The organism is Bradyrhizobium sp. 159, from assembly GCF_023073795.1.
GTDB lineage: Bacteria > Pseudomonadota > Alphaproteobacteria > Rhizobiales > Xanthobacteraceae > Bradyrhizobium.
The window spans coordinates 1-100,907 of the sequence record NZ_JADPKE010000009.1 but is presented as its reverse complement, the minus strand read 5'-3'; the positions used below and the strand labels follow the sequence as shown (position 1 = coordinate 100,907).

Genomic DNA, 100,907 nt, shown 5'->3' with positions numbered 1-100,907 from the left:
ACTGCGCAGGGAAGGCCGTGTGTTGGGCTTCACCTGTATGCCGCTGTGCAGTTTTCTGCGTGTGCCTTTCGCACAGCGGACCGTGGGTGCCAGCCGGCATCCGGCCTTCCCTGCGCCCTCCCGGCTTTGAGGGTGGAGCGACGAAGCAAAGCTCGGGCGAAACGCGCCGCGAGAATGCGAAGGCGTGTCTGCGAGTAAACTGCGAGTTTGAAAACGACGTCGGTTCACCTTGCTCGGTCATTGCGAGCGCAGCGAAGCAATCCAGAGTCTTTCCGCGGCGGGATTCTGGATTGCTTCGCTGCGCTCGCAATGACGTGTGGAGAGATCATGCCTCACTCTCCTCTCGTGCCCCGGACGCAGCGCAGCGCCCTTTAGCGATGCGCTGCAGAGCCGGGGCCCATCTTTCCGCATTTTGCCGTGTCGCTTTCTGGGTGCCTGCTCTGCGCCGCAACGCTTGCGCGTTGCAGCTTGTCCGGGACGCGATCTCCTAAGTTTCCGCTATCCATCAGCCAACCTTTATCCATTCCCATTCACAACCAAGTGTCTTTATTCGGAAACAATCATTCCCTATTATCCCGCAATGCAAAAGGCTGCCCGCCGATCTCAGCCCACCCGTCCGCCCGGCCGTCCCCGGGAGTTCGACATGAATACCGCGCTCGACAGGGCCGTGCGCGTGTTTCGCGAGCGCGGTTATCATGCGACCTCGATCGGCGATCTCACCGCGGCGATGCGGCTGGCTACGGGGAGCGTCTACAAGGCGTTTCGCGACAAGCATGCCGTGTTTCTCGCCGCCTTCGAACGCTACACCACGCTGCGCCAGGAGCAGACGCGCAGCGCAGCGGCGTGCGGTGCAAACGGCCGCGAGCAAATCCGCAACGTGCTCTTGTCCTATGTCGAGCATTCCCAGGGCACCGAGGGGCAGCGCGGCTGCCTGGTCGTCGGCAGCGCGGTCGAACTGTCCGCGCTCGATCCCGTGGTCAGCGCCCGCGTCAATGCGCAGCTCAAAACGAACGAAAGCTTCATCGCCGGCCTCATTCGCCAGGGGCAGGCCGATGGGTCGATTCCCCGTCACGTCGATGCCAACGACACCGCGCGGCTGATGATCTGCATCACGCAAGGCATGCGCGTCGCCGGCAAGGCACGCCTGCCGCTCGACGGGACGCGCCTCGTCGCCGTCGCGATGAAACTGCTCGCCTGAATTTTTTGTCATAATAGGGAATAGTCATTCCCTATTCCTGGAGTCTAACGAATGACGATGAATGCCACGATCGAGACCGCGCCCGGACCGGATGCGGTGTCGCAGCGCCTGACCTTCGTGCTTGCCGCGGCCTGTGGCATGGTCGCCGCCAACATCTATTACGCCCAGCCGCTGATCGCGCCGATCAGCGCCGCGCTCGGCCTGTCGCATGCAGCTAGCGGGCTGATCGTCACCATGACGCAGATCGGCTACGGCATCGGGCTTCTCTTCATCGTACCGCTCGGCGACCTCGTCGAGAACCGCACGCTGATCTGCTCGGTCATCGCGCTTGGGGCGGCGGCCCTGCTCGCCGCGGCGTTCGCCACCCACGCGCTGCCGTTCCTGATCGCCGCGCTGTTCATCGGGCTCGGCTCGGTCGCGGTGCAGATCATCATTCCCTATGCCGCGCATCTGGCGCCCGAGGCCATCCGCGGCCGCGTCGTCGGCAATGTCTCGACCGGCCTGATGCTCGGCATCATGCTGGCGCGCCCGGTGTCGAGCTTCGTCACGGCGGCGCTGTCGTGGCACGCAGTGTTCTTCGGCTCGGCCGGGCTGATGATCGTGCTCGCAGCCGTGCTCTGGTTGACGCTGCCGCAGCGCAAGCCGGTGGCGCGCATGCACTATGGCGCGCTGCTGCTGTCGATGCCGCAGCTGGTGCGCACCACGCCGCTGCTGCGCCGCCGTGCGCTCTACCAGGCGAGTCTGTTCGGCTGCTTCACGCTGTTCTGGACGGTAGCGCCGCTCCAGCTCGCGAGCGCATTCGGCTTCACCCAGCGCGGCATCGCGCTGTTCGCGCTCGCAGGCGTTGCCGGCGTGTTCGCGGCCCCGATCGCAGGACGGCTCGCCGACCGCGGCCATAGCCGCCTCGCGACGCTGGTGGCGATGCTGCTCGCAGCCGCCGGATTCCTGATCACGCAGATCGGCGCGGCCGGATCGGTGCTGAACCTCGCCTGCCTGGTGGTGGCCGCGATCGCCATCGATATCGGCGTGCAGGGCAATGTCGTGCTCGGCTTCCGTGCCATTTTCGTGCTCGGGCACGAGCACCGCAGCCGCCTTAACGGGCTCTATATGGCGACGTTCTTCGCCGCAGGTGCTGCCGGCTCCGCGCTCGGCGCCTTCGCCTTCGCACAGGGCGGCTGGACCCTGGCATCGGCCATTGGCCTTGCCCTGCCCGTCGCTGGCCTGCTCTATGCGGCGACCGAATAGCCGCCGGCATGGCCGCAATTATGCGTTGCGGCCCATTTACCAACCCCGCGAGGCCGCAATTTCCGCCTCGCGGTCCGCTCGCCGCTGTAGTACTTTGGTCGCAAGCGGACCTGGTTAACAGGCGGCAGGGGGAGGCTGATGAGGCATACGGGACTGTTTGGCGTACCGCGGGTACGGCCATGGTCGTGGCAGGCGTTTCTGCTGGGGCTTGTCGTCGTGGCGATGTCGGCGGTGCTTCAGGGAATCTGTGTCGCGCTCGGCGCAAAACTCTATTTCGCTGCATTCCTGCCCGGCCTTTTCCTGCTCGGGCTTGTCGCGGGCGTGCCGGCGGCGGCGCTCGCCGCGCTGCTGACCATTCCGCTGGTATGGTGGGCGTTCATGCCGCCCTTTTTCGAGTTCAATTCGCTGACCAGCGCGAATGCCGATTCTATCAACCTGTTCTGCCTGCTGGCCGTGCTGGTGATCGGCCTCGCCGATCTCTGCCGCGAGACGATGGCGATCGTCAGCCGCGGCGGGCTGAAGCGCCCGGGCGAGAGCACGGCAACGAATCCGCAATAGATCGACTGTGCACGCGCGTTGCGCGCGCGCAACAGTTCGGCAACCATCCGCGAGCTTGCCGCGCGCCGCTAACTTTTCGAAAAAGATTTGGCCGCAATTTCTCCCGCGGGAATGACGAGGGAGTTTTCGGACATGAACGGCCAAATAACCGGTCACGCCATCTTGGAGAACGTGCGCCGCTACCGCGGCATCGCATCGCTCTACCGCCAGACCGCTGCATTCCGCCCGGGCCAGAGCTGGTCGTTGCTGGAGCAGGCGAGGGAGTGGGAAGCGCGGGCGCTACTGGAGCTGGAAGCCTATTTCGCGGCGCGCGCAGACTACGCCGTCCCGCTCGCGGCCTGATCGTCAACCATCGGCACGGCCCCGATCCAGCTTGCCGAAGGTGCGATCGTCGGATCGTGCACGGGACATCACGGTGCAATTACGGAGTTGTCTCGGCAAGCGCCTGTGCTAGCAACGGCTCAACGAGATTCTTCACGTCGGCCGGGGCACGCGATGACCACCTTCAACCGCATCTTCACGACGGAGCGTCTGCTCCAGATCATCGTGATCCTGGCCGCGACGATCGCGATGAAGCTGATGGGCTGAACTTCGGCGGCCTATCCCCCGCCGAGTTCGGGCACGTCGGGCAGATAGTTCGATCCCTCCGAACCCAGAAAATCGAACATCGCCTGCGCCGGCGGCAGCAGCACCTTGTCGCTGCGGCGGATCACGTACCATTGCCGCACGATCGGCAGGCCGGCGACGTCGAGCACGATCAGCCGGCCCTCGGCGAGCTCATGCGCCACGGTGTGCGCCGAGATGAAGGCGATGCCGAGCCCGGCGATCACCGCCTGCTTGATGGTCTCGTTGCTGCTCATCTCCATGCCGATGATCGGCTCGAGATCCGACTTCTGGAACATGCCTTCCATCAGCGTCCGCGTACCCGAGCCCGGTTCGCGGGTGAGGAAGGTCTCGTGCACGAGATCGGTCAGGTTGAGGCCGGAATCCTTCTCCAGCCAGTGCCCCTTCCGCGCGACGATGATGTGCGGATTGCGCCCGAGCTGACGGACGTCGACGGTGACGTCCGCCGGTGGCCGACCCATCACGGCGAAATCGAGGTCGTAGCCGTGCATGGCCTCGCGGATCTCCTCGCGATTGCCGATGGTGAGCTTGATCTCGATCTTGGGATAGCGCTTGGAGAACGCCGCGATCGCGTGCGGCACGAAGTACTTTGCGGTCGAGACCGCGCCGAGCTGCACCGTGCCGCCGGTCCGTCCCGCCAGCAGGTCGAGCGCGCCCTGGCAATCCACGATCGCGGCCTCGACCCGTTCGGCCAGCGCCAGCACCTCCTTGCCGGCCTCCGTCAGCAGCATGCCGTCACCGGTCCGCTGCACCAGCGGCAGGCCGGCGAGGTCCTGAAGCTGCCGAAGCTGCTGGGTCACGGCGGGCTGCGTCAGCCCGAGATGGCCGGACGCCGCCGTCACGCTGCCCTTGGCCGAAACCGCCGCAAGCGAGCGCAGCTGCCGGATCGTCAGATGCCGGAGCTGGGACGCCCCGTGGCCGGGGCCATTATAAGAAAATTCTTTTGAGCTCATTATGAATAGAAATTTTCCTTATTAAGCCGTCCCTGTCAATCTCATCGTGCTGGGACTGACCGCACCGACCTCCACGGGGAGGGAGATAGATGCGGCGCCAGCAAGGGGATGGACGCAGATGACCGGGCAACTGAGGTTGGACGACCACCTTCAACGGTACTCTGAGACCGCGCTGCATGCGCTCGCCGTGGCGGCCGCAGTCGACGCCATCGCGGCAGCGGCGATCGAGATCGCCGATCTCATCGCCTCCGGCGATCTCGCCGACGCCTCGGGCCTGACCACGGGCCGCAACAGCGACGGCGACCTCCAGCGCGATCTCGACGTTCAGGCCGATGCGATCCTGCGCCGCTGCCTCAGCAGGCTGCCGCTCGCTGCCCTGGCGTCGGAGGAGATGCGCGAGGCCCAGATTGTCGACCGTGACGGCCGCATCTGCGTCGCGATCGATCCGCTCGACGGCTCCTCCAACATCGACATCAACATGACCGTCGGCACGATCTTCTCGATCCTGCCGGCACCCGATGATCCCTCACTCGCCTTCCATCAGCGCGGCTCGGCCCAGCTTGCGGCGGGCTTCGCCACCTACGGCCCGCAGACCTCGCTGGTGCTGACGCTCGGCGACGGCGTCGATATCTTCACCCTCGATCGCAAGTCCGGCTGCTTCCGCCTCGCGCGCAGCGGCGTGCAGATCTCCGAGGCTTGCGACGAGTTCGCGATCAACGCGTCCAATCGCCGGCACTGGGATCCGCCAGTGCGCGCTTTCATCGACGAATGCCTCGCCGGTGTCGAAGGCCCCGCCAACCACGATTTCAACATGCGCTGGATCGGCTCGCTGGTCGCGGAAGCCTATCGCATCCTCACCCGCGGCGGTGTGTTCCTTTATCCCTCGGACGCGCGTCCCGGCTATGGCGACGGCCGCCTGCGCCTGACCTACGAAGCGCATCCGATCGCCATGATCATCGAGCAGGCCGGCGGCTCGGCCTCGACCGGGCGCGAGCGCATCCTCGAGCTGTCTGCGCAAAGCCTGCACCAGCGCGTGCCGCTGATCATGGGCTCGAGCAATGAGGTGCGGCGGGTCGAGGAATTGCATTGCGATCCGCTGCTGGTCGCCAGCGTCTCCGCGCCGCTGTTCGCGCGACGCGGATTCTTCCGGCTCTGAGCGAGGCGTCCCATGTCCAGGAAGCATCCCATTATCTCCATCACCGGCTCCTCCGGCGCCGGCACCACCTCGGTCAAGAAGACCTTCGAGCAGATATTCTTCCGCGAGAAAGTCAACGCCGTCTACATCGAGGGCGACGCGTTCCATCGCTACGACCGCGCCGAGATGCGCGCGCAGATGGCGAACGAGGCCGAGCGCGGCAACAAGCACTTCAGCCATTTCAGCCCCGAGACCAACCTGTTCGAGGAGCTGGAGCGCGCGTTCCGCGACTATGGCGAGACCGGCACGGCGGTAACGCGTCACTATGTCCACGATGCCGAGGAATCCGCGTTGCATGGCGCACCTCCCGGCACCTTCACCGATTGGGAGCGGCTACCGGAGAATTCGGACCTGCTATTCTACGAGGGCCTGCACGGCGCCGTCGTCACGGATAAGGTGAATGTCGCGCGCTATGCCGACCTCAAGATCGGCGTCGTGCCCGTGATCAATCTCGAATGGATCCAGAAGCTGCACCGCGATCGCAGCGCGCGCGGTTATTCGACCGAGGCCGTCACCGACACCATCCTGCGGCGCATGCCCGATTACATCCATTACATCTGCCCGCAATTCACCGAGACCGACATGAACTTCCAGCGCGTGCCGACGGTGGACACCTCTAATCCGTTCATCGCGCGCTGGATCCCGACGCCAGACGAATCGATGGTCGTGATCCGCTTCAAGAATCCGCGGGGCATCGACTTCCCCTACCTGCTGTCGATGTTGCCGCAAAGCTGGATGTCGCGCGCGAATTCGATCGTCTGCCCCGGCGCGAAACTCGATCTCGCGATGCAGCTGATCCTGACGCCGCTGATCATGCAGCTCATCGAACGCAAGCGAAACCTGAAGTGAAGCAACGACGATAACGGGAGGGCCCGATGAACATCTCGGTTCATGCCGAAGCCGACCTTACGGCAGTCACGCACAACGATCTCGCCAACGCCGTCCGCTTCCTCGCGGTCGACGCCATCGAGACCGCGCAGTCCGGCCATCCCGGCCTGCCCATGGGTATGGCCGACGTCGCGACGGTGCTGTTCTCACGCTTTCTCAAATTCGACTCGGCGCACCCGAACTGGCCCGACCGCGACCGCTTCGTGCTGTCGGCCGGGCACGGCTCGATGCTGCTCTATGCGCTGCTGCATTTGACCGGCGGTGATGTCAGCCTCGATGACATCAAGGCGTTCCGGCAATGGGGCTCGAAGACACCGGGCCATCCCGAATACGGCCACACTCCGGGCGTCGAGACCACGACTGGACCGCTCGGGCAGGGGATCGCGACGGCTGTCGGCATGGCGCTCGCCGAGCGCATGGCCAATGCGCGGCATGGCGATGGCCTCGTCGATCACTTCACCTATGTGATCGCCGGTGACGGCTGCCTGATGGAGGGTATCAGCCAGGAGGCGATTTCGCTCGCCGGCCATCTCCAGCTCGGCCGCTTGATCGTGCTGTTCGACGACAACGGAATCTCCATCGACGGGCCGACCTCGCTGGCAACCTCCGACGACCAGCTCGCGCGCTTCGCCGCCTCCGGCTGGTCGGTGCGCCGCGTTAACGGCCACGATCCCGAAGCCGTTGCGCAGGCGATTGCGCAAGAGCGTGAGACGACAAAACCGTCGCTGATCGCCTGCCGCACCATCATCGGCTATGGCGCGCCGGACCGCCAGGGCACTGAGAAGGCGCATGGTGCGCCGCTCGGAACCGAGCAGACGGCCGCTGCGCGCCGGATGCTGGGCTGGGATTATCAGCCCTTCGTGGTGCCACTTCCGATCCTGAAGGCGTGGCGGATGATCGGACAGCGCGGGCAGGTCGATCGTCTCGCCTGGCTCGATCGTTATGAACGTGCGACGCCCGAGCAGCGCGACCTGTTCATCGAGGGCAAGGCCGTCACCTTGCCCGGCGCCTATGCGCTGGCTGCGGCGACGTTGCGCGAGCGCTTCGCCAGCGAGCGCCCGAAGATCGCGACGCGCCAGGCCTCGCAACAGGTGCTCGAGGGCGTCGCCGGGACGATTCCCGGTTTCGTCGGCGGCTCGGCCGACCTGACGCATTCGAACCTGACGCACGCCAAGGTGCAGGCTCCCGTCACGCGTGGGACGTTCACTGGCGATTACATCCATTACGGCATTCGCGAGCACGGCATGGCCGCCGCGATGAATGGCCTCGCGCTGCATGGCGGCTTCATCCCCTACGGCGGTACCTTCCTCGCCTTCTCCGACTACAGCCGGCCGGCGATTCGCCTTGCGGCCCTGATGCGGCTGCGCGTCATCCATGTGATGACCCACGACTCCATCGGCCTCGGCGAGGACGGCCCGACGCACCAGCCGGTCGAGCATCTCGCCGCGCTGCGGGTGATTCCGAACCTTCTGGTGTTCCGTCCCGCCGACGCGGTGGAGACGCTGGAGGCCTGGGACTGCGCACTCAATTCCGAGAGCCGTCCGTCCGTGTTGTGCCTGTCGCGTCAGGCCTTGCCGACCTTCCGCAGCGATGCTCGCGGCAGAAACCGCGTCGCGCGCGGCGCCTATCTCGTCGTGTCGCCTGACGGCGGCCGCGACGTGACGTTGATCGCAACCGGCTCGGAAGTGTCGATCGCGCTGGAGGCGGCGCGCCTGCTCGCGACCGAGCACATCCGTGCCGCCGTCGTGTCCGCACCCTGCTTCGCACTGTTCGAGCAACAATCGGACGATTACCGCGCCACCGTGCTCGGCACTGCGCCGCGTGTCGGGATCGAGGCGGCCGTAGCGGGCGACTGGCCGCGCTGGATCGGCATGGACGGCGAGTTCGTCGGCATGCGCGGCTTCGGCGCCTCGGCGCCGGCGCCCGTACTGTACCGCGAGTTCGGCATCACACCGCAAAGCATTGCGGAAGCCGCCCGACGGGCGATCGCTCGCAAGCGACAATAAGGAGGATTCATCGTGGCTCGTATCACCCTTCGCCAACTGCTCGATCACGCCGCCAGCCACGGCTACGCGGTGCCGGCGTTCAACATCAACAACATGGAGCAGGGCATCGCGATCATGCAGGCGGCGGCAGAGGTCGACGCACCGGTCATCATCCAGGCCTCGCGCGGTGCGCGCAGCTACGCCGGCGATCTCATGCTCTCGCACATGATCGACGCGCTGGAGCGGACCTATCCGGACATCCCGCTCTGCATGCACCAGGACCACGGCAATGACGAAGCGACCTGCGCCTCCGCGATCGCCCACGGCTTCACTTCGGTGATGATGGACGGCTCACTGAAAGCCGACGCAAAGACTGCGGCCGAGTACGATTACAACGTCGCGATCACCCGCCGCGTCGTCGATCTCGCCCACTGGGTCGGCGCCTCCGTCGAAGGTGAGCTCGGCGTGCTCGGCTCGCTCGAGCATGGCGGCGGCGAGCAGGAGGACGGCCACGGCGTCGAGGGCAAGGTCAGCCACGACCAATTGCTGACCGATCCGGACCAAGCCGTCGACTTTGTCCGCGCGACGAAGGTCGATGCCCTGGCGATCGCGATGGGCACATCGCACGGCGCTTACAAGTTCAGCCGCAAGCCAGATGGTGACATCCTGGCGATGCGGGTGGTCGAGGAGATCCATCGCCGGTTGCCGAACACGCATCTCGTCATGCACGGCTCGTCGTCGGTGCCGCAGCCGCTGCAGGACATGTTCAATCAGTTCGGCGGCGAGATGCCGCAGACCTGGGGCGTGCCGGTCGAGGAGATCGTACGCGGCATCGGAAGCGGCGTGCGCAAGGTCAATATCGACACGGACTGCCGTCTCGCAATGACCGCGGTGTTCCGCAAGGTCGCCGCGCAGGCGCCCTCCGAATTCGACCCACGAAAGTTCCTCAAGCCGGCGATGGATGCAATGCGCGAGCTTTGCCGCGAGCGCTTCGAGCAGTTCGGCACGGCAGGCCACGCGAGCAAGATCAAGGTGGTTCCGATGAGCGAGATGGCGCGGCGCTATCGCGCCGGCGAACTTGATCCGCGCATTGGCGCCCGCGAACCGGTCGCAGCCTAGTCGTTCAGAGAGAGAAGAGCAGGAGAAAGTCATGAATGCACACGCAGGAACCGTCCGCGGCAAGGAAAGATATCGCTCGGGCGTGATGGAATATAAGCGCATGGGCTACTGGGAGCCCGACTACACGCCAAAGGACACCGACGTCATCGCGCTGTTTCGCGTGACGCCGCAGGAGGGCGTCGACCCGATCGAGGCGTCGGCTGCGGTCGCCGGTGAATCCTCGACCGCGACCTGGACCGTGGTGTGGACCGATCGGCTGACAGCCGCGGAGAAATATCGCGCGAAATGCTATCGCGTCGATCCGGTCCCGGGCTCGCCCGGCTCCTACTTCGCCTACATCGCCTATGACCTCGATCTGTTCGAGCCGGGCTCGATCGCCAACCTCTCGGCCTCGATTATCGGCAACGTGTTCGGCTTCAAGCCGCTGAAGGCGCTGCGGCTGGAGGACATGCGCTTCCCGGTCGCTTATGTGAAGACGTTCCAGGGACCGGCGACCGGCATCGTGGTCGAGCGCGAGCGGCTCGACAAGTTCGGCCGGCCGCTGCTCGGCGCGACCGTGAAGCCGAAGCTCGGGCTTTCGGGCCGCAATTACGGCCGCGTGGTCTACGAAGCGCTGAAGGGCGGGCTCGACTTCACCAAGGACGACGAGAACATCAACTCGCAGCCCTTCATGCACTGGCGCGACCGTTTCCTCTACTGCATGGAGGCGGTGAACCGTGCGCAGGCGGCCTCCGGCGAGGTCAAGGGCACCTACCTGAACGTCACCGCGGGCACGATGGAGGACATGTACGAGCGCGCCGAGTTCGCCAAAGAGCTCGGGTCGTGCATCGTCATGATCGACCTTGTGATCGGCTACACCGCGATTCAGTCGATGGCCAAGTGGGCGCGGCGCAACGACATGATCCTGCATCTGCATCGCGCCGGCCACTCGACCTATACGCGGCAGAAGAGCCACGGCGTGTCGTTCCGCGTCATCGCCAAATGGATGCGGCTTGCCGGTGTCGACCACATTCATGCCGGCACGGTGGTCGGCAAGCTCGAAGGCGACCCCAACACAACGCGCGGCTACTACGACGTCTGCCGCGAGGACTTCAATCCAACCAAGCTCGAGCACGGGCTGTTCTTCGACCAATCCTGGGCGAGCCTGAACAAGATGATGCCGGTGGCCTCCGGCGGCATCCATGCCGGGCAGATGCACCAGCTGCTCGATCTCTTGGGCGAGGACGTCGTGCTGCAATTCGGCGGCGGCACCATCGGCCATCCCATGGGCATTGCGGCCGGCGCGACCGCCAATCGCGTGGCGCTGGAAGCGATGATCCTCGCCCGCAACGAGGGCCGCGACTATGTCCACGAAGGGCCGGAGATCCTCGCCAAGGCGGCCGAGACCTGCACGCCGCTGAAGGCCGCGCTCGAAGTCTGGAAGGACGTCACCTTCAACTATCAATCCACCGATACGCCGGACTTCGTGCCGACGGCGCTGGAAACCGTTTGAGGAGATTCACATGAAACTGACCCAGGGCTGCTTCTCATACCTGCCCGATCTGACCGACGACCAGATCTACAGCCAGGTGCAGTACTGCCTCGCCAATGGCTGGGCGGTGAACATCGAGTTCACCGACGATCCGCATCCCCGCAACACCTATTGGGAGATGTGGGGCCTGCCGATGTTCGATCTCCAGGACGCCGCGGGCGTGATGATGGAGCTCGCCGAGTGCCGCAGAGTGTACGGCGACCGCTACATCCGCATCAGCGGTTTCGATTCCAGCCATGGCTGGGAATCGGTGCGCATCTCCTTCCTCGTCAACCGGCCAGCGCAGGAGGCGGAGTTCGAGCTGGTGCGGCACGAGGTCGGCGGCCGCGCGATCCGCTACACCACGGTACGAAAGCCAGCCGCGCAGGCGTCCGTGTAAGCCATTCCTCTCCGCGCGGAGCACTCCCTGCTCCGTTTCCTTGGCGGACCACTGCTTCGCCGCTCCCCTGCGGCGAAGCTCTTTTCTTCGAGGTGCCGATGCTTGATATTCCTCACGCAACAACCGAACAGAGCGAGACCAATTTCGATCTCCGGAAGGAAGCTGAAGCGGCCGGGATCACCGACACGCTGCAACAGCTCGAGCAGGAGCTGGTCGGATTGAAGCCGGTGAAGAACCGCGTGCGCCAGATCGCCTCGCTGCTTTTGATCGAACGTATCCGGCAGCGCGCGGGATTAGCCTCCGCGCCGCCGACGCTGCACATGTCGTTCACAGGCAATCCCGGCACCGGCAAGACCACGGTAGCGCTGCGCATGGCCAAGATCCTGCATGGCCTCGGCTTCGTGCGGCGCGGGCAGGTGATCTCGGTCACGCGCGACGATCTCGTCGGCCAGTATATCGGCCACACCGCTCCGAAGACCAAGGAGATATTGAAGAAGGCGATGGGCGGCGTGCTGTTCATCGACGAGGCCTATTATCTGCACCGGCCCGACAACGAGCGTGACTACGGCCAGGAGACGATCGAGATCCTGCTCCAGGTGATGGAGAATCAGCGCGAAGACCTGGTCGTGATCCTCGCCGGCTATGGCGAGCGGATGACGAGCTTCTTCGCCTCCAATCCCGGCTTCCGCTCGCGCATCGCGCACCACATCGAATTTCCAGACTATGCTGAAGCCGAGCTGCTCGTCATCGCCGAGCTGATGCTGAAGGAGCGCGGTTATCGCTTCTCGGCGGCCGCGCGCGAGGCGTTCGAAAAATACATCACGCTGCGCCGGACCCAGCCGTTCTTCTCCAACGCGCGGTCGATCCGCAACGCCGTCGACCGTATCCGCCTGCGGCAGGCCGATCGCCTGGTATCCGATCTCGACCGCATGCTCGACATCGCCGACCTCGAAACCATCGATCCCATCGACGTCCTGGCGAGCCGCGTCTTCAGCGGCGGCGCCGACGCGCGGAGTGCAAGGTCATGACGAGAGAGGTGATCGTTGCTCCTTCAATCCTGGCGGCGGATTTCGCGCGTCTCGGCGAGGAGATCGTGGCGATCGATGCGGCGGGGGCCGACTGGATCCATTGCGACGTCATGGACGGACACTTCGTGCCCAACATCAGCTTTGGCCCCGACGTCATCAAGGCGATCCGGCCGCTGACGAAGAAGGTCTTCGACGTGCATCTCATGATCGCGCCTGTTGATCCTTATCTCGAGGCGTTCGCGAAGGCCGGTGCGGACGTCATTACGGTGCACGCAGAAGCCGGCCCGCATCTGGACCGTTCGCTTCAGGCGATCCGGGCGCTCGGCAGGAAAGCCGGCGTGAGCCTGTGTCCGGCGACGGCGGAGAGTGTCATCGAATATGTGCTCGATCGTCTTGACCTCGTGCTGGTGATGACGGTCAATCCCGGCTTCGGCGGCCAGTCCTTCCTCGACTCCCAGTTGGCGAAGATCGCACGGATCAAGACCATGATCCGCAACCGGCCAATCCGGCTCGAGGTCGATGGCGGTGTCACGCGCGACAATGCTGCTGCGGTGGCCGCCGCGGGCGCCGATACGCTCGTGGCGGGTTCCGCGGTGTTTCGCGGCAAAGGCGCCGCGGAATACGCGGCCAATATTGCGGCCATTCGCGCCGCCGCCGACGCCAGCCTGCTTCCAAAGCCGCAAGATAGGTCTGCGCAGCGGATGCGCGTAAGCGATGGAGGCCCTGTCCGGTAGACTACGTCATCGATCGCCGCCTCTACGCCTGGCCCTTGGCGGGCGGGGAGAATTCAGCGTGCGAATCCGCGCCGACTGGAACTTTGGCTCCCCTCCGCATTTGCTAGAACTAACCGAGGCTGGCGCGCGGCGGGCGCAGCAAAACTTTTGCATGACCGCCATCGGCCTGACGCAAATCGAGGCAATAAGCCCTGTGAATGCGAGGGAGGGTCTCATGGAGAACGTACGTCGCTACCGGGCGCTCGCGTCCCTCTGTCGTCAGCAGGCAGCCTACAGGCCGCTCCAGAACTGGGAGCTTCTCGGCCAGGCCGAACATTTCGAATATCTCGCGGAAGTCGAGCTCAAGGCGCATTTCGACGCGTGCAATGCACAAGGCGGCGAGGACGCCCCTGAAGCCGTGGCTTGGAAGCCACCTGCCGCAGCGTGACAGCCGCGGGCCGGCCCGGCTCAATGTCGGCGCGGGCGACCGGCAGGCCGGCTGTGCGGGTCGAGAGCCGGCAGACATGTCCTGCCAGATCGGTCGCTGAAGCTTCGCGCAGGCAGCATCGTCTTCGTTGATCGTCTTGCCCGCTGGCCGGTCCCCAAATCTTTGCCAAGATTTAATCGCGTGGACGGGACGCCGTAAGGTGGCAACGACCATGTTGGGCGCAAGGCGACAGCTGCTCAACATGGACATCTCGACATGAACGATCGCGTCAATTCCGACATCCCCACCTCCCGCAAGATCTTGAGGACGCGCAGGCTCGCGCCGCTCGGCAGCGTAGCCGCGCTTGGCGTGGCCGTGCTGGCGGCTGCTCCCGGCGCTTTGCCGTTCGCGATGACCTCCTTCGTCGCGCCGGCCCAAGCCGCCGAAACGGCTGCGACCCCGCCGGGCTTCGGCGATCTCGTGGCCAAGGTCAAACCCGCCGTCATCTCGGTGCGGGTCAGAATTGACCAGAGCAACGACAAGAGCGCGATGCTGCAACAGAACCGGATGGATTCGGACGAAGGCTCGCCGCTCGACCAGTTCTCGCGACAGTTCGGTTTCCGCTTTCCGGGTGGCATGAACGGCATGCCGCGTCAGCGCCGCCAAATGATCACGGGCGAAGGCTCCGGCTTCTTCATCTCCGCCGACGGTTATGCCGTAACCAACAACCACGTTGTCGATCACGCTGAGTCCGTGCAGGTGACCATGGACGACGGCACGACCTACGCCGCGAAGGTCGTCGGCACAGATCCGAAGACCGATCTCGCGCTGATCAAGGTCGACGGCAAGAAAGATTTTCCGTTCGTCAAATTCTCCGACCAGAAGCCGCGCATCGGCGATTGGGTCGTCGCGGTCGGCAATCCCTTCGGCCTTGGCGGCACCGTCACCGCGGGTATCGTCTCGGCCAGCGGCCGCGACATCGGCAATGGTCCCTATGACGACTTCATCCAGATCGACGCGCCGATCAACAAGGGCAATTCGGGCGGTCCGGCTTTCGATATGAGCGGCAATGTGATCGGCGTGAACACCGCGATCTTCTCGCCCTCAGGCGGCTCGGTCGGTATCGGCTTCGATATTCCGGCTACGACTGCAAAACTCGTGGTGGCGCAATTGAAGGACAAGGGCGCAGTTACCCGCGGCTGGCTCGGCGTGCAGGTGCAGCCGGTGACGTCGGATATTGCCGACAGCGTTGGCCTCAAGGAGGCGCGCGGCGCGATCGTCGACAATCCGCAACCCGACAGCCCGGCGGCGAAGGCCGGCATCGAGGCGGGCGACGTTATCACCGCGGTCAACGGCACGGCGGTCAAGGATTCCCGCGATCTCGCCCGCACCATCGCCACCCTGGCGCCCGGCAGCTCAATCAAGCTCGACATCTTCCACAAGGGCGAAAGCAAGACGGTGACGCTGGCGCTTGGCGAGTTGCCGAACGAACGGCAGGCGCAGGGCAAGGCCTATGACGGCAAGGTGCAGCCGGGCACCGGCACGCCGCGCCTTGGGCTTGGTCTGGCTCCGGCCGGCGATGTGCAGGGCGCCGGCCGGGAGGGTGTCGTCGTCACGGAGGTTGATCCGGAGGGGCCGGCCGCGCAGCGCGGCATTCAGACCGGAGACGTCATCCTCAATGTCGGTGGCAAGGCTATCAGCAATGTCGCCGAAGTCCGTTCGGAGCTGGCGCAGGCCAAATCGTCCGGCAAGCGCAGCGTGCTGTTGCAGGTCAGAAGTGCGGATGCCACCCGATTCGTCGCGGTGCCGCTCGCGTAAGGCTGACTCCGATCAATACAAATCCAGAAAGGCGGCCTTCCGGCCGCCTTTCGCATTCGCACTCAAGATCCCACACGAGGCCACCGATAACATTCTCGTTAACGGCAGGGAGGGTGACCCGGTTCGTCCGAAAAAGCCGTGTTCGGCCATCAGACTTTCTGGCCGCGCATCTGCTCGGCGGCAATGAAGCCGTGGGGTCGGTTCGCGAGTGTGGAACTTCGAACCCCCTGACCGCTTTGTGGAACTGGCCGGTGGTTCGCATTTGATCGGTGCCGACATGGATCGATTGAAGCTCTCACTGATAAGTACGCTGCTCGTCGCGTGGTTCATCCTGCCGGCAGAAAACGCGCTCGGGCGCGACGATGGCCGCTATGCGAACTCGCCCCTGAAGCCATGGTTCGACAGCCTGCGCAGCCACCTCGGTCCGTGCTGCTCGGATGCGGACGGCTTTGCCGTCTCCGATCCCGATTGGGAATCGCACAACGGGCATTACCGTGTTCGGCTGGACGGGCAATGGGTCGAGGTGCCGGATGAAGCCGTCATCACCGAGCCGAACCGCGCCGGCCGCACCATGGTGTGGCCGGTGAAGACTGCGTTCGGAATTTCGATCCGCTGCTTCATGCCGGGCAGCATGATCTGACCGAGGTCAGCGTGACCGCTTGGTGGATTTGCGCTTTGACGATGCCCTGGACGATTTCTTGGAAGATTTCTTGGAAGTTTTCTTGGCAGATTTCTTGGAAGTTTTCTTGGCAGATTTCTTGGACGTCTTCCGCTTGGAGGCTTTCTTCGGGACTTTCTTGCCCTTCTTGCGTGCCTTTGACAGTCCGATCGCAATCGCCTGCTTGCGGCTCTTCACGCGTCCGCCGCGACCGCCACGTCCACTCTTCGCGGTACCTTTCTTGTAACGCCGCATCTCGCTTTCGACATCGCTGCCGGAGCTGCGCGAGTAGCGGCGCTTCTTTGCCTTACGTGCCATGCCTTTTCTCCCTTGGCCGAGGAAGAACCGTTCGACACCGGCATGGTTCCGAACAGCACGCGTGCAATGTTCCCGGCGGTCAAGGCAGCCCTAGAACGAATTCGCCAGTTCGATCTCGGCCTCCAGCACCTGGATGCGCCGCGCAGCCTCGGCGAAGGACAGATCCCGCGCATATTGTGCCGGCTGATACGCCTCTTCGCTCAGCCGCTTCAATCTCAGTCCCTGCGCCCGTGTCATCTGCTCGCTAAGGAAAACCCTGGCGTCGTATTTGGCCTGAACCTGCATGTCGCTCCTCCGGTTTGAAAACATGACTTGACTATATGTTCTTATTTTGTTCTAACAAGCCATGGACAACAGAATTAACGAAATTCGGCGTAAAATCAGCGCCTTGAGGCTGGAAATGGCCGAGGTCGAGGCGTCTGTGCGCGATCTCGTCAACGGCGATTGCGACTGCACCGAACGAGCTCTGGCGCAGATCGATCTGCGCCGGAAAATCAACCTGCTGATCGATGAATGGAAGGCGGCTGGGGGCGGTGACGTCCTGCCTGACGTCCGCGGCCAGATGCGTCTTCGCTCCGTGAAGAATGTCGACAAGGCGGCGCGCCTGTTGGCTGGCCACTAAGCGTGCGCGCAAGCGACATGCTGCCGATTGTCGATGCCCTCGGACACCTAACGGGCCGCGCTGTGCGGGCGGTGCCGGACGAGATCTGCGACAACGTTCCTCGTCCGCCGTGATGACGTGCCGGCGCGCGTCCGCGATGCTGCGAGGCCTTGTGCGGCGATCGCTATGCCTGGAGGAGGTGAAGCGGGCCGGCGGGCGATACGCTGGTCAGCGCGCCGAGCATGTGGCGCTAAAGTAGCAAAGTGTCTAGCGGTTTTCCGAAAAGATCATGCTCAAACAACAACCTGAAGCGCAATGACGATTCATCCATCTCATTGCGCTTTATGGCGCGAGGGTCTGGATGAACCGTCATCGTGCTTTGGTGAAGGGCCCCGCGCTGAACACGGGACTCTCACGTTACCGCGCAGAGTTCACTTGGTGTTGCTCATGCCGCCCTTGTTGTTCGTCATGGTGCCGCCCTGGTCGGAGCCGGGGCCAGAGCCGCCTTGACCGGAGGGATCGGCACCTTTGGAGGACTTGGTGTTCGCGCCCGTGGTCTGCGATGATGACATCGAGGACCCATGTTTGGCCTTGTGCGACTTCGCCTCCGCGGCGAACGGCGCGGCAGCGAGGCCAGTTGCCAACATTGCGGCGAGGGCGAGCTTGACTGTCTTCATATGGAGGAACTCCCTGGGTTAAATTGACGCAGGCGGCCAACTGCCGTTCCTCGCAGGAGTTCCCCAACAAAGCTTCTCCACGCGTCACGCGCGCTTCAAGATTGCTTGTTCTCTTCCAGGATGAACACGATGCCGGTGAGCGTCGCGCCGATCGCGAAGGTCGTCCCAGTGCGAGAGCGAACACAAGAGCGGCTTGGCTTCCGCCATGACTCAGCAGATTGGCGACGGCTGGATTGGAAAGAATGAGTGTGAGGCTGAAGGCGAGGCCGAGGGCTGCACCCATCATCGCATGTGTCATCAGCTTGATGAGGCCGGTGGGAGAGACCAGGCCCGACGACTTCTTCGCGCGCATGGAACCATGTCCCGATCTGGCACCCAAACGCGCGCGATAGTCATTAGTTCCATCTGGATGAAGGAATTTTCATCGCCAGCTTCATCCGACGTTCATGCCCGGCTTGCGAACATGAGGCCATCAACACGGGACATTTGATATGGGCAAGGTAGTCTTTCTGTACCGCTCGCTGGCCTATCGCAACGCGGCCGCAGACATCTTGCGCAAGGCGCGCAAGCTCCCGCGCGGCGCGGAGCGAAGCGCGGCCCGGCGCTACGCGAAGGCGTTGCGTGATCTCGCTCGAACGGAAGCTTGGCTCGAAGGACGCATCGCGCGCGACCCAAGGACGGAGCAGCGCATGACGAACACGGCGTCCGGCTAAAGCTCTCCCTTCCGATTGAAACGGAAGCTCTCGATTCTTGGCTTGACGCGCTTTCTTGACGCGAACCGGTTACCGCTTGGCTGGAAAACGCTCTAACCGGATGCGCGCTGCAACTCGGCCGCGGCGGCGGCATCAAATTTGCTGGGTGCTATCGTGGCCGGCTTGCGTGTCAACGGTACCTCGAGGCGGCACAACAGCCCCTCAGCGCGCCAATCGAATTTCGCCCGTCCGCCGAGCTGGGACTCGACGCTCGCGAGCAGGCTTCGCGTTCCGAAGCCTCGGGATTTCGGCGTCCTGACGAGCGGGCCGCCGGATTCCTCCCAGGTCAGCGTGAGGAGTTCGTCTTCGACCTGCCACCCGATCATGAGCCGCCCGGATCGTGTCGAAAGCGCGCCATATTTTGCCGAGTTGGTGAAAAGCTCGTGCAGAGCGAGCGCCAGTGTCTGGGCAGTCGTCGGCAGCAATTGAACCTCGGGGCCCGCCAACCTGATCTGGCCACTCGGCGAATAGGGTGCCAGCTCCTCGTCGATCAGCTTGGAGAGCTCGGCTCCCTGCCAGCTCGACAGCGACAGGATGGTGTGCACGCGCGCGAGCGCATTGATGCGTCCCTCGACGGCATTGACATAGGCCTTGACCTCGTCGGCACGGGTGAGGCGCACGATCGATTGCGCCAATGCCAGCGCATTCTTGGCGCGATGATCGACTTCCCGCGCGAGAAGGTTCTGCTGCTCTTCGGCGCGCTTGCGTTCGGTGATGTCCACCGTAACGCCGCTCACCCGCACCACGCGGCTGCTATGGTCTACCGTTGCGGCCGCCGTGCCGACGCACCAGCGTACCTCGCCATCGGGCCGCACAATGCGGAACTCCGTTTCATAGGAGCGCGTGCCGCTGTTGAACTCGGCGATTGCCTTGCGCAACTGATCGACGTCATCGGGATGCAACAGCGCCTGAACGTTGGCCGGGTTGACCTCGAAGCTCTCCGGGCTGACCCCAAAGATGCGATATTGTCCCTCGTCCCACATCCAGTCGCCGGTGATCCAGTCCCAATCCCAAGAGCCCATCTTGCCGGCGGCGATTGCCATGCTGCGCCGCTGCTCGCTCTCGCGAAGCTTGGCGGTGGAATTCTCCAGCTCGGCGGTGCGCGCGCGGACGCGGTCCTCGAGCTCCTGATTCAGTCGTTCGAGCTCGCGGGTCTTGCGATAGAGTTCGGCGAACACCTTGATCTTGGCGCGCAGCACCTCCGGCACGACAGGCACCGGAACGTAGTCGACGGCGCCCATCTCGTAGCCCCGCAGCCGGTCGATGTCGCTCACCTGAATGGCAGAGATGAAGATCATCGCGGTCTTCTGGAAGCGCGGATGCTCGCGGATCATCGCGGCGAGCTCGAAGCCGTCGAGCTCGGGCATGCAGACGTCGACTAGGATGACCGCGATCTCGGTCTTGAGCAGAACCTCCAGCGCCTCGCGGCCGGACGAGGCGATCACGAGGTTCTCGCCGAGATCCTTCAGGATCACCTCATAGGCGAGCAGCTTGGCCGGCTGGTCGTCGACGAGCAGGATGTTGACCTTTTCGTGGTCCATTCGCGGATCCAACTCAGCGGTGCAGCCACATGCGGATCGCAAGCAGCAATTGATCGGTGTTGACGGGTTTGGCGAGATAGTCGGACGCGCCGGCCTCCAGGCATTTCTCACGATCACCCTTCATCGCTTTGGCGGTCAGCGCGATGATCGGCAATCGCGCGAAGGCCGGGTTCTCGCGGATCACACCCATGGTCTGATAGCCATCCATCTGCGGCATCATGATGTCCATCAGCACGATGGCGATTTCCGGATTGGATTCGACCAGCGCGACCGCCTCGCTGCCGGTCGTGGCCGTCAACACCTTCATGCCGCGCCGTTCCAACACGCTCGACAGCGCGAAGATGTTACGGGCATCGTCGTCGACGAGCAGGGCCGTCTTGCCGATCAGGTCCTCGTCGGAACTGTTCAGCTTCTCCAGCATGCGCTGCTTCTCGACCGGTAGTTCCGTGATGACACGGTGCAGGAACAGCGCGGTCTCGTCGAGCAGGCGCTCCGGCGATTCCACGCCCTTGACCACGATGCTGCGCGCCATGGTGTGGAGTTCTGCATCCTCCTCCGCCGAGAGCTCGCGGCCGGTGAACACCACGACCGGAATGTTCGACAGCGCCTCGTCATTGCGGATCTCGTCGAGCACCTCGAAGCCGCTCATGTCCGGCAGCCGCAGGTCGAGCACCACGCAATCGCAAGGCTGCTCGCGCAGCGTCGAGAGCGCGCCGGCACCGGTGTCGGTAACCACGATCTCGATGTCGTCGTGGTGCAGCAGCTCGCGGATCGAGAGTTGTTCGGCCTCGTTGTCCTCGACGATCAGGAGTCGCTTGCGCCGCGGCCGCGCATATTCCTTGATCTGCGTCAGCGCGGCGGAGACGCCTTCCGTCGTCGTCGGCTTGTTGACGAAGGAGAAGGCCCCCCGCGCCAGCGCGTGCTGGCGGTCCTCGTCGAGCGTGATGATCTGGACGGGAATGTGGCGGGTCAGCGGATTGTGCTTGAGCTGGCTCAGCACCGTCCAGCCCAGCACGTCGGGCAGGAACACGTCGAGGGAGACGGCCGTCGGCTGGTACTGTTTGGCGAGCTCCAGCGCTTCGGCACCGCGGGCCGCAACCAGGACCTTGAAGCCCTTGTCGCGGGCGAGATCGACCAGCACGCGCGCATAGTGCGGATCGTCCTCCACAATCAGGAGGATGGTGTCGCCCGGCTCGATGTTGAGGCGGTCGTCGGGAAGCTGCTCGATGACGCGCTGCTGGTCAGGCGCGGCCGGCTGTAGCGCCGGCGGCTGGGTGTGTTGCTGTGGCGCGGGCGCAGCACGCGGTGCGAGCGTCGGGCCGGAATATTTCAACGGCAGATAAATCGTGAAGGACGAGCCCTTGCCCGGCGAACTGCGCAGGTGGATTTCGCCGCCCAGTAGGCTTGCGAGCTCGCGGCTGATCGCAAGCCCGAGGCCCGTGCCGCCATATTTGCGGCTGGTGCCGGCGTCAGCTTGTTGGAACGCTTCGAAGATCAGTTTCTGCTTCTCCAGGGGAATGCCGATGCCGGTATCGGACACCTCGAACGCGATCACGGCTGGTGCGGAGTTCAGTACCGGATGATCCGTCCCCCAGCCGCCGACCGCGCTGGCGACCTTCAGGCGCACCTCGCCTTCGGCGGTGAACTTGAAGGCATTGGAGAGCAGGTTCTTCAGCACCTGTTGCAGGCGCTTGGAGTCGGTGACGATGCTGCGGGGCAGGTTCGGATCGATGTCGATCTTGAACGACAGATTGCGGTTTTCCGCCTCGTGCCGGAACGGCCGGCCCACGGTCTCGAGCAGATTCGCGGTCAGGATTTCCTCGGCGTCGACCGTGACCGTGCCGGACTCGATTTTGGACAGATCGAGAATGTCGCTGATGAGATTGAGCAGGTCGGTGCCGGCGCCGTGGATGGTGCGGGCGAATTCGACCTGCTTGGCCGAGAGGTTGCCGTCCGGATTGTCGGTGAGCTGCTGTCCGAGGATCAGGATCGAGTTCAGCGGCGTGCGCAGCTCGTGGCTCATATTGGCCAGGAATTCGGACTTGTACTTCGAAGTTAGCGCGAGCTCGGTCGCCTTTTCCTCCAGCGCGCGGCGGGCCTGCTCGATCTCCTGGTTCTTGCGCTCGACCTCGACGTTGCGCTCGGCGAGCTGCTGCGCCTTCTGTTCGAGCTGGTCGTTGGTTTGCTGCAATTCGCGCTGCTGCGTCTGCAGCTCGCCGGCGAGCTGCTGCGACTGCTTGAGCAGGCCTTCGGTCTGCATCGTCGCCTCGATCGAGTTGAGCACGATGCCGATGGAGTCGGTGAGCTGCTCCAGGAACGTCATCTGCGATGTCGTGAACGATGTCAGCGAAGCAAGTTCGATCACGGCCTTGACCTGGCTCTCGAACAGCACCGGCAGCACCACCAGGTTCTTCGGCGCGACACGAAGCAGCGCCGAGTTGATCGGCACCACGTCAGGCGGAATGTCGGCGACCACGCGCGGCCGCTTGTCGAGGGCGCACTGGCCGATCAGGCCTTCGCCGAACTGAAGCACGCGCTGATAGGGATAGATGCCGTCGCTGGCGTAAGAAGCGAGCAGCAGGAGCTGCGGATCGTTCTCGTTCTCGACCTGGTAGATCACGCCGGTATGGGCGTTCACCAGTGGCGACAATTCGGTGAGCAGCAGCCGGCCGACGGTGGTGAGGTCACGCTGGCCCTGGAGCATGTTGGTGAATTTCGCGAGGTTGGTCTTCAGCCAGTCCTGCTCGGTGTTCACGTCCGTCGTCAGACGGAGATTCGTGATCATCGTGTTGATGTTGTCTTTCAGCTCAGCGACTTCGCCGCGGGCGTCGACCTGGATCGAGCGCGTCAGGTCGCCTTTGGTCACGGCAGTCGCGACTTCCGCGATCGCGCGCACCTGTGAGGTCAGGTTGGCCGCGAGCAGGTTGACGTTGCCGGTCAGGTCCTTCCAAGTGCCGGCGGCGCCGGGCACGTTGGCCTGGCCGCCGAGGCGGCCCTCGACGCCGACCTCGCGCGCCACCGACGTCACCTGATCGGCGAAGGTAGCAAGCGTCTCGGTCATGTTGTTGATGGTGTCGGCGAGCGCCGCGACCTCGCCCTTCGATTTCACGGTGAGGTTCTGCTTCAGATCGCCGTTGGCGACGGCTGTGACGACCTTGACGATGCCGCGGACCTGTTCGGTCAGGTTTGCCGCCATGAAGTTCACCGTGTCGGTGAGATCCTTCCAGGTGCCGGCGACGCCGGGCACCTGCGCCTGTCCGCCGAGCTTGCCTTCGGTGCCGACCTCGCGCGCCACGCGCGTGACTTCGCCGGCGAAGGCATTGAGCTGGTCCACCATGGTGTTGATGGTGTTCTTCAGCTCGAGGATTTCGCCCTTCACGTCGACCGTGATCTTGCGCGAGAGGTCGCCGCGCGCGACCGCCGTGGTGACTTCGGCGATGTTGCGGACTTGCGTGGTGAGGTTCGCGGCGAGCAGGTTGACGTTGTCGGTGAGGTCCTTCCAGGTGCCGCCGACGCCGGGCACGACGGCCTGACCGCCGAGCCGGCCTTCGGTGCCGACCTCGCGCGCCACGCGCGTGACTTCGGCGGCGAAGGAGCGGAGCTGCTCGACCATGGTATTCAGCGTGTCCTTCAAGAGAAGGATTTCGCCGCGCACATCCACCGTGATCTTCTTCGAGAGGTCGCCGCCGGCGATCGCGGTCGCGACCTCGGCGATGTTGCGGACCTGGGCCGTCAGGTTGGAGGCCATGAAGTTGACGTTGTCGGTGAGGTCCTTCCAGGTGCCGGCGACGCCGGGCACTTCGGCCTGACCGCCGAGCTTGCCTTCGGTGCCGACCTCGCGCGCCACGCGCGTGACCTCGCCCGCAAAGCCATTGAGCTGGTCCACCATGGTATTGATGGTGTTCTTCAGCTCGAGGATTTCGCCCTTCACGTCCACCGTGATCTTGCGCGACAAGTCGCCTCGCGCCACGGCGGTGGTGACTTCGGCGATGTTGCGGACCTGGGCCGTGAGGTTGCCCGCCATCGAGTTCACGCTGTCGGTGAGGTCCTTCCAGGTGCCGGCGACGCCGGGCACGTTGGCTTGACCACCCAGGCGGCCTTCGGTGCCGACCTCGCGCGCCACGCGCGTCACCTCGCCCGCGAAGCGGTTGAGCTGGTCGACCATCGTGTTCAGGGTGTCCTTGAGCTGTAGGATCTCGCCGCGCACGTCCACGGTGATCTTGCGCGAGAGATCGCCGCCGGCGATCGCGGTCGCGACTTCGGCGATGTTGCGCACCTGGGCGGTCAAATTGCCCGCCATCGAGTTCACGGAATCGGTCAGATCCTTCCAGGTGCCGGCGACGCCGGGCACGCCGGCCTGGCCGCCGAGCTTGCCGTCGGTGCCGACCTCGCGGGCGACGCGCGTCACTTCGCCGGCGAAGGCGTTGAGCTGGTCCACCATGGTGTTGAGCGTTTCCTTCAGCTGAAGGATTTCGCCCGATACGTTCACGGTGATCTTCTTCGACAAATCGCCCTTCGCCACCGCGGTCGCGACTTCGGCGATGTTGCGGACCTGTCCGGTCAGGTTCGAGGCCATCGAATTGACGCTATCGGTGAGGTCTTTCCAGGTGCCGCCGACGCCGCGCACGACGGCCTGGCCGCCGAGCTTGCCTTCGGTGCCGACCTCGCGCGCCACGCGCGTCACCTCACCGGCGAAGGCGTTGAGCTGGTCCACCATGGTGTTGATGGTGTCCTTCAGCTCCAGGATCTCGCCGCGCACGTCCACGGTGATCTTCTTCGACAGGTCGCCGCCGGCGACCGCCGTTGTCACCTCCGCGATGTTGCGGACCTGCGCAGTCAGGTTCGAGGCCATCGAGTTGACGCTCTCGGTCAGGTCCTTCCAGGTGCCGGCGACGCCGAGCACGTTGGCCTGACCGCCGAGCCGCCCTTCGGTGCCGACCTCGCGGGCGACGCGCGTCACTTCGCCGGCGAAGGCGTTGAGCTGATCGACCATCGTGTTGAGCGTCTCCTTCAGCTGAAGGATCTCGCCCGAGACGTTGACGGTGATCTTCTTCGACAGATCGCCGCTCGCGATCGCGGTGGCGACATCGGCGATGTTGCGGACCTGTGCGGTCAGGTTCGACGCCATGAAGTTGACGTTGTCGGTGAGGTCCTTCCAGGTGCCGGCGACGCCGGGCACCTGGGCCTGGCCGCCGAGCTTGCCTTCGGTACCGACCTCGCGTGCGACGCGTGTCACTTCGGAGGCGAACGAATTGAGCTGGTCCACCATGGTGTTGATGGTGTCTTTCAGCTCCAGGATCTCGCCGCGCACATCCACGGTGATCTTGCGCGACAGGTCGCCGCGCGCCACGGCAGTCGTCACGTTGGCGATGTTGCGCACCTGGGCGGTCAGATTACCGCACATCGCGTTGACGCTATCGGTGAGGTCCTTCCAGGTGCCGGCGACGCCGGGCACGATCGCCTGGCCGCCGAGCTTGCCGTCGGTGCCGACCTCGCGCGCCACGCGCGTCACTTCGGAGGCGAAGGAGCGGAGCTGATCCACCATCGTGTTGATGGCTTCCTTGAGCTGGAGGATTTCGCCGCGGACGTCGACGGTGATCTTCTTCGACAGGTCGCCATTGGCGACCGCGATCGTCACCTCGGCGATGTTGCGAACCTGGTTGGTCAGGTTGTTCGCCATCGAGTTGACGCTCTCGGTGAGGTCCTTCCAGACGCCGGTCACCTCGGGCACCTGAGCCTGGCCGCCGAGCTTGCCTTCGGTGCCGACCTCGCGCGCCACGCGCGTCACCTCGGAGGTGAACACGCCGAGCTGCTTGATCATGGTGTTAACGATGGTCGCCGACTGCAAGAACTCGCCGCGCAGGGGGCGGCCGTCGACGTCGAGCTTGACGGTCTGGAGCAGATCGCCTTGCGCCACCGCCGCGACTGCACGCGTCACCTCACGGGTCGGCCACAACAGGTCATCGATCAGCGTGTTGACGGACCCTTCCATGTCGGCCCAAGAGCCAGATGCGAGGCCGAATTTCACGCGCTGGCGGGTCTTGCCCTCGCGGCCGACCACCTGGCCGACCAGCTCGAGCTGCTGCGCCATGCGCTGATTGGCGGCGATGATTTCGTTAAAGGTGTCGGCGATCTTACCGTCGATGCCGAGATAATCGCCGCTCATCCGCACGGAGAAATCGCCGCTGCGCATTGCCTGCAAAGCGAGCAGCAATTCCGCCCGGGAATCCGGATCCGACGTACCGTTGGTCTTTGGCTTTGGGACGCGACGACCGGAGCGTGATGCAGTTCCGGGATCGAGGTCGCTCATACTGATTCCCCCGCAGGCGCCGGCCGAATCTATGGCAAGACGCGTTTGGTCAAAATAGAGCGTCAGCCAAATTCGAAATCAAGCGCCAAGGTTGCGGCGCACCGAAAATGGAACCTGCTTTGCTCAGCCCAATAGCATTAACTGCGAACAGTCGGATCGGTTCCACGAAAATTCCGAGAATTCGGCCCTCGGCGGACACCATGGATTAGCGCCTCGCGCACCACGCCTTTCGGAACGGAGCGGCACCCCTGCGGTTAGCCCGCAAAGATAGGGAGAGCGCAGATGAAAGCTGGATTGGCCGTGGTGGTCGTCATGTTGCTTGCCGGATCGGCCTTCGCCCAGCGCGGGGCGCCCAGCGGCCGAGGGGCCGTGACGGGCGATCCCGCCGCCAGCTCGGCCACGCCTCAGGCGGATACGCCGACCACGGGGACGGCGACCCGATCCAACCCGAGCGGGAGCGGCACGTCCACCTCGGGCGGCAGGGATGACAATGGCGATGCGGGCCGGGACAGGATGCCGGAGAGCAACCGGACTGTGCGGCCGGAGAGTCAGCAACATCATCCGAACGACAAATAAAAGACGGCTACTTGTCCGCCATAGTGCGCTCGGCCGCCTTGACCTGCGCACGCAGCGTCGGGAGCTGCTCGCGCGCCAGCGCTGCAAGCGCAGGATTGTCGGGCGCCTTCAGATAGCGTTCGAGCAGGTTGATGGCCGCTTCATATTCGGGAATCTGCGAGGCATAAAAGCTTCGGACGTAAGTTGGTCCGTCCGAAGTTTCGGGTTCGACGAGGCTCGCGCTCGCCGAGGCGGTCTTGCTGACGCGCGGCTCCGCACCGATGGTCTCTTGGATCTGTTTCAGCGCCTTGTCGCGCTTGGCCGCTTCTTCGGCGCGTAGCGCGGCAAGGTTCTTGACCTCCGTGTTGCCCTTCAGGTCGGTGCTCTCAAGCAGACCCTGCTGGAAGCGGCTGAAGGCGTAGAGGCCGCTGATGACGTCGATTGCGCTCGGCGTGGGCTCACCAAGCTGTCGCTCGCCAGTGCTATCGGCAGGCGCTGCGGTGCTGACGCACACCAGGACTATCGCGACGAGAACTCGCATCGATATCAATGACGGATGACGTGCGAAGTTCCCCGAACGTTACGATCCGGTAAGGGCATTGCGACCCGAGAGTTCCGCCCCCACGTCTTCGGTATGAAACAGTCTGACATTTTCAGGGACAACGCCGACAATTGTCTTCAGCTCGCCGAGCGCGCGGAAGGGCAACCCGCTTATAAGCGCTATTCGCGCATGGCGGATGCCTGGACTGCACTTGCGAGGGAGCAGGATTGGCTCGATGGAGAAATCCCGCCCGTGAGGGTCCATATCCCTCAAAAGCTGGATAGGTAGACGCTCTCGTCCTGGTGAAGCCGCGTGTGAGACCGCGCACGGAATGCAAGAGACCAATCCAGGATCATCCGTGAGTAGTCGATCGCGTTGCTTTTCGATTCCAGAAGGAGGTTTCGCAATGGCTCCACGTCTGGTTCTTCTTTCACTGATTCTCGCTTTTGGCGTTTCGGTCGCCTTCGCGACGGTCACGACCGTGCGGCAGGTGCATCTGGAAAATGCATCGGCTGCGGTCCACTCGGCGCGCAGTTAGCGTCGGGGGCTCCCGCCCGGAACAATCGACGTGCCCGCGCGTAACCGCTGCGAAACATCAAGAGAGGCGAGAGCAGATCATGGCCCATTCCGACCACGGAATCGTCAAGGACAAGCGGGCGGAGGAGCAGCCGCGTGACAAGCAGCGTGCGCAATCCGTGCACAAGAGCGATCCCAAAGGCTCACCGTCGCGGGAAGCGACACGCGATCCCAAGCTGAACGACAATGGCAAAACACCGGGCGCCGGCGCGATGCCTGACGATTCAGGAGATGCAACAGGCTAGTTCTCGGGAGGAACGAATCTCCGCGGGAAGAGTCGACGGATTGCTTCCGGTTGTCATGCCCCCGGTGCGCCGGAAGCAATCTCCAAGGACGGCCCTGGCACCCCCGTGCCGGGGTCGTTTGTTTTGTGGACCGTCCTATGGGTTAGTCTCGCCGTCCGGCTCGCCCTGAACATGTCCGCCGGGTCCGCGGCCGAATACGCCGAAATTGCTCGACTTCACGCCGGCTGCCGGATCGACATCCGCTGCGGCCAGCCCGAACTTGAGGAGTTCGCGGACCGCTGCCGCTCGGGTCGGCATGCGATGTTTGAACCGGAAATCGTCAACAGCGGTCAACTCTTCCGGCGAGAGCATGACCTGAAGGCGTTCGGCGCGAAGGTCGTTCATGGTCGATCATGCAAATTGAGCAAGTTGAGTAGTTTACTCAATGGACGAACTAAGTAGGAGTTCCATAAGAGTCAGAAAAATCATCCCTGAAGCTATAAACATCAGCAAAATCAATAATTTGATATTGAGACCAGTTGTGCGCTGGCGCATTTCCTGACGGACGAAGTCAGGTTGTCCCGCGAGCTTTCTGTAGAGACAGAAGCACAGAAGCCGGTGCGTCCGAGCCCCCAGAGGTTATTTAAGGACGTGAGCACCCCGTTTCCTGATGCTACGGCAAGAAGCTCCAGCCGCTCGTTGATCGTGCCCGCGCTCGGGCTGCGGGCGATTTGAGGTGGTGCGCAGCTTCCGCCTCAACCACCATGCTGACACGGCCACCATTACCCAGGCTAGGATGGCGGCCGCGAATGCCCCGGTGATGCTTGCCGACACCACGGCGTAGAAAGCCGCTGCGAACGCTGCGAGGCCGATACTTCCGAGGCCGGCGCCCGCAGCGTCCAACGCTGCGGCCTGCTGCCCGCGTCTTCGCCCGCTGAATCCGGCTTTTTCCTTGGCGCGGCGCTCATGGCGTTCGATCAGCGTCGCGCTGGCACAGAAGATGGCGGGAAGCGCGAGAAACAGTCCGCCGATCGCGAGGCCAAAATGGCTGCCGATGAGGCCTGCCGCTACCGTCGCGAGGCCGCCCAGCACGAAGCGCACCACGTATTCGTACCAATGCGTCTGCTTCAGCGCGGATGATGACAGCTTGACCAGCATCAGGCGGCGCCTCCGAAACCCGCGAGCAGGCCGAAGGCGACCACGAGCCAAACCAAAAATGCGAGGATGGTGGCCGGCAGCGCCGCGAGACGAAATCTCATCAGCAGGTGGCAGACGGCGAGGCTGTAGCAGCCGAGGGCGACAGCGCCGTAGATCATCGTCCAGCTCTCGGCCGCGGCATATTGCGGGCCGTGCTGAACGACCGCGATGCCAAGCGTGGCGAGTGCGACCGACGGCGCCGCGCCGAGAAGCCCGGCAAAGCTCTTCGGCTTGAGCATGTCTCCGAAGATCGCGAAGGCGGAGACGATGAGGCCGCCCGCGACGAAGCGCAGGAGATATTCCGTCATGGCCCTACTCGCGAGGCTTGATGCCGCTGCCGCTGCGATTTTCCGAACGTAAATGGCCTGAACAGTCGCTCGACGACGATTCCGAGGGTGAACCCCGCCACCACGTCGCTGGCCCAATGTGCAAGCACCGCGACGCGCGTCAACGACAGCGCCACGGCAAGGGAGCGCACCAGCCGGCGGGGAGCGGGGGCCAGCAGCCCAGCCGCCGAGGCGAGCGCGCCCATGTGCAGAGCGTGGCCGGACGGAAACGCATCACGTGGCTTTCCGGAGATAGGGATACCGTGCAAATGGCCGCGCAGCGTCAGGCGATCGGGTCTTGTCTGATCGAACACGGACTTTAGCAGGTGCGGGAGCACTGCAGTGGCCACGGAAACTGCCAATACGTGATTTGCAGCAGATCGCGCCTCGGGCCGTCGAAGCTGCGCGTAGAGCCATCCAGCCGCGGCGAGCGCAAGCATCACGTGCTCGTCCGCAGCCCACGTCAAAGTCTGCGCGGTTTGCTCGATGCCCGAATTGGTGTTGTCCGCAATCTCGTGTGCGAGCGCCTGATCGATCCGAGTGGGTTTTACTTCTACGAGGGCCATCGGTCTGGCGAGCTATCCTTCATGACTGTTTTGTAAATTCTGTATGACAATGAAGGTTCCAGCGGGCGCCGTTGCGAGGGCTGTCCCGAGCCCCCTCGCGGCGCCGTAGACATCGCCTGTCGCATAGCTTGCGTCTGCCGCGGCAAGCTGCACGTAGATCGAGGCTAGCTCGCCCGGCTGACCGGGACGACCGAGGGATGTCGTGCCGCCGAACTTTTCCAGCTTCTCCATGATGGCGCCGCCGGACACCTGGAGCGGCATCCAGATCGCTCCGGCGCGACGTGTGGCGGGCGAGCCGGCCGGAGCCTTAGTAGCTGGTCTCGCCATGATCCGGCCGCGGCTCCATGTTGCCGGCAGGGCCGGGCAGGGCTGCGAGTGCTTCTTGAACGGCGGCTTCGGATAGCGGCTGACGGGATTGATCAAGTCGTGCTCAGCTGTGGACGTACGTCCTTCCGCCGTTGCTGTGGACGTACGTCCTTCCGCCGTTGCGGAAGCCAGCGAAGCCGCCGCGAGCGTTCCGCTCGCGGCGTGGCAATGTGCCGGCGCGATATCGAAGTGTTGTCTTGCTGCGCCCTGAGGATCTCCGCATTTGCGACCCAAGGTGCGGAGAATGGCATCGTGGCTCAGACGAGGAGGACGCCGGCGGAGCCGCCGTCCTCGGCCGCTGCCTACTTGGACTGACCGACGCTCGGCGCCTTACCGAGCTCCTTGGCCATGTCGAGATGGTGCTTGAGCGCCGGCAGCGTCTTGCCGGCCCAATCCTTCAACGCGGCATTATCGCCGCCCTTAGCATACCGCTCGAACAGGGAGACGGCGTCCTCATGGGCGCTGACCTGGTAGGAATTGTAGTCGGAACTGAAGTCCTTGCCGGTCGCGCTCTTGAGCTTGTCGAGCTTGCTTTGGTGCGAACTGTCGAGCGCCGTCGGCAGCGTCGCCTGGACCTTGCCGTTGCCGACCAGTCCCTTCAGTTCGCTGCTGGTCTTGGTGTGATCGGTCACCATCTGCTGGGCGAACGATTTCTCCTGCGCATTGCCCTTCTGCTCAGCGAGCTTGCCCGACTCGATCTCGAACATGTCGCTGATGGCGACCTCCTTGACGAAGTCGGCGGTTGCCGGCGCGACGCCGAGTGCCGAATTGACGCCGGTCTTCTCGCCCAGCGATTGGGCCAATGCGGGACCTGCGAGAAGCACGCAAGCAATGGCGACGATGGTTCGTTTCATGGTCCGTCTCTCCAATTGTCGCGCGGCCACCTGCCGCGCCGTGTTGCGCCGATCAACACGCCGCGAGGGCCGAGGTTCCTAACGACTAGTCCGTGGGATTACGCCCGGTGCGCGGGTTGATGGGGTCGGTCGGCTTGCGCCGAAGCCGCTCGGGCAGAAACGGCTCGGCCGGCGCGGCGGTGGCGTCGGCGCGCACGTCGGCATGACGCTGTGCCCGCTCATGCGGTGTCCGGTTGTCGTTGAAATGCCACTTCACGTCGACGCCGTCGACCGGGTCGTTGACGCCGTGCTGAATATCGCGGAAGTCACTCATGGTTCACCTCATTGCTTTCCGGGCAGAATCGATTCCAACACCTGCCGCGCAGCTCCCTTGATCATTCCGCTTTCGTTCGGATCGCCCTTCATCAGGGTGAGCGAGAAATTCTTCGCCTGCTGCAAGGTGATGTGCGGCGGAAGCGGCGGCACCTCGGGATCGGTTTTCACTTCCAGGACGACAGGCATATCGCTCGCCAGCGCCTGCTCCCAGGCCGAGCCGAGCAGCTGGGGACAGTCGACGAAGATGCCGCGCAGGCCGATCAGCTCAGCGAAGCGTGAATAGGAGACGTCAGGAATGCGCTGCGAGGCTTCGAACTTGGGATCGCCGTTGATGATGCGCTGCTCCCAAGTGACCTGGTTGAGGTCTTCGTTATTGAAGACGCAGACGATGAAGTGCGGATCTCGCCAAGACCGCCAGTATTTCGCGGCCGTGATCAACTCGGCCATGTTGTTCATCTGCATGGCGCCGTCGCCGACCAATGCGATCACAGGTCGGTCCGGATGGGCATATTTGGCGGCGAGCGCGTAAGGCACCGCAGCACCCATCGAGGCGAGGCCGCCGGAAAGCGAGGCGGTCATGCCGCGGCGCATCTTCAGGTCGCGCGCAAACCAGTTGGCACAGGAGCCGGAATCGCTGGTGATGATGGCGCGGTCGGGCAGGCGCGGAGACAATTCCCAGGCAACGAGCTGCGGATTGACGGGCGCGGCGGGCTGATGCGCGCGGTCGTCCAGCGTTTTCCACCATGTCGCGACATCCTGCTCGATGGCCTTGCGCCAGGCGCCGTCGCTCTTTGGCGCGAGCCGCGGCAGCAACGCGCGCAATGTGTCGGCGGCATCGCCGACGAGACCGACCTCCATCGGAAAGCGGATCGACATCATGCTGGCATCGATATCGATCTGCACGCCGCGCGCCGCACCTTCCTTGGGCAGGAATTCGGCGTAAGGAAAGGCGGAGCCTATCATCAGCAGCGTGTCGCATTCCATCATCATGTTGTAGCTGGGCTCGGTGCCGAGCAGGCCGATCGAGCCGGTGACCCATGGCAGGTCGTCGGGGAGTGCGGCCTTGCCGAGCAGCGCCTTGGCGCAGCCGGCCGATAGCCGGTCGGCGACCGCGATGACTTCATCGGTGGCGCCAAGCGCGCCGGCCCCGACGAGCATCGCAACCTTATTGCCGGCATTGAGGATGTCCGCCGCGCGGTCGAGATCAGCGTCACGCGGCGTGATGCTGGGCGCGCTGTAGCCGATGCCGGAATGCAACGTGCCGTGCGCACGGGGCGGGTCCTCGTAAGGCTCCTCCTGGATGTCGTTTGGCAGGATGATCGCGGTCGGGACTCGTCTCGCCAGGGCGATCCGCACGCCGCGATCGATCAAGTGCCGGACCTGCGCGGGCGAAGAGGCTTGTGCGACATAGGCGCCGGCGACGTCCTTGAACATCGACACCAGGTCAAGTTCCTGCTGGTAGCTCCCACCCAGCGCATTGCGCGCCTGCTGGCCGACGATGGCGAGCACCGGCTGGTGATCCAGCAGTGCATCGTAGAGGCCAGTGACGAGGTGCGAAGCGCCGGGCCCCGAGGTCGCGATACAGACGCCGAGCTGGCCCGAGAATTTCGCGTAGGCGGTCGCCATGAATGCCGCCATCTCCTCGTGCCGCGCCTGCACGAAGCCGATCTTGCCTTCAGCCCGGTTCATGGCGCCGAACACGCCGTTAATGCCGTCTCCGGGGTAACCGAAGATGTGACGCACGCCCCATTGATGCAGGCGCTGAACGATGAAGTCTGAGACGGTCTGAGACATTAGGGGCGGCTCTCTCGGTTCGGACCTGGTTAGACTCAGAGAACCTGTTGTTTTCGGCGATGTTCCTTGGCTCTTGCGGAACCGCGTCGGAACGATCGCTGACCTCGCGCCGTTGATTCACAAATGGCTGAGTGGAGAATTACGATGCTGAATCAGGGTGAACTGGACCAAAACGAGATGGGCCGGCTGATCGGAAGCGACAAGGTCGAAGGAACATCGGTCTATGGGGCCGATCGAAACCGGATCGGTTCAATCGAACGCGTCATGATCGACAAGATCAGCGGCAAGGTCTCTTACGCAGTGCTTGGCTTCGGCGGATTTCTCGGCCTCGGCAATGATCATTACCCGTTGCCCTGGCAGTCCCTGAAATACGACACCGAGCTTGGCGGCTATGTTACCGCGATTACCGCGAAGGATCTGGAAGGCGCTCCGAAATATGGTGAGAAGGCTGAGTGGAACTGGGGTGATGACGCTGCCGTACGCGGTATCAATGCCTATTACGGCGTCCCCTTCGCGTAACAAAGGACGATGCGATGAGTAAGGAACGGCCGACCGATGATCCCCGGACTCAGAACGACTGGGGTTCGCACAGGCAGACGGACAAGCCTTGGAAGGGCAATCCGGAAAAAGAGCAGGGATCGGACAAAGTAAAGCCCGACCTCGAGAAATAGCACGAGACCAAGACGCACTAACGTCCACTTTCCGTAAGAGCGATCGAGAAGCGCAGCGCGGCGGTGCTGCGCTTTTTCTGAGCACCGCATTCACGAATGACAGCGGTGCTCCAGCAAGTCGGAACCATGCTTCGGCGCTGCGGTTGGGCTGCCGGCGCGCAAGCTTGGCTCAATTGGCTTGCGGCCGGTAGTCCCGACAAAAGGTGGTCAGCGTGGATGCTCAAACCCGGGAGCGTCGGCCGTCCGCGGAGCAGCCGCAGCGGACGAAAGAAGCTCCGAGAACGAATCCTGATCGATCCCGCGACGTCAAAGAGCAGTCGGGCGAACCGGCGCCGCCGTTGCGCCCGAGGCTTCGCCAGCATTGGCTGTTAGCAACTGTCGGCGCCATCGTGCTGATCGCGGCGCTCGTCGGCGGTCTGCTCTGCTGGCTTGAGGTCCGCCATTACGAGTCCACCGACGACGCTTTCGTCGCCTCGCGCAGTTTTTCGGTGGCTTCGAAGGTCGGCGGTTACGTGACCGACATCCCGGTCACAGACAACCAGCACGTCAATGCCGGCGACCTTCTCGCCAAGCTCGACGAGCGCGACTATCGCATCGCCATCGATCAAACCAATGCGCAGGTCGCGGCGGCCAAAGCGAACATCGCCAATGTCGGGGCGCAAATCGACTCCCAGCAGGAGCAGATCAAGCAGGCCCAGGCGCAGCTCGAACAGGCTCAGGCGCAACTCCAGTTCTCGCAGGAAGAATTCGCGCGCGCCCAGGATCTGGCCGAAAAGGGAGCCGGAACCGTGCAGCGCCAGCAACAGACCCGTTCCGACCTTCAGGCGCAGCAGGCCAACACCGAGCGCGCCAAGACCGCGGTGACGGCCGCGCAACTGAGCATCAAATCGCTACAAGCGCAGCTCGAAGGCGCCAAGGCGCAGCTCGGGCAATCGCAGGCGCAGCTCGATCAGGCCAAGCTGAACCTGCAATATACCAGCGTCGTTGCGGCGCAGTCCGGTCGCGTCGTCAAGCTCTCCGGCGCGAAGGGCACATTCGTCACCGCCGGGCAGAGCCTGATGATGTTCGTGCCCGACCAGGTGTGGATCGTGGCCAACTATAAAGAGACCCAGCTCAACGACATGCGGCCGGGCCAGCCGGTAGAGATACGCATCGATGCCTATCCCGGCCGCAAGCTGACCGGCCACGTCGATTCGGTGCAACCGGGTTCGGGCACCGCGTTCAGCCTGCTGCCGGCGGAGAATGCCACCGGCAACTACGTCAAGGTGGTGCAGCGTGTGCCGGTAAAGATCGTGGTCGACAACTGGCCGCCCGATCTGCCGGTCGGACCGGGCATGTCGGTCGTGCCCTGGACCAGGGTGCGATGACGGACGTCGCGCAAGGCGGCGCGGCCGCCGGCGGTTGGTCGCCGGAGCGGTCGGCGGCGGGCGGGCACAATCCCTATCTGATCGCCTTCGTGGTCTCGATCGCGACCTTCATGGAGGTGCTCGACACCACCATCGCCAACGTCGCATTGCGCCACATTGCCGGCGGGCTCGCGGTCGGCATCGACGAGAGCACCTACGTCATCACCAGCTATCTCGTCGCCAACGCCATCGTGCTGTCGATCTCGGGCTGGCTGTCGACCGTGATCGGCCGCAAGCGCTTCTACATGATGTGCGTCGCGACGTTCTCGATCGCGTCGCTCCTGTGCGGCTTCGCCTGGAATTTGCAATCGCTGGTACTGTTCCGGATCTTGCAAGGCCTTGGTGGCGGCGGCATGGCGACCAGCGAGCAGGCGATCCTCGCCGATTCCTTCCCACCGCATAAGCGTGGTCAGGCCTTTGCCATCTACGGCGTCGCCGTCGTGGTCGCGCCAGTGATCGGGCCGACGCTCGGCGGCTGGATTACCGATACGTATACTTGGCACTGGGTGTTCCTGATCAACGTTCCCATGGGATTGCTGTCGTTGTTCCTGGTCGGCACGCTGGTCAAAGAGCCGTCGGGCGCAGAGGAGGAGAGGGAGAAGCTGCTCAGCAAGGGTCTGCGTGTCGACTATGTCGGTTTCGCCCTCGTCGCGATCGGGCTCGGCTCGCTCGAATTCGTGCTCGACGAAGGCCAACGCAATGACTGGTTCGGATCGAACATGATCGTCGTCTTCGCGGTGCTCGCGACTGTCTCGCTGCTCTCGCTCATTCCCTGGGAGCTGACGCGGGAGCAGCCCATCGTCGACCTTCGCCTGCTTGGCCGGCGTCTGTTCGCCGCCTGCTTCCTCGTCATGCTCGGCACCGGCGCGGTGCTGATCTCGACGACGCAGCTCCTGCCGCAGCTGCTCCAGACCGAGCTGAACTACACCGCGATGCTGGCCGGTCTCGCGTTGTCGCCCGGTGGCGTCGCGACGCTGGTGCTGATGCCGGTGGTCGGCCGCCTCGTCGGCATCGTGCAGCCGAAATATCTCATCATGTGTGGTGCCGCCATCGTCGCGTTCTCGATGTGGCATCTCACCGGGCTGACCGGCGACATCACCTACGGCTACGCTGCGCTGTCGCGCATCTTCCTTGCGCTCGGTCTCCCCTTCCTGTTCCTGCCGGTGACGACCGCCTCCTATGACGGCATCCCGCCGGACAGGACCAACCAGGCCTCGGCGCTGATCAATGTCGCCCGCAATATCGGCGGCTCCATGGGTGTCGCGCTGGCGCAGACCATTCTGGCGCAGCGCCAGCAATTCCACCAGAGCCGCCTGATCGAGCATGCCGCGCCGTCCGATCTCGGCTACCAGCAGACCATCGACGCCATGACGCGTTACTTCCAAGCGCAGGGCTCCAATGCAAGCGATGCCGCGTCGCAGGCGGTCGCATGGGTCGGCAAAACCTTGCAGCAGCAGATCGACCTCCTCGCCTATATCGACGTGTTCTGGACGCTTGCCATTGTCGCCCTGCTGATGATCCCCACCGCAGCCGTGCTCCGCAGGATCGATTTGCGCGCGCCGGCGCGGGGGCACTGACGGGCTCTCCGCCCCGTTCAGAGAGAAAGGGTGACCGCGGCACGAGACTGCGGCTAGACTGAACCTGACATCAAGCAAAGCCCTGGGAGGAAACTGACGTGAAGACCGCGATCACCGAACTGTTCGGCATCGAGCACCCGATCATCCAGGGCGGCATGCATTTCGTCGGCTTTGCCGAGCTGGCCGCCGCCGTCTCCAATGCCGGCGGGCTCGGCATCATCACCGGGCTCACGCAGAAGACGCCCGAGCTGCTGGCCAAGGAGATCGCGCGCTGCCGCGACATGACGGACAAGCCGTTCGGTGTGAATCTCACCTTCCTGCCGACCTTCTCGGCGCCGCCTTATCCGGAATACATCGCGGCCATCGTCGAAGGTGGCATCAAAGCAGTGGAGACCGCGGGCCGCAGCCCGGAAGCATACATGCCGGCGCTGAAGGCGGCCGGCATCAAGGTCATCCACAAATGCACCTCGGTGCGCCACTCCCTGAAGGCGGAGCGGATCGGCTGCGACGCCGTCAGCGTCGACGGCTTTGAATGCGGCGGCCATCCCGGCGAGGACGACATTCCCAACATGATCCTGCTGCCGCGCGCGGCGGAAGAGTTGAAGATTCCCTTCGTCGCCTCTGGCGGCATGGCCGACGGGCGCAGCCTGGTCGCGGCGTTATCACTCGGCGCAGCCGGCATGAACATGGGCACGCGCTTCATCGCCACCAAGGAAGCGCCGGTGCATCAGAACGTCAAGAACGCGCTGGTCGCCGCCACCGAACTCGACACCCGCCTGATCATGCGGGCGCTGCGCAATACCGAGCGCGTCCTGAAGAACGCCAATGTCGATCGCCTGCTCGAGATCGAGCGCGAGAAGGGCACCAAGCTCACCATCGACGACATTCACGACCAGGTCGCGGGTGTCTATCCCAGGATCATGCTGGATGGTCAGATGGACGCGGGCGCCTGGAGCTGCGGCATGGTCGCAGGCCTCATCCACGACATTCCCTCCTGCAAGGAGCTCGTCGACCGCATCATGAGTGAGGCGGAAACCATCATCCGCAGCCGCCTGATGGGGTTCCTGGATGGGACGGAGACGACGCGAAAAGTCGCCTGACTCCGCCAAACTTCTTAACCACGGCGGCAATTGGCCGCTGGAATTGCGCGTGGCGCCTCCTAAATAGGGCTAAATTACCCCTTCATCAATTTCAGGAGGTGCTCGTGGTCCTGAAAAGCGTTCCCTTTGCAATTGCCGTGGCGCTCGTGCTCGCAGGGGCGGACCTCGCGCATGCTGACGGCTACAAGCCTGACGAATATCTGGGTCTCGATCTGTCCAAGGCCGTACTGTCGCCGAAGCGGCTTGGCCCGGAGACGCAGTTCGCGCCGGTCGCTTTGGAGGCACGCGGCGGCAACGAGGCGCAGGCGCGCGCCGAGCCGATGGACGTGCCGAAGAAGGTTGCCGCCGAACGCGTGCACGTGGCCGAGCCCAAGGTCGGGCATGCCCGGAGCGCCCAGCCGCGCGGTACGGCGCGCACCAAACTCTCACATCGCCACGGCAATCCGCTGGACGCGCAGGCAAGGGACACGCGCATCCAGACCTGGCCGTGCCGCTCCGGCGGCATCTGCAACTGGAAGCGTTAGCCGCAGCGCTGCTGCCTCTTCACCTCGCCTCCGCAAGCGGGCGAGGAAGCGCATCTGCACCGTGGTTACGCTTGCCAGTCGAAACCGTCATGCGCGCGTCGCAAAATCGTAGGCGCGAAGTCAAGAAACCGTCAGGATAGAGTCAAGGAGCGCAGGCACCTTTCGTTGCGATTCGACGAAGGTTTCCTGAATGGCAACGCTCCGCGCCGCGCGGGCCTGGACCCGGCGGCAATTTTTGGTCCATTCAACCTCCAGTCTCGCCGTCGCCTCGCTTGGGACGCTCGCAAAGCCGCATCTCAGTCGCGCTGCCGACCGTCCGCAGATCACGAGCGGCATCCAGTCCGGCGATGTCTCTGGCGGCTCCGCCGTGATCTGGGCGCGCGCCGACCGAGCGGCGCGGATGCAGGTGGAGTGCTCGACCCTCGAGAGCTTCAAGGCGATCGTCGCGTTGGCCTCCGGCGATGCGCTGCCCGAGGCCGATTTCACCTCAAAACTGCTGCTGAAGGATCTGCCTCCCGGGCAGGACATCTTCTATCGCGTCCGCTTCGACGACATCGCGACCGGGATTGCCGGCGAAAGCCGCGTCGGCCATTTTCGCACCGCGCCGGCCGCGGGCCAGTCGATCTCGTTCCTGTGGTCCGGCGACACCGCGGGGCAGGGCTGGGGCATCGACGTCTCGCGTGGCGGATATCGCAGCTATCGCACCATGCTCGACAACCGCCCGGATTTCTTCATCCACTCCGGCGACCACATCTATGCGGACTGCACCATTCCTGCCGAACAAAACCTGCCGAACGGCGAAATTTGGCGCAACATCGTCACCGAGGAAAAATCCGAGGTCGCGCACACGCTGGCGCAGTTCCGCGGCAATTACAAATACAACCACCTCGACGAACACTTTCGCGCCTTCCATGCCGAGGTGCCGATGTTCGCGCAGTGGGACGATCACGAGGTCACCAACGACTGGTCGCCGACCGGCAGCTACGACGCCGCCGGTTACGAGCACGACGGCACGCCGCTCTTGGTCGCGCGCGCCCGCCGCGCGTTCTTCGATTTCATGCCGATCCGCGACGTTGGCGCGCGGCAGGGTCGGGTCTGTCGCAAGATCGCTTACGGCCCGCTGCTCGACGTTTTCATGATCGACATGCGGAGTTATCGCGATGGCACCTGGAATAAGGGAAGCGACCATCGCGGCTGGATCCTCGGCACCGAGCAGCTCGCCTGGTTGAAGCGCGAGCTCGCTGCCTCACGCGCGATCTGGAAGGTGATTGCGGCCGATTTGCCGATCGGCCTGATCAGCCTGGACGCCGTTGCGCTCGGCAGTGGGCCGCCCGACCGGCGTGAGCACGAGATCGCCAATCTGCTGGCGTTCATCAAGCGCGCCGGAATCCGCAACATCGTCTGGCTCACTGCCGATATGCACTACACCGCCGCGCACTACTACGATCCTAACAAGGCGCAATTCCAGGACTTCGATCCGTTCTGGGAGTTCGTCTCCGGCCCGCTGCATGCCGGCACCTGGGGCCCGGGCGAACTCGATGACACCTTTGGTCCGGTCGCAATGTACCAGCACGGCTGTAGCGCTGCGCAGGGCGAGAATCTGGCGCCGTGCTTCGGCTTGCAGTTCTTCGGCCGGGTCGACATCGACGGCCGCAGCGGTGTGATGAGAGTGACCTTGAAGGACGTCGAGAATCGCGATCTCTGGTCAGTCGATATCCAGCCGCAGCAGCAGCCACGACCGGCCGTCGTGGCGCAGCATTCGTAGGCCATTAACTCGATCTTGATTGGCCGCCCGGCGTCTCCCGCGCTATGGTCGCTACTCCCGCCACTTCCTTTCCATCAGCGAAGAGTCTGTCATCGCGCGTCTGGCGCGATGAACTACGTCAGGAGTCTGTTTCATGCACCATCTGCAGACACAGGGCATCAGCATGCCCAAGCTCGGCCTCGGCACCTTCCGCATGCAGGGCGATGCCTGCCGCGCCGCGGTCGAGAGCGCGCTGTCGATTGGCTATCGCCACATCGACACCGCCGAGATGTACGCCAATGAGGAGTCGATCGGTTCGGCCATCGCCGCTTCCCGCCTGCCGCGCGGCGAACTGCACGTCACCACAAAAGTCTGGCACGAGAATCTGGTACCGGAGGCGATCCGTCGCGCTTTCGACGCCAGCCTGAAGAAGCTCAGGCTCGACCATGTCGACCTCTATCTCGTGCACTGGCCGTCGAAATTCGCCAATTGGGGCGCGGTGTTCGAGACCCTGATGAAGCTCAAGGAGGAGGGGCGGACGCGGGCGATCGGCGTTGCGAACTTTACCACCGCGCTGCTCAAGATTGCCGTCGAGGACATCAAGGCGCCAATCGCCTGCAACCAGGTCGAATATCACGCCATGCTCGATCAATCGAAGGTGCTGACCTATCTCAATGCCAGGAGCATCCCGCTGGTCGCCTATTGCCCGCTGGCGCAGGGGCGCTTCGCAATGGATCCGGTGCTGAGCGAGATCGGCGTTAAGCACAACGCGACCGCGGCTCAAGTGGCGCTGAAATGGTTGCTCGATCAAGACGGCGTCGTGGCGATCCCGAAGGCGTCGCGGCGCGAGAGCCAGCAGGCCAATCTCGATGCCCTGAAGATCACGCTCGATGATGCCGACCGCGACAAGATCGCCGCACTGCCGAAGGACAGGCGCTGCGTCAATCCCGGCTTCGCGCCGGCGTGGGATTAGCCCTGGAGTGCTTTCGAACGCGCAGAAAATGGCCCCGCCAGGGGCCATCTCCATGCTGCGTTGCGCTTTAGTCCCAGTGATGGTGGCGATGACTGCGCTTGATGACGACGACCTTGTCGCCGCGATGGTGCCAGCCGCGATGCCAGCCATGGTCACGATGCATGCCGTATTCGGCGTGGGCAGCGTACGGGCCGTGATGATGATGACCGCGCTTGATCACCACCGTCTCGGCGCTCGCCAGCGTCGGCGCTGCGATCACGATCGCGCCGAGAGCTGCAACCACATAACCAAGCTTCTTCATGATGTCCTCCTCCAATCGAATGCACATCTAAACCGTGCATGCACGCGAACGTTCCGGAGGAACGGCGGGAGAATTCTGAACGCCTGTTAATCGCAGCGTTGCTGTGCCGGTGTTGGCGCGCCGGTCGCGACGTATTTGCCGTCTCTGATCGTGTACTCGCCGCGCTCGCTGCGATTGTAGGTCGCGCGCAGGCTGCCATCCTTCTGCAAGAGGAGTCCGAATTCGCGCGTCTGATGGAGCGAGGGGAAGAACATCATCACACCGAGCAGGCCTTCGGCATCGACCGTGGCGGAGACGACCTCGCTCTCGTCCTTGGCTTCGCCGAAGTTGCGCCGGTACATCACCCGGCCGTCCTTCCTGATCTCGTAAGTCAATAGCGCGCCCTTGTCGCGGTCGGGCCGAGCCGCGCAGTCGACGGCCCAAGAGCCGAGCAGGCCCCATTGTTCGACCCTTACCGCAAGCGTCTCGGCACGCGCCGCGGACACGAGTGCGACCCACGGCAGCGCAGCCGCGATCCAGCGGCTCAAGCAACGCGTCATGTCCTGGCAAGCCCTCCGCCTCGTAGAATTCCAAAGAAGAGCATCCCTCACGGCCGCCCACGCTGGCTGCCGATCGCGCGCGAATCGGATCCGGGTCAATGAGGCCGGCCGTTTCCGGGTAGCATGCACTTTCCGAAGGCGAACGTGGATAGACCAATGCTGAATCAAGTCGTCAATCTTGCGGGGCGAAGGGATTTTCGAGCGCTACGTCGCCCAGATCGAGGCCGGTAAGGGCAACGTCTCGGTCTTCCTCTTGCTGCCTCTTGCTGCGGCTAGCCTCCGCATCCGCGGCAGCCAGCCCCAGGTGGCTCGGTATCAGGCCCTCTTCTCGACGTTGGCACTGCGGGCCGGTACGCCAAATTCCTTGCGGCAAACCTCGGCCAGTACGGCGACGCCCTCACGGATCTGCTGATGCGTGGGGCTCGCAAAGCAGAGCCTCAGTCGCGAGCTGGAATGGTTCTTGTTGGTCGACCATTCCGGCCCCGGATTGATCGAGACGCCGGCGGCAAGCGCGGCTTGATACAGTTTGAGCGTATCGACCTGGTCGGGCAGTTTCACCCAGAGGAAGATGCCGCCCTTGGGCTCCTCGAACTCGGCCGCCGTCCCGAACTGCTCGTTGAGGGCCTCCATCAACGTATCGAGCTTGGTGCGCAACGCTTTCGTCAGTGCCGGCACATGGCTCGCGAAATGCGGCTTGCAATAGGTCGCGAGCACCATCTGCTCCAGCGCGCCCGAGCCGGCATCGGTCTTCAGCGCCAGCATCCGCGACATCACATCCCAGGGCGCTACGACGAAGCCGACGCGCAGCGCCGGCGCGATCGATTTCGAGAACGAGCCGATATGGATCACGCCGCCGTTTCGGCTCATGGCATGGATCGCCGGCGGCCGCTGCCCGGACCAGACGAGGTCGGCATAGCAATCGTCTTCGAAGATCGGCACGCCGTATTCGGATGACAGGCGCAGCAGCTCGGCGCGTCGGCTCTCCGGCATGATACTGCCGGTCGGGTTCTGCACGGTCGGAATCGTGTAGATGTATTTCGGCCGGATGCCGCGGTTCTTCAGATCGGCGAGCGTGGAGGCCAGCACGTCCATGCGCATGCCGTCCTTGTCGAGGGGGATGCCCACCACGTTGACGCCGAGCCGCGCCAGGCGAGTCAGCGAACCCTGATAGCTCTCCTGCTCGAAAATGACGGTGTCGCCGCGCGCTAGCAGCGCGGCGTTGACGAGATCGAGCGCCTGAAGCGAGCCGGAGACGATCAGGAGGTCGTCGACCGTGCAGGTGATACCGGCATCGCGCTTGAGCTTTGTCACCAGGAATTCGCGCAAGGGCAAATACCCTTGAGGTCCATGCGCCAGCCCATAGGTGGCGAGCGAGCGGCCCTCACGCTGTAGCGCCAGGTTTGTCGCCTCGATCAGGCCCTCGAGCGGCAGCTGTTCGGAGTCGTTGTTGCCGCCGACGAAGCTGTATTTGGCAAGGCCCGTCCAGCGCGCGGAGGGGGCAGGCAGCCCCGCGGGAAACAGGGGTGCGAAGTCGAAGCTGGACGTCATGGGCGTTCCTCGTCTTGTTCTTGTTGGGCGGCCGGCGTTGCACCGGCCTGTCTTACTTCTTGCCGGCCCTCCGGGTCGGACGTCCCTGGCTGATGAAAGCGTAATGCGCATTGGCGACGCCGCCAACCATCAAGGCTTCGACCACGGGCTCGGCGATCTCGCTTGTTGCGGCCCAGTCGACGAGAAAATTGGCTCCGGTCCCGCCGCGTACGTCGTCGGTCGGAATGAAGATCGAGACGGTGGCGAGCGGTCTCAAGGCGACCGGCGCCTTCAGATAGCTCTCGACCTGCTTGCCTGCGGTGTCGAAATAGGCGATGCGTTTGACCACCAGCGGCTGGGTCTCGGAGGCGTTGTGCACGCTCAGCGTCACCGAGAAGTCGACACGCAGCTTGCCCTGGCTCATCGCGACGCTGGAATAGGCGGGCACGTAGAACCCGCCGGATACGGCGAGTTCGTCCTTCGGCAGCGCGGTGAGCGAATCGGCAAAGCTTTGTTCGATACTGATTTTCGATTGCGCGGCGGCGGGCACGGCATAGGCGAGGGGGCATAGCAGCATTGCTGCGAAGAGCCCTTCGCGCATGTGACGAATTGCTCGCTTGCCGCACCGCGACCCATCTCTAGGGTGCGGCAAAACGGACCAATTTGGCATGCACGAGCTCATTCGCGACATCACTCTCTGTATTCTGTTTGCCTGGATGCTGGGCCTGCTCGCCCATTTCTCCCGGCAGCCCCTGATCCTGGCCTACCTTATCGCCGGCTTCTGCATAGGTCCATTCGGCGCCGGCTGGGTCAAATCGCAGGAATCGATCAGCGTCATCTCGGAGCTCGGCCTGATCTTCATGCTGTTCATGATCGGGCTGGAGATCGACCTGAAGAAGATCGTGCGGGCGGGAAAGGTGATCCTGTTCGCGGCAGGCGGCCAGCTGCTCGGGGGCTGCCTGCTCGGGGTTCTGTTCTTCGTCGGCATTGGCTTGTCCCTCGGCGGCGGGCATTTCGATGCGGTCTATCTCTGCGTCGCTTGCGCGTTGTCGAGCACCGTCATCATCGTCAAGGTGCTCTACGAGAAGCGCGAGCTCGACACGCTGCCGGGCCGCATCACCCTCGGCGTGCTGGTGCTCCAGGATATCTTCGCCATCCTGTTCCTGGCGGTGCAGCCGAGCCTGGCTAATCTGCAAGTCAGCGTCATCCTGCTCTCGATCGGCCGCGTCGCGGTGCTGGTCGCTGCCGCGCTGTTGGTCAGCCGCTATGTGCTGCCGCGCCTGTTTCACCAGATCGCCCGGCGGCCCGAGCTGATCCTGCTCGGCGCGCTGGCCTGGTGCTTTCTTGTCGCCGAGATGGCGGAGCGGCTGTCGCTGTCGCGCGAGATGGGCGCCCTGATCGCCGGCGTCTCGCTTTCGACCTTTCCCTATGCGCTCGACGTCACGGCCAAGGTCACCACGCTTCGCGACTTCTTCATCACCCTGTTCTTCGTCGCACTCGGCATGACCATCCCCGTGCCCGGCCTCTCCGTGATCGGGCTCGCTTTGATGATCGCGGCGTTTACCGTGGTGAGCCGGCTCGTCACCACCTTTACCCCGCTTTATCTGATGAAACAGGGGCTGCGCGCCAGCCTGTTGCCGGCCCTCAACCTCGCCCAGATCTCCGAGTTCTCGCTGGTGGTGATCCAGACCGGCATCGCCGACCACCACATCGCAGCCGAGACGGCGAACGCGGCCTCCTTTGCCTTCGTGGTTCTGGCCGTGCTCTCGACCTTCCTGATGACGCGCAGTGACGAGATCACCCGCTGGATGATCGGGCCCCTGAAGCGGATTGGCCTGCGCGACCTCGATTATGGCAGTGGCCATGCCGAGGAGGCCCATGAGGGCGGGCACGGCGAGGCCCGCCGCATCGTCATTCTCGGCTTTTTTCGTGCGGCGAGCGCGCTGCTAGCCGAGATCGAGCGGCAGGCTCCGGTGCTGCTGGAGCAGATCACGGTGGTCGATTTCAACCCGAATGTGTACCAGACCCTGCTCTCGCGGGGGCTGCACGTGATCTATGGCGACATCAGCAATGTCGACACGCTCCTTCATGCCGGCATCGGCAAGTCGGAGATCATCATCCTCAGTGTGCCGGATTCGCTGCTGAAAGGCGCCACCAACGAGAAGCTGGTCCGCCACGTCCGCGCGCTCAACCCCACCGCCCTGATCGTGGCCACGGCCGACCTCCTGGCTGACGTCGGCGAGCTCTACGAGGCCGGCGCCAGCTATGTCACGGTGACCCGGCTCAGCGACGCCCACGAGCTGTTCACGGTGATCGAAGCCGCCCAGGCCGGCCTTCTGGCCGACAAGCGCGCCGAGCTCGATCAACGGCTCGGCGAGCGGCGCGAAGTGCTGCCCTGACCGGCCGGCCTTCCTCTCCGGCGCTCGCGGCCTATATCCTTGATATCTTCGCTGCAAGCCTGAATTACCCTGGCAGGCCTGCCGCCCGGCATATGTGGTTGCGCTGGGGAGACTAGCGCCCCGGGCCAAGTCCGGCTAAGCCTCCCGGCCATAACCGATAGAGATTGGGAAATGCCCGACAGCGTTCAAGAAGTCTTGCAGGCCTTTGCCCGAGGCGAGCTCGTCGTCGTCACCGATGATGAGGATCGCGAGGGCGAGGGCGATCTGATCGTCGCCGCCTCGCTCTGCACCGCCGAGAAGATGGCGTTCATCATCCGCCACACCTCCGGCATCGTCTGCGCGCCCGTGACCACCGAGGACGCGCGCCGTCTGCGGCTCGATCCGATGGTCGCCCACAACGATTCGGCGCACACCACCGCGTTCACGGTCTCGATCGACTACAAGCCCGATGGCGGCACCGGCATCTCGGCCGAGGAACGTGCCTCGTGCTGTCGCGCGCTGGCCAATCCCAATGTCGGCGCTAACGACTTCGCCCGGCCTGGCCACATCTTCCCGCTGATTGCCAAGGACGGCGGCGTGCTGCTGCGCTCCGGCCACACTGAAGCCGCGGTTGACCTCTGCAAGCTCTCCGGCCTGCCGCCGGTGGGTGTCATCAGCGAGCTCATGAACGACGACGGCAGCGTGATGAAGGGTGAGCAAGTCGCCCGCTTCGCCGCCGAGCACAAGCTCAAGCACGTCACCATCGCGGATATGATCGCCTACCGCCAGGCGCGCGAGAAGCTGATCGAGCGGGTCTCGACCTTCGTCACCGAGAGCCCGATCGGACCCTTGCAGGGCTATGCCTACCGCTCGCCGTTCGATTCCATCGCCCACGTCGCCTTCGTCTACAATGGCGTTGGCGACGGCAAGAACGTGCTGACGCGCTTCCACAAGCCGAACATCGTCAAGGACACTTTCACGGGGCATAAGCGCATGGCGGCAGTGCTCGAGCATTTCAAGAAATCCGGCCGTGGCGTGCTGGTTTACCTGCGCGACGGCGCAGCCGGTGTGCCCGTCGCGCCGCTGCCGGACGAGTCGTCCACGGAAGCCGACCGCAACCGCCAGTGGCGTGAGGTCGGCGTCGGCGCGCAGATCCTGCGCGATCTCGGCGTCACTTCGATCCGGCACCTCACGTCCTCGGTGCACGACTACAAAGGCCTGTCGGGCTTCGGCATCGAGATCGTCGCCAACGAGCAGCTCGAAAGCTGACACGCAGTGTCATTCCGGGATTGCGCTGAAAGCGCCAGATCCCGAATCTCGATGTCGTAGAAGCGAGGAGATTCCGGGTACGACGCTTCGCCTCGCATCGATCGAAACCAGGATGCAATTGCACTTGTTGCCGCGGCGCTTTAATTTGTCCGGCAATTTATGACGGAACCAGAAGCGAAAGGACGTTTCATGAGCGCGCGCCCTCAGGCCAAGGACAAGCCGGCTGCGGCTTCTTTCCAGTGGGACGATCCGTTCCTGCTCGACGAGCAACTCACCGAAGACGAGCGCATGGTGCGCGACACCGCGCGCGCCTATGCTCAGGACAAGCTGCTGCCACGCGTCTCCGAGGCCTATCTCGAAGAGAAGACGGACCGCGAGATCTTCAACGAAATGGGTGAACTCGGCCTGATCGGCATCACCCTGCCGGAGGAATATGGCTGCGCCAATGCGAGCTACGTCGCCTATGGCCTCGTCGCGCGCGAGATCGAGCGGGTCGATTCCGGCTATCGCTCGATGAACTCGGTGCAGTCCTCGCTGGTGATGTACCCGATCTACGCCTATGGCGACGAGAACCAGCGCAAGAAATACCTGCCGAAGCTCGCCAGCGGCGAGTGGGTCGGCTGCTTCGGCCTGACCGAGCCCGACGCCGGCTCCGACCCCGCCGGCATGAAGACCCGTGCCGAGAAGGTTTCGGACGGCTATCGCCTCACCGGCAGCAAGATGTGGATCTCGAACGCGCCGATCGCCGATGTATTCGTGGTGTGGGCCAAGTCGGCGGCGCACGACAACCAGATCCGCGGCTTCGTGCTGGAGAAGGGCATGAAGGGCCTCTCCGCGCCGAAGATCGGCGGCAAGCTGTCGCTTCGCGCCTCAATTACCGGCGAGGTCGTGATGGACGGGGTCGTGGTTCCCGAGGACGCGCTGCTGCCCAACGTCTCCGGCCTGAAGGGCCCGTTCGGCTGTCTCAACCGCGCCCGTTACGGCATCTCCTGGGGTGCGCTAGGCGCCGCCGAAGACTGCATGCACCGCGCCCGCCAGTACACGCTCGACCGCAAGCAGTTCGGCAAGCCGCTTGCCGCGACCCAGCTGGTGCAGAAGAAGCTCGCCGACATGGAGACCGAGATCGCGCTCGGCCTTCAGGGCTCGCTTCGCGTCGGCCGCCTGATGGACGAGGGCAAGTTCGCGCCCGAGATGATCTCGATCATGAAGCGCAACAATTGCGGCAAGGCGCTCGACATCGCCCGCACCGCCCGCGACATGCACGGCGGCAACGGCATCTCGATCGAGTACCACGTGATGCGCCACGTCCAGAACCTCGAGACGGTCAACACCTACGAGGGTACCCACGACGTCCACGCCCTGATCCTCGGCCGCGCGATCACGGGCATTCAGGCGTTTTTCTAGCCACGTCTTCCGTGGCTATTATCTTGCTCAGCTGTCATCGCCCGCCTTGTGCGCAGTTGCGCACTGGGGCGGGCAAACCAGTATTCCAGAGACCGCGCCTTTCGCCACAGACGCCGCGGCGTACTGGATACCCCACCTTCGCGGGGTTATGACGGCGAGGGTTCGGCAGTGCACAGGAAGTCCCATGTCCGACAATGACGACGTCCCGTTCAACCGCAACTTTCCGCTGACGCCCGGAATCGTCGAGGAGGTCCGCCCCGGCGTGCGGCGCGTGCTGTGTAACAATCCGAGCCCGTTCACCTTTACCGGCACGGTCAGCTACATCGTGGGCAAGGGCAACGTCGCCATCATCGACCCCGGCCCGGACGACGAGGCGCATGCTGCGGCGCTGCTGGAGGCCGTGCGCGGCGAGACGGTGAGCCATATCTTCGTCACCCACACCCACCGCGACCACTCGCCCAACACCGCACGGATCAAGCAGGTAACGAGCGCGCCCGTTTATGCCGAAGGCCCGCACCGTGCCTCGCGCCCGCGCTTCGAGAGCGAGAAGCACAATCCGGAATCTGGCGCCGATCGCGATTTCACGCCTGATGTCAGGATCGCCCATGGCGACGTCGTCGAAGGCGCCGGTTGGCGGCTCGAGGCGGTGGCGACGCCCGGCCACACCGCAAACCATCTCGCCTTTGCCTGGCCCGAGCGGAAATTCAACTTCGTCGGCGATCACGTCATGGGATGGTCGACATCGATCGTGGCGCCGCCCGACGGCTCGATGATCGACTATATGGACTCGCTGGACCGTCTCGCGTCCCGCGAGGAGGATCTCTACTTCTCCGGCCACGGCCCGGAGATTCCGGACGGCCCGCGCTTCGTGCGCTTCCTGATCCGTCATCGCAAGGCGCGCGAGGCCTCGATCCTGCATCGCCTCGCCAAGGGCGAGACCGACATCGCGACCATGGTGCGTGCGATCTATATCGGGATCGACCCCAGGCTGACGACTGCCGCCGGCTACTCCGTGCTGGCGCACCTGGAGGACCTGGTCGCGCGGGGCGTGGTTGCGACGGACGGCGATCCCGTGATCGGCGGCACGTACCGGATGGCGAGCTAGACTGGCCTCGTCATCCGGAGCGATGCGCAGCATCGACCCCGGGGTATTTCGCACCACAATCTCAAGATCCCGGGTTCGTCGCTTTCCGGCGCGCCAGGATGACGCTAGCGCGTCACTTCTTCACCGTCTTCGCCGGCGCCTTTGGCGGCGCGACCGGGGTCTTCTTCACCGGCTTGAGCGCATCGGCATCGGCGGCGGTGTTGAGATCATCAATGAATTTCTTGACGCGGGCAGCGTTACTGCCAAGGTCGCTCTCGAAATAACGCGAGGCGGAGCGGATATCGACACGCGAATCATCGCCATCAGGCACGACCCGTATCGAGACGTCCTCGCGGAAGCCCATGATCGGCGTGCGCGCGACTGCCTCGATGCGGCCGATACGGCGCGGCGGCTGCGGCGCGCGCTCGTCGATGACGAGCCATTTGCGCTTATTGACGAGCTGACGTGCGATCGCATAGGCGCGGTCCACGGGGATCTCCAGCTCGATCGGCTCGATGTCGGGATAAAACTGGCGCTGCTGCTCGGCCGAATAGAGGCCGGCATAGACCGCGGTGTTGGTGCCATCGCCGGTGCGTACGGGCGCCAGCGCGTCGAAGCGCGGCGGGTCGATTGGGTTGGTGGTGATGTCGTGGATCGCCGGCAGCTTGCGGTATTGCAGGCCGAGATAGGCCGGATAGGCGAGGATCGCGCCGTCGATCAGGAAAGCGAGCAGGATGCGCGCCATGCCGCGCGAGCCGTTCTGCCAGATCGCGGCAAAGCCGGCGAGCCCGAACAGGATCGAGAGGACGGCGATCGCGAGCCCGCCGAAGAAGGCCATCAGCGCGGGCTTCATCTCCAGGAAGTCGAAGCGGACGATGATGATCGAGACCACCACCGCCACCACCGCGAACACGGCCAGATTACGCGCCCAGCTTGCGAGGCTGGACACGGGCTCCGACTGATAGGGAGCTGAAAACCTGCGGGCCATCGGGTGAGCTCTGCCGGGGTTTTGAAGGCGATGCCGGCCGGATCTGGCGCGACGATGCGCCGTTGAGACCATGGCCCGGGGGCAAATTCAAGGGAGACCGGACTGTTACGGCCCGTCATTCCGGGGCGATGCGGAGCATCGAACCCGGAATCTCCAGATTCCGGGTCGGCTCCTTGAGCCGCCCGGACCGACGCGCTTGATGTCCTACGCCGCCGCGTTCGGGAAGCGGTAATCCTTGAACTGGTCGCGCAACGCCGTCTTGAGGATCTTGCCCGTCGCGGTATGCGGGATGCCGTCGACGAAGGCGACGTCGTCCGGCATCCACCATTTGGCGATCTTGCCGTCCATGAACTTCAGGATGTCCTCGCGCGTGGCCTGCTGGCCCTGCTTGAGCTGCACGATCAGGAGCGGCCGCTCGTCCCATTTCGGGTGGAACACGCCGATCACTGCGGCTTCGGCCACGGCCGGATGGCCGACCGCGAGGTTTTCGAGCTCGATCGAGGAGATCCACTCGCCGCCGGACTTGATCACGTCCTTAGAGCGGTCGGTGATGCGCATGTAGCCGTCCTCGTCGATGGTCGAGACGTCGCCGGTGTCGAAAAAGCCGTCCTCGTCGAGGATGTTGGCGTCGACCCGGTAATAGGCCTTGGCAACGGCCGGGCCGGCGACCTTGAGGCGGCCGAAGGTCTTGCCGTCCCAGGGCAGTTCCTTGCCGGCATCGTCGGTGATCTTCATCTGCACCCCAAATGGCGCGTAGCCCTGCATCTGGAGCACGTCGAGCCGCGCCTCGCCGGTCGCGTTCTGGAACGGCGGCTTCAGCGCCGCGACGCTGCCGATCGGGCTCATCTCGGTCATGCCCCAGGCGTGGCGGACGTTCGAGCCCATGTCGAGGAAGGCCTTGATCATCGAGCGCGGCATCGCCGAGCCGCCGCAGATCACCATCTTCAGGTCCGGCAGCTTCAGGTTGTTGGCGCTCATGTGCTGGAGCAGCATCAGCCACACAGTGGGCACGCCCGCCGTGTGCGTCACCTTCTCGGTCGAGAGCAGCTCGTAGACGGAGGCACCGTCGAGCTTGGCGCCGGGCATCACCAGCTTGGTGCCCTGCGAGGGCGCGGAGAAGGCGATGCCCCAGCTGTTGGCGTGGAACAGCGGCACGACCGGCAGCATCGTCTCGGAGGCGCTGGTGCCGAGCGCGTCGACATTGTTGGCCATCAGCGCGTGCAGCACGTTGGAGCGATGCGAATACAGCACACCCTTCGGGTCGCCCGTCGTGCCCGACGTGTAGCACATCGCGGCTGCCGTGTTCTCGTCAAAGTCCTTCCATTTGAATTTGCCGTCGGCCTGCGCAATCCAGTCCTCGTAGGCGACCACATTCTTCAGCGTGGTTTCCGGCATATGCGCGTTGTCGGTGAGCACGACGTAGCGTTCCACGCTGGGAAGTTTGTCGGCGATCTTCTCCAGGATCGGAACGAAGGTGATGTCGGTCACCACGATGCGGTCCTGCGCATGGTTGATGATCCAGGCGATCTGCTCGGGGAAAAGGCGAGGATTGACGGTATGGCAGATGGCGCCGATTCCCATGATGCCGTACCACACCTCGAGATGGCGCCAGGTGTTCCAGGCGATCGTGGCGACGCGGTCACCGAGCTTGATGCCGTCGCGCTCCAGCATCTGCGAGACCTTGAGCGCGCGCTTGTGGATTTGGGCGTAGTTGGTGCGATGGATCGGTCCTTCGACCGAGCGCGTCACCACCTCTTGCTTGCCATGAATCCTGGCAGCGTGTTCGATGATCCGGTGGCAGAGCAGGGGCCAATCTTGCATCAAACCGAGCATTCTGACGTTCCTCCGAGAAGTCGCTGGGCGCGTTATCGCTCTCAGCGTTGGGCCAAAGAATTGTCATGAGTTTTAGCCTGCCGGACTTTCGCCGCAAATGGTCTTGTCGCGGCTATATGTCCGCCGGCGCAGCAATGGTTACCGCTGCGATCGGGCTGTCGCTTGTGCTCGCCGAGAGGGCGGAGGCGCGGAAATATCCTGCGCCGCTGGATATCTTCGGCCTTGGTACGCCACGGCCGCGCGCAGCCGCTCGTCCCGCCAAGATTCCATTGCCGCGACCCCGCCCTGAGGAGGCCCCCAAGGCAGCGGACGAGGGGGCGTCGGAGCCGGAAGACAAGGCCTCTGCCGACAAGCCAAGCGCCGACAAGCCGGCCGAAGCTGCGCCGCCGCCCGAGAAGCAGGTCTCGGCCTGCCGGCTAGCGCTGACCGAGGAGATCGCGGTCGCGCCCTCCATTCCGGATATCCGCGGCCCCGGCGCCTGCGGCGGCGAGGATCTGGTGCGGTTGGAGGCCATCGTGCTGCCGGACAAGCGGAAGGTGGCGGTCAAACCGGCGGCGATCCTCCGTTGCACCATGGCGTCGGCGGTCGCCGATTGGGTGCGCAAGGACATGGCGCCGCTCGCCGCGAGCCTCGGCTCTGCCATCAGCGACCTCGACAATTTCGACAGCTTCGAGTGCCGCGGCCGTAACCGCGTCGTCGGCGCGATGCTGTCCGAGCACGGCAAGGCCAATGCGCTCGACGTCCGCGCGATCAAGCTCGCCAACGGGCAGTCGATCGGCCTCACCGACCGGACCATGTCGCGCGAGGTGCGCGAGCGCGTGCTGCAGTCCGTATGCGCGCGCTTTTCCACCGTGCTCGGCCCGGGCTCGGACTGGTACCACGAGGACCACATCCATCTCGATTTGGCGCAGCGGCGCAATGACTATCGGATCTGCCAGTGGAACGTCTGGGATCCCTTGCCGCAGGTCGCCCCGCTGCTGCCGGCGGAACGTCCCGAGGAGGCGCCGCCGCGCGAGGTCGCGGCCAAGCCCGAAGCGAACGAGGACGCGGGCGACGGGGCGGAGAAATCCGGTGCGCCCGCGGACAAACCGATGGCTGCTGGCAACAAAGCCCGGTCGCACAAGCCGGCAACAAAAAAACGCCGGTGAAACCGGCGCTTTTGAATGTCAGAGATCGAAGCCGATCAGTAGCTGCCAGCCTGGCCCGTTTGGCTGCTGCCGAGCGCCAGCCGCGAATTATACGGCGAGTCGCCATGCTTCGGCTCGAGGACCACGACGATGGTGCCGACCTTGACGCGGTTGTAGAGATCGATCGCATCCTCATTGGTCAGGCGGATGCAGCCCGACGAGATCGAGGCGCCGATATATTCCGGCTGGTTGGTGCCGTGGATGCGGAACAGCGTGTCCTTGCCGCCCGAATAGAGGTACATGGCGCGGGAGCCCATCGGATTGTCAGGACCCGGCGCGACATAGGTCGGCACGCCCAGGCGCGAAATCTCGCCGGGGGTCGGATGCCAGGCCGGCCACTCGGTCATGCTGCCGACCTTGGCGATGCCCGACCAAGCCATGGCTTCTTCACCGACGGTGATGCCGTACCGGATCGCCTTGCCGCCCTCCAGCACGTAGTAGAGGTAGTGATTGTCGGAATCGACCACGATCGAGCCCGGCGATTCCTTACGGTGATACTCGACAATGGCGCGGCGGAACGGCTCTGCAACCGGGGTGTTCTCGTATTTGACCTTGGCGAGGAGTTCCTTGTCCTTCGGTTTGAAGGCCTTGGTGTCCGTCGCCTCGAAATGCGTGGCCTGCATGCAGCCCGACAGCATCAGGCCAACGGCCAAAATCCCAAATTTAACTTTCAGCGACGACATGGTTTGGTTCCAATCAAAACAATACCGTGCGGAAGGCCTGAGCTTGGCGCCCAAATTCCTCGACTCCGCTAATCCCATTATGGTTGAAATCTGCCACAATTCCAGCACAGAAGCCCTTATCCCGCGCTGCAAGAGCCAAGCTGTGGCTTTTCTGCCGCAAGTTTTACGGTGCTGTGTGAGTTTTGCGGCAAAGGCCGCCGGGACTGTCGATTCCGTGCCACAGTTGAGCCACGGCCCCGCCCCACATACCAACGCTCCGTTAATCCGACTGTCATCGTGAACTTGTCAGAATCGCGCTAAGGGCGTGGCTGTCATTCTGTCGCAGGTTCTCTGGAGTTGTCATGTTTTCGGTGTTTGTTCCCTCCGACGCCTCCCTCAAGAAGGCCGTCATCGAGGATCTCACTGCGCTGCCGGAGAGCGCGGTCTGGATCGACCTCGTCAACCCGAGTGCGGCCGAGGACAAGGCGGTGGAGCGGCTGGCGGGCATCGCGATCCCGACCCGCGAAGACATGCAGGAGATCGAGATCTCCAGCCGGCTCTATATCGAGAACGGCGCGCGCTACATGACCGCGACGCTGATGTGCCACTCCGATACCGACATGCCCCGGACCACGGCAGTGACCTTCATTCTCGGCGACCACCGCCTGGTGACGGTGCGCTATGACTTGCCGAAGCCGTTCGCCCTGGTCGAGGCCAAGCTCGCCCGCTCCTGCACGCCGGCGATCACCGGCGAGATGGTGCTGATGGAGCTCCTGGACGCGGTGATCGACCGCTGCGCCGACATTCTGGAGCGCTGCGGCGCCGAGATCGACCAGGTCTCGCACGACATCTTCGAGCCCGAGAGCGAGCGCCACGGCCAGGCCAAGCGATATTCCCAGATCCTGATCTCGATCGGCCGCAAGGGCGATCTGACCTCGAAGGTTCGCGAGAGCCTGGTGTCGATCGGCCGCGTCGTGACCTTCTTGTCCGCAGTGGTCGAAGGCGTGAAATGGTCGAAGGACATGCGCGAGCAGCTCAAGACCATGCAGCGCGACGTGGCCTCGCTGACCGATCACGCATCCTATCTCTCCAACAAGATCACTTTCGTGCTCGACGCCATGCTCGGCGTCGTCAATCTCGAGCAGAACAACATCATCAAGCTGTTCTCGGTCATGGCCGTCGTCCTGATGCCGCCGACGCTGATCGCCTCGATCTACGGCATGAATTTCAAGATCATGCCGGAACTCGAATGGGTCCACGGCTATCCGATGGCGCTGGTGATGATGTTGATCGCGGCGATCGTCCCGTACTGGATCTTCAAGTGGAAGAAGTGGCTGTAGGAGCATGATCCGGACCCGGAGGGCCGCGTTAGCGCAAACTGTGCGGCGGTTTTCCGAATAGATCATGCTCAAGCAAAGATCCCTACTGAGACCTTACGCCAGTCGCACAGACATGGTCGATCGTGTCGCAGAATAGAGCGGGATTGAGGCGGTGCGGTGACCTGTGCTCTGTGCCCCAATTCCTCCGGTAAAATTTGAGCGGTGGGCTGAACGTTTGCGCGAAACTTGTCTGCGATAAGCAGCGTGTTAGCCGCGAGGAACAGCCATGGTTGAAAAACACATAACGACGCCCCGCAACGTCATCGATCTGGCGAACTATCGACAGGTCGTGACGAGCGGCAAGGCGCCGTCGTTGTCGGCACGCATGTGCCGGCACTGTGGTGCTCCGCTGCTCGACGGCGAGAACGACGACGACTGCTCGACAGCATTCAACGCGGCCGCTCCGCGGCCGCGCGAGAGGTCGCGTCGGATTCGACTCGATTGAGGAACGGAAGGAAGGGCGATCCAGGTCTTGCGGCGGCGTTGTCTGGATCGCCTTGCTTCCCTAAGCAGCTTGGCAAAAGCAATCACACGTGCTGGCCGCCGTTGATGTGGATCTCGGCGCCGTTGACGTAGGAACTGGTCTCCGTGCACAGCACGTAGATGATCTTGGCAACCTCGTCAGGCGTGCCGAGCCGGTGCATCGGGATCTGCTGCTCGACGATCTTCTCGGTGCCGGGTGACAGAATCGAGGTGTCGATCTCACCCGGCGCGATCGCGTTGACGCGCACGCCGATGCGGCCGAAGTCGGAAGCCATCTCGCGCGTCAGAGACGCGAGCGCGGCCTTGGACGTCGCGTAGGCGGCGCCGGCGAAAGGATGGACGCGCGAGCCCGCGATCGAGGTGACGTTGACGACTGATCCCTTTGCCGCCTTCAGCTCTTCGATCAGTCCACGCGCCATCATGATCGGCGCGAAAAAGTTGACGTTGAAGACGTGCGTCCAGGTATCGAGGTCGGTGTCGACCGAGCCGAGCCGCGCGCCACCCGGGCCCTTCGGCGAGATCGCGGCGTTGTTGACCAGCGCATGCAGCGTGCCGCCCTCGAGCCGGCGCCGGATCTCGGTGATCGCGCGCGCGGTATCCTCGGGATCGCCGAGGTCGACTTGGATGTGGTCCTCGGGGCCTGCGTCCCACGGGCAGTCTTCCGGGAAAGGATGCCGTGAGCAGGTGATGACGCGCCAGCCGGCCGAGGAGAACCGGATCACGGTGGCGTGACCGATGCCGCGGCTGGCTCCGGTCAGGAGCAGCGTACGACGCGGCACATTGGATGAATGCGGCATGGACATCTTTCAGGTCGGAAAGCTGAAGACAAGGCTCAAGGATACATCCGCATCTTGGACCACGGTCGGCCGGCTGCGTCACGGCGAAATTCGATGCGGTCGTGCAGGCGGAATGGGCGGTCGTGCCAAAACTCGATCCGCATCGGCGCGATGCGCCAGCCGCTCCAGCCCGGCGGCCGCGGCACCTCGCCGATGACGTATTTGGCCGCGACTTTTGCGATGGCCTGTTCGAACGCGAAGCGGCTCTCCAGCGGCTCGGACTGCTTGCTCGCCCAGGCGCCGATCTGCGCCTGCTTGGGGCGGGTGGCGAAATAGGCATCGGCCTCGGCGTCGGTCACCGGCGTCACGTTGCCGCGGATGCGGACCTGACGGCGCAGCGACTTCCAGTGGAAAAGTAACGCTGCCTTAGGATTTGCGGCGAGTTCGCGGCCCTTCTGGCTTGCGATGTGGCTGTAGAAGACGAAACCCTCGGTATCGAAGCCCTTCATCAACACCATGCGCACATCCGGAAGCCCGTCCGCGTCCACGGTCGCGAGCGCCATCGCGTTCGGATCGTTCGGCTCGCTCTTGATCGCCTCGTTCAGCCAGGCCTCGAACAACGCAAATGGCTCGTCGGCGGTGGTGAAATCACCGGATGTTAAGGGTGTCTGGTGTTTCATCGAGGTCGTGTCGGTCATGTCTGGAGTCCGAGTTGCGTCCCGCGGCCCAAAACGCGCTGTTGTCCGCTACCGCCCTATATAGGGCATGGCGACGCGTTGGCCTATCGACGATCCGACCGTCTGGCTTCGTCATGACGCTGCTTCTGATCGGGCTTGGTGCCGGCGGCTGCAGCTTTTCGCGCAACGACAGCAGCGCCTATGCCAAGGCGGACGACAGCGACCTGACTGGATCGATCGCGCGGCCAGCGAAGGACACCCCGCCGACCGAGACTGATCTCGCCTTCGCCCGCAACGCCGCCTCGGACGTCCTCAGCAAGGGCGACAAGGATTCGAGCCAGCACTGGGAGAACCCGGAGACCGGCGCGCGCGGCTCGGTCACCCCGATCGCGCAATCCTATGCCGCCGAAGACGGCCGCAAGTGCCGCGACTTTCTGGCGAGCTATGTCAACGGCAATACCGAAAGCTGGCTCCAGGGCGCCGGCTGCCAAAGCAGCCGTGGCCGTTGGGAGATTCATACGCTAAAGCCGTGGCGGAGCTGAGCATGATCGGGACCCGAAGGGCCGCGCTCGCGAAATGTGGGAACCGGTCTTCCGCTAAGATCATGCTCGAATCATCTAGGGTCGGCACACGCCCCTAGTTGCAAAAATGCCACTCTCTCCCCACATGACTGCCAGATGGGGCAGGGAGCCCTTTGAACAATTCGATTTCTTGAAGGAGACGTGACGGATGCGCGACCCCTATGAGGTCTTGGGGGTGCCGCGGAGCGCCAACGCTGCCGCCATCAAGAGCGCCTATCGCAAGCTTGCCAAGAAGCATCATCCCGACAGCAACAAGGGTGACCCGAAGGCTGCCGAGCGCTTCGCCGAGATCAATTCGGCCAACGAGATTCTGGGCGACGAGGACAAGCGCAAGCAGTTCGACCGCGGCGAGATCGACGCCGAGGGCAAGCCGCGCTTCCAGGGCTTTCCGGGTGGCGGCGGGCCGCGCGGCCGCGCAGGGCCCGGCGGTTTCGAGAGCTATACATTCCGGAGCGGCGGTGCGGGTGGCGCCCCGGGCGGCGGTGCGTTCGAGGATATCCTCAACAGCATGTTCGGCGGCGGGATGCGTGGCGCGCGCCCTGGGGCTGGGGCCGCCCAGTTCGACTTCGACACCGGCGGGATCGGGCTCGATCTCGACGTGAACGTTGCCATGTCCGTCTCGCTGGAAGAGGCGGTCAAGGGCGGCGACAAGCGCGTCCGGCTGCCCACGGGCAAGGAGCTTAATGTCAAGATTCCGGCTGGCGTCACCGAAGGCCAGCAGATCCGGCTGCGGGGGCAGGGCGAAAGCGCGCAAGGCCATCCGCCCGGCGATCTCCTGATCACCATCAACATCGCGCCCCACCCCTACTTCAAGGTCGAAGGCGCCGACTTGCGCATCGATCTGCCGGTCACGCTGTACGAGGCGGTGCTCGGCGCCAAGGTCCGCGTGCCCACGCTCGGCAACGCCGTGGAGCTCTCTGTGCCGAAAAACACCTCCAGCGGCCGGACCTTCCGCCTCAAGGGCAAAGGACTGCCGAAGGCGGGTGGAACCGGGGATCTCTTGGTGACAATCAGGATTATGCTACCGGACGGGAACGACGCTGAGCTTGAAGCATTGATGGAAAAGTGGCGAGACCAACACCCCTACAATCCACGGAGCGGACTCGGCTAACGCATGATCCGGAAAACTGCGCAGCGGTTTTCTGAAAAGGTCATGCGCGAACGATAGGGCGCTATCCGAGCCCGCCTCGACGATCGGAGCATTCTCTTCCCGAAAGGATGATGCTCAACAGACGCCTGAAGCGTAGTCGCGCTTCGACGCAGATGTTTGAGACGTGTCAGCTGTCCGGCGGGGCAGCCGACAAAAAGGTGCGGCCTCGAGAGGGGGACCAGCGCGGTACCAAAAACCCCAATCGAGGCCGCCCGCGTCGATCGGCGGATCGAACGCTGCGCATTTTCGCGTGATCATCCGGTGCGATAATGAGACGCGCCGATGTCGTGATTCCAAATTTTCAATGACGGAATCGAGGCACCCGTTTGCTCGGGTTGTCTACCTGCCGTTCTTCTCGGCTTGGTCGTACACGGCCTGGGCCACCTTGGTCAGCCGGTCACGGTCGGTACCGCCGCTGACGACGTAGCCAACCCCACGTTCGGCCCAGAACAGCGCACCGTCCTTATCCGTCTTGGCATAGCGCATCTGCGTCGCGCCGTTCTCGGTCTTGGCGGCGTAGATCGTGTACCGCTCGCCCGAGGCGCCTTCATACATCAGGAACGACGCCGGACCGTTCGGGCCCGGCAAGAGCCGGCCGCCGACGAGCTTCAGCCCGCTCGCCTCCAGGTTCGGAGCGAACACAGTCCAGCCGCAGCGCCGTGTCAGCCAAGCCTGGAGGTGGTCACGCTCGTTGCCGCCGACCTCGACAGGGTGGCGGACCTCGACGACGTAGAGGCGGTGGGCGTCGAGCGCGTCGGCCGTGAAGCTCTGGAAAGTCGAGGGCGCGTTGGCGGCGCCATGCGCCACCCACCCGGCCATGCCGCCGGCAACGAAGGCAACCAGCACAGCCGCGGCGGCGCCATAGAGCCATTGCCGGGGGCGGCGCTCCAGCCGCTCAAGCTCCAGTCGTGCCGGCACCGGCTCGTGGGCGACGGAATCGTAGCGGGCGTGCAGCATCTCGGCCATGGCGCGCCACGACTGCACACGCTCGGCCTCGTCAGGGTTGGCGGCAAGCCAGGCCTCGACATCGGCGCGACGTTCGGCCGGCAGCTCGCCGTCGACATAGGCGTGCAGCTCGTCTTCGGTCACCGGGATCTTGCGATCGTTCATATCGGTTGTCTCTGGCTCTGGGGCCCAAAATGTTCTTCGTGGCTCAAAGTCGCTCGCTCCATCGGCGTGTGGGCGGACAACACGCGATGCATCAACTCTGCCATCATTTCACCCGCCTGAGCGCCGGGCGCTGGCCGTTCAGCGAGGCTTTGACGTGGGCGCGGGCGCGCGCCAGGCGCGACATCACGGTGCCGATCGGCACGCCCTGGATGTCGGCGACCTCGCGATAGCTCATGCCCTCCAGCATCACCAGCAGCAGCACCGAACGCTGCTCCTCGACGAGGGTGGCCAGCGCCTTCTCGATATCGCGCCCTTCGGCCTCGGTCCCGCTGGCGTCCGGGTTGTTTTCCGTCAGCGGCATCAATTGCGGACGCCTCGCCAGTGAGCGCCGCCGGTTCTTGTTGAGGTTGGTCAGGATCGTGTAGAGCCAGCTCCTGACGTCGCCTCCGAGGAACAAGCGCTCGGAGCGCAGCGCGCGCACCAACGTATCCTGCACCAGATCGTCGGCCGCATCCCCGTCGCGCGTGAGCGCGCGGGCATAGCGGCGCAACGCCGGGATCATGGCTTCCACACTCTGGCGAAACGCATTCATTGCGGTTTTCACGTCCCGGTGTCCGGCGCGAGCGCCTCAACGATCATAACACCCGAATGAAACGGCTATTCCGGCGCTCGAAACAGCGTAAACGCCGTGTATTAGGACTGTACCGCGAAGGAGGGCTGGTGTACCTCCAGACCTTAACCCGCTCGATGGGACGTTGAGAAATGGCGCAGAATTCAGGTCTGATGCAGGGCAAACGGGGCGTGATCCTCGGCGTTGCCAACAACCGCTCGATCGCCTGGGGCATCGCCAAGGCATGCCGCGCGGCCGGTGCCGAGCTCGCCTTCACCTATCAGGGCGATGCGCTGAAGAAGCGCGTCGAGCCGCTCGCCGCGGAGGTCGGCGGTCTCGTGCTCGGCCATTGCGACGTCACCGACGCTGCCACCATCGACGCCGCCTTCGCGGTGCTGAAGGAGAAATGGGGCAAGATCGACTTCCTGGTGCACGCGATCGCCTATGGCGAGCAGCTCGATGGCCGCTATGTCGACACCACGCAGGAGAATTTTTCGAAGTCGATGCTGATCTCCTGCTACTCATTCACCGCGGTGGCGCAGCGCGCCGAGAAGCTGATGACGGACGGCGGCTCGCTCATCACGCTCAGCTATTACGGTGCCGAGAAATGGATGCCGCATTACAACGTCATGGGCGTGGCCAAGGCCGCGCTGGAAGCCAGCGTGCGCTATCTCGCCGCCGATCTCGGCGAGAAGAACATCCGCGTCAACGCGATCTCGGCAGGTCCCATCAAGACGCTCGCCGCGTCCGGCATCGGCGATTTCCGCTATATCCTGAAGTGGAACGAGTACAACGCACCGATGCGGCGCAACGTTTCGACCGAAGATGTCGGTGGCAGCGCGCTGTATTTCCTCTCCGACTTGTCGCGCGGCGTGACCGGCGAGGTTCACCACGTCGATTCCGGCTATCACGTGCTCGGCATGAAGCGCCCGGACGCGCCTGATATCTCGCTGGGTGGCAAGGACTAACTTTCAGCGGCAATGCCCGTGCCTACGATCTACTTTCTTCGCCACGGCGAGACCGAGTGGAACGCGCTCGGGCGGCTTCAGGGCACCCAGGACGTCCCGCTGAACGCACGTGGCCGCAGCCAGGCCGTGCACGCGGCTGACGTTCTGGCCGATCTGTTCAGGCGCGACGGCAAGGACAAGTCGGCGCTGCCCTACGTCTCGAGCCCGCTCGGGCGTGCGCGCCAGACCATGGAACTGGTCCGCCGCAAGCTTGAATTGCCGCTCACCGATTACTCGCTCGACGACCGCCTGCGGGAGATTGGCTACGGCACGTGGGAGGGGCTGACACTGGCCGAAAGCGAGGCCTCCGATCCCGATGTCTATGCAAGGCGCCTCGCCGACAAATGGACGGTCGCGCCCGCTGGCGGCGAGACCTATGCGGCCGTACAGCTGCGCGTCCTCGATTGGTACGAGTCGCTTCTGGTCGATACCGTCGCGGTCGCTCATGGCGGCACCTGCCGGGCCCTGATGGTGGCTTTGGGCATCGAGACCCCCGCCAGCGCGGCCGATCTCTATATCCAGCAGGGCGCCGTCTACGTGTTCCGCGGCGGCCGGCTGGAGAAGTTCAGTTAGGCGAGATTTTCGTCATTCCGGGGCGCCCGAAGGGCGAACCCGGAATCTCGCGATTCCGGGTTCGATGCTCTGCATTGCCCCGGAATAACGGAACTAGGGTTGCATGCCGTGGCCCTCGGGGCTACGACGTTGACATACAACGTTTATATAAAACTAAGCACAGGCGACAGCCAAGCATGTCCTTCAACACCTTCGGCCACATGTTCCGTGTCACCACCTTCGGCGAGAGCCACGGGGTGGCGATCGGCTGCGTAGTCGACGGCTGTCCTCCCATGATCCCGCTCAGCGAGAGCGACATCCAGGGCGACCTCGACCGCCGCCGGCCCGGCCAGTCGCGCTTCACCACCCAGCGCCAGGAGCCGGACCACGTGAAAATCCTGTCCGGCGTGATGGCGCATCCAGAGACCGGCGTGCAGGTGACGACGGGCACCCCGATCGGGCTCCTGATCGAGAACACCGACCAGCGCTCGAAGGACTATTCCGAGATCAAGGACAAGTTTCGGCCCGGTCATGCCGACTTCACCTATGAGGCGAAGTACGGCCTGCGCGACTATCGCGGTGGCGGGCGCTCCTCGGCGCGCGAGACCGCGACGCGCGTTGCCGCCGGTGCGATCGCGCGAAAAGTGCTGCCCGACGTCAGGGTGCGCGGCGCGCTGGTGCAGATGGGCCCGCACAAGATCGACCGCACCAAATGGGACTGGGACGAGATCGGGAAAAATCCGTTCTTCTGTCCCGACAAGGACAAGGCGACCTTCTTCGAGACCTATCTCGACGGCATCCGCAAGAGCGGCTCCTCGATCGGCGCGGTGATCGAGGTTGTCGCCGAAGGCGTGCCAGCGGGCCTTGGCGCGCCGATCTATGCCAAGCTCGACTCCGATCTGGCGGCCGCGATGATGACCATCAACGCCGTGAAAGGCGTCGAGATCGGCGCCGGCTTTGGCGCGGCCGAGCTCGCCGGCGAGGAGAACGCCGACGAGATGCGCACCGGCAACGACGGCACGCGCTTTCTCTCCAACCATGCCGGCGGCGTTCTGGGCGGCATCTCCACCGGACAGCCGGTGGTGGTGCGCTTCGCAGTGAAGCCGACCTCGTCGATCCTCCAGCCGCGTCTCACGGTCGATCGCAAGGGCGCTGATACCGAGATCTTCACGAAGGGCCGCCATGACCCCTGCGTCGGCATCCGTGCCGTCCCCGTCGGTGAGGCCATGATGGCCTGCGTGCTGGCCGATCACTTTTTGCGCGATCGCGGGCAGGTGGGACGCTAGTTTTTCACCTCTCCCCGACGGGTAGAGGTGAACGCCGCCGCCGGCGTTCGTGTCGCAGCACTAGCTTTCCGCGCAGCTTGACGGGCCCACAACTTCGTCCGCAAATGCGGACATGAACAGCTCCGAGCTCCAGCGCATTACCAACTGGCTGATCGACGGCGCTTGGTCGTCGCAAGAGCCGGCCGAGATGATCGCCGATTTCTGCGAACGTCTGGTCGCGGCCGGCCTGCCGCTGTGGCGGTTCGGTATCTTCATCCGCACGCTGCATCCGGAAATCTTCGGTCGCAACTTCATATGGCGGCAGGACGAGGAGGTCGAAATCGGCAGCGTCGATTTCGATATTCTGGACACGCCAGAATTCGCCCGCAGCCCGCTCCGCATCGTGTTCGAGCAGGGGCTGGAGGTCAGGGGACGCGCGAGCGATCCCGACAGCAAGCGATTTCCGTTCCTCGACGACATGCGTGCCGAAGGCGCGACCGACTACATCGCGGTGCCGGTGCCGTTTCTCGATGGCTCCATCCACGCGACGAGCTGGGTCACGCAGCATCCCGGCGGCTTCAGCGACGACGACATCGCGGCGATCCGAACCATCATAGCGCCGCTGGCGCGCGTCAGCGAGATCATCAGCCTGCGCCGCACCGCCGAGATGCTGCTCGATACCTATGTCGGCAACCGCGCCGGCGCGCGCATTCTCGGGGGCCAGATCCGCCGTGGCCACACCGACACCATGCAGGCGGTGATCTGGCTCTCGGACCTGCGCGGCTTCACCGCGCTGTCGGACCGGCTGCCGGCCGAGACGGTGGTCGCGATCCTCAACCATTATTTCGACTGCCAGGTCACCGCGATCCGGGGGTATGGCGGCGAGGTGCTGAAGTTCATGGGCGACGGCCTGCTCGCGGTGTTTCCGATCGATGAATATGTCGGCGACGCCGCCCATGTCTGCGCGCGCGTGCTGGAGGCCGCGCGCGAAGCGCGCGCCAGCGTGGAGTCGCTCGCGTTTCCGGTCGGGGATGCCGTCGAGCGCTTCCGTTTCGGCGTCGCGCTGCACGTCGGCAACATCCTCTACGGCAATATCGGCGGCGGCAACCGGCTGGACTTCACCTGCATTGGCCCCGCCGTCAATCTCGCGGCCCGGCTGGAGAAGATCACGGGGCGCCTGGGGCGGACTGTCGTCGCCTCGGAGGGTTTTGCCAATATCTGCCACCACGACTGGCACGAGCTCGGCGAATTTCCGATCGCAGGATTTTCAAAGGCGCAGCGCGTGTACGGGTTGGCAGAAGAAACGCATGCGCTGGTGAGCTGAGCCTTATTCCTCCGGCTCAGTGGTGAACAGCAGCGGATAGCCCTTGGCGCGTCCGGCATCGGTGGCGCGCGTCGCCTTGGTCTCGGCGACGTCCCTGGTGAACACTGCGACGACGCAAGCGCCCAGCTTGTGGGCGGTGATCATCACCTTGTAGGCCTGATCCTCGGTCATGCGGAACTCGGCCTTGAGCACCATCGTGACGAATTCGCGCGGCGTGTAGTCGTCATTGATCAGGATGACCTTGTGCAGCCGTGGTCGCTCGACCTTGGTCTTCGTCCTGGTTTTCGGTGTGGTAACGGTGTCGTTCATTCCGCCTCCCGGACACGGCGGGCTCGGGTTCCTGCTGGAGCGATCAGCTCGCGACCTTCGCACCATATTGCAGGACTTGCACCTTCTCCAAGGTGATCAGCCCGCTCGACATCATGCCATCCAGGATGGGCAGGAATGCGTTGATGTTGTCCTCGCTGTCGACGATCTCGATCAGCAGCGGCAGGTCTTCGGAAAGTCGCAGGATCTTCGACGTGTGCAGCCGGCTCGACTTGCCGAAGCCCATCGGACCGCGCAGCACGGTGGCGCCGGCGAGGTGCCGCTCGCGCGCCGTCATCACGATTGCTTCATAGAGCGGCTTGCCGTCGAAATGGTCGCTCTCGCCGATGAAGATCCGGAGCGAAACTGCCTGAGCGGGGACTTGCATGGTCAGCTCCTTGTCAAGCGGTTGGTGCGGCTCGCCATCATATGCCCGAGCCATGCCGACACCAGCCAGCAGACGACGGACGCCGCGACATAGGCAAGTGCCGTGTATTTCATGCCGCCGTGGACCAAGCGGAAGGTCTCCAGGCTGAACGCCGAGAACGTGGTGTAGCCGCCGCAAAACCCGGTCATGACGAACTGCCGGTGCTCGGGCCGCGCCAGCACGCGGCCATCGGGACCGGTCAGCGTGGCGTAGAAGCCGATGATCAGCGATCCCGTCGCGTTGATGAACAGCGTGGCGAAGGGAAAGCCCGGCCCGGTGTCGAGCGCGAGACCGACGAGATAGCGGGTCAGCCCGCCGACGATGCTGCCGGCGGCAACCCAGGCGTAGAGTATCGCGCTACGCCAGCGATCGGCGGAGGAGGGGACGGTCATGTGCTGCTATCCTCCAAGACTGTCCGCAAGGAGAAAGCCGCAACTAACGGCGGCGAGGCACAGCCCGACCGAGAACACGACATTGCCGAGTGCGTGCATTGGCTCGCCGCTCCGCGCCAGCGTCAGGGTTTGCAGGCTGAACGAGGACACTGTGGTGTAGCAGCCGAGAAAGCCGGTCACCGCGAACAGCCAAGGGTTGGGCGTGGCGAACACCGAGCCGGGATGGGCCGCGAGCGCCCCAAGAATGCCGATCAGGAAGGCGCCGGTGACGTTGATCGTCATGGTACCCCACGGAAACGTCTCGCCCAGCCGCCGCGCGATCGCACCGGACACGAAATAGCGCGCGCAGCCGCCGAGCACGCTCCCGATCATGATCGCAAGCACTCCACTCAGCACGACGAAAAGCTCCCCGTCATCATTTCTGCTCCGCTGCCAGACCGTTGCCGACGGCAAGCAGTCCTATGAGCGAGATCAGCGCAAAGCCGAGCCCTGCCAGAAACGTGCCTGCCGGACCATAGGCATCCCACAACGCGCCGGCGATCACGCTCGTGGCCAGCAGTGCCAGACCCGTGAACAGGTTGAAATAGCCGAACGCGGTGCCGCGCAGGCTCGGCGGCGCGGCGTCGGCGACGAGGGCCGAGAGCAGGCCTTGCGTCAATCCCATATGCAGCCCCCACAGCACGACGCCCAGCGCGAGGCCTGCAAGGCTCGGGAGCAGTGCCAGCGCGAGGTCGGCGCCGGCAAGGAAGACCAGGCCGAGCGCCAGCAGGCCGGTCCGGTTGATCCGGTCCGACAGCACGCCGGCCGGATAGGCCGAAAGCGCATAAGCGACGTTCATCAGCACCAGCACCGCCGGCACCCACATCGCATTGAGCCCGATGTTCTGTGCGCGCAGGATCAGGAAGGCCTCGCTGAAGCGCGCGAGCGTGAAGACGATGCCGACCGCGACGACGCGCCAGTAGACGGATCCGAGCTGCCGCATCGCGGCAAGATTGAGCGGGTTCTTCGCAGGCTCCCGGCTCGGATCCGCCGGCTCGTGCACGGCAAGTGCGATCAGTCCAAAGGACAGGAAGGCCGGCAGCACCGCAACCCAGAACACGATCGTAAAATTGTCCGCCGTCCACCACATCAGGCCGATGGCCGCGAGCGGCCCGACGAAGGCACCGATCGTGTCGAGCGATTGTCGCAGGCCAAAGCTCGCGCCGCGCAGGCCGATGGGAGCGATGTCGGCGATCAGGGCATCGCGCGGCGCGCCGCGAATGCCCTTGCCGACGCGATCGATGAAGCGCGCCGCCACCAGCCACCCGACGCTCGACGCGAGCGGAAACAGCGGCTTGGTGAAGGCGGCTAGCCCATAGCCGAGCGCGGCGAGCAGCTTGCGCCGACCGAGCCAGTCCGACAGGGCGCCGGAGAAGATTTTCGTGATCGAGGCGGTCGCCTCGGCAATGCCCTCGATGAAACCGACCGTGAGCGTGGAGGCGCCGAGCACGGTGACGAGATAGACCGGCAGCAGCGCATGGATCATCTCGGAGGAGATGTCCATTAGCATCGAGACGAAGCCGAGCACCCAGATTCCCCTGGGCAGTGAGGCGCGCTCAGCATTCGGTGTCGTCGTCGTCACGTCTTCGCCTTCTCCTGCCCTGGCTTGCTGGCCTTCGTCACCAGGCAACAAAAAACCCGCCATCGGCGGGTTGGTCCATGCTCCCACCAAAGGCGGAGGCCTAAAGATTGCCCCACCTCAAGCAGGAGTCATCAGCCCACTACGATCATCGACCGCCGGGCGGTTGTCGGGGGACTCCATCCCCATCTGTGCGTCCAGCCTAGCATGGAAATTGCGCCGGACAAGTGGGCGGGAAGTGTCCCTACACACCACATCATTACACCTGTCATTCCAAGGATCGCGAACCAAGGCTCGCGAGCGAGACCCCGGAATCTCGACATTCCGGGCTCGGCTCTGCGAGGCGCCCCGGAGTGACGGTGCGTATGTGATCGCTGGTGTTCCGGCGGCGCGAGCGCGGCAACAGCGCGGCAGCTTTGCGTTGGGCCGATCCTAACTCGAATGTGAAGCGCAAGCGATCTTCGCACTTTGCGGCAAGGCGATTGCATGTCACCATCGCGTCATACGACGGGAGACTGGTGCGATGCGCTTGCTGTTCTCGATCGGGGCTGTACTGGTGGCCGGCGTGCTTGCCGGAGGGGACGTCGCGGGCATCGCGGCGCCAGGACCAAAATTCGAGCTGCCCGAGAACCAGGCGCAGCGGCCGGTTGCCGACAAGGATGCGCAGGCGGTCGACGTCGAACTGATCCTCGCCGTCGACGTGTCCTACTCCATGGACATGGACGAGCTCGCGATCCAGCGCGAAGGCTACGCGCAGGCAATCCAGTCGAAGGAATTCCTCCAGGCACTGAAGCTCGGTCCGAACGGCCGCATCGCCGTGACCTATTTCGAGTGGGCCGCTTCCAGCGACCAGAAGATCATCATCCCCTGGCGGCTGGTCGACGGCCCCGAGACCGCGGATGCGGTCGCCGCCGAGATCATGAAGACGCCGATCCGGCGCGCCTCGCGCACCTCGATCTCCGGCGCGATCACATTCGCGATGCCGCTGTTCGACGAGGATCCCTACCGGGGCTTGCGTCGCGTGATCGACATTTCCGGCGACGGCCCCAACAACAATGGCGGCCCGGTCACGGTGGCGCGCGATGCCGCGCTGGAGAAGGGCATCGTCATCAACGGTCTGCCGATCATGGTCAAGGAGCCGTCCTATTCGACCATGGATATCGACAATCTCGATTTCTACTACGAGGACTGCGTCATCGGCGGTCCCGGCTCTTTCGTCATCACGATCAAGGACCGCGACAAGTTCAAGGAAGCGATCCGCACCAAGCTGCTGATGGAGGTCGCCGGCCGCAGGCCGGAGCGCCCCGTGATGCGGGTTGCGGACAAGGAGCCGCGCGTCAATTGCATGATCGGCGAGAAGATCTGGTCGGACCGCTGGGGCCGCTAATAGCGCGATTGGGACCTTTCGCCTCATCCCACCCGACGGTTGAATTTAACCGCTCGTTAACCGGCACATGGCCCTAATCCGATTGTTTCAGTTCGTTCCCGATTGCTGTTTTGACCCTGCTGTCGGGCGCGATCGAGAGCGGGTTCGTCGAACCCGTCCACCGAGCAGACTATGGCCATCGTCACGTCGAGCAGCAGCCAGATTTCGCCCGCCAATGAGCGAGTCTTTCACCAGAGCAAGTTGCTCGGTGAATGGAAGGGCAATTGGGTCGGCAACAACCAGCCCGTCGGCTTCAAGGTCGTGAACATCCGCGGTGCCCGGGCGCAGGTCGAGTACACCCATAACGGGCAAACCGAGCGGGGCTTTGCCGAGGTCAATGGCTCGCTGATCACCTTTGGCGGGGTCACGGTGGGCACCAAGGACGGTAAGAGCATGGTGCTGTTGTTCTCGGCGGGCGGCGCTGGCAAGCAGACCGCCAATCTCGAGAAGCAGGAACCGCCGGCTTCCGACAGCCGCCTCATGGGAAGCTGGGGCGGCTATTCCAGCGATAACGGCAAGAGCGCGAGCTTCAAGGTGCTCTCGGTCAACGGCAAAGAAGCCCAGGTCAGCGTCACCACCGACGGCGTCACCCGCCAGGGCACCGGCACCGTCTACAAGAACGTCATCATGTTCGGGCAGGCGCAGATCGCAACCGACGACGGACAGAATGGCAAGGTCATCTATCAGGTCGGCACAAAATCTTTCATGGTGCCGGTGACGAAATATCCGCCGGCGGACTCCTCGTCTTCGGTCGACAAGACCGCCTGAAAGCTGCCTCTCACCATTTCGGTGGCCGCTCCACGAACGTCCTCAAGCCCCCTTGCGCCTCATCCTGTAGAGGCATCCCGCGACGTGGGTCCGCTCGTTACGTGCGTACGTGCGGCCGCGAGCTCGGCATAGCCCGACGTCGTAGTCGGAGGAGGGATGCACGTTACCCCACGCGCGTGAGCCGCCGAGCACCACGGCCTGAACGCCCGGTACCTCCGCAAGAATGGGTGTCAGGCGGGGTGAGCAAGGGATCGGCGAACATCAGGTGCAACTCTCCGGGAGCCCCGCGCCGTGACGTCGGCCGGATCGCTCCGCTGGCATTGGTCATGTTCGACGAGTATAATTTGCAAAACTCTTGACGGTCATCTGAATGTTCAACCTCGCAGCTTCATGTGCACTTGCAACTCTCGCAGTGCTCTGCCTGACCGGCGCACCGGCTCATGCGCAAGTTGCGCCGCTGAGATATTGGATCCCCGGCGGGCCTTTCGGCCTCAGTGGAGGTGCCGGCCAGAGCTCCGATACTTACGGCGGCTTCTCAAGCTTCAATGCCGGCGATGCGGGGTGGCGCACCAGCTATGCGAATGGTTTCTTTGTTGGCAGCGAGCGCGGCAATTTTGGTTTGAGCGGCTTCAACCAGGCCGGCTCGGCCGGCAATTTCAGCGCGCTGTCCTATGACAGCACGCAGTTCGGCTACGCCACCAAAGCGGCAGGTGGTTTGCCTGTCACGTTCTTCGCCGGTTTCGACACCTTGAAGTACGGCAACGGCATCGGCAGCTCGCTGGCGCCGCTCACCTCCAACGCCGCACCCGGTTATGGTGCGTTCGCGGGTGTCGAGTTCAAGCCGACCCCCAATCTCAGCCTGTCGTTCGGCGCCGGTTTCAGCCAGCAGCAATCGGGACGCATGGACAGCGACATCAACTCCTCGATGCTCCCCGGCGAGTCGCCCGCATTGGGCGGCCTGCGGCGCTAGAGCATGATCCGGAAAAGTGCGCAGCGGTTTTCCGAAAAGATCATGCTCAAAACAAGACCTAAAGCGCGGCGATTTATCCTGCTCTCATTGCGCTTTAGCGCGTAAACCGCGCAACCAGCTCCACATGCGGCGTGTGCCGGAATTGGTCGACCGGCACCACCGCGTCCAGCCGGTAGCCGCCGTCGATCAGCAGTCGCGCATCGCGGGCAAAGGTCGCGACGTTGCAGGACACGGCGATCACGATGGGCACCTTGCTTGCGGCGAGCTTCAGCGCCTGGGCCTGCGCGCCCTGGCGCGGTGGATCGAACACCACCGCGTCGAAGTCGCGCAGCTCCTGCGGTACTAGGGCGCGGCGGAACAGGTCGCGTGGCTGGGCTTTGATTGGCTTCAGGCCGGGCGTGCGCGCCGCTTTCGCGAGCGCGGCGATCGCGCCGGCGTCGCTGTCATAGGCGGTGACGCGCGCCTTCTCGGCCAGCCTCAACGCGAACGGCCCGACGCCGCAGAAGAGGTCGAGAACCTCCTTGGCCTTGCCGACGCGCTCGGCGACGAGCGCGGCCAGCGTCTCTTCGCCCACCACCGTCGCCTGCAGGAACGAGCCCGGCGGCAGCGTCACCTCCGCGCGGCCCATCTTCACCGTGGGCGGCAGGCGTTGCAGCACCAGCTCGCCATGCCGGGTCAGCCGTGCCAAGCGGTGCTGCTCGGCGACGCGCGACAGCGCCGTGACCAGCGGCGTCGGCAGCCGGCCGGAGCCGCGCACGTCGACGTCGAGGCCGTTGGCCGTGGCGGTGACCTGGATGTCGAGCGGTTTCGTCACGGGCATCTTGGACGTCAGCGGCTCGGCGAGCGCCCAGGCGGCATCGAGCGCGCCGGCGAGCGCGGGATCGAGGATGGGGCAGCGATGGATCGGAATGACGTCGTGCGAGCTCGTCGCGGAGAAGCCGACCTTGAGGATGTCATGCGTGCCGAACCGGCCGTGCAGCGTGATGCGTCTGCGGCCGGCGCCGTGCGCATCGACCAGCGGCGCCACTTCGCATTCCACGCCCGCCTGCGCCAGCGTCTCGACCACAATGCCGCGCTTCCAGGCGCGATAGGGCTCAGCCGCCCAATGCTGGATGGCGCAGCCGCCGCAGACGCCGAAATGCGGACAGAACGGCTCGATGCGCTCGGGGCTTGCGACGTCCACCGCGAGCAGCTTGCGGCGATCGGGATGATGGCCTGCGGCATGATCGACCTCGACGGTCTCGCCTCGAAGCGTATAGGGCACATAGATCGCTTCGCCCGTCGCCAGCGAGACGCCATCGCCGCGATGGCCGATATGATCGATCGTCAGGCGCTCAACCACGCCGCGCGCCCAGGAAGAATTCGATGTTGCCGTCACCGCCCGTGATCGATGACGGAAACACCTCGATGTCGGTGCAGCCGAGCGAGGCCGCGAACGCTGCGATGTCGTCACAGATCTCCCGGTGCACGGTGGTGTCGCGGATGATGCCTTTCTTGTTGTGCTTCCGGTCGGCCTCGAATTGGGGCTTGATCAGCGCCAGCAGGCTCATGGGCGCCGCTGCCAGCGACAGCGCCACCGGCAGCACCGCCTTGAGCGAAATGAAGCTGACGTCGATGACGACGATATCGGGCCGCGCCGGCAGGCGCTTGCCTTCGTAGGACCGAATGTCGGTCTCCTCCATCGACACGATCTTGGGATGATCGCGCAGCGAGGGATGCAACTGGCTGGTGCCGACGTCGATGGCGAACACTAGGCTGGCCCCGTTCGCCAGCAGCACCTCGGTGAAGCCGCCGGTGGAGGCGCCGACGTCGAGGCAGACATGGTCCTCGATTTCAATCGGGTAATGCTCCAGCGCGCCGGCGAGCTTGACGCCGCCGCGGGAAACATAGGGGTGGGCCGGCTCGGCCTGGATCACCGCGTCCTCGGCGATCGTCTCCGATGGTTTGGTCACCTGCTTGTCGTCGGCCGTGACCAGCCCGGCCTCGATCGCCGCGCGCGCCCGCGCCCGGCTTTCGAACAAGCCGCGCTCGACCAGCAATACGTCCGCGCGCTTGCGGGGAGTGGACATTACGCTCTCATGGGCACGACTGAGCTGCTTATGTAGCGATCAATCGCGCAGCCGCCATCCGGACGCAAGCCTCGAAAGCGGCGAGATCGTGCCAGACATCGATCGGCATCTCGGCCGGCGTCACCAGCGGGCAGCCATGCCGCTCCAGCGCATGGATCATCATGAGGTTGTCGACGAGGCCGAAATCCTCGACCGTCAGTCCCTGCGCATCGACCAGCCGTCCGTCCTCGGAGGTAACGTCCATGAAACGGCCGACGCGGTCGGCATAGGCGGCGCCGTCATTGGAATAGGCGAGGCAGAGTTTACGCCGCCCGGCCATGTAGCCGAGCTCGTAGACGGTGCCGGGATCGGCGCCTGCGCCGCGGAACGGCGTGAGATTGGCGATGATGGCGTCGGCCTCGTTCATCATCGCCTCGTTGCCACAAAAGATCTGCCGCGAAGCGTCGGGCGCGGCGAGGTCGATCGCGTTGTCGAGCGGATAGAGGCCGGTGAGACCGTGAGCCGTGCAGATATCGATCTTGCGGCGGCCGATCTCGATCGCGTCCGGCAGGAATACGTCGGGGCCTGCAAGATAGATTTTCATGGGAGATAAAGCCCGAAAATCGTGGATCGAGACCCGAGCCGCGGGGCGTGCTCTGCTCCCTCCCCCGCTTGCGGGGAGGGTTGGGGAGAGGGTGTCTTCGATCGAGAACCCCCGAGAGGAAAGAGCCCTCACCCGACGCGTCACCTCTCCCGCAAGCGGGAGAGGTGAGCATCAAGCCAGCTTGACCGTCTCGGCCTTGACGTCCTTGCCGAGCGCTTCGAACACCTTGGCGACGATGCCCTTGGCGTCGAGACCGGCGCGGGCGTACATCGCGGCGGGCGTATCGTGATCCAGGAACACGTCGGGCAGCACCATCGAGCGGAACTTGACCATGCCGGTGTCCAGCACGCCCTGATCGGTCAGGAACTGGGCGACATGCGAGCCGAAGCCGCCGATCGAGCCTTCTTCGATCGTGATCAGGATCTCATGGTCGCGGGCGAGCTTGAGCACCAGCTCGGTGTCGAGCGGCTTCATGAAGCGCGCATCCGCAATCGAGGTCGACAGGCCGTGGGCTGCGAGCTCGTCGGCCGCCTTCTCGCATTCGGCGAGGCGCGTGCCGAACGAGAGCAGGGCGATCTTGCTGCCCTGGCGGATCATGCGGCCCTGGCCGATTTCGAGCGGGATGCCGACCTCGGGCATCTCGATGCCGCGGCCTTCGCCGCGCGGATAGCGCAGCGAGCTCGGACGGTCGTCGATCGCGACCTGCGTCGCCACCATATGCACGAGCTCGGCCTCGTCCGCCGCCGCCATGATCACCATGTTCGGCAGGCAGCCGAGATAGGCGTTGTCGAACGAGCCGGCATGCGTCGCGCCGTCGGCGCCGACCAGGCCTGCGCGGTCGATGGCGAAGCGGACGGGCAGGCTCTGGATTGCGACGTCATGCACGATCTGGTCGTAGCCGCGCTGGAGGAAGGTCGAGTAGATCGCGCAGAACGGCTTGTAGCCTTCGGTCGCAAGACCGGCGGCGAACGTCACCGCATGCTGCTCGGCGATGCCGACGTCGAAGGTGCGGTCGGGGAACGCCTTGTTGAAGATGTCGACGCCAGTGCCCGACGGCATGGCCGCCGTGATGGCGACAATCTTGTCGTCCTTCTGCGCTTCCTTGACGAGGCTCTGGCCGAACACGTTCTGGTAGGCCGGCGCGTTCGGCTTGGCTTTGGCCTGCGTGCCGGTCGCGACGTCGAACTTGACGACGGCGTGGTACTTGTCGGCGGACGCTTCCGCCGGGCCATAGCCCTTGCCCTTCTGCGTCACGACGTGGACCAGGATCGGTCCTTCCTCCATGTCGCGCACGTTCTTCAGCACGGGCAGAAGGTGATCGAGATTGTGACCGTCGATCGGACCGACGTAATAGAAGCCGAGCTCCTCGAACAGCGTGCCGCCATCCATCATGAAGCCGCGGGAGTACTCCTCGACACGGTTGGCGCGGTTGGCAATGATCTTGGGCAGGCGCTTGTTGATCTGCTTGGCCGCATCGCGCAGCGTGCGATAGGTCTTGCCGGAGTAGAGGCGCGACAGATAGGCGCTCATGGCGCCGACCGGCGGCGCGATCGACATGTCGTTGTCGTTGAGGATGACGATCAGGCGCGAGTTCATCGCACCGGCATTGTTCATGGCCTCGTAGGCCATGCCCGCCGACATCGCGCCGTCACCGATCACGGCGATCACGTTGTTCTTGCCGCCAGAGAGATCGCGCGCCACGGCCATGCCGAGGCCGGCCGAGATCGAGGTCGAGGAATGCGCCGCGCCGAACGGATCGTAATCGCTCTCGCTGCGCTTGGTGAAGCCGGACAGGCCGCCGCCGGTGCGCAGCGTGCGGATGCGGTCGCGCCGGCCGGTGAGGATCTTGTGCGGATAGGCCTGATGGCCGACGTCCCAGATCAGCCGGTCGCGCGGCGTGTCGAAGACGTAATGGATCGCGGTCGTGAGTTCGACGACGCCGAGACCCGCGCCGAAGTGACCCCCGGTCACCGAGACGGCATCGATCGTCTCCTGCCGCAGCTCGTCGGCGACCTGGCGAACCTGCTCGATCTTCAGCTTGCGCAGGTCTTCCGGCGTCCGGATGGTGTCGAGAAGCGGCGTTTTACTGTATGCGTTCACGGCGATTTCCAATTTGTCAGCGCCGGAAGGTCATTCCGGTGCGCGATGGGTTTGCTCAATATCGGCGCAGCGCGAGTCCTCAAACCGTCGGAGCCACCTGCATGGGGCAAGCCCCGTCTTCAGCTTAGGTAAGCTTAAGTGCGCTCCGGTTCAGTCTCTGTGATCCCTGTCACTTAGATCGGCTTCGCCCGTCCCAGCCAATTCTTTAGCAGTTTGAAGCCCTTGTCGTCGGTAATCAATGCCCACGCAAGGCTTACAAAAAGCCACACTCCGCGCAGCTTTACACCAAACCTTGGGCCAAAGCCAACCCGCTGGGCCGATTGGGGGTATGCAGGTGCAGCCGGCGGGCCGGAGTGGTTAACTGCGGCCCGTGACGCAGGGTTCCGGGCCTGCCGGATCCTTCGCGGGCTTTTTTGGCCAGAATCGGGTCTTTTTTGGTCTCTCAGGACCCGGATTCCGGTACCGGCCGCACCGGCTGGAGCCCACGTTCATGGACGGCGAGGGTGCGATCACGAAAGGTGCAGCTACGCTCCAAACCTGCCCTATTACAGCGGTCAGAAACCGAGGGAGGCCTTTAGCTTACTGGACGTCGAGCGGCGCGGTGCCGGTGGCCTGGCCGCTGGCATCGGTGGTGATCTTGTCGACCCGCGCCTCGGCCTGCCGCAGTAGATCCTCGCAGCGGCGCTTCAGGGCCTCGCCGCGCTCATAGATCGTCACGGATTCCTCGAGCGGCACCTTGCCGTCTTCGAGCCGCTTCACGATCGTTTCGAGTTCCTCGATCGCGCGCTCGAAGGTGAGCCTGGAGACGTCGATTTGGGTGTTTTCGGCCATATCCGTTTCCGATTGCCCGGTTCGCTTCACATGAGAAAAAGCAGAATTTTGCGGGCTTAATGTGGCGGGTGCGTCACGCGCCCATCAGGGCGCCGACATGCGCCGTAACAGATTCTTTCAGTCCTTGCAGGTCATAGCCGCCCTCGAGCACCGAAACAATGCGGCCTCCTGCGGTCTTGTCGGCGAGGTCCATCAGCTTGCGGGTCACCCAGGCATAGTCCTCGGCGCGCAGGTTCAGCGAGGCGAGCGGGTCGCGGTAATGCGCGTCGAAACCTGCTGAGATGACGAGCAGCTCGGGGCTGAATTTTTCGAGCTGCGGCAGGATCAGATGCTCGAACGCGGAACGGAATTCCGGCCCGCCGTCCTCCGAGGCGAGTGGCGCATTGACGATGGTGTCGTGGTCGCCGCGCTCGCTCTTGGCGCCGGTGCCCGGGAACAGCGGCATCTGGTGCGTCGAGCAGTACATCACGGTCGGGTCCGACCAGAAGATGTCCTGCGTGCCGTTGCCGTGATGCACGTCGAAATCGACGATCGCTGCGCGCTTGATGCCGTATTTGCGCTGCGCATGGCGCGCCGCGATAGCGACATTGTCGAAGAAGCAGAAGCCCATCGGCTTGCCGATCTCGGCGTGATGTCCGGGCGGGCGCACCGCGACGAAGGCGTTGCGATGCTGGCCGGTCATCACCGCTTCGGTTGCCGCGACCGCGCCGCCGACGCCGCGCATCACCGCTTCCCAGGTGCCCGGCGACATCGAGGTGTCGCCGTCGATGTAGACTTGGCCGCTGGTCGGCGCGATGTGGCGCAACTCGGTGACGTAATGCTCGTTGTGGCACAGCGTGACCAGATCGAGATCACCCTCCGGGGCCGGGTCGCGCACCAGAAACTGGAAACGCTCGTGCGACAGCGCTTCCTCCACCGCGCGCAGGCGATCCGGCCTTTCAGGATGTCCCGGCGGAGTGACGTGGTCGAGGCAGGCCTTGTGGGAGAGGAGAAGCGTGCTCATCAGGTCGGCCTCATGGGATGCGGGCTCTTGGCGTCGCTTGGCGCATCCGGCGCCAAAACGCAAATGCAAAACCCAAATCTAGGCGTTTGGGCGGCAATGGCAAAGGGCGGTCCCGGGCCGGCCCGTTCGATCCGGATCAATTCAGGCGCAGGATGCGGGTAGGCGGCAGCGGTCCAATCGGCCCATGCGCTCGGAAGAACGCGAACAGCGCGTCGGCGTCGTAACCGCCATACTGTGGCGCGGTGCCCTGTTTGGCGACGGTAAAGCCGTCGCCGCCGACGGCGAGGTAATCGTTGAGGGTGACGCGGTAGCTGCTTCCAGCTTCGATCGGCTTGCCGCCAAGACTCATCCTGTCGGCGATCACGCGCTCGCCGAATGGCTTCGCCGCATCCCAGGCATAGCTGAACCCGTTCGACACTTGGAGGATCCGTGGCCGCTTCGGGTCCAACCATTGCTGCTCGAGCAAGTCCTTGAGCTGGCGGCCCGTGAGCGTCATGGTGACGAGGCGGTTGCGAAACGGCTGGCTGGCGAAGACATCGCCGAATGTGATCGCGCCGTTCTCCTTGGGAACGATGTCGGTGCGGATGCCGCCGGGATTGGTGAGCGCGATCACGGCGCCGCCCTCCTTGGCATCGCGGGTTGCAAGCAATTGCGCATCGGCAATGACGTCGCCGAGCGCGCTTTCGCCGGCCTCGTTCGGAATGCGCGACAGCGTCTGCGTCACCGATCCGGCCGGCCGGTTGGCGATCGGCGCCGACAGCTTGTCGTACGCCTCGATCAGCGCGGTCTGGTCCGGATCTTTCGCAAGCGAGGCATTGGCGACGATGACGTTCTCGGCCCTGGCGCTGACGATGTCGCGGCTTGCGGGATCGAGCTTGACGTCGATCGCGGTGACCAGCGTGCCGTATTTGTCGCCGCTGGTGACGAGGCGTCCATCGATATCGCAGACATAGGCGCGGTGGGTGTGGCCGCTGACGACGATGTCGACGGCCCGGTCGAATTTCTTCACGATGTCGACGATCGGACCCGAGATGCCGGGACATTCGTTGTAGTCGCCGGTGGGCTCGCCGCCTTCGTGGATCAGCACGACGATCGCTTCCACCCCACGCCCCTTCAATTGCGGCACGAGCGCATTGACTGTCTCGGCTTCGTCGCGAAATTCGAGACCGGCGATGCCGGCGGGCGAGACGATGCCGGCAGTGCCCTTCAGCGTCAGTCCGATGAAGCCGACGGGAACGCCGTCGAACTCCCTGATCTCGTACGGCGGCAGCACGCTGTTGCCGGTCGCGGTCTCGATGGTCGAGGCCGCGAGATAGTGGAATTTGGCGCCCGTGAAGGGATGCGGCCCCTGGCAGCCGTCGACCGGATGGCAGCCGCCGTTCTGCATCCGCAAGAGCTCGGCCTTGCCCTCGTCGAATTCGTGATTGCCGATCGAACTAATCGCAAGACCCATCTTCGAGAGCGACTCGATTGAAGGCTCGTCGTGAAACATCGCCGACAGGAACGGGCTCGCGCCGATCAGATCGCCTGCGGCGACGAAGATCGTGTTCCTGTGTCCATCGCGCAGCTGCTTCACCAGCGTCGCCATGTATTCGGCGCCGCCGGCCGCCACCATCACCTTCCTGGCCTTGTCCTCGGGATCATTGATGCGAATGCCCCCTGGCGAAGGCCGCAGATTGCCGTGGAAATCGTTGATCGCGAGGATGCGCAGCTCGACCGGGGCTGCGGTCTCGGCTGAGGCGGGGAGGGTGCTGGCGAGAGCGAGGGCGGCAAGGATGGATCGGTATCGCATGGAACGAGATTAGTCGGTCCGCGCAAAGATTTCACGAAACTCTTTTGTTGAAGCACCGCGCGTGCCGCACGCTCCCGCCCGCCCCTTGAGGGGGCAGGTCGGTTCGCATGAAATGCGAACCGGGGCGGGGCGACAGACCATCCCGTGAGCAGGTGCTGGCGAGGTTCGTATCCCGGCGAGAGTCTTCGTGCGGCTCACCCCACCCCGCCCGCGCTTCGCGCGAGCGACCCTCCCCCTCCAGGGGAGGGTGACAGCCGAGTGCTCGCCCTACCGCTTTTTCCTGTTCGCAAACGCGCTGAACGCAGCAATCGCCTCTTCCGACTTGAGCCGCTCGCCGAACAAATGGGCTTCCTGGTCGATGCGGCGGGTCAACTCCTCCGGCGCGGCGCGCAGCAGTCTGCGCGAGGTCGCGACCGCCTCGGCCGGCAGCCGGCAGATCTCGCGCGCCACCTTGCGCGCCTCGACCTCGGTGTGTCCGGGCGAGACCACGGTGTTGACGAAGCCTGCGGCATGCGCCTCCGCGGCGGAAAAAGTCCGTCCCATCACCAGCATCGCGAAGGCGCGCTGGTAGCCCATCGTGTTCGGCACCAGCAGGCTGGCCGCGCCGACCGGGACGAGCCCGAGATGGATGTAGGGCGCGGAGAAGGTTGCAGCGTTCGAGGCGAGCACATAGTCGCAGTGGAACAACATCACGGTGCCCATGCCGATCGAGACGCCGTCCACGGCCGCGATGATCGGCTTGGCATTGAGGGCGAGCGAATAGAGAAACTTGGCCCCGTTCGACAGCATTTCGGGGTGCGAGGCGTCGGCCTTCAGGAAATCCTCGATGTCGTCGCCGGCAGTGAACACGCCGGAGCCACCGGTGATGATCATGCAGCGGATATCAGGGTTGTTCTGCGCGGTGTCGATCGCGCGGCTCATCTCCTGATACATGTCCTGCGTGATCGCGTTCTTCTTGCTCGGACGACGCAGGGTGATCACGCGCGTTCCACGCTCTTCGGTGACGACGATATTGCCATTCGGCATGAGAGCCCCCTGCGGTCGCCGCGGCGCTTGCCTTTGGCGTGTCTCACGAAAGGTCAGCCTACATCATCTTGCAGGCGTGCCAATGCGCTGCTCAAGCTTTTCGATCCCGATCTTGTGTCGTCAGCACAGGCCGCCGGCCGCATCGTCACGCGCTGTCGCGCGTTGCAACATTGGGCTACAATGGTTCACTTGAAAAACTGCTGGTTGTGGGGCATGATCGCGCCTGGTGCCGTTTCCTTTGACTGATTGCTCGATCGATGATTGCCGCAGCGGCTGTCGCTGACCGGCAGCATCGGCTTCCGTTCCGCGATGCTGACCGCCACGCTCGCGATAATGGGGCTGGTGTTGCGGGTGGTCGTGACGTTCATCGGTCGGCCCGCCGGGACCTCGCTGGCATCGGCGGGACATCCGTCCGGTGACGATGCGGCCGCACCGAGCCACTCGCGAATTAAGGGAAGGTCCTCGTCAAAAACGCGGTGCCGTCCCGACGAAGGCCGGGACACATTGGTTGTGGGGCAGGCAGCCGCCGCCTTATCCCAGCAGCACCGCATCCGCCGCCGCAACCGATTCCGCGCTCTCCGTCACCGTGCGCTCGAGCGAAGGCGCCTGCACGGTGATGTTCTCGGCGAAGAAGCGGGCGAGCGAGACATAACGTGCGGCGTCCGTGATGCCGTCGGCCTTGGCGGCGAGCGCTTCGGAGGCCAGCATGCAGCCGCCGAGCGTGGCGCCGAACTGCTGCAAATAGGGCGTAGCTCCCGCGAGCGCCTCGTTCGGTGCGGACGCAACCCGCTCCAAAAGCCATTTGCTGGTGCGCGTCAGCGCGTCCAGCGCCTCGCGCAGCTTGGTGGCCGTGGTGCCGAAGGCGGGATCGTTGGAAGCCTCGACCTGGCTGACGGTGGCCGAGAGCTCGTCGAGCAGCGCCCATACCGACGCGCCGCCATTGGCCGCGAGCTTGCGCGTGACGAGGTCGATCGCCTGGATGCCGTTGGTGCCTTCGTAGATCGCGGTGATGCGGGCATCGCGATAATGCTGCGCCGCGCCGGTCTCCTCGATGAAGCCCATGCCGCCATGGACCTGCACGCCGAGATAGGCGACCTCGTTGCCGATGTCGGTGGAATAACCCTTGGCGATCGGCGTCAGCAGCGCCGCGCGTGCGGCCGCATCGGCCCGCACCTTCGCGTCGTTGGCGCGGGTGGACACGTCGATCGCGACCGCGGTCGCATAGCAGATGGTGCGCGCCGCGGCGGTCTGCGCCCGCATCCGCATCAGCATGCGCTTGACGTCGGGATGAACGAAGATCGCATCCGCGCCGTCGCCCTTGTTGCCGACGGCGCGGCCCTGCTTGCGCTCCTGGGCGTAGGACAGCGCCTGCTGGTAGGCGCGATCGGCGACTCCGACGCCCTCCAGGCCGACGCCGAGGCGGGCCTGGTTCATCATCGTGAACATGCAGCGCATGCCCTGGTTCTCTTCGCCGATCAGGAACCCGATCGCCCCGCCGTGATCGCCCATGGTCATGGTGCAGGTCGGCGAAGCATGGATGCCGAGCTTGTGCTCGACGCCGCTCGCATAGATGTCGTTGCGCTGCCCCAGTGAGCCATCTTCGTTGACCATGAACTTCGGCACGAGGAACAGCGAGATCCCCTTGGTGCCGGCGGGCGCGTCAGGCAGGCGCGCCAGCACGAAATGCACGATGTTGTCGGTCATGTCGTGCTCGCCATAGGTGATGAAGATCTTCGTCCCCTTGATGCGATAGGTGCCGTCGGCCTGCCGCTCGGCGCGGGTGCGCAGCGCGCCGACGTCGGAGCCGGCCTGCGGCTCGGTGAGCTGCATCGTGCCGGTCCATACGCCGGAGACGAGCTTCTCAAGATAGATCTTTTTCAGCTCGTCGCTGCCATGTGCCTCCAGCGCCTCGATCGCGGAGGCCGTCAGCAGCGGGCAGAGCCCGAAGGCGACATTGGCTGCGCTCCAGATCTCGGTGCAGGCGGCGTTGATCGCGAGCGGCAGGCCCTGGCCGCCAAAGCCTTCCGGCCCCGAGACGGCGTTCCAGCCGCCCTCGGTCCAACGCTTGTAGGCATCCGGCCAGCCCGGCGCGGTCGTGACCTTGCCGTCGCTCAGCTTGATGCCGTGCTCGTCGCCGACGCGGTTGAGCGGCGCCAGCACGTCGGACGCGAACTTCCCCGCTTCCTCCAGCACGGCCGCGACAATGTCGGCGTCGAAATCGCCGTAATGGCCGGCCGCCACGGCGGCCTTGAGCCCCGCGCCGTGGTTGAGCGACAGCAGCATGTCAGAGATCGGCGCGCGGTAGGTCATGGCTCACTCCCGTGGACAAATATTGGTGCCGTATTCCCATGAAACGGGGGCGGTCTCAATGGCGGGAACGGATGGCGCTGGCCGGCGGGGGGCCCGGCGGTTGTCGGGCCTCATAATAGAGTAGAGCGAGACGCGGATCCTTCGGCCGGTCTTCCCAGGCCGCGGTATTTTGCCCCTCCAGACGGTTGAAATGCCGCCCCGCTCCCTATAGACCGGCTGCGACCCGAGGGAATCTGCGGTAGCCAGTTCTTCCGCCCGCCCCGGTCACCAGTTGGGGCGTAGCCAAGCGGTAAGGCAGCGGATTTTGATTCCGCCATTCGGAGGTTCGATCCCTCCCGCCCCAGCCAGTTGATATTACGTCGAAATCTTTCTTTGTTCAGGGGCGCCATTCCGAACGGTTTCCGGTGCCTCATTCCGAATGGATTCCCCCGGTTCGTTCTGTTCTGCCAATCGGTGCGCGTGGCGCTTGCGCGTCGCGGACAGCATGCGCTTGGCGGTGCGCTTGGCGTAACCCTCGTAGGACTGCTGGGTCTTGTGCGTTGACAGCGCGCGACCCTGGCCGTCCGTCAACTCCGCTTCCTCCAGTTCGGTCATGCCGCCATGCCGGCAAGCGTCCATGGTGAAGTGCGCCGGAAGGCCGAGCTTCTTGCGCATGCGCTGGACCTTGTGTTGCATCGTCGGGAAGGCGAACGGCTTGGCAATGCCTTCTGACACCTCGCGCAGTATCATTGACACACCGCGTCGCGGCACTGCTGCCAACACTTCCTCCGCGTCAGCGTAGAACTTAAATACAGTGCCATCAGGTAGCGTTTCCTCAAGAGGGTGAGGGGCGACGGTGCCGGTCTTGTGATGAGCCACCCGGACGATCGTCGGCGCGCTCGGGGCGCGGTAGTCGCTCCATTTGATGTGACCGGCGATGACGTTCTCGGGGCGCTGTAGCCACTCGAAGCAGATCACGGCCACGGCGGCAATTTCGGGCTCACCAGCGGCGATGCAGCCGTGTGCAAAGTCATAGACGTCGTCGCGCGTGACTGCCGGCTTCGCTTTCTTCACGCGGTTTTCGAGTGTGACGCCCAACCAGGGGTTCGGCACGTCCTTTGCGAATTCGTCGGGGAACAGCCGGTGCACAACACGCCACGCCTTGCGGCATAACTTCACGACCTTCTCGGCCGTGCGATCGCGACGGCCGTTCGGGCCAATGACTATTTTCTGATAGAGCTTATCCGCACCGCGTGGCGTGATGGTCCTGATCGGCCTCGACCCAACTCTGTCTCCGCTTTTCGTCAGAGCGTCGCAAAGCAGGGCCATTGCCCATTCATAGTCTCGTCGTGATCGAACAGCGACTTTCTTGGTGTAGGCCAAGCTGTGTTTGTATTCGCGGAATAGCCAATCAACGGTCCCGATCTTCGGCGCTGCTGGTGTCTCGATCGGCTGACCCTTGCGCTGCTGATCCCACTCATCGAACAGCCCGTTGAGGGTGCTTGCCTTCTCGCACGCGAGCGCGAAATCCAATCCCAGAGGCTCGCTCGGGACGGGGCACTTCATGCCTCGGTATTTGGTCGGCACCTCGTAGTAAAACGACGTTGCGCCGGATTTCAGCCTCTTGATCCGAACATGGCGGGGGAGCTGCAACGTCACAAATCCTCTGCGATGTCGCCTGGCACGCCCGGGGCTATCGCCGCGTCCAGATCGTCCCTCAGCCATAGTTTTCGCCGCCCTTCCAGTACGCGTGGCTGAGGGTATTCCTTCCCAACCCGCTGCAAGAATGCCTCTATCGTGGATTCCCCGCAATAGCCTGCTGCAAATGCTGCGGGCATGCGGCGCGGCCATGACCCCGGCGGGATGGCGGCTGGTCGGGTGCGGCTCACATTGTTCTCCGGTCGGTCGAGGCCAATCGAGGCACTCATGACCGGAGATAGTTGTTTTCTATAATCGGCATGAACCAACCAACCGAAATTATAAGAAGCAACTATCTCGCGATATTCAACACGGGTCTTAACCTCGGAGCCGACACCGATGAACAACCCGCATCAAGCCGCACGGTATTTCTCACGCAAGGAGGCGTCCAACTACCTGTTGGAGCGTCATGGCGTAAAGCGTTCGTACATCTACCTCGCGACACTTGCGAGCAAAGGGGGGGGCCCGTCTTTCGTAAGGACGGGCCTTCCCGCGTGATCTACACGGACGCCGACCTCGACGCCTATGCCGCCTCGGTTCTGTCCAAACCGATGCGGTCCACCAGCGAAGCCGCCTGATCCGCATCCTGGGGCAAAGAAAAGCCCCGGCTTCGTTTCCGAAACCAGGGCGGTACCGCGTTTAGATCGTGATTGGCGTTGCGATCTATACAACAAGGCTCCGCTCGATGCAACCAAGCACGAGCAAGATCATGTTGCAAACCATAGAGCGCGAACGAGGCGCACAGCGAATTAGTATGCCGCTCGCTTGTCGAGGGGCCGAACGGATTGCGAGCACCGATCCGAACGATTTCAAGGCCGCGCAATGGCAGCTTTGCCCGAACGCTGTCGTTTTTGAAACTCGCGGCGATTGCGTCATCATCGACGGCGCAGGCCGACCGATCGCCCGCGTCTTTGCGGATGAGAGCACCGAAGTTCTTTCGCCTGATGCAAAAATTAACGCGGTTGATCTCACTCCTGCACTTCTTCATTACGATTTTGGGCTGCCTCCCGGACAGCGAGCGCGTAAGAAGATCGTTGCGTACATTGATAAGTACGGGCTGGCTCCTGAACTACGGCGGCGGCGAGAGCTCTTACGGTGCGGTAAGCTTGCCGGGGGCTGGGGGCTATAATGAACGCCCCTTTTGATGTTTTCCCGCTCTATGGGTTGGAGACACTCGGCGATGCAAAGCAAGTAATCGTCGTCGGCGGCGAGAAGTGCCGCGACGCGCTCGCTGGCGAGACGGGCCGGGTTGTCGTGTCCTGGGCGGGCGGTACGCAAGGCGTGAAGCATACCGACTGGTCGCCACTCTCGGGGCGCAACGTCGTTATCTGGCCGGAGGCCGACGCGCCGGGCCTCGGGACCGCGAACGAGATTGCGGGGATGTTGATCGGCATCAATGCGACCGTGCGCGTGATGGATGTCATGCGCGACGCTCCGCCGAATGGGTGGGACGTGGCCGATGCGATCCGCGACGGGTGGGACAAGGCGCGGCTCGATACCTTTATGCGCGAGACCGTCCGCCCGTGGACGCCGCCCAAGCCGCCAGCGCCGGCCGTGCTGGCTGGAGAGACTGCCATCCCTGCCGGTCCTTCCGTGCAGGCCGCTATTGCAAGGCCCGTGCGCGTGTCGGACGTGACTGAGTTTAAACGGGCGGATAATCAGAACGGCCGCGTCAGCCAGATACTCGGGGTCGAGCGGTTTGACGTCGAGATCGAAGCGTGGCTTGAGGGTCGCGGGTGGTTCGTGAAGCTTAACCGTCTGTCGGGTGAGCTTGAAATCCACCTTGCGGGCGGCATCGTCCCCATGACGGATGAGCGCCTCGCCGAAATCCGCTTCACAGTCGCGTATGCCGCCAACGGCAAGGAGCCGGCGAAGGACAAGATCGCTGACGCGGTGGCGCTGATTGGTGAGCGGTGCTCCTATCACCCCGTTCGCGACTATCTCGCCAGCCTCCGCTGGGACGGCGTCGAGCGCCTGGATGAATGGCTCGTGAAGTATGCCGGGGCGGAAGACACGCCGCTCAATCGGGCATTCGGCCGCAAAATTCTGTCTGCCGCTGTGCGTCGCGTAATGCAGCCCGGCTGCAAGTTTGACGCCATGCTTGTCTTGGAGGGTGCTCAGGACTTGGGAAAGTCCTCTCTCATCCGCACGCTGTGTCATGACGAAAACTGGTTCACCGATCAGCTTGAAGTCGGCGCTGACGCCAAGGCCACGATTGAGAAGACGTCCGGCTCTTGGATCATCGAAATGCCCGAGCTGGATGGGATGGGCCGCCGCGACACAAATCGCGTGAAATCGTTCATCACGACGACGCGGGATCGTTCCAGGCTGGCATATGGCCGCTACGCCGTGACGCGGGACCGACAATTCGTCCTTTTCGGTACCACCAACGAAAGCCAATACCTGTCCGATCTCACCGGCAATCGCCGGTTCTGGATTGTCAGGGCGAGCCACATCGACCCTCCCGGCCTCGCGGAAGCTCGCGATCAGCTGTGGGCCGAGGCTGCCGCTGCGGAACCCAATGAAAATCTCTGGTTGGATGAGATCGACCTGAAATCGGCCGCCGCGAAAATTACTCGCGATGCCTCCGATTTTGGTCCATGGCTGGAGCTTCTGGGGAGCCGTATTCCGGACGTGCCACTGAAGATCAAGGTCGTTGATGCTTGGAAGCTGGTCGGGTTCGATAGTCCCGAGAGCATCAACAAGCTTACCAAGGTGCATCACGCGCACATGAGGGCAGCCATGACCGGGCTCGGTTTCGATCGGAAGGATGGCGGTATCCGCGACGCGCTCGGAAGGACCGTGAAGGCATATGTTCGCGGCGATCTCCACGAAGCCGCGTGGTGGTCCCCAAGCGATCCATCCCCAGCGCCGAACTGGTAACAGACACCTCCATCCGTGCGGCCGACGTCAACCGGCAGGGCAAGCCCATGCCGGTTTTCTTGCGCTTGAGCGCTACTTCTTTTTGACCCCGTGAGTTTTCAGATGGAAAGTCGGCGAGGCGGTGTCGTTCCACTCCGCCATCACCTTACCGCAGTCTTCGCACGTGGCCTTGTCGTGGTCTCGCGCTGGGAAGCGTCGGATCGTGACGGCATAGATCGCCCCGCAGTGTGGGCAGGTGAAATCCTCACCGGGACCAGTTTTCCAAGTCTGTACCATCCTCGGAATATGGCCCGAAGAGAAACCGATTGCCACCCCGTCTCGGCTCGCTCCACCAGAAATGTAGTTCTCAATTTGCGTCATCAACCGCAACCGGTTCGGCTTGCTGAACCGGTTGCAGAAGCTTCGCAGACCTAGCGAACCGGTTGCGATGCATCCGGTGTAACCAGTTACCTCGCGAACCGGTGACGGAAAACCGACCGTGACTTCAAGCTTGTAACCGGTGCAACCACTGCAACCGGTTATTTCATGTAGTGGCGGTATCCGTCTTAGCTTGCCTCTTATGCGCCGGTATATATGCCGCTACACGTCGCCTACGGGAAGTCTTAGGAAAAAGCCGCTTGAACCGGTTGCCGGCGTTGCGGCACCGGCTCCTTATTAAAACTTATGGCCGAGTGGTGCCGGCAACCATTCGCCGCTTAGGCATCGGAAATCATGAACTCCGATGTCATCACGTCAGCCCTCACGCCCAAACAGGCCCGCTTCGTCCAGGAATATTTGCTGGACTTGAACGCGACTAAGGCCGCGATCCGTGCCGGCTACAGCAAGCGTAGCGCGCAGGAGCAGGGCTCGCACATGCTGGCTCATCCCGCGATCATGGCGGCGATCGACGCCGCCAAGCTCGAACGCTCCGAGCGAACTGAAATCGACGCTGGGCGCGTGCTCAAAGAAATCGCCGCCATGGCGTTCTATGATCCCGCCGATCTGATTGGCGTCGCCCGCGAGATCGACGCCGATGAGAAGTGCCGGGAGGGCGAGGGCGTCATTGAGACGGGCGGCCGCAAGTATGCTGTCAGCGGCATTTGCTCGCCTGCTCACATTGCCGGCCTGCCTGAGAACGTGCGCCGCGCGATCATTGGCTGGGGCTGGGACCGCCATCAGAACTTCACCTTGAAGCTGGCGGACAAAAGTAAGGCGCTCGATCAGCTTGCGCGTCACCTGTCGCTCTTCAACGATCGGCTGGAGGTCAGTGGTGTGGACGCGCTGGCTGACCGGATCGCGCGCGCCAAGGCTCGCGCCTCTGCCGCTGCTGTGGCAAAAAGTTGATGGATGGTGGCAGCCCACATTCAGTCCGCATCAATGCCACTCTTGGCCTCACTGCGACTGGCTCGGATGGACTCGGCGCCGACTTCGGGGAGCTGATTTTCGCCCTGGAGGATGGGGCCAACGCGAGGTTAGAGATGTCGGTCGGCCGTCCTGCAGGATTTCCCACCTGACCCGGCCCATCAGGCAAATCGGTCGCTGATGCACCGGGCCAAACGGTCTGGCAATCTCAATTCTTGTGGAGCAAGTCCTGCAGCTCAACAACTAGCGTGAACGAGTCGTCGTAATACTGCTTAAGCACTTTCGGACCGAGCGACCCGCCCCCACCATGCGCAATGGAATTGCGGACTGAGTACGCAGACGTGATCGAGGTTTTGATCCTATCGTTGGCGTGGACATATGCCTCGAATAACTTTCCCCAATTGTTGTCGAACTTGTACAGAAGCTCTTTGATCTCGTCGCAATCGTAGTTCGTGCCCCTTTTAAAAAAGGCCGCAAGGAATGTCTTAATCTGAGGTATTGAACGGTTGCCGACACGGTCGCGAATGAGAATCTCGACACAACGTTCGAGATTACCGCAGATTAGCACACATCCTAGCTTGCAGTAATACGCAGCGACCTCCTCATCAAGCCCTTTTAATTGGGCAGCGTTGACGAGTTTTTGAAGTTTTTGAAAACGAGATTCGATTTCAAGCGCCAACTATGCACTCGCGAAAGCTTCAATTGCTAATCTTTGGCGCGTTCTGACAGATTCGAGTGTGGCTGTTGCGCTGTTGCAGGCAGCCATGAAATGTGCGCTCGTTAACAAACGATCATAGGCATTGCGGACGTTTGCAAGATTGACAACCTGATTGCTCGCTTGCAGACGAGCGGCAAGGCCAACCATTACTGCCTCGAAAACGGCAGCATTGAGCGCTCGCACCGGACGGAAGGCTGCCTTCCCGATCGCGTCTTTGATGACTTTGATCGATTCCCGGAAGAGCCATTCAAGCTCCTTTAGGCGATCTGGACGAATCTTGTTTGCCTCCCCCGCAAAGTCGTTCAGAAAATCCCGCATGGGGCTGGAATATTCATCTCTCATCTGAATCATGGCCAGAGCTCGAAGTACCAACTCCTGGTCCTTTAGACGAGCCTGTTTCTTCTGGCCGAAGATTTCGCGCCAGTTCTCGTCTTCATTCAGTTGGCGAACCAGATCCAGAACCGCGCTTTCACTAATGCAATTGCGGATCTCCTGCGGGGACAGTCTGATGCCGCCTGAGTTGATCCGCTCGAAGACGAAGTACAAACTCTTTAAACTTTCCTTCGGCTCGTCCTGCTGGAAAATAGTCGCGTGCACAACCGAGTCGTCCAGCTTCAACTGGTCGGACGACTCTAGCTCGCTATAAGTTTTTCCTTCCCACTTTGGGCTCACTCCAACAAGACGGAAATTCTTTTCCAGAAATACCCCAGCGTAAAAGTACTGAAGTGTTCGCAAACGTTGTTGTCCATCAACAACAAGGTGGCGATTATCTTCGTCCTTGTAGAGAAATACTCCCGGAACAGGGAGCCCCATTAGGAGGGATTCGATAAAGCGGGACGCATGCCGCTGAGACCAGACAAAACCTCGCTGAAAGCGGGGGACGAAAAAGGACTCCGTTTTCATGCGTTTGACGAGACCGTCAACCGTGTAATCCGCACCATAGCTCGTAATCGAGAAGCTGGCTTCCGAGGTCGCTTCTTCTGCGCTCTCGTCGTCCACGTCGGCTTCCATACCCAGCTTGAATTCGTCTTCAATCTCGACAGGCTGGTCTAATTGCTTTGCCATTCACGGCCACCGTTGTGAGGAAGGCTGAGCTTATCAACCTAAAGCGGTCGATCCAACAGGTACTTTAGTAATTACAACCCATTTGGCGCCACTCCACAGGACCGTCAAACGGGTTATCCAGCAGCCACCCATCATCGAGCGGAAGGAATAGAGCCAGGGGAGTCCGGCAGAGGCCTTTAACCCTCCCGCAAGTGGGGCGGTACCACACGGAATCCGCAACAGTGCTATCTATTGATCTTCCCAGCAAACAAGACAGACGCCATCGGCGGAGATAACGTTTGACTTGCAATCTTCATCTACGCACTTCTTCCGAACAACGTCGTGGATTTCATCGCAAACAATACAAAATAGATCGGTGCTGCTCGGTTTGTTTGGTTTCAGATGCGCTGTCAAATAGCGGTCGCCCTCCACATTGCGTGCGCATTCGGGGCAATAGTATCTGCGCGCCTTTTTGTCGAAGCCAAAGAACTTATCCAGTGATGACGCCCCCAAAAGATCAATTACGATCTCCGCCTCATTGCAAAGCACATCGGTAACGTGATCGTTGGAGTAGGCAACCGACAAATAATCGTCGTTCTTATAATCAGCACGTTGTTTCATCCAACGAATCGAAGGCGCAAGGCGAGCAACACAACTCAGGATCATCTCGATTAACTCGACTACAGCAATCGCCTTTTTGTCTTTGCCGAGGTGGATGATTTGGTTTCGTCGCCTCCGGACGCGATCAAACAATTCAATGAACGAAGCTTCCAATTGATCTGCACAGATGCTGTTGTGAAGTTTTACCAAGTCGGCGGCGTCAATCGTTCGAAAGTCAGCGAAAGAAATGTCTTTTTTGTCGGAGGCAGGCCAGTCCCGTATGTCTCTGGACAGAAGTAAGTAAGGATTCACCGCCGCAATGCTCGACTTCAAAGATAGCTCAAACCCCTGTTGCACCAGCGTCAACGCGTTACCCAATGTAGATTGCGACCGTTGCCAATACTCATCTGTCACCTCGCCATCTTCGTCCCATTCGGCGACTTGAGCATTTTGAAGCTCGAAGTGGAGTCCGAGGACGATCGACCACGCTAAGTTGAGTGAGTTGGTTGAAGCACTCAAAAAGTCGTCTGAGGTGGGTACTTCGATTATCAAGGCGCGAGACCAAGGAGCAAGGGTGTGGCGTTGTCGTGTGCGGGCGTGTCGGACGATATGGACGTGGCTACGTTCAAACAGCCGTTGCAGCGGGATTGAACTCAGAAAACCGAGCGAAAATCTCCCCTATTTCTGCGAACGGCGAACTTGCCGTATCTTGAGCGGCTTTGACGAAGGCATTCTTGAAGCGCCCGAAGTCCAAACCGCAATGCTTGTTTGAGCAGAAAATCTGCAAGATTGGTCGCCCCGGAACCTTTTCCTTCCAAGTGCCATCCAAAAGGCTGGCCTCCAATCCCGTCATAGTTTGACGAGTAAAGGCGGCTATGTCATCGGCCGCGAGCGCCTCGCTAAGCCGCAATCGCTCAGAGGCGGCCTCAGCTTCAAAGAGCGCGATAAGCTCGTCCGTTGTCTTGCCTTGGCATCCTTTGGGCATCAGATCGACGTTGCCGGCGCGCTCGCGAAAATGAGCGCTCACCACCAGCGCTGCCGCGTAAGACAGTATCTCGCGTGCAATCGTCTTGAGACGCTCATCGATAGCCGCTGGATCGCGGAGCCAAGAGCGCTCAGACGCTTCTGTTTCAAACGGCTCAAACATGCGAGCGATTACGGCCTCGTCCAAAAAATAGTTCTCTAAGTGATAACGCTTCAACACTTGCATCCGACCTTGAGACAACTCAGTGAGCCTTTCCAAGTCGCGGCCTGGCGGCACAGCATCGGCATCGCACAGCATAAAAAAGCTAACCCCCCAAATTGTTCTCTTAAGTACCAAATCATTCAGCGACCCAAATGACTGAATGAAGCCCTTGCCTCCACTTGGGACCAACACAAGGTCTGGAAATCTTCCCTGCAGCACCGCGCCATAAGTTTGCTTGTCCAAGCTGCCGTGCTGCCCCTCGATAAGCACAATTTTCTTCCCGAGCGCCACGATGCCTATCGATTGCCCGACCAGCCGCAGAGCTTGGTGGGTGTCGTCGTTCTCCGTAACTCGGATGGCTTGATTGATGGGCGGCTGCTTCGGCGGAGCGATGAAAATAACTGAGTTATCGAGGGAAGCGGAGATGATCTCAGCCGAATGAGTGCAAAAGATGAATTGATTGCGAGCACCTGCAGTGCGCAACGTTTGGATAAGGCGGTAGCTGAGCTCTGGATGCAGATGCAATTCTGGCTCGTCAAACACAACGATGCAATCGGACGGATTGCGAAGCAAGAAATCGAAGACGATGTTCACGACCTCGCGCTCCCCTGAACTAAGCGCCGTGATAGGGAAGCTCTGGCCTTCATGTTGATAGAATAGCTGAGACTTCTGCGGATCGGGCTCTTCTAACTCCTTGGGAGATAAAAGGCGGGCGAAGGCTTCCTTGAACGGCACCAAGGGATCGGGGAAATCCTCCGGGTTGATCAAGATGCCCTTTTTCGAACCGTCTTGCCCAGCATCTACGCCGCCATTGTCACGCCGAACGCGCATTTGGTTTTCGACGTGGAGAGAAATGGCCTCTCGTCGGCTACGAACCTTTCTAAAAATTGACCAGATGGTGTCGTTGAACCGATTGCTCAACGTGTTGAAGCCGTAGTTCCAGCCGACGTCTTCTAGGAAGGGATCAGCATAATCCCAACTGAATTGGTAAGGCTGGATATTTGTAATCTTTCTGTCGCTCTCGAAATTAAGCAGGCTGCTCTTAGTATCAGCGCGCTTTCGACCTACCCGTTGCAGAGTTTGTTGCAGCAGACCAGCATCTTGCGCATTCCTGGTATCCAGGAACAACTTTCCCCACGCGGATCGCTCCGTTTCGGAGGTGGCTTCCACAATGATCCAATTTTGTGCGTTGGCGGCAGGGTTTTGAAATTGGTTCAGCAGCCATTGTAGAAAGCGGCTCTTTCCAACGCCATTCGGGCCCGCGAGGACCACCACATCCGAGAGGCTATCGGCCTCAACCAACTTGATCGGTTGGACGGCCTCCGCGTGAAATGCAATCAATCGCACGAAATCCCCGCTCTAAAATTCAATCCTGCACGCATACCGGGAAACGATTACTGCGACCACTCCGAGGCGTGCTGCCATGCACAGCTTTCACTATTGATGTCGTACACAAATTGGTCTAACGTCCGTTAGATCAAAACGTGTATGGGGGGCTTTTGGCTGTGGGACAGGGAAAATTTATCTCCTACCTCCGCGTTTCGACTGACAAGCAGGGCAGGAGCGGCCTTGGCATCGAAGCGCAGCGTGAAGCTGTGACCAGCTACCTCAATGGCGGACGATGGACGCTAGTGTCGGAATACGTGGAGACGGAAAGCGGCCGGAAGTCCGACAGACCCAAGCTCTCTGCTGCGCTTTCCCATGCCAAGGCTATGGGGGCCAAGCTGGTTTTCGCCAAGCTCGACCGCCTGACACGCAACGTAGACCTCCTACGGTCCCTCGTGGCGAGCGATGTCGACCTCGTGTTTTGTGACCTGCCGAACGTGCCTCCTGGCCCAATGGGCAAATTCCTGCTGACGCAGATGGCGTCCGTGGCAGAGCTTGAGGCTGGCCTGATAGGCGAGCGCACTAAGAAAGCCCTCGCGGCTGCCAAGGCGCGCGGGGTGAAGCTGGGCAACCCCAACGGCGCACGTGCCCTCCGTGGCAAGCAAACCGGCAATGCCGAAGCCGTTGCCAAGATCAAGGATAAGGCCGCACAGCGCGCGATGGACCTTCAAAGCATCATTCAGAGCCTCAAGCGTTCAGGCATCACGAGCGTCCGTGCCATCACAGAGGAGCTAAACAGCCAGAGCATTAGCGCGCCTAGGGGGGGAGAATGGCATCCTACCGCCGTTGCACGGCTACTTAAGCGCCTTCCCAAAGCCGCCTGAGCCCTCACACGAGAAACACGCCCCTGCTGATCGCGATTGCCACAGCCGCCTTCCTCCTCCCTGCGCTGGTGCTGAACCGCTTCATGGTCGTTGGGACCTTGAGGGGCTGCTCTGAACGGTCGCCTTTTCAGAATGCCCGTAGCAACGGGTGAAGCGAAGCGAAGACGTCTTAGGGCAGCTTTGCTCTACCGAGCTGCACCGTCACCACGGAGACGACCTTCAGACGAGAAACTCTCTAGCTCTTCCCCAATAGCGGAGAGCCAGAGACCACGTTCCTGAATTAAGCGTTCCGATGCAGACGCGGCAGCAACTCGCAGGGCCGGAAGCCGGTCGATCGGCGTGCAGCCCCGCAAAATGCCGCTAGCTTCAAGCGCGGGGCAATGCTGCCCTGTGTCGGTTGTCGGGTCCTGCTGCACCATCCCCTTTCACCTCAATTCTCTGTATGTTTTTGGCAAACTCGATTGATTCCAATATTGGCTCGGTCATGCATCCCATCTTTTCTGTAAGCTCCGATGAAATTCAAGATCTTACGGACGTGCAAGCACGAGAACTGGTCGCGAGACTCTGTAAGGCGGAGCTACGGGTCAAGGACGTCTCATCAGCTGCGGTGAGTTGGGGAGGAGATCAACGAGCGAAGGATGGAGGTGTCGACGTTCGCGTTGATGTAAGTTCACCACGCGGGATTAGCGGTTATATCAAGAAAGATCGTTGCGCCTTTCAGGTGAAGGCGGAGACCTTTGGGGCGTCAAAGATATCCGGTGAAATGGCACCGAAAGGCGTTCTTCGCCCAGCCATATTGGACCTCGCGGCAAGCGGCGGTGCTTACGTCATCGCTTCAACGAGGGATAATCTTTCGGATAGCTCGCTGGCCGATCGTAAAGAAGCGATGGACCGATGTTTGTCTAGCTTTTCCCTGGCCGGCAAAGTCGAGGTGGATTTCTTCGATTGCCGCCGCATCGCAGATTGGGTCGAGCAGCATCCAGCGATGGTGATCTGGGTTAAGGTTGCTTCCGGGAAGCCACTCGTTGGCTGGAAGCCATATGGCGCGTGGGCATATCAGGAACACGACGCTGACGCTGAATACCTCATCGATGATCGCGTGAAGGTTTTTGTCCCAGATGCTGACGAGGGGAGTGAGGTCTCATCCGCCATAAAGCGCCTTCGAATGGATTTGAGGAAGAACGTATCCGTTCGAATAGTGGGCCTATCTGGCGTCGGGAAAACGAGGCTCGTCCAGGCTCTTTTCGACAAACGGGTGTGCCCGGATCAGCCGGCGCTCGATTCGGAAAACGTGATCTATGCAGACCTGTCGGACGCCGTCGTACCGCAGCCCAGCATGATGGTTGAGGCTCTTGTCCAATCGGATGCCGACTGTGTAGTCGTTGTCGATAATTGCGGCCAGGATGTTCATTGGAGGCTCGCTGAAATTGCAAAGAGACCAGGAAGCAAGATACGACTTATCACTGTTGAATATGACATTCGTGACGACCTGCCAGAGGGCACTGTTTGCTACCGTCTCGAAGGTTCATCTCACGATGTAATCAAAGGTCTTCTCAAGCGCCGGTTCAATCTTCTTTCGGGAAACGACCTCGACAAGATCGCGGAGTTCTCCGACGGTAACGCCCGAGTGGCCTATGCTCTCGCGTCTACCAGCGAAACAAAAGGCGAGCTTGGTCGGCTGCGAGATAGTGAACTCTTCAATCGGCTTTTTCATCAGAAGAACGTTGAAAGTAACGAACTTCTGAATTGTGCTGAGGCAGCTAGCCTTCTGTACTCCTTCGACGGCGAAGACGTATCGCCTGGTTCCGAGATCAGCATTCTGTCTGGGTTGGCTGCAGTCTCAGAAGTTGCCTTCCTTCGCAACGTCGTCCAGTTGCAAAGGCGGGGGCTTGTCCAGCAGCGCGGCAAATGGCGCGCCGTGCTTCCTCACGCGATTTCCAATCGTTTGGCGGCAAATGCAGTTGAGACCTACCCGCCTGAGCTCCTGAACTGTCTGCTGGTTGACGGCGCCCCAGAACGTGTAGCCCGTTCGTTCTCTCGCCGACTTGGATTTTTGCACGAGTCAAAGCGGGCGACTGAGTTGGTCTCATCATGGCTAAAGCCTCGCGGACGCCTCGGCGACCTGAGAAAATTAGATGACCTTGGTCGCGCAATCTTTAACAACGTCGCGCCGGTAAGTGAGGAGGCCACCTTGGCCGCTTTAGAGCGGGCGGTTGATAAGGGCGATTTCACGTCTATCCGCACCGGTAGCCGACGCGAATTTGCTCGTCTTGCGCGATCGATTGCGTATGATGCTCGATTTTTCGATCGCGCGGTTCATGTACTCGTCCGCTTAACTTTGGCTCAACACGAGGATCATAACTACGAACCGGCTCCCGATGTTCTCAAGTCACTGTTCTATTCCCGTCTTTCTGGAACCGAAGCCAGATCCGCGCAAAGGTCCGAAGTGGTTCGAAGGCTCCTACTCTCAATTGACGAGCGGGAGCAAAAACTCGGGTTCGTGCTCTTGGATGCCGCTCTGGAGGCTTGGCATTTCACGTCGGTTTACGGATTTGAATTTGGCGCTCGAAAGCGGGGATTCGGATGGTGGCCTCGAACTCAAAACGATGCTCGGGAGTGGTACGCGCCCTTCATTGTTATCGCGGCTGAGATCGGCGGGACAAACACAGCCCAGGGCCGGGAAGCGAGATCGATTCTAGGCGCGTCCCTTCGCGGGCTTTGGGTGCGAGCCGGATTGACGGCGGAGATCGCGAGGGCCGCTCAAGTACTGATGAAGGTAGATGGGTGGCCAGACGGCTGGATGGGCACGCGTCGCATACTCCAGTGGGATAAGGATGCTATCAGCAGGGATTCGCTTGCCCAGGTTCTGATGCTTGAGAAGGAACTGGCACCGCGTGATCTGAGGGCGCAGATCGGTGCCAGAGTGCTAGCTCGCGGATCGCTTGCGGATGACATCGATCTCCCCGCAACGGTAGACGGCGAGCGCGCCGATGCTGCTTCGCGATTTCATGCGTCCGAGAAGGCGGCGGAGAACCTCGGTAAGGCCGCAGCGCAAGAAGATGGTCTCTTGCTCGAAATTTTGCCGGATCTGCTTCGCAATGGCATGAACAGCAAGGTTTGGAACTTTGGGTTTGGCATAGGTCGAGAATGCGCTGATGTAGCTGGGTTGTTGGAGAAGGCTCGGGCTTTGATCGCCGGGGCTGTATCGGGTTCGGTAAGTCTAATTTTCATTCGCGGTGTGCTCTCCGGCTGGAACAACCCGAATCCGATTGGAGTGTCGTCCTTCCTGGATGATGCGCTCTACGATGGAGTTTGGGGTAAATGGTTTCCTGAACTTCAGGTCCGCGTGCAACTCGATGCCAAGGGCCACGAACGTTTGTTGAAATCGCTTGATCTGGGTTTTTGTCCCATATGGCAGTACCGGTACTTAGGCATGGGTCGCGCGACAGATCCGCTATCCATTCGGCAGATTTCGAATTTGGTCGACGGTATTTCTACAAAGCCAGGCGGGCTTGAGGTTGCTTTCGATGTATTGGGGATGGTTATTCACTGTGCCGCAGAGAAGGATGATTTGTACCGCAGTGAACTTGGACGCTTTTCTGTTGGCTTCCTTCGAAACTTAGATTGGTCGAGTTTTCTGAGCGACAACGATCGCATGGACCACAATCTAAATGTAGTTCTGGAGTTTGCTCTTGTTGCGCCAGAAGCAGAGGCCGACAAGCTGGAGATGTTGCGCAATCTGATTGCGTTTGAACGCTCGTCGCGGCCATCCTACTCTTACAAGCGGGGCCGACTGCTCGCCCCCTTTTTCAAGTATTATCCGAGAGCGACGCTCGATACGATTTATGTGCCCGACGACGATGGGACCTACCGCACGGCTATAAGCGTTGTTTCCAACATCGATAGCGACACAGGTGAAACGGCCGTTCAGACCGTTGAAGGTGATGCGCTCATCGAATGGTGCGAAACATCGCCCGCTGATCGATATGCCTTCGCCGCTGAAATTTGCCAGCTGTTCGAAAAACGCGCCGAAGACTCCAAATACCAAGCGATCTCGGACGTGGCGGTGCGCATCCTCACGGCGGCGGATGACAAGGGGAGGGTTCTAAACATTCTGATCAGCCGTTTTCGACCCAGGAGCTGGTCGGGACCTCTCTCGGCGGTCCTTCGCGAACGTTTGCCTTTGCTCGGTAAATTGAACCCGACAGGCGATTCGGCGATGCAGGTTGAGATTGACGAAGCTCAGAGGGAGTTCTCCGATTGGATCTCTAAAGAAGAGAAAAGGGAAGAAGCGGAAGAGAGGGCGCGAAGCGAAAGCTTCGAGTAAACTTTGGGATCGAATTATCGGCATGCCACTTGACCTTGCCCCGCGGGCTTAATCCAGTTTGAAGTTCGTTCTGGCCCAAGACAAGGACCAGAGCATGAAGCGCAATCGCTTTTCGGAAGAGCAGATCATCGGGATTTTGAAGGAGCACGAGGCTGGGATCTCGGTCGCCGATCTCTGCCGCAAGCATGGCGTCAGCGACGCCAGTATCTACAAGTGGAAAGCTAAATTCGGCGGGATGGATGTCTCGGAGGCTAAGCGGCTGCGGTCGCTTGAGGACGAGAACACGAAGCTGAAGCGCTTGCTGGCTGACGCCATGCTGGATAATGCGGCGCTCAAGGATCTCCTGGGAAAGAAGTGGTGACGCCCGCGAGGAAGCGGAAAGCTGTCGCTCATCTGGTGGATGCCCACGGGATGAGCGAACGGCGGGCGTGTAAAGCCATCGGCTACTGCCGCACGACCATGAGATACCAGACGACCCGGGCAGACGATGCCGGCCTTCGCCAGCGCATGAAGGCGATCGCCCAGGAGCGCCGCCGCTTCGGCTACCGGCGCTTGCATGTCCTGCTCAAGCGGGAAGGCTACGTGATCAACCACAAGAAGCTATTCCGGCTCTATCGAGAAGAGAAACTTGCGGTACGCCGCCGAGGTGGTCGCAAGCGGGCGATCGGGACCCGCGCTCCGATGCTGGTTCCGATGGTCCCCAACGACCGCTGGTCGCTCGACTTCGTATCGGATCAGCTCACCGACGGCCGCCGCTTCCGCATCCTGACCATTGTCGATGATTGCACCCGCGAATGCCTGGCGCTGGTGGCCGACACCTCGCTCTCCGGCACCCGCGTGGCGCGGGAACTGGACCGGCTGATGATCCAGCGTGGCAAGCCGAGGATGGTGGTCAGCGACAATGGCAGTGAACTCACCAGCAACGCCATTCTGACATGGGCAGATCGCTCCCGCGTCGAATGGCATTACATCGCACCGGGCAAACCCATGCAGAATGGCTTCATCGAAAGCTTCAATGGGCGGCTGCGGGATGAGCTGCTGAACGAGACGCTGTTCACGTCGTTGGCCCAGGCGCGCGTTGCTCTTCGATGTTGGCGGGTCGATTACAACGATCGACGACCTCACTCGCAGCTCGGGTGGAAGACGCCGTCCGAATTCGCCTTCACTTGCCATCCGCGACGGGATCTGGCGCTGCGCTATGCCGAGGGCTCCGCGCCAGCTCCCGTCGCTACCACCGCCCAACCGGGCAAATCCAGCAGCCGGGGCGAACTCAGGACTGGATAAAACTTGATGTGGTGGAACGGCCCGCTCCAACAGCATCAAAGTGCTAGAACGTGGTCGTTGTTCGAACGCCACAAAGGAAGGACCGTTCCGTGAAACAGGTTAG

Annotated in this window: 95 protein-coding genes, 1 tRNA gene, 2 pseudogenes and 1 riboswitch; of the genes and pseudogenes, 51 read left to right on the top strand and 47 right to left on the bottom strand. The window is 63.0% G+C overall.

Annotated elements, in window-relative coordinates; all coding sequences use genetic code 11:
* Positions 1-580: 580 nt before the first annotated feature.
* The 4 genes from IVA96_RS02205 (at position 581) to IVA96_RS02190 (ending at position 3,343) form a co-directional block, all read left to right on the top strand.
* A complete protein-coding gene (locus tag IVA96_RS02205; protein WP_346015485.1) occupies positions 581-1,198 on the top strand; it encodes a TetR/AcrR family transcriptional regulator in 618 nt (205 codons plus the stop codon).
* A 51-nt stretch (positions 1,199-1,249) separates the two neighbouring features.
* Positions 1,250-2,443 carry an MFS transporter gene (locus IVA96_RS02200; protein ID WP_247280332.1) on the top strand — a complete coding sequence of 398 codons (1,194 nt, stop codon included), beginning with the start codon at positions 1,250-1,252 and terminating at the stop codon, positions 2,441-2,443.
* Between the two features lie 138 nt (positions 2,444-2,581).
* A complete protein-coding gene (locus tag IVA96_RS02195; RefSeq protein ID WP_247280333.1) occupies positions 2,582-3,001 on the top strand; it encodes a DUF4118 domain-containing protein in 420 nt (139 codons plus the stop codon).
* A gap of 132 nt (positions 3,002-3,133) precedes the next feature.
* Entirely contained in the window at positions 3,134-3,343 is a 210-nt protein-coding gene (locus tag IVA96_RS02190) for a hypothetical protein (RefSeq protein ID WP_247280334.1), read from the top strand.
* 257 nt (positions 3,344-3,600) lie between these two features.
* Here IVA96_RS02190 and IVA96_RS02185 read toward each other — a convergent pair whose 3' ends face one another.
* Positions 3,601-4,578, bottom strand: a complete 978-nt coding sequence (locus IVA96_RS02185; protein ID WP_247279126.1) for a LysR family transcriptional regulator — start codon at positions 4,576-4,578, stop codon at positions 3,601-3,603.
* A gap of 118 nt (positions 4,579-4,696) precedes the next feature.
* Between IVA96_RS02185 and IVA96_RS02180 the strand changes: the two genes are divergently transcribed.
* The 11 genes from IVA96_RS02180 (at position 4,697) to IVA96_RS02130 (ending at position 16,301) form a co-directional block, all read left to right on the top strand.
* Positions 4,697-5,734 (top strand): class 1 fructose-bisphosphatase, encoded by a 1,038-nt coding sequence (locus tag IVA96_RS02180; protein WP_247279127.1) that lies wholly within the window; start codon positions 4,697-4,699, stop codon positions 5,732-5,734.
* A gap of 12 nt (positions 5,735-5,746) precedes the next feature.
* Positions 5,747-6,622: a phosphoribulokinase gene (locus tag IVA96_RS02175; RefSeq protein ID WP_247279128.1), complete on the top strand. Its 876-nt coding sequence runs from the start codon at positions 5,747-5,749 to the stop codon at positions 6,620-6,622.
* Positions 6,623-6,648: 26 nt separating this feature from the next.
* Positions 6,649-8,667 carry a transketolase gene (tkt, locus tag IVA96_RS02170; RefSeq protein ID WP_247279129.1) on the top strand — a complete coding sequence of 673 codons (2,019 nt, stop codon included), beginning with the start codon at positions 6,649-6,651 and terminating at the stop codon, positions 8,665-8,667.
* Positions 8,668-8,679: 12 nt separating this feature from the next.
* Positions 8,680-9,765, top strand: a complete 1,086-nt coding sequence (gene fba, locus IVA96_RS02165; protein ID WP_247279130.1) for a class II fructose-bisphosphate aldolase — start codon at positions 8,680-8,682, stop codon at positions 9,763-9,765.
* A gap of 31 nt (positions 9,766-9,796) precedes the next feature.
* Positions 9,797-11,257 (top strand): form I ribulose bisphosphate carboxylase large subunit, encoded by a 1,461-nt coding sequence (locus IVA96_RS02160; RefSeq protein ID WP_247415216.1) that lies wholly within the window; start codon positions 9,797-9,799, stop codon positions 11,255-11,257.
* 10 nt (positions 11,258-11,267) lie between these two features.
* A complete protein-coding gene (locus IVA96_RS02155) occupies positions 11,268-11,675 on the top strand; it encodes a ribulose bisphosphate carboxylase small subunit (protein WP_247279132.1) in 408 nt (135 codons plus the stop codon).
* A 98-nt stretch (positions 11,676-11,773) separates the two neighbouring features.
* Complete coding sequence (cbbX, locus tag IVA96_RS02150; RefSeq protein ID WP_247279133.1) at positions 11,774-12,703, top strand: CbbX protein; 930 nt, start codon at positions 11,774-11,776, stop codon at positions 12,701-12,703.
* Positions 12,700-13,437: a ribulose-phosphate 3-epimerase gene (gene rpe / locus IVA96_RS02145; protein WP_247415214.1), complete on the top strand. Its 738-nt coding sequence runs from the start codon at positions 12,700-12,702 to the stop codon at positions 13,435-13,437. Before cbbX ends, rpe begins: the two co-directional genes overlap by 4 nt.
* A gap of 214 nt (positions 13,438-13,651) precedes the next feature.
* Complete coding sequence (locus tag IVA96_RS02140; RefSeq protein WP_247415212.1) at positions 13,652-13,864, top strand: hypothetical protein; 213 nt, start codon at positions 13,652-13,654, stop codon at positions 13,862-13,864.
* A gap of 255 nt (positions 13,865-14,119) precedes the next feature.
* A complete protein-coding gene (locus tag IVA96_RS02135; RefSeq protein ID WP_247415210.1) occupies positions 14,120-15,661 on the top strand; it encodes a Do family serine endopeptidase in 1,542 nt (513 codons plus the stop codon).
* 277 nt (positions 15,662-15,938) lie between these two features.
* Complete coding sequence (locus IVA96_RS02130) at positions 15,939-16,301, top strand: hypothetical protein (protein ID WP_247279137.1); 363 nt, start codon at positions 15,939-15,941, stop codon at positions 16,299-16,301.
* A 6-nt stretch (positions 16,302-16,307) separates the two neighbouring features.
* Here IVA96_RS02130 and IVA96_RS02125 read toward each other — a convergent pair whose 3' ends face one another.
* Together IVA96_RS02125 and IVA96_RS02120 are read right to left on the bottom strand one after the other, a co-directional pair.
* Positions 16,308-16,637, bottom strand: a complete 330-nt coding sequence (locus IVA96_RS02125; protein ID WP_247415208.1) for a DUF6496 domain-containing protein — start codon at positions 16,635-16,637, stop codon at positions 16,308-16,310.
* A 90-nt stretch (positions 16,638-16,727) separates the two neighbouring features.
* On the bottom strand, positions 16,728-16,922 hold the full coding sequence (locus tag IVA96_RS02120; protein ID WP_247279139.1) for a DUF3072 domain-containing protein: 195 nt from the start codon (positions 16,920-16,922) through the stop codon (positions 16,728-16,730).
* 115 nt (positions 16,923-17,037) lie between these two features.
* Here IVA96_RS02120 and IVA96_RS02115 point away from each other — a divergent pair, with 115 nt between their 5' ends.
* On the top strand, positions 17,038-17,259 hold the full coding sequence (locus IVA96_RS02115; RefSeq protein WP_247415206.1) for a hypothetical protein: 222 nt from the start codon (positions 17,038-17,040) through the stop codon (positions 17,257-17,259).
* A gap of 410 nt (positions 17,260-17,669) precedes the next feature.
* On the opposite strand, the gene IVA96_RS02110 is transcribed toward IVA96_RS02115, so the two are convergent.
* Together IVA96_RS02110 and IVA96_RS35730 are read right to left on the bottom strand one after the other, a co-directional pair.
* The gene (locus IVA96_RS02110; RefSeq protein WP_247279141.1) at positions 17,670-17,915 is read right to left on the bottom strand and encodes a hypothetical protein; all 246 of its coding nucleotides are present in this window, start codon (positions 17,913-17,915) and stop codon (positions 17,670-17,672) included.
* Positions 17,916-18,010: 95 nt separating this feature from the next.
* A pseudogene (locus tag IVA96_RS35730) lies at positions 18,011-18,267 on the bottom strand (hypothetical protein).
* A gap of 139 nt (positions 18,268-18,406) precedes the next feature.
* Here IVA96_RS35730 and IVA96_RS02105 point away from each other — a divergent pair.
* Entirely contained in the window at positions 18,407-18,628 is a 222-nt protein-coding gene (locus IVA96_RS02105) for a hypothetical protein (protein WP_247279142.1), read from the top strand.
* 92 nt (positions 18,629-18,720) lie between these two features.
* On the opposite strand, the gene IVA96_RS02100 is transcribed toward IVA96_RS02105, so the two are convergent.
* Positions 18,721-20,208 (bottom strand): HWE histidine kinase domain-containing protein, encoded by a 1,488-nt coding sequence (locus tag IVA96_RS02100; protein WP_247279143.1) that lies wholly within the window; start codon positions 20,206-20,208, stop codon positions 18,721-18,723.
* Positions 20,209-20,221: 13 nt separating this feature from the next.
* Positions 20,222-26,518, bottom strand: coding sequence for a HAMP domain-containing protein (locus IVA96_RS02095; RefSeq protein ID WP_247279144.1), 6,297 nt, complete (start codon positions 26,516-26,518; stop codon positions 20,222-20,224).
* Between the two features lie 282 nt (positions 26,519-26,800).
* On the opposite strand from IVA96_RS02095, the gene IVA96_RS02090 reads away from it, so the two are divergent.
* On the top strand, positions 26,801-27,094 hold the full coding sequence (locus IVA96_RS02090) for a hypothetical protein (protein ID WP_247415202.1): 294 nt from the start codon (positions 26,801-26,803) through the stop codon (positions 27,092-27,094).
* A 7-nt stretch (positions 27,095-27,101) separates the two neighbouring features.
* Here the strand turns inward: IVA96_RS02090 and IVA96_RS02085 are convergent, their stop codons facing one another.
* Positions 27,102-27,614, bottom strand: coding sequence for a DUF4142 domain-containing protein (locus IVA96_RS02085; RefSeq protein WP_247279146.1), 513 nt, complete (start codon positions 27,612-27,614; stop codon positions 27,102-27,104).
* 93 nt (positions 27,615-27,707) lie between these two features.
* Here IVA96_RS02085 and IVA96_RS02080 point away from each other — a divergent pair, with 93 nt between their 5' ends.
* From IVA96_RS02080 to IVA96_RS02075, 3 genes are all read left to right on the top strand, one after another.
* Complete coding sequence (locus tag IVA96_RS02080) at positions 27,708-27,902, top strand: hypothetical protein (RefSeq protein ID WP_247279147.1); 195 nt, start codon at positions 27,708-27,710, stop codon at positions 27,900-27,902.
* A 118-nt stretch (positions 27,903-28,020) separates the two neighbouring features.
* On the top strand, positions 28,021-28,152 hold the full coding sequence (locus IVA96_RS35535) for a hypothetical protein (protein WP_256464595.1): 132 nt from the start codon (positions 28,021-28,023) through the stop codon (positions 28,150-28,152).
* A gap of 79 nt (positions 28,153-28,231) precedes the next feature.
* Positions 28,232-28,435, top strand: coding sequence for a hypothetical protein (locus tag IVA96_RS02075; RefSeq protein ID WP_247279148.1), 204 nt, complete (start codon positions 28,232-28,234; stop codon positions 28,433-28,435).
* A 135-nt stretch (positions 28,436-28,570) separates the two neighbouring features.
* On the opposite strand, the gene IVA96_RS02070 is transcribed toward IVA96_RS02075, so the two are convergent.
* From IVA96_RS02070 to IVA96_RS02035, 8 genes and pseudogenes are all read right to left on the bottom strand, one after another.
* Entirely contained in the window at positions 28,571-28,819 is a 249-nt protein-coding gene (locus tag IVA96_RS02070; RefSeq protein WP_247279149.1) for a hypothetical protein, read from the bottom strand.
* A gap of 234 nt (positions 28,820-29,053) precedes the next feature.
* Positions 29,054-29,572 carry a DUF3147 family protein gene (locus IVA96_RS02065; RefSeq protein WP_247279150.1) on the bottom strand — a complete coding sequence of 173 codons (519 nt, stop codon included), beginning with the start codon at positions 29,570-29,572 and terminating at the stop codon, positions 29,054-29,056.
* Positions 29,572-29,919 carry a DUF3147 family protein gene (locus IVA96_RS02060; RefSeq protein ID WP_247279151.1) on the bottom strand — a complete coding sequence of 116 codons (348 nt, stop codon included), beginning with the start codon at positions 29,917-29,919 and terminating at the stop codon, positions 29,572-29,574. Before IVA96_RS02060 ends, IVA96_RS02065 begins: the two co-directional genes overlap by 1 nt.
* On the bottom strand, positions 29,916-30,503 hold the full coding sequence (locus tag IVA96_RS02055) for a phosphatase PAP2 family protein (protein WP_247279152.1): 588 nt from the start codon (positions 30,501-30,503) through the stop codon (positions 29,916-29,918). The genes IVA96_RS02060 and IVA96_RS02055 overlap by 4 nt, the downstream gene beginning before the upstream one ends.
* A 96-nt stretch (positions 30,504-30,599) precedes the next feature.
* A pseudogene (locus IVA96_RS02050) lies at positions 30,600-30,770 on the bottom strand (NAD(P)-dependent oxidoreductase); the annotation flags it as partial.
* 401 nt (positions 30,771-31,171) lie between these two features.
* Complete coding sequence (locus tag IVA96_RS02045; RefSeq protein ID WP_247279153.1) at positions 31,172-31,723, bottom strand: DUF4142 domain-containing protein; 552 nt, start codon at positions 31,721-31,723, stop codon at positions 31,172-31,174.
* Between the two features lie 85 nt (positions 31,724-31,808).
* Positions 31,809-32,036, bottom strand: coding sequence for a hypothetical protein (locus IVA96_RS02040; RefSeq protein WP_130212842.1), 228 nt, complete (start codon positions 32,034-32,036; stop codon positions 31,809-31,811).
* Positions 32,037-32,044: 8 nt separating this feature from the next.
* Complete coding sequence (locus IVA96_RS02035) at positions 32,045-33,832, bottom strand: thiamine pyrophosphate-requiring protein (RefSeq protein ID WP_247415199.1); 1,788 nt, start codon at positions 33,830-33,832, stop codon at positions 32,045-32,047.
* A 144-nt stretch (positions 33,833-33,976) separates the two neighbouring features.
* Here IVA96_RS02035 and IVA96_RS02030 point away from each other — a divergent pair, with 144 nt between their 5' ends.
* From IVA96_RS02030 to IVA96_RS02000, 7 genes are all read left to right on the top strand, one after another.
* Positions 33,977-34,351 (top strand): PRC-barrel domain-containing protein, encoded by a 375-nt coding sequence (locus IVA96_RS02030; RefSeq protein WP_247279330.1) that lies wholly within the window; start codon positions 33,977-33,979, stop codon positions 34,349-34,351.
* 364 nt (positions 34,352-34,715) lie between these two features.
* Complete coding sequence (locus tag IVA96_RS02025; protein WP_247279156.1) at positions 34,716-35,870, top strand: HlyD family secretion protein; 1,155 nt, start codon at positions 34,716-34,718, stop codon at positions 35,868-35,870.
* Entirely contained in the window at positions 35,867-37,486 is a 1,620-nt protein-coding gene (locus tag IVA96_RS02020) for a DHA2 family efflux MFS transporter permease subunit (RefSeq protein ID WP_247415197.1), read from the top strand. Before IVA96_RS02025 ends, IVA96_RS02020 begins: the two co-directional genes overlap by 4 nt.
* A gap of 98 nt (positions 37,487-37,584) precedes the next feature.
* The gene (locus IVA96_RS02015) at positions 37,585-38,586 is read left to right on the top strand and encodes a nitronate monooxygenase family protein (RefSeq protein ID WP_247279157.1); all 1,002 of its coding nucleotides are present in this window, start codon (positions 37,585-37,587) and stop codon (positions 38,584-38,586) included.
* A 104-nt stretch (positions 38,587-38,690) separates the two neighbouring features.
* Entirely contained in the window at positions 38,691-39,110 is a 420-nt protein-coding gene (locus IVA96_RS02010) for a hypothetical protein (RefSeq protein WP_247279158.1), read from the top strand.
* Between the two features lie 190 nt (positions 39,111-39,300).
* Positions 39,301-40,875: an alkaline phosphatase D family protein gene (locus IVA96_RS02005; RefSeq protein WP_247279159.1), complete on the top strand. Its 1,575-nt coding sequence runs from the start codon at positions 39,301-39,303 to the stop codon at positions 40,873-40,875.
* 133 nt (positions 40,876-41,008) lie between these two features.
* Entirely contained in the window at positions 41,009-41,827 is an 819-nt protein-coding gene (locus IVA96_RS02000; RefSeq protein WP_247279160.1) for an aldo/keto reductase, read from the top strand.
* A gap of 67 nt (positions 41,828-41,894) precedes the next feature.
* Here IVA96_RS02000 and IVA96_RS01995 read toward each other — a convergent pair whose 3' ends face one another.
* The 4 genes from IVA96_RS01995 to IVA96_RS01980 all read right to left on the bottom strand — a co-directional run bounded on the left by IVA96_RS01995 (position 41,895) and on the right by IVA96_RS01980 (position 44,795).
* The gene (locus IVA96_RS01995; RefSeq protein WP_247279161.1) at positions 41,895-42,128 is read right to left on the bottom strand and encodes a hypothetical protein; all 234 of its coding nucleotides are present in this window, start codon (positions 42,126-42,128) and stop codon (positions 41,895-41,897) included.
* A gap of 86 nt (positions 42,129-42,214) precedes the next feature.
* On the bottom strand, positions 42,215-42,667 hold the full coding sequence (locus IVA96_RS01990) for a hypothetical protein (RefSeq protein ID WP_247279162.1): 453 nt from the start codon (positions 42,665-42,667) through the stop codon (positions 42,215-42,217).
* Positions 42,668-42,982: 315 nt separating this feature from the next.
* A complete protein-coding gene (locus tag IVA96_RS01985) occupies positions 42,983-44,215 on the bottom strand; it encodes a PLP-dependent aminotransferase family protein (protein WP_247415194.1) in 1,233 nt (410 codons plus the stop codon).
* A 52-nt stretch (positions 44,216-44,267) separates the two neighbouring features.
* A complete protein-coding gene (locus IVA96_RS01980) occupies positions 44,268-44,795 on the bottom strand; it encodes a DUF3124 domain-containing protein (protein WP_247415192.1) in 528 nt (175 codons plus the stop codon).
* Positions 44,796-44,862: 67 nt separating this feature from the next.
* On the opposite strand from IVA96_RS01980, the gene IVA96_RS01975 reads away from it, so the two are divergent.
* The 4 genes from IVA96_RS01975 (at position 44,863) to IVA96_RS01960 (ending at position 50,350) form a co-directional block, all read left to right on the top strand.
* Positions 44,863-46,593 (top strand): cation:proton antiporter, encoded by a 1,731-nt coding sequence (locus tag IVA96_RS01975; protein WP_247415190.1) that lies wholly within the window; start codon positions 44,863-44,865, stop codon positions 46,591-46,593.
* A gap of 171 nt (positions 46,594-46,764) precedes the next feature.
* On the top strand, positions 46,765-47,841 hold the full coding sequence (ribB, locus tag IVA96_RS01970) for a 3,4-dihydroxy-2-butanone-4-phosphate synthase (protein ID WP_024340298.1): 1,077 nt from the start codon (positions 46,765-46,767) through the stop codon (positions 47,839-47,841).
* A 189-nt stretch (positions 47,842-48,030) separates the two neighbouring features.
* Positions 48,031-49,245 (top strand): acyl-CoA dehydrogenase, encoded by a 1,215-nt coding sequence (locus IVA96_RS01965; protein ID WP_247279166.1) that lies wholly within the window; start codon positions 48,031-48,033, stop codon positions 49,243-49,245.
* 184 nt (positions 49,246-49,429) lie between these two features.
* The gene (locus tag IVA96_RS01960; protein ID WP_247415188.1) at positions 49,430-50,350 is read left to right on the top strand and encodes an MBL fold metallo-hydrolase; all 921 of its coding nucleotides are present in this window, start codon (positions 49,430-49,432) and stop codon (positions 50,348-50,350) included.
* Positions 50,351-50,462: 112 nt separating this feature from the next.
* On the opposite strand, the gene IVA96_RS01955 is transcribed toward IVA96_RS01960, so the two are convergent.
* Positions 50,463-51,317: a DUF1499 domain-containing protein gene (locus IVA96_RS01955; protein ID WP_247415186.1), complete on the bottom strand. Its 855-nt coding sequence runs from the start codon at positions 51,315-51,317 to the stop codon at positions 50,463-50,465.
* A gap of 204 nt (positions 51,318-51,521) precedes the next feature.
* Positions 51,522-53,150, bottom strand: coding sequence for a fatty-acid--CoA ligase (locus IVA96_RS01950; RefSeq protein ID WP_247415184.1), 1,629 nt, complete (start codon positions 53,148-53,150; stop codon positions 51,522-51,524).
* Positions 53,151-53,215: 65 nt separating this feature from the next.
* On the opposite strand from IVA96_RS01950, the gene IVA96_RS01945 reads away from it, so the two are divergent.
* The gene (locus tag IVA96_RS01945) at positions 53,216-54,298 is read left to right on the top strand and encodes an extensin family protein (RefSeq protein ID WP_247415182.1); all 1,083 of its coding nucleotides are present in this window, start codon (positions 53,216-53,218) and stop codon (positions 54,296-54,298) included.
* Positions 54,299-54,333: 35 nt separating this feature from the next.
* Here IVA96_RS01945 and IVA96_RS01940 read toward each other — a convergent pair whose 3' ends face one another.
* Positions 54,334-55,020 (bottom strand): L,D-transpeptidase, encoded by a 687-nt coding sequence (locus tag IVA96_RS01940; RefSeq protein WP_247279172.1) that lies wholly within the window; start codon positions 55,018-55,020, stop codon positions 54,334-54,336.
* 341 nt (positions 55,021-55,361) lie between these two features.
* Here IVA96_RS01940 and IVA96_RS01935 point away from each other — a divergent pair, with 341 nt between their 5' ends.
* Together IVA96_RS01935 and IVA96_RS01930 are read left to right on the top strand one after the other, a co-directional pair.
* Positions 55,362-56,339 (top strand): magnesium transporter CorA family protein, encoded by a 978-nt coding sequence (locus tag IVA96_RS01935; protein WP_247415180.1) that lies wholly within the window; start codon positions 55,362-55,364, stop codon positions 56,337-56,339.
* Positions 56,340-56,604: 265 nt separating this feature from the next.
* Positions 56,605-56,823, top strand: a complete 219-nt coding sequence (locus tag IVA96_RS01930) for a hypothetical protein (protein WP_247279174.1) — start codon at positions 56,605-56,607, stop codon at positions 56,821-56,823.
* An 82-nt stretch (positions 56,824-56,905) separates the two neighbouring features.
* Here IVA96_RS01930 and IVA96_RS01925 read toward each other — a convergent pair whose 3' ends face one another.
* Entirely contained in the window at positions 56,906-57,658 is a 753-nt protein-coding gene (locus tag IVA96_RS01925; protein ID WP_247415177.1) for an SDR family oxidoreductase, read from the bottom strand.
* Positions 57,659-57,693: 35 nt separating this feature from the next.
* Positions 57,694-58,335: a pyridoxamine 5'-phosphate oxidase gene (pdxH, locus tag IVA96_RS01920; RefSeq protein ID WP_247279176.1), complete on the bottom strand. Its 642-nt coding sequence runs from the start codon at positions 58,333-58,335 to the stop codon at positions 57,694-57,696.
* A 113-nt stretch (positions 58,336-58,448) separates the two neighbouring features.
* On the opposite strand from pdxH, the gene IVA96_RS01915 reads away from it, so the two are divergent.
* Both IVA96_RS01915 and IVA96_RS01910 read left to right on the top strand, forming a co-directional pair.
* The gene (locus IVA96_RS01915; protein ID WP_247415175.1) at positions 58,449-58,856 is read left to right on the top strand and encodes an RT0821/Lpp0805 family surface protein; all 408 of its coding nucleotides are present in this window, start codon (positions 58,449-58,451) and stop codon (positions 58,854-58,856) included.
* Between the two features lie 187 nt (positions 58,857-59,043).
* Entirely contained in the window at positions 59,044-60,006 is a 963-nt protein-coding gene (locus IVA96_RS01910) for a J domain-containing protein (RefSeq protein WP_247415173.1), read from the top strand.
* Positions 60,007-60,384: 378 nt separating this feature from the next.
* On the opposite strand, the gene IVA96_RS01905 is transcribed toward IVA96_RS01910, so the two are convergent.
* Together IVA96_RS01905 and IVA96_RS01900 are read right to left on the bottom strand one after the other, a co-directional pair.
* Positions 60,385-61,155: an anti-sigma factor gene (locus IVA96_RS01905; protein ID WP_247415171.1), complete on the bottom strand. Its 771-nt coding sequence runs from the start codon at positions 61,153-61,155 to the stop codon at positions 60,385-60,387.
* Between the two features lie 103 nt (positions 61,156-61,258).
* Positions 61,259-61,747, bottom strand: a complete 489-nt coding sequence (locus tag IVA96_RS01900) for a sigma-70 family RNA polymerase sigma factor (protein ID WP_247415169.1) — start codon at positions 61,745-61,747, stop codon at positions 61,259-61,261.
* Between the two features lie 170 nt (positions 61,748-61,917).
* Between IVA96_RS01900 and fabI the strand changes: the two genes are divergently transcribed.
* The 4 genes from fabI (at position 61,918) to IVA96_RS01880 (ending at position 65,913) form a co-directional block, all read left to right on the top strand.
* Positions 61,918-62,733: an enoyl-ACP reductase FabI gene (gene fabI / locus IVA96_RS01895; protein WP_247303219.1), complete on the top strand. Its 816-nt coding sequence runs from the start codon at positions 61,918-61,920 to the stop codon at positions 62,731-62,733.
* A 12-nt stretch (positions 62,734-62,745) separates the two neighbouring features.
* The gene (locus IVA96_RS01890) at positions 62,746-63,345 is read left to right on the top strand and encodes a histidine phosphatase family protein (protein ID WP_247415167.1); all 600 of its coding nucleotides are present in this window, start codon (positions 62,746-62,748) and stop codon (positions 63,343-63,345) included.
* A 176-nt stretch (positions 63,346-63,521) separates the two neighbouring features.
* Positions 63,522-64,610 carry a chorismate synthase gene (gene aroC / locus IVA96_RS01885; protein WP_247415165.1) on the top strand — a complete coding sequence of 363 codons (1,089 nt, stop codon included), beginning with the start codon at positions 63,522-63,524 and terminating at the stop codon, positions 64,608-64,610.
* A 112-nt stretch (positions 64,611-64,722) separates the two neighbouring features.
* The gene (locus tag IVA96_RS01880) at positions 64,723-65,913 is read left to right on the top strand and encodes an adenylate/guanylate cyclase domain-containing protein (protein WP_247415163.1); all 1,191 of its coding nucleotides are present in this window, start codon (positions 64,723-64,725) and stop codon (positions 65,911-65,913) included.
* Positions 65,914-65,916: 3 nt separating this feature from the next.
* On the opposite strand, the gene clpS is transcribed toward IVA96_RS01880, so the two are convergent.
* The 5 genes from clpS to IVA96_RS01855 are packed head-to-tail and all read right to left on the bottom strand — an operon-like array spanning position 65,917 to position 68,659.
* The gene (gene clpS / locus IVA96_RS01875; RefSeq protein ID WP_247415161.1) at positions 65,917-66,222 is read right to left on the bottom strand and encodes an ATP-dependent Clp protease adapter ClpS; all 306 of its coding nucleotides are present in this window, start codon (positions 66,220-66,222) and stop codon (positions 65,917-65,919) included.
* 43 nt (positions 66,223-66,265) lie between these two features.
* Positions 66,266-66,607: a DUF190 domain-containing protein gene (locus IVA96_RS01870; RefSeq protein WP_247415159.1), complete on the bottom strand. Its 342-nt coding sequence runs from the start codon at positions 66,605-66,607 to the stop codon at positions 66,266-66,268.
* 2 nt (positions 66,608-66,609) lie between these two features.
* Positions 66,610-67,038 (bottom strand): fluoride efflux transporter CrcB, encoded by a 429-nt coding sequence (gene crcB, locus IVA96_RS01865; RefSeq protein ID WP_247415157.1) that lies wholly within the window; start codon positions 67,036-67,038, stop codon positions 66,610-66,612.
* A 6-nt stretch (positions 67,039-67,044) separates the two neighbouring features.
* Positions 67,045-67,434, bottom strand: a complete 390-nt coding sequence (gene crcB / locus IVA96_RS01860; RefSeq protein ID WP_247415156.1) for a fluoride efflux transporter CrcB — start codon at positions 67,432-67,434, stop codon at positions 67,045-67,047.
* A gap of 19 nt (positions 67,435-67,453) precedes the next feature.
* Positions 67,454-68,659: an MFS transporter gene (locus tag IVA96_RS01855; protein WP_247415154.1), complete on the bottom strand. Its 1,206-nt coding sequence runs from the start codon at positions 68,657-68,659 to the stop codon at positions 67,454-67,456.
* A gap of 115 nt (positions 68,660-68,774) precedes the next feature.
* A riboswitch (Fluoride riboswitch) is annotated at positions 68,775-68,852 on the bottom strand.
* Between the two features lie 327 nt (positions 68,853-69,179).
* Here IVA96_RS01855 and IVA96_RS01850 point away from each other — a divergent pair.
* From IVA96_RS01850 to IVA96_RS01840, 3 genes are all read left to right on the top strand, one after another.
* Positions 69,180-70,043, top strand: coding sequence for a DUF1194 domain-containing protein (locus tag IVA96_RS01850; RefSeq protein ID WP_247279190.1), 864 nt, complete (start codon positions 69,180-69,182; stop codon positions 70,041-70,043).
* Between the two features lie 171 nt (positions 70,044-70,214).
* A complete protein-coding gene (locus tag IVA96_RS01845; RefSeq protein WP_247279191.1) occupies positions 70,215-70,850 on the top strand; it encodes a hypothetical protein in 636 nt (211 codons plus the stop codon).
* 370 nt (positions 70,851-71,220) lie between these two features.
* Positions 71,221-71,820 (top strand): hypothetical protein, encoded by a 600-nt coding sequence (locus IVA96_RS01840; RefSeq protein ID WP_247415151.1) that lies wholly within the window; start codon positions 71,221-71,223, stop codon positions 71,818-71,820.
* A gap of 94 nt (positions 71,821-71,914) precedes the next feature.
* Here the strand turns inward: IVA96_RS01840 and IVA96_RS01835 are convergent, their stop codons facing one another.
* From IVA96_RS01835 to IVA96_RS01790, 10 genes are all read right to left on the bottom strand, one after another.
* The gene (locus IVA96_RS01835) at positions 71,915-73,162 is read right to left on the bottom strand and encodes a methyltransferase (protein ID WP_247415150.1); all 1,248 of its coding nucleotides are present in this window, start codon (positions 73,160-73,162) and stop codon (positions 71,915-71,917) included.
* Entirely contained in the window at positions 73,155-73,889 is a 735-nt protein-coding gene (locus IVA96_RS01830; RefSeq protein WP_247415149.1) for a TlyA family RNA methyltransferase, read from the bottom strand. Before IVA96_RS01830 ends, IVA96_RS01835 begins: the two co-directional genes overlap by 8 nt.
* Positions 73,890-73,917: 28 nt before the next feature.
* On the bottom strand, positions 73,918-74,472 hold the full coding sequence (locus tag IVA96_RS01825; protein WP_247415148.1) for a nucleoside 2-deoxyribosyltransferase: 555 nt from the start codon (positions 74,470-74,472) through the stop codon (positions 73,918-73,920).
* Between the two features lie 171 nt (positions 74,473-74,643).
* On the bottom strand, positions 74,644-76,572 hold the full coding sequence (dxs, locus tag IVA96_RS01820) for a 1-deoxy-D-xylulose-5-phosphate synthase (protein ID WP_247415146.1): 1,929 nt from the start codon (positions 76,570-76,572) through the stop codon (positions 74,644-74,646).
* A 579-nt stretch (positions 76,573-77,151) separates the two neighbouring features.
* Complete coding sequence (locus tag IVA96_RS01815) at positions 77,152-77,403, bottom strand: exodeoxyribonuclease VII small subunit (RefSeq protein WP_008551229.1); 252 nt, start codon at positions 77,401-77,403, stop codon at positions 77,152-77,154.
* Between the two features lie 73 nt (positions 77,404-77,476).
* Positions 77,477-78,406, bottom strand: coding sequence for a histone deacetylase family protein (locus IVA96_RS01810; RefSeq protein WP_247415144.1), 930 nt, complete (start codon positions 78,404-78,406; stop codon positions 77,477-77,479).
* Positions 78,407-78,542: 136 nt separating this feature from the next.
* Positions 78,543-80,198 (bottom strand): bifunctional metallophosphatase/5'-nucleotidase, encoded by a 1,656-nt coding sequence (locus tag IVA96_RS01805; protein ID WP_247415142.1) that lies wholly within the window; start codon positions 80,196-80,198, stop codon positions 78,543-78,545.
* A gap of 267 nt (positions 80,199-80,465) precedes the next feature.
* Positions 80,466-81,224 carry an enoyl-CoA hydratase-related protein gene (locus IVA96_RS01800; protein WP_247415139.1) on the bottom strand — a complete coding sequence of 253 codons (759 nt, stop codon included), beginning with the start codon at positions 81,222-81,224 and terminating at the stop codon, positions 80,466-80,468.
* A 185-nt stretch (positions 81,225-81,409) separates the two neighbouring features.
* On the bottom strand, positions 81,410-81,592 hold the full coding sequence (locus IVA96_RS01795) for a hypothetical protein (protein ID WP_247279199.1): 183 nt from the start codon (positions 81,590-81,592) through the stop codon (positions 81,410-81,412).
* 163 nt (positions 81,593-81,755) lie between these two features.
* Complete coding sequence (locus IVA96_RS01790; protein WP_247415138.1) at positions 81,756-83,534, bottom strand: acyl-CoA dehydrogenase; 1,779 nt, start codon at positions 83,532-83,534, stop codon at positions 81,756-81,758.
* A 272-nt stretch (positions 83,535-83,806) separates the two neighbouring features.
* On the opposite strand from IVA96_RS01790, the gene IVA96_RS01785 reads away from it, so the two are divergent.
* Positions 83,807-83,881: transfer RNA gene (locus IVA96_RS01785), tRNA-Gln, on the top strand.
* 7 nt (positions 83,882-83,888) lie between these two features.
* Here IVA96_RS01785 and IVA96_RS01780 read toward each other — a convergent pair.
* Positions 83,889-85,166: a hypothetical protein gene (locus tag IVA96_RS01780; protein ID WP_247415136.1), complete on the bottom strand. Its 1,278-nt coding sequence runs from the start codon at positions 85,164-85,166 to the stop codon at positions 83,889-83,891.
* A 754-nt stretch (positions 85,167-85,920) separates the two neighbouring features.
* Between IVA96_RS01780 and IVA96_RS01775 the strand changes: the two genes are divergently transcribed.
* The 3 genes from IVA96_RS01775 to IVA96_RS01765 all read left to right on the top strand — a co-directional run bounded on the left by IVA96_RS01775 (position 85,921) and on the right by IVA96_RS01765 (position 89,417).
* The gene (locus tag IVA96_RS01775; protein ID WP_247415134.1) at positions 85,921-86,340 is read left to right on the top strand and encodes a hypothetical protein; all 420 of its coding nucleotides are present in this window, start codon (positions 85,921-85,923) and stop codon (positions 86,338-86,340) included.
* Complete coding sequence (locus IVA96_RS01770) at positions 86,340-88,094, top strand: virulence-associated E family protein (RefSeq protein ID WP_247415132.1); 1,755 nt, start codon at positions 86,340-86,342, stop codon at positions 88,092-88,094. The genes IVA96_RS01775 and IVA96_RS01770 overlap by 1 nt, the downstream gene beginning before the upstream one ends.
* A gap of 711 nt (positions 88,095-88,805) precedes the next feature.
* Positions 88,806-89,417 (top strand): terminase small subunit, encoded by a 612-nt coding sequence (locus IVA96_RS01765; RefSeq protein ID WP_247415130.1) that lies wholly within the window; start codon positions 88,806-88,808, stop codon positions 89,415-89,417.
* A gap of 226 nt (positions 89,418-89,643) precedes the next feature.
* Here IVA96_RS01765 and IVA96_RS01760 read toward each other — a convergent pair whose 3' ends face one another.
* From IVA96_RS01760 to IVA96_RS01745, 4 genes are all read right to left on the bottom strand, one after another.
* Positions 89,644-90,114 carry a HEPN domain-containing protein gene (locus tag IVA96_RS01760; RefSeq protein ID WP_247415128.1) on the bottom strand — a complete coding sequence of 157 codons (471 nt, stop codon included), beginning with the start codon at positions 90,112-90,114 and terminating at the stop codon, positions 89,644-89,646.
* Positions 90,115-91,218 (bottom strand): DUF262 domain-containing protein, encoded by a 1,104-nt coding sequence (locus IVA96_RS01755; RefSeq protein ID WP_247415127.1) that lies wholly within the window; start codon positions 91,216-91,218, stop codon positions 90,115-90,117.
* Positions 91,219-91,446: 228 nt separating this feature from the next.
* Complete coding sequence (locus tag IVA96_RS01750; protein ID WP_247415125.1) at positions 91,447-92,316, bottom strand: hypothetical protein; 870 nt, start codon at positions 92,314-92,316, stop codon at positions 91,447-91,449.
* A 106-nt stretch (positions 92,317-92,422) separates the two neighbouring features.
* Positions 92,423-94,324: an ATP-binding protein gene (locus IVA96_RS01745; protein WP_247415123.1), complete on the bottom strand. Its 1,902-nt coding sequence runs from the start codon at positions 94,322-94,324 to the stop codon at positions 92,423-92,425.
* A 164-nt stretch (positions 94,325-94,488) separates the two neighbouring features.
* Here IVA96_RS01745 and IVA96_RS01740 point away from each other — a divergent pair, with 164 nt between their 5' ends.
* The 3 genes from IVA96_RS01740 to IVA96_RS01730 all read left to right on the top strand — a co-directional run bounded on the left by IVA96_RS01740 (position 94,489) and on the right by IVA96_RS01730 (position 100,804).
* A complete protein-coding gene (locus IVA96_RS01740; protein WP_247415219.1) occupies positions 94,489-95,193 on the top strand; it encodes a recombinase family protein in 705 nt (234 codons plus the stop codon).
* Positions 95,194-95,635: 442 nt separating this feature from the next.
* Entirely contained in the window at positions 95,636-99,520 is a 3,885-nt protein-coding gene (locus IVA96_RS01735) for a hypothetical protein (RefSeq protein WP_247415121.1), read from the top strand.
* 94 nt (positions 99,521-99,614) lie between these two features.
* Positions 99,615-100,804 (top strand): IS3 family transposase gene (locus IVA96_RS01730; protein WP_247296926.1). Its coding sequence is split into 2 segments (ribosomal slippage): positions 99,615-99,864 and positions 99,864-100,804, totalling 1,191 coding nucleotides; the frame shifts between segments, so codons are not numbered across the junction.
* Positions 100,805-100,907: the final 103 nt, after the last annotated feature.

Coding starts and splice junctions, on each gene's coding strand:
- IVA96_RS01980 (WP_247415192.1), bottom strand. CDS start 44,795: ATGCGCGAAGGGCTCTTCGCAGCAATGCTGCTATGCCCCCTCGCCTAT.
- IVA96_RS02075 (WP_247279148.1), top strand. CDS start 28,232: ATGGCCCATTCCGACCACGGAATCGTCAAGGACAAGCGGGCGGAGGAG.
- IVA96_RS02125 (WP_247415208.1), bottom strand. CDS start 16,637: ATGGCACGTAAGGCAAAGAAGCGCCGCTACTCGCGCAGCTCCGGCAGC.
- IVA96_RS01810 (WP_247415144.1), bottom strand. CDS start 78,406: ATGAGCACGCTTCTCCTCTCCCACAAGGCCTGCCTCGACCACGTCACT.
- IVA96_RS01815 (WP_008551229.1), bottom strand. CDS start 77,403: ATGGCCGAAAACACCCAAATCGACGTCTCCAGGCTCACCTTCGAGCGC.
- IVA96_RS02160 (WP_247415216.1), top strand. CDS start 9,797: ATGAATGCACACGCAGGAACCGTCCGCGGCAAGGAAAGATATCGCTCG.
- IVA96_RS01845 (WP_247279191.1), top strand. CDS start 70,215: ATGGCCATCGTCACGTCGAGCAGCAGCCAGATTTCGCCCGCCAATGAG.
- IVA96_RS01905 (WP_247415171.1), bottom strand. CDS start 61,155: ATGAACGATCGCAAGATCCCGGTGACCGAAGACGAGCTGCACGCCTAT.
- IVA96_RS01990 (WP_247279162.1), bottom strand. CDS start 42,667: ATGACGCGTTGCTTGAGCCGCTGGATCGCGGCTGCGCTGCCGTGGGTC.
- IVA96_RS01790 (WP_247415138.1), bottom strand. CDS start 83,534: ATGACCTACCGCGCGCCGATCTCTGACATGCTGCTGTCGCTCAACCAC.
- IVA96_RS01775 (WP_247415134.1), top strand. CDS start 85,921: ATGTTGCAAACCATAGAGCGCGAACGAGGCGCACAGCGAATTAGTATG.
- IVA96_RS01850 (WP_247279190.1), top strand. CDS start 69,180: ATGCGCTTGCTGTTCTCGATCGGGGCTGTACTGGTGGCCGGCGTGCTT.
- IVA96_RS01755 (WP_247415127.1), bottom strand. CDS start 91,218: ATGGCAAAGCAATTAGACCAGCCTGTCGAGATTGAAGACGAATTCAAG.
- IVA96_RS02110 (WP_247279141.1), bottom strand. CDS start 17,915: ATGAAGACAGTCAAGCTCGCCCTCGCCGCAATGTTGGCAACTGGCCTC.
- IVA96_RS02085 (WP_247279146.1), bottom strand. CDS start 27,614: ATGCGAGTTCTCGTCGCGATAGTCCTGGTGTGCGTCAGCACCGCAGCG.
- IVA96_RS02190 (WP_247280334.1), top strand. CDS start 3,134: ATGAACGGCCAAATAACCGGTCACGCCATCTTGGAGAACGTGCGCCGC.
- IVA96_RS01800 (WP_247415139.1), bottom strand. CDS start 81,224: ATGCCGAATGGCAATATCGTCGTCACCGAAGAGCGTGGAACGCGCGTG.
- IVA96_RS02135 (WP_247415210.1), top strand. CDS start 14,120: ATGAACGATCGCGTCAATTCCGACATCCCCACCTCCCGCAAGATCTTG.
- IVA96_RS02155 (WP_247279132.1), top strand. CDS start 11,268: ATGAAACTGACCCAGGGCTGCTTCTCATACCTGCCCGATCTGACCGAC.
- IVA96_RS02020 (WP_247415197.1), top strand. CDS start 35,867: ATGACGGACGTCGCGCAAGGCGGCGCGGCCGCCGGCGGTTGGTCGCCG.
- IVA96_RS35535 (WP_256464595.1), top strand. CDS start 28,021: ATGGCTCCACGTCTGGTTCTTCTTTCACTGATTCTCGCTTTTGGCGTT.
- IVA96_RS02175 (WP_247279128.1), top strand. CDS start 5,747: ATGTCCAGGAAGCATCCCATTATCTCCATCACCGGCTCCTCCGGCGCC.
- IVA96_RS02080 (WP_247279147.1), top strand. CDS start 27,708: ATGAAACAGTCTGACATTTTCAGGGACAACGCCGACAATTGTCTTCAG.
- IVA96_RS02140 (WP_247415212.1), top strand. CDS start 13,652: ATGGAGAACGTACGTCGCTACCGGGCGCTCGCGTCCCTCTGTCGTCAG.
- IVA96_RS01870 (WP_247415159.1), bottom strand. CDS start 66,607: ATGCAAGTCCCCGCTCAGGCAGTTTCGCTCCGGATCTTCATCGGCGAG.
- IVA96_RS01925 (WP_247415177.1), bottom strand. CDS start 57,658: ATGCCGCATTCATCCAATGTGCCGCGTCGTACGCTGCTCCTGACCGGA.
- IVA96_RS02045 (WP_247279153.1), bottom strand. CDS start 31,723: ATGAAACGAACCATCGTCGCCATTGCTTGCGTGCTTCTCGCAGGTCCC.
- crcB (WP_247415157.1), bottom strand. CDS start 67,038: ATGACCGTCCCCTCCTCCGCCGATCGCTGGCGTAGCGCGATACTCTAC.
- IVA96_RS01825 (WP_247415148.1), bottom strand. CDS start 74,472: ATGAAAATCTATCTTGCAGGCCCCGACGTATTCCTGCCGGACGCGATC.
- IVA96_RS02130 (WP_247279137.1), top strand. CDS start 15,939: ATGGATCGATTGAAGCTCTCACTGATAAGTACGCTGCTCGTCGCGTGG.
- IVA96_RS01795 (WP_247279199.1), bottom strand. CDS start 81,592: ATGAACGTCACGACCACCCGCAACACCAGCCCCATTATCGCGAGCGTG.
- IVA96_RS02065 (WP_247279150.1), bottom strand. CDS start 29,572: ATGCTGGTCAAGCTGTCATCATCCGCGCTGAAGCAGACGCATTGGTAC.
- IVA96_RS02090 (WP_247415202.1), top strand. CDS start 26,801: ATGAAAGCTGGATTGGCCGTGGTGGTCGTCATGTTGCTTGCCGGATCG.
- IVA96_RS02035 (WP_247415199.1), bottom strand. CDS start 33,832: ATGTCTCAGACCGTCTCAGACTTCATCGTTCAGCGCCTGCATCAATGG.
- IVA96_RS01975 (WP_247415190.1), top strand. CDS start 44,863: ATGCACGAGCTCATTCGCGACATCACTCTCTGTATTCTGTTTGCCTGG.
- IVA96_RS02100 (WP_247279143.1), bottom strand. CDS start 20,208: ATGGACCACGAAAAGGTCAACATCCTGCTCGTCGACGACCAGCCGGCC.
- IVA96_RS01960 (WP_247415188.1), top strand. CDS start 49,430: ATGTCCGACAATGACGACGTCCCGTTCAACCGCAACTTTCCGCTGACG.
- IVA96_RS02040 (WP_130212842.1), bottom strand. CDS start 32,036: ATGAGTGACTTCCGCGATATTCAGCACGGCGTCAACGACCCGGTCGAC.
- IVA96_RS01910 (WP_247415173.1), top strand. CDS start 59,044: ATGCGCGACCCCTATGAGGTCTTGGGGGTGCCGCGGAGCGCCAACGCT.
- pdxH (WP_247279176.1), bottom strand. CDS start 58,335: ATGACCGACACGACCTCGATGAAACACCAGACACCCTTAACATCCGGT.
- IVA96_RS01840 (WP_247415151.1), top strand. CDS start 71,221: ATGTTCAACCTCGCAGCTTCATGTGCACTTGCAACTCTCGCAGTGCTC.
- IVA96_RS01915 (WP_247415175.1), top strand. CDS start 58,449: ATGACGCTGCTTCTGATCGGGCTTGGTGCCGGCGGCTGCAGCTTTTCG.
- IVA96_RS02055 (WP_247279152.1), bottom strand. CDS start 30,503: ATGGCCCTCGTAGAAGTAAAACCCACTCGGATCGATCAGGCGCTCGCA.
- tkt (WP_247279129.1), top strand. CDS start 6,649: ATGAACATCTCGGTTCATGCCGAAGCCGACCTTACGGCAGTCACGCAC.
- cbbX (WP_247279133.1), top strand. CDS start 11,774: ATGCTTGATATTCCTCACGCAACAACCGAACAGAGCGAGACCAATTTC.
- IVA96_RS02115 (WP_247415206.1), top strand. CDS start 17,038: ATGGCCGAGGTCGAGGCGTCTGTGCGCGATCTCGTCAACGGCGATTGC.
- IVA96_RS01940 (WP_247279172.1), bottom strand. CDS start 55,020: ATGTCGTCGCTGAAAGTTAAATTTGGGATTTTGGCCGTTGGCCTGATG.
- IVA96_RS01935 (WP_247415180.1), top strand. CDS start 55,362: ATGTTTTCGGTGTTTGTTCCCTCCGACGCCTCCCTCAAGAAGGCCGTC.
- IVA96_RS02095 (WP_247279144.1), bottom strand. CDS start 26,518: ATGAGCGACCTCGATCCCGGAACTGCATCACGCTCCGGTCGTCGCGTC.
- IVA96_RS02000 (WP_247279160.1), top strand. CDS start 41,009: ATGCACCATCTGCAGACACAGGGCATCAGCATGCCCAAGCTCGGCCTC.
- ribB (WP_024340298.1), top strand. CDS start 46,765: ATGCCCGACAGCGTTCAAGAAGTCTTGCAGGCCTTTGCCCGAGGCGAG.
- IVA96_RS01830 (WP_247415149.1), bottom strand. CDS start 73,889: ATGTCCACTCCCCGCAAGCGCGCGGACGTATTGCTGGTCGAGCGCGGC.
- IVA96_RS01805 (WP_247415142.1), bottom strand. CDS start 80,198: ATGCGATACCGATCCATCCTTGCCGCCCTCGCTCTCGCCAGCACCCTC.
- IVA96_RS02180 (WP_247279127.1), top strand. CDS start 4,697: ATGACCGGGCAACTGAGGTTGGACGACCACCTTCAACGGTACTCTGAG.
- IVA96_RS02200 (WP_247280332.1), top strand. CDS start 1,250: ATGACGATGAATGCCACGATCGAGACCGCGCCCGGACCGGATGCGGTG.
- IVA96_RS02195 (WP_247280333.1), top strand. CDS start 2,582: ATGAGGCATACGGGACTGTTTGGCGTACCGCGGGTACGGCCATGGTCG.
- IVA96_RS01950 (WP_247415184.1), bottom strand. CDS start 53,150: ATGCTCGGTTTGATGCAAGATTGGCCCCTGCTCTGCCACCGGATCATC.
- IVA96_RS01890 (WP_247415167.1), top strand. CDS start 62,746: ATGCCCGTGCCTACGATCTACTTTCTTCGCCACGGCGAGACCGAGTGG.
- rpe (WP_247415214.1), top strand. CDS start 12,700: ATGACGAGAGAGGTGATCGTTGCTCCTTCAATCCTGGCGGCGGATTTC.
- IVA96_RS01995 (WP_247279161.1), bottom strand. CDS start 42,128: ATGAAGAAGCTTGGTTATGTGGTTGCAGCTCTCGGCGCGATCGTGATC.
- IVA96_RS02105 (WP_247279142.1), top strand. CDS start 18,407: ATGGGCAAGGTAGTCTTTCTGTACCGCTCGCTGGCCTATCGCAACGCG.
- clpS (WP_247415161.1), bottom strand. CDS start 66,222: ATGAACGACACCGTTACCACACCGAAAACCAGGACGAAGACCAAGGTC.
- IVA96_RS02185 (WP_247279126.1), bottom strand. CDS start 4,578: ATGAGCTCAAAAGAATTTTCTTATAATGGCCCCGGCCACGGGGCGTCC.
- IVA96_RS01985 (WP_247415194.1), bottom strand. CDS start 44,215: ATGACGTCCAGCTTCGACTTCGCACCCCTGTTTCCCGCGGGGCTGCCT.
- IVA96_RS01735 (WP_247415121.1), top strand. CDS start 95,636: ATGTTTTTGGCAAACTCGATTGATTCCAATATTGGCTCGGTCATGCAT.
- IVA96_RS02070 (WP_247279149.1), bottom strand. CDS start 28,819: ATGAACGACCTTCGCGCCGAACGCCTTCAGGTCATGCTCTCGCCGGAA.
- IVA96_RS02060 (WP_247279151.1), bottom strand. CDS start 29,919: ATGACGGAATATCTCCTGCGCTTCGTCGCGGGCGGCCTCATCGTCTCC.
- IVA96_RS02205 (WP_346015485.1), top strand. CDS start 581: ATGCAAAAGGCTGCCCGCCGATCTCAGCCCACCCGTCCGCCCGGCCGT.
- IVA96_RS01765 (WP_247415130.1), top strand. CDS start 88,806: ATGAACTCCGATGTCATCACGTCAGCCCTCACGCCCAAACAGGCCCGC.
- fabI (WP_247303219.1), top strand. CDS start 61,918: ATGGCGCAGAATTCAGGTCTGATGCAGGGCAAACGGGGCGTGATCCTC.
- IVA96_RS02005 (WP_247279159.1), top strand. CDS start 39,301: ATGGCAACGCTCCGCGCCGCGCGGGCCTGGACCCGGCGGCAATTTTTG.
- IVA96_RS01965 (WP_247279166.1), top strand. CDS start 48,031: ATGAGCGCGCGCCCTCAGGCCAAGGACAAGCCGGCTGCGGCTTCTTTC.
- IVA96_RS02120 (WP_247279139.1), bottom strand. CDS start 16,922: ATGCAGGTTCAGGCCAAATACGACGCCAGGGTTTTCCTTAGCGAGCAG.
- IVA96_RS01880 (WP_247415163.1), top strand. CDS start 64,723: ATGAACAGCTCCGAGCTCCAGCGCATTACCAACTGGCTGATCGACGGC.
- IVA96_RS01945 (WP_247415182.1), top strand. CDS start 53,216: ATGAGTTTTAGCCTGCCGGACTTTCGCCGCAAATGGTCTTGTCGCGGC.
- IVA96_RS01930 (WP_247279174.1), top strand. CDS start 56,605: ATGGTTGAAAAACACATAACGACGCCCCGCAACGTCATCGATCTGGCG.
- IVA96_RS01900 (WP_247415169.1), bottom strand. CDS start 61,747: ATGAATGCGTTTCGCCAGAGTGTGGAAGCCATGATCCCGGCGTTGCGC.
- IVA96_RS01955 (WP_247415186.1), bottom strand. CDS start 51,317: ATGGCCCGCAGGTTTTCAGCTCCCTATCAGTCGGAGCCCGTGTCCAGC.
- aroC (WP_247415165.1), top strand. CDS start 63,522: ATGTCCTTCAACACCTTCGGCCACATGTTCCGTGTCACCACCTTCGGC.
- IVA96_RS02030 (WP_247279330.1), top strand. CDS start 33,977: ATGCTGAATCAGGGTGAACTGGACCAAAACGAGATGGGCCGGCTGATC.
- IVA96_RS01770 (WP_247415132.1), top strand. CDS start 86,340: ATGAACGCCCCTTTTGATGTTTTCCCGCTCTATGGGTTGGAGACACTC.